Below are 115343 nucleotides of genomic sequence, written 5' to 3'. Positions count from 1 at the left end.
GCGGCAGCGCCTGGGCGCGACAGGACAGGTGTCAGCGCCGCCGCGACCCGGAGTTCACTGGCCTCTTCGAGGAGGCGTCCCCCGCGCGGGGCCGGGGGGTCAGACCTGGGAGCCGGACAGCCGCTCGACCGAGCGCAGCAGCGCCGAGTGGTCCAGCCCGCCGTCGCCCTGGGCGCGCAGCGAGGCGACCAGCTGGGCGACCACGCCGCCGACGGGCAGGGCCGCGCCGACGTTGCGGGCGGCGTCCGTGACGATGCCCATGTCCTTGTGGTGCAGGTCGATCCGGAAGCCGGGGGCGAAGTCCCGCTTCAGGAAGTTGTCCTTCTTGCGGGTCAGCACGGTCGAGCCGGCCAGACCGCCGTTGAGCACGTCGAGCGCGGCGGCGAGGTCCACGCCGGACTTCTCCAGGAAGACCACGGCCTCGGCGCACGCCTGGATGTTGACCGCGACGATGAGCTGGTTGGCGGCCTTCACCGTCTGGCCGGAGCCGTGCGGACCGCAGAGCACGATCGTCTTGCCGAGCGCCTCCAGCAGCGGCTTGGCGGCGTCGAAGTCGGCCTGCTCGCCGCCGACCATGATGGACAGGACCGCCTCGACGGCGCCCGCCTCGCCGCCGGAGACCGGTGCGTCCAGGACCCGGATGCCCTTCTCCGCCGCGTTCTCGGCCAGGTCGATCGAGGTCTGCGGGGTGATGGAGGACATGTCCACCAGCAGCGCGCCGCGCCTCGCGTTCTCCAGGATGCCGTCCGGCCCGTAGGCGATGGCCTCGACCTGCGGGGACGCGGGCACCATCGTGATGACGACGTCCGCGTCCTTCACCGCGTCCGCGATCGAGGAGGCGCCGGCGCCGCCGGCCGCGACCAGCCGGTCGATCTTGTCCTGCTCCAGGGTGTATCCGGTGACGGAGTAACCGGCCTTGACCAGGTTCTCGGACATGGGGGAGCCCATGATGCCGAGACCGATCCACGCGACCTTCGGGAGGTTGTTGCTCATGAGGGTGCCTTCCTGGAAAACGTGTGTACGTGAGGGGGTCGGGCGGGCCCCCGAGGCCGCCCCTGCCCGTGCGCGGCCGTCAGCCGGTCAGCGGTCCGCCCGGGCCGATGCCGGGAGCCAGTCGAACGCCTCCGCGCTCGGCCGGTCGCCCGGCTTGTACTCCAGGCCGACCCGGCCCGTGTACCCGGCGGCCTTCAGCTCGTCGAGCAGCCGCTCCAGCGGGAGCGAACCGGTACCCGGCGCGCCGCGCCCCGGGTTGTCGGCGATCTGGACGTGGCCGGTCCTGGCGGTGTACGCCTTGATCACCTGGCTCAGGTCCTCGCCGTTCATCGACAGGTGGTAGAGGTCCAGCAGGAACTTGGCGTTCCCGAGGCCCGTCGCCGCGTTGACCTTGTCGACGACCTCGATCGCGGCCGGTGCGCCGACCAGCGGGTAGAGCGGCGACTCGGGCTTGTTCAGGGCCTCGACGAGCAGGATCGCCCCGATCCGGTCCGCGGCGCGGGCGGCCAGGACCAGGTTCTCCAGCGCGAGCGCGTCCTGGACCTGCGGGTCGGCGCCCTCGACGCGGTTGCCGTACAGCGCGTTGAGCGCCGTGCAGCCCACCGAGGCGGCGAAGTCGGCCGCCACCTCGATGTTGGCGCGGAAGCGGTCCGACTCCTCACCGGGCACGGAGAGCGCGCCGCGGTCGGGGCCGGGGAGCCGTCCGGCGTAGAAGTTCAGCCCCACCAGCCGGGTGCCGGCCTCGTCGAGCGCCTTCTTGAGGGCGTCGAGCTCGGCCTGCGGCGGGGTGGGGGTCTCGATCCAGGGCCACCACAGCTCGACCGCCGTGAAGCCGGCCGCGGCGGCTGCCGCGGGGCGCTCCAGGAGCGGGAGTTCCGTGAAGAGGATCGAAAGGTTCACATCGAAGCGCTGGTCCGGGTATCCCATGAGGATGTCGGCGCTCCTTCCGTATTGCGGAAGTTTCTTTCTGCTTAACGGAAGATTGCCCGGCGGGCGGCGGGGCTGTCAAGAGGTGCCGGTGAAATCGCTCCGCCTGTCGCCCGCCTCCGGGGCCCGCCCCCCGCTGCCGCCGCGGGCGGGCCCCGCGCGGACCGGGGCGGGAATCCGTCCAGCGGCTACAGTCGTGGCCGAGCCGCGGGGGCCCGCACCCGGGGCGCGGACACCATGGAGGCACAGTGCGCTTGAGGGTGGAATTCACCACCGAGCCGTTCGATCTCGACGAGGCGCCCACCCACGCGGTGGTGGCCCGCGAGGTGATCCAGGCCGCCGAGCTGGACGCCGTCGACGTCGGCCCCTTCGGCAACACCGCGGAAGGGGGGGCGGACGAGGTGCTCACCGCCGTGGACTCCCTGCTGCGCCGGGCCCTGGCCGCGGGCGCCACCCGGGTCTCGCTCCAGGTGAACGTGATCGAGGGGGACGCGCCGTGACCGGGCCCGTCGATCACCCCCCTGCCGCCGACGTCCCCTCTCCGGCGGCGGGCCGCCTGCCGGCCGGGCTCGACCATCCCCTCGTGGCGGCCGTGAAGCCGCTCGTCGACGCGATGGGCGCGGAGCTGCTGGGGCCGGACCGGGCCGAGCAGGACGACGTCGTCCTCGCCTGGGAGGGGAGGGACGTCGTGGCCGTACGGCTTCCCCAGCTCTCCGACTCGCTGGACCACATCCTCGCCGCGATGGAACGGCGGCACGGGATGCCGCTCGCCGACCTGGACCGGAAGGCCAAGCAGTCCGTCGTCCGGATGCTGGAGGCGCGCGGCGCCTTCTCGGTGCGGCACGGCGTGGAGACGGTCGCGGGCGCTCTGGGCGTCTCCAGATTCACCGTGTACAACTACCTGAACCGGGAACATGCGGCCAAGGGCGAGTAGTTGGCCGACCGCAGGGGAAAGCCGCCGTCCGCATGCCGGGACGGCGGCTTTCTTCGTTCGCGAGATTTCAACAAACTGTTGACGTCGTGTTGTCGAGGGCGTTAGCTATCCGCAGCCCGAACAACGCACAGCGAAAAACAGCCACGGAGGCTCCCGTGACGTCGAGCTCCACACCGGGCCTCACCCGGTTCAACGCCCTGGCGGACGGCGAGGCCACCCCCGTACTGCACGAGGTGTGTGCCAGTGCGACCTGGGGAAGCACCATCCTCGCCGGGCGCCCGTACGCCACCGAAGAAGCCCTGCTCGCCGCGAGCGACGCCGCCACCGCGCGGCTCACCGCGGCGGACCTGGCCGACGCGATGGCGGGCCACCCGCCGATCGGCCGCCCGAAGCCCGGCGACCCGACCTCCTCCCGCGAGCAGCGGGGCATGGCCGGCGCCTCCGAGGAGCTCAAGACCGAGATGCTCGAACTGAACCTGGCCTACCAGGAACGGTTCGGACACGTCTTCCTGATCTGCGCCACCGGAGCCACCGGCGAGCAGATGCGCGACGCGGTGAAGACCCGGATCGGGAACACGCCCGAGCGGGAGCGGGAGATCGTGCGCACCGAACTGGGCAAGATCAACCGCATCCGGCTGACCCGTCTCGTGACGGAGGCCCTCGCAGAGGACGCTCCCGCACAGGACTCTTGAGATCGAGGAGAGTGACGGTCTTGAGTACCGACACGACCGCATCGGTGTCCACCCACATCCTGGACACCAGCATCGGCCGCCCCGCCGCGTCCGTCGCCGTCTCGCTCGCCGCCCGCGGCGGAAGCGACGCACCGTACGTCACGCTCGGAGCCTCCGCCACCGATGCGGACGGACGTTGCAAGGACCTCCCGGCCCTGCCGGAGGGAACCACCCACGTACGCCTCGACTTCGACACCGAGACGTACTTTTCCAAGAAGCAAGCCGAGGCGCAGCAGGACGCCCCCCGCGTAAGGGACAGCGGCGCGTTCTTCCCCGAGGTGACCATCGCGTTCGCGGTCGTCCCGGGCGAGCACTACCACGTACCGCTGCTGCTCAACCCGTTCGGCTACTCCGTTTACCGAGGGAGCTAGCACCGACATGCCCACGATTCTCGGCCAGAACCAGTACGGCAAAGCAGAGAACCGCGTCGTCAAGATCGTGCGGGACGGCGACACCCACCACATCAAGGACCTGAACGTCTCGGTCGCCCTCTCCGGCGACATGGACGACGTCCACTACTCCGGCTCCAACGCCAACGTCCTGCCGACCGACACCACCAAGAACACGGTGTTCGCGTTCGCCAAGGAGCACGGGATCGAGTCCGCCGAGCAGTTCGGCATCCACCTCGCCCGGCACTTCGTCACCTCGCAGGAGCCCATCCACCGCGCCCGCATCCGGATCGAGGAGTACGCCTGGGAGCGCATCGCGACCTCCGACGGCAACTCGAAGTTCATCGGCGCCGACGAGGTCAAGCACTCCTTCGCCCGCAAGGGCCAGGAGACCCGCGTCACCCAGATCACCTATGACGGCGAGAGCTGGGAGGTCGTCTCCGGCCTCAAGGACCTCACCGTGATGAACTCGACCAACTCCGAGTTCTGGGGCTACGTCAAGGACAAGTACACGACGCTGAAGGAGGCGTACGACCGCATCCTGGCGACCGACGTCTCCGCCCGCTGGCGCTACAACTGGACCAGCGACGAGCAGTCCATGCCGAACTGGGAGAAGTCCTACGAGCAGGCGCGCAAGCACATGCTCCAGGCCTTCGCCGAGACGTACTCCCTCTCGCTCCAGCAGACCCTGTACCAGATGGGTTCGCGGATCATCAACAGCCGCAGCGAGATCGACGAGATCCGCTTCTCGCTGCCGAACAACCACCATTTCCTGGTGGACCTCGAACCGTTCGGCCTCAAGAACGACAACGAGGTCTACTTCGCGGCGGACCGTCCCTACGGTCTGATCGAGGCCACCGTGCTCCGGGACGGCGTCGAGCCGAAGATCCCGGTCGACATGACCAACCTCTGACGCGGTGCTGAACCGGCCGCCGCCCGCCCGCAGACGGGCGGCGGCCGGTCACCCGGAGGGAACACCCATGGCACAGCCTGCAACGGGGCCGGCCGAAGGCCCAGGCAAAGACCCCTCGAAAACCCTCGCCGGCACGGCAGTCCACCCGGTCGACGAGAAGCTTCCGCCGGCGCGGCTCGTCCCCGCCGCACTCCAGCACATCGCCGCCATGTACGCGGGCGTCGTCACCCCTCCGCTGATCATCGGCCAGGCCGTGGGCCTGGACACCGCCGGCATGACCCGGCTCATCGCGGCGAGCCTCCTGATCGCCGGACTCGCCACCGTCCTGCAGACCGTCGGGCTCGGCCGCTTCGCGGGCAACCGGCTCCCCTTCGTCAACGCGGCCTCCTCCGCCGGGATCGCACCGATGCTCGCCATCGCCGAGACCAGTGCGCCGGGACGCCAACTCCCCGCGATCTACGGGGCGGTGATCGTCGCAGGCGTCTTCTGCCTGGCGGTCGGACCGTTCTTCGGCCGACTGCTGCGCTTCTTCCCGCCCCTGGTCACCGGGGTGGTCATCACCCTCATCGGCGTCACCCTCATGCCCGTACCGGTCGCCTGGGCGCAGGGCGGCGACGCCACCGCCGACGACTTCGGCGCCATGAAGTACCTGGCGCTGGCAGCCTTCACCCTCGCCGTGATCCTGTTCATCCAGCGCTTCGGCCGCGGCTTCCTCAAGCAAGTGGCCCTGCTCATGGGGATGTTCGTCGGAACGCTGGCCGCCATCCCGTTCGGCATGGCCGACTTCTCCGCGCTGAGGTCCGCGCCGCTGGCCGCCCTGCCGACCCCCTTCGCCTTCGGCGCACCGGAGTTCCAGCCCGCCGCGATCCTCTCGCTCTGCATCGTCATGCTGGTCCTGATGACGGAGTCGTCGGCCGGGATGCTGGCCCTCGGCGAGATCTGCGACCGCCGCACCGACGGGCGCACCATCACCCGCGGACTGCGCACGGACGGCATCGCCACCCTCCTCGGCCCCGTCTTCGGCTCCTTCCCCACCAGCGCCTTCGCCCAGAACGTCGGCGTCGTCTCGCTGACCCGGGTCCGCAGCCGGTACGTCGTGGCGGCGGCGGGCGGAGCGCTCCTGGTCCTCGGCGCCTTCCCGGTGCTCGGCGCGGTCGTCTCGCTCGTCCCGATGCCCGTCCTCGGCGGCGCCGGCATCGTCCTCTTCGGCTCCATCGCGGTCAGCGGCATCCGTACGCTCGCCGAAGCCGGCCTCGACGACAGCTCCAACATCATCCTGGTCGCCGTCGCGCTCGGCGCGGGCATCATCCCGCTCGCCGCGCCCGCCTTCTACGCCGGGTTCCCGGCCTGGGCGCAGACCGTCCTCGGTTCCGGGATCAGCGCGGGAGCCCTGGTCGCGGTCGTGCTCAACCTGTTCTTCCATCATCTCGGCACCCACAGCCGCACCGCTGTGGCACTCAAATCCTCCTAGGGTCCTGCCGTGCCCGCATCGCCACAGAGAGAAGAAGGAAGCGCCATGGCAGCTTCGGCAGACCCTCAGCGCATCGTCATCGAGAACTGTTCGATCGCCACCGTCGACGCCCACGACACCGAGTACGCCTTCGGGCACATCGTGGTGGCCGGCAACCGCATCGAGTCCATCGGCGCCGGCAGGGCGCCCGAGGGGCTCACCGGGGTCGTCCGGCGCGTCGACGCCACCGGGCACCTCGCCACCCCCGGCCTGGTCAACACCCACCACCACTTCTACCAGTGGATCACCCGGGGCCTGGCCACCGACCACAACCTCTTCGACTGGCTGGTCGCCCTCTACCCGACCTGGGCGCGCATCGACGAGCCGATGGCCCGCGCCGCCGCACAGGGCTCGCTCGCCATGATGGCCCGCGGCGGCGTCACCACCGCCATGGACCACCACTACGTCTTCCCGCGGGGCTCCGGCGACCTGTCCGGCGCGATCATCGGCGCCGCCCGCGAGATGGGCGTACGGTTCACCCTCGCCCGGGGCTCCATGGACCGCGGCGAGAAGGACGGCGGCCTGCCCCCGGACTTCGCCGTGGAGAGCCTGGAGGGCGCGCTCGCCGCCACCGAGGCCACCGTCGACGCCCACCACGACGCCTCCTTCGACGCCATGACCCAGGTCGCCGTCGCCCCCTGCTCGCCCTTCTCCGTCTCCACCGAACTGATGCGCCAGGGCGCGGAGCTGGCCCGGCGCAAGGGCGTACGGCTGCACACCCACGGTTCGGAGACCGTCGAGGAGGAGCAGTTCTGCAAGGAGCTGTTCGGGATGGGGCCGACCGACTACTTCGAGTCGACCGGCTGGCTCGGCGACGACGTGTGGATGGCGCACTGCGTCCACATGAACGACTCCGACATCGCCGCCTTCGCCCGTACGGGCACCGGCGTCGCCCACTGCCCCTCCTCCAACGCCCGCCTCGCCGCCGGGATCGCCCGCGTCCCCGACATGCTCGCCGCCGGGGTGCCGGTCGGCCTCGGCGTGGACGGCACCGCCTCCAACGAGTCCGGCGAACTCCACACCGAGCTGCGCAACGCCCTGCTCATCAACCGTCTCGGCGCCCACCGCGAGAAGGCCCTCGACGCCCGCCAGGCCCTGCGCCTCGGGACCTTCGGCGGAGCCCGGGTGCTGGGCCGCGCCGACCAGATCGGCTCCCTGGAGGCCGGCAAGCTCGCCGACCTCGTCCTGTGGAAGCTGGACACCCTGGCCCACTCCTCGATCGCCGACCCGGTGACCGCGCTCGTCTTCGGCGCGGCCGCCCCGGTGACCCTCTCCCTCGTCGACGGCGAACCGGTCGTCGAGGACGGCCGCCTCACCACGGTGGACGAGGACGCCATCGCCCGTGACACCCGCGACGAGGCCCGCCGCCTCGCGCGGATCGCCGCCGGAGCCTGACCCCGCGCGGCCCCCCCCGCCGGAGCCCGGCTCCGCGCGGACATCCCCGACCGGCCGGTCGAGGGGGACGGCCCGAGACCGGCCGCCGTGGACCCGAGCGGGGTCCGCGGCAGCCGGTCCGGCGGGCGCACGCCCAGCGCGCGCCCGCCGGACCGGTGATGAACGCTGCCCGCGCCCACCTCCGCGTGCGCACCCCGTACCCCCTTCTGCACGACCTGCACCACCTGAGAGAGCCGCAAGCCCCACCGCACCACTTACGCACCACCTCCCTGAACCCCACGTCGCCGACGACGTGTAACCGACCGGAGGAACCGCCGTGGCCGCTAAGCCCAGGTTTCGCAAAGACGCAGATCCAGCCGCCCCCGACGTGACGGACGACGCCGCCGCAGAAGCAGAAGCAGCAGTGGACGGCCGGAAGCATCCGGTCGACGAGACCCTCCCCCCGCTGAAGATGTTCACCAGCGGCCTCCAGCACGTGGCCGCCATGTACGCGGGTGTGGTGGCCCCGCCGCTCATCGTGGGGCCGGCCGTCGGCCTCACCGCCAAGGAGACCGCCTTCCTGATGGGGGCGAGCCTGTTCACCGCGGGGATCGCCACCCTGCTCCAGACCATCGGCTTCTGGAAGGTCGGCGCCCGGCTGCCCTTCGTCAACGGCGTCTCGTTCGCCGGCGTCGCCCCGATGATCGCGATAGGCAAGGACCGGGGACACGACGGGATAGCCGTCATCTTCGGCGCGATCATCGTCGCGAGCCTCCTCGGCTTCGTCCTCGCCCCGTACTTCTGCAAACTGGTGCGCTTCTTCCCGCCCGTCGTGACCGGCACCGTGATCACCCTGATCGGCGTCTCACTCCTCCCGGTCGCCTTCAACTGGTCGCAGGGCGGCAACGCGAAGGCCGACGACTACGGCTCGATGACCAACATCACCATGGCCGCCGTGACCCTGGTGATCGTGCTGGCCCTGCGCAAACTCCTGCGCGGCTTCCTCCAGCAGATCGCGATCCTGCTCGGCCTGATCATCGGCACGCTCCTCGCCATCCCCGCGGGCATCACCGACTTCGGCGCCATCAAGGAGGCCGACGTGGTCGGCTTCCCGACGCCCTTCGCCTTCGGCGCCCCGCAGTTCGAGGTCGCCGCCATCATCTCCATGTGCATCGTGATGCTGGTCTGCATGACCGAGTCCACCGCGGACATGCTGGCCCTCGGAAAGATCGTGGACCGCCCGGCCGACGAGAAGATCATCGAGGGCGGCCTGCGCGCCGACACCCTCGGCAGCGCCATCAGCCCGATCTTCAACGGCTTCATGTGCAGCGCCTTCGCCCAGAACGTCGGCCTCGTCGCCATGACCAAGATCCGCAGCCGCTTCGTCGTCGCGGCGGGCGGCGTGATCCTGATCCTGCTCGGCCTCGTCCCGGTCGCCGCCTCGGTCATCGCCCTCGTACCGCTGCCGGTCCTCGGCGGTGCGGGCATCGTCCTGTTCGGCACGGTCGCGGCCAGCGGTATCCAGACCCTGGCCACCGCCGCCCTGGAGAAGGGCGAGAACGCCCTGATCGTGGCGGCGGCCGTGGGCATCGGCCTGATCCCGATCGCCGCGCCGCAGTTCTACCACGCCTTCCCCGAGGACCTGCTGGTCGTCCTCGACTCGGGCATCTCCACCGGCTGCGTGGTGGCGATCGTGCTGAACCTCGCCTTCAACCACTTCGGCCGCAAGCCCGACCCGGCGGACGAACCCCCGGTGCACGGCGAGCACGTGGTCCCGGCCGCCGCCGGCGTGGGCGTGCACTGACCCGCGTCCGGCCGCTCGGCCGCGGGCCCGTCCGGCCCGGTGGGGCCCCGCCCGGGGCTCCACCGGGCCGGACGGCGCGCTCCGGCTCCTCGCCCGCCCCCGCGAGCCGACCCGCTCCCGTCGCCTGTAGCGTCGGGGGCATGGAAGATCAGTCTGTCGTGGATGTCGGCGATGTGCGCCTCGCGTACCGGTCCTGGGGCGATGCGTTCGGCTCGCCCGTCGTGCTGCTGCACGGCCTCGGCGGTTCGTCCGCCGACTGGGAGGCGGCCGGCGCCCTGCTGGGCCGGGAATGGCGGGTCCACGCCCTGGACCTGCGCGGCCACGGCGAGAGCGACTGGCCCGACGACTACGACCTGGAGCTGATGGCCGAGGACGTCGTCGGCTTCCTCGACGAACTGGAGCTGGACCGGGTCGGCCTCGTCGGCCACGGCATGGGCGGCGTCGTCGCCCGGCTGGTCGCCCAGGAGCACTCCGACCGGGTGGAGCGGCTGGTGCTGCTGGAGACCCCGGCCCCGTTCCCGGGCGACCCGGGCCCGGCGGGGCGGGCGGAGGGCCCCGTGGACTACGACGAGAACGCGGTGCCCGCCGTACGCGACCAGCTCGCCGACCCCGGCCCGGACGCGGACGAGGGCCTCGGCGACATCGTGTCCCCGACGATGATCATCACCGGGGGGCCGGAGAGCACGATGGAGCAGCACCGCCAGGCCGACGTGGCCTCCCTGATCCCGGACTGCCGGCTGGTCACCGTCCCGGGCGGCCACCGGATGCACGAGACCCGGGCGGACCAGGTGGCCGCGCACGTCACGGAGTTCTTCACCAGCTGACGGCGTCCGCCCTCCCGGCCCCGTACAGGTCTTCGCCCGGCCGCCCCGGCTCGTCGCTCAGCGGTCCGGCCGCCAGTCCGGGCGCCGGCCGCTGAGGGCGATCACCCGGTCCAGCAACGGGGCGTCGTCCTCCACCGCGACCGGCGGCCCGAAGACGCCGTCGCCCTCGGAGCCGTCCGGGCCCGCGGTATCCCCGGGCCCCGTCTCCGGCGGGGTGAGCAGCGCCTCGCAAGCCCGCAGTTCGGCCTCGCCCGCCGCGTAGGGCTGCCGCGTCGAGCGGGCCAGGTCCCAGCCGTGGACGAGGAGTTCGTTCAGCGCGACCACCCCGGCCACCTCACCGGGCAGCTCCACCCCGCCCGCCCGGGTCGTGCCCGTCCAGGCGTCGGGGGAGCGCCAGGCCGCCGCCACCTCCTCCAGGCGCCGGGGCAGCGCCTCGCGCCAGTCGTCGTCGAGGACGGGAAGGGCGGCGTCCGGGGAGACGGCGGTACTCGCCCCGAGGTCCTTCCGGGCGGCGTCACGGAAAGCGGTGGCCAACCCGGCGAGGTGGCCCAGCAGCTCCCGTACGGTGTAGTCCGGGCAGGGGGTCGGACCGTCCAGCAGGCGGTCGTCGACCGCGTCGAGCAGTCCGACGACGCGCCGGGCGGCCGGCTCCAGACCGGGAAGGGCGGCGGCGTCCGGTACGGCGTTGTCACGAGTGTCCATACAGGGGAGACCCGGTCGCCACCGAGAACTCATCGGCCCGCGCCCCACGGCTTCCCGCACCGCCTCCGGGCGGTGCGCGCGCCCCCGCACCGCGGATGGTTCCCGCCGGCCTCTTGTCGCTGACCCCCACGCCATGACATACAGGTCTGGACCATTGCTGTCCGGATGGAAGGCACCACCGTGCAACGCCCCCACATATCTGCCGCGTTGGCCTGCTCCGCCCTCTTGCTCGCCCCCCTCCTCTCCGCCTGCGGCGGCTCCGCCGAAGCCGACACGCAGCCGCCCGGCGCCCCCCGGGGCGTGACCGCCCAGGCCAGCAGCTCCACGTCGGTGCACGTGATGTGGAAGGCCGCCTCCGACGACGAGAAGGTCGGCGGCTACGAGGTCTACCGGGGAAAGACCAAGGTCAAGAGCGTCCCGGCGACGAAGACCATGATCGACGTGGGCGGCCTGGCCGCCTCGACGGACTACACCTTCAGCGTACGGGCCAAGGACACGGCCGGGAACCTCTCCGAGCCCAGCGAGGTCGTCCCCGTCACCACCCAGGCCACCCCGCCCCAGGACGACGAGCCGCCCACCGCCCCGGCGAAGCTGACGGGCCGGGCGGACGGGAGCCGGACCGCCACCCTCACCTGGGGCGCGGCCAAGGACGACGTCGGCGTCACCTCGTACGACATCTACCAGGAGGACTCCCGGATCCACAGCGTGCCCGCCTCCGAGACCGGGGCGAAGCTCACGGGGTTGCGCCCGGGGACCGTCTACACCTTCACCGTCCGGGCCCGTGACGCCTCCGACAAGTCCTCGGCCGACAGCAACGCGCTCGACCTCACCACCGAGTCCGCCCCCGGCGCCCCCGCCAGTACCGCGCCCACCGGCCTGCGGACCGAGGTGGCCGAGGGGGGCTCCCGGTTCACCCTGGACCTGTCCTGGGACCAGCCCGAGACGGGCGGACCCGTTCCCGCCTACCAGCTGTACCTGAACGGCAGGCTGACCACCACCATCGTCTGGGGCGGGACGCCGCCCGAGGGACGTGCCACCTACCGGCTCGACCTCGCCGACCCGCCCGGCACCCGCTACTCGGTGAAGCTCAGGGCCAAGCTCCCGGACGGCACCTGGGGCGACTTCTCGGCCCAGCGGACGGTCGTCCTGCCGGGCTGACACGCCACGGGCACGATCACGGCCACGGGCACAGGCCCGATCACGGCCTCAGCCACGGGCACAGGCCCGATCACGGCCCCGGGCCCGATCACGGCCACGGGCGTGTCCGGCCGTGGCGCCCCCCGGGCCGCCGTTCCCCAGGCGTGCGGCGGCCCCCGCCCTGTGATCCCTTGGTATCCGAGGACCGGCGGACCGAAGGGGCAGGACCATGGACCTGGGAGACGACCCGAGCGGACGGGCCGCCGCGCCGTGGGCCCGGCCGCCCGCCCGGCCGGCGCCGCCGCCCGGCGCCCGGGGGCGGACGGCCCCGCCCCGGGCGGCACAGCCGCCGCCCGCCGCGCTCGCCCCGGAAGGGGCCGGTCCGCGCCGCCGTCCCGGGCGGCCCCCGGGGGTGTCCCGGCGCTGCCGGGTCACCCGTCCGGAGCCCCCGCCCCCGCCCGGAATCCCGGCCGCCGCCCCCACCGGCAGCCGGCACGTCCCGGGCCCGGCATGAGCGGCGCGGCCGGGACGAGGCCCGCCCCGGAGGAGGAGCCCCCGGCCGGCCGGACGTTCACCTTTCCCAGCGCCCTCACGGTCCTGGCGATCGTCACCCTCGCCGTCTGGGCGCTGGCCTTCCTGATCCCGCCCGGCGCCTACGACCGCGACGGGGAAGGGGCCCCCGTCCAGGGCACGTACCACCGGGTCGACTCCGGGCAGAGCTTCGTCGACCGCCTGAACGACCTCTTCCTCTCCCCGGTCAACGGGCTGTACGGCGTCCAGGACGCGGAGACGGGGAAGGTCGGCCCGGACCTGGCCGGCGAACTGTACGGCAGCGCGGGCGTGTTCCTCTTCGTCCTCGCCATCGGCGCGTTCATCACCGTCGTGTTCGCCACCGGCGCCCTGGACCGGGGGATCGGCCGCCTCGCGCACCGGCTGCGCGAGCGGGGCGCCCTGCTCATCGCCGGCGTCATGCTGGTCTTCTCCCTCCTCGGCACCGTGGAGGGGTTCGCGGAGGAGACGCTCGGCTTCTACGGCCTGATCATCCCCCTGATGCTGGCGCTCGGCTACGACCGCATGGTGGCGACCGGCACGATCATCCTCGGTGCGGGCGTCGGGGTCCTCTGCTCCACGGTGAACCCCTTCGCCACCGGGGTCGCGTCCTCCGCCGCCGACGTCTCGCTGGGCGACGGCATCGTGCTGCGCGCGATCATGTGGGTGGTGCTGACGGCGGTGACGATCGCCTACGTCGTCCGGTACGCGAACCGGGTCCGCGCGAGCCCCGGACGCTCGCTCTCCGGCTTCCTGCCCGGCGACCGGGAGCACGACGCGGCCCGGGCGGCGGAGCCCCCGGAGCTGACCGGGCTCCACCGCGCCGTCCTCGTCCTGGTCGCCCTGGTCTTCGGTTTCATGATCTTCTCCGTGGTCCCCTGGGCCGGCGCGCTCACGGGCGACGCCGACGCCACCCCCTACGGCTTCGAACTCGGCTGGTCCTTCTCCCATCTGGCCGCCCTGTTCCTGGTCGCGGCGGTCCTGGTCGGCGCCGTCGCCCGGTTCGGGGAGCAACGGCTCAGCGCGACGGTCGTCCGGGGCGCGGCGGACTTCATCTCCCCGGCCCTGGTCATCGTGCTCGCCCGCGGCGTCACCGTCATCATGAACAACTCGCAGATCACCGACACCGTGCTGCACTCCATCGAGGGCGTGGTCTCGGGCGCCCCGTCGGCGCTCTTCGCGGTCTTCGTCTTCCTCGTCAACCTCCCGCTCGCCTTCCTCATCCCCTCCACCTCCGGCCACGCCACGCTCGCGATGCCGATCCTGGCCCCCCTCGCCGACTTCGCGGGCGTCTCCCGCGCGACGGCCGTCACGGCGTGGCAGGCGGCCAGCGGGTGGATGAACCTCTGGGCGCCGACGACGGCGGTCACCATCGGCGGGGTGGCGCTCGCGAAGATCGGCTACGACAGGTACCTGCGGTTCGTCTGGCCGCTGCTGGCGATCCTGGCGGTCCTGATCTGCGGGTTCATGGCCCTGGGCGCGATGTGGGGCTGAGGGGCGGCGCGGTGCGGCCCTGAGAGGGGTTGGGCGGGCGGGGGACCATACGTCATCCTGGGTCGGCGGCGACGCCGCCGAGGCGACGAGCACGGGGGTGCGGCACCACGATGGTTCCGGGAACAGCGGGGCAGTTGACCATTCTGCTGATCCTCGTGCTGCCCGGATTCTTCTACCAGGCGGTGCGGGAGCGGCTGCGCGGCTCCCTCGCCAGTGAACAGGAGCCGCAGAACCGGCTGGTGCGCGCCATCGCCGCGGGCGCCCTGCTCGACATCGTCTACGCGGTGATCGCGGGGCCCCGGCTGGTGCGGCTGCTCGCCGGGGGAGGGGAGGGCCCGGTCGCCGGTGTGCTGCGGCAGCCGCGCGAGGCGGGACTCGCCGCGCTGCTGCTGATCGTCGCCGCACCCTCGGCGCTGGCCTGGGCGGAGGCGTCCTGGCGGCGTCGGCGCGCCCGGGCCCGGTACGAGCCGACGCCGACCGCCTGGGACGCCCTCTTCCAGGACCGGGGGTCCTGCTTCGTCCGCGTGCGGCTCAAGAGCGGTCTGTGGGTGGGTGGTTGGCTGGGCTCGCGATCTGCCGTCTCGGCCTACCCGCAACCGGGCGACCTCTATCTGCAGGCCCAGTACCGGATGGGGTCCGACGGCACGTTCCTCGGTAAGGTGCCCGGCACGGGGGGCGTGTACGTACGCGCGGTCGATGTGGATGTTCTGGAAGTGCTGCTGCCGCCGACGGCGCCGGCGGCCGGAGGGAGTGACTGACCGATGGCGCAGACGGCGGGGACGGCCGGGGACGGCGAGCACGAGGCGGACGACGCCGAACTGGCGAAACTCGTGGTGGAGTTCACCGTATCCAAGACCTATCGGCCCACCGACGGGATGGTCGAACCGGACGAGGTGCCGCCCGGGCCGTCGGGCACGGCCATGGGCGACGAGTCGCCGACCGCCCGGGGAACCGCCGGACCGGACGGTACCTGAGCACGGATCGGGGCCGGGCCGGGTACGGGCCGGGCCGGTGCTCCCGGCTTCGTGGCCCCCGCCCTCACGGCCCCGTGTGGATGTGCGCCGCCCACAGGTGCGGCGCCCGTGCGTAGCGGTCGCGCAGGGCTCGGACCGCGTGGTGCAGGGCCGTTGCCGGGCCGATGGGGCCGCCCCGGTCCAGGTCCGCCGCGAGCGCCCGGTAGAGATCCTCGGTGAGCCGTGTCGCCAGCTTGTCGGCGACGGGCCACAGTGTGCCGATCACATGCGGGTATCCGGCCAGCTGGAAGGAGGAGGTCAGCTGGACCGCCTCGTCGGACAACCTGGTCCCGCCCCGGGCGGCCGAGCAGGCGGACAGCACGGCGAGCTGCGGGGACCGCGGGCGCTGGGCCGCCGCGTCGGAGACGGTGAGCCGACCGTCGTGCAGGACCAGTCCGCTCCGTGACGGGTCGAGCGGTTCGCTGACGCCGTGGCAGCTGAAGTGGACCCACGGGTGCGCCTCCAGCGCGCGGCCGACCGCCTCCACCGTGGCCTCGGGCCCGGCCAGCAGCCTCCCCTCGGGGAACAACTCCTCCAGCAGTGCCACCTCCCGCGCGACGCCCGGCAGCGGTGCGGCCCCCGGAGTCTCGTCGAGGGCCACCACCAGCGGGGCGGGGCGCCCGCGGCGGCCGGGTACGGAGCCCTCGCGGCTGGCGGAGGCACGGCTGTCGCGCTCGCCGGACGCCAGGCGCTCGCGGGCGCGTGCCAGCGCGCGCACGGTCGGGGTGTACGAGGAGACGGCACGGTCGAGGACCCAGTCGCCGGAGTCCGCGCCGCCCCGGCCCGCGGCGTGCAGCGGAAGGAAGGACAGCTGCCCGGTGGGGCACCACCACAGGCGCGGCCAGGGCTCGCCGTCGCCCGGTACGGACTCCAGGCCGAGGTGGTCGAGGACGGGCGCGGCCACGGTGTCCCAGAGCCGGCCCAGCGTCCGCGAGAACCGGTGCATCATGGCGACGGCCTCCTCGACGCCGCTCCTCCCGTACGCCGTGTCGGTCCCCTCGACGAACTCCGCCGCCCACGCCTCGGCCTCCCGCAGGGTGAGGCCGGGCAGGGGCACCACATCGATCCCGGCGCCGGCGGTCACGACGAGGGCGTCGCAGCGGAAGCCGCTGACGTTGACGACCACGACCGGCCCGTCGGCCGCGGAAGCGACCAGCTCCGCCACGGAGGGCGGGCGCAGAAAGCCTTCGAGGCCCGGCAACGCCCTTATCTCGTGCAGGAGTCGTTCCCAGCTCCGGGCCAGGGCGAGCCGGTCCTCGGCGATCACCGCCGCCTCGCGGGCTCCGTCGAACGGGGCCGGGCCGCCGGGGCCCGCGCCCAGGAGCGGGGAGCGCCCCGGCGGTTCGCTCCATCGGTCGCGCAACCGCTCGAACTCCGCCGCGAGGCCGGGGGCCAGGGCGTGCAGCCGTGACCCGTCGGCCCGGTCCTCCAGCCCCTGGGCCAGCAGCACCCCGCGCCCCTGTTCGAGAAGGGCGAGCGCCCGCCCGGCCGCGCCCGCCTCGATCGCCAGCGCGGCGGCGTCGCTCGCCAGGCCGTCACTGACCAGCAGCCGTGCCTCCTGGTCCACGCGGGCGAGGCTGCGCGGTGCGAGGCGGGGCAACAGGCCGACGGCGTACGCGTACCCCTCCAGCCCCTCGGCGCGGTCGCCCCCTTTCACCGCGGCCAGCCCCCAGGCGCGGGCGGCCCGGATCCGTACGCCGGCCTGGACGTCCGGCCTCCGCGCGCAGTCGCGGGCGAGGCGCGCCGCCTCGGCCAGATCGACCCGTTCCCCCAGCGCCGCCCGGTCCAGCCGCACCGCGGCCAGCAGCATCTGCGAGACACCGTGCAGGGCGTGCCCGGCGGAGGTTTCCGCGAGGGCTTCCCCGGCGGCGGCCTCCGCGCCGCGCAGGGCCCGGCGTGCCGCCGCCCCGTCGTGTTCCCGCGCCAGATGGGCGACGGTCGTCCAGGCGGTGGTGAGCTTCTGCAGGGCGAGGGGGCGCGAGGGGTGGTGCGCCCCGAACCCGGCCACGACCTCTTCGAGGACGCGCCGGGCCTCGTCGGCCAGGCGCGGATCCCTGGCCGACCGAGCCCTGTTGATCAGCAGGGAGCCCAGATTGACGGCGGCCATCTCGGCTCCCCACCGGTCGCCCCCTGCCACGGCCATCGCCTCCCGCAGCAGCACGACCGCCTCGTCGGCGGCGGCGGGGTCGCCCACGGTCTCGTACCAGCAGCGCAGTGCTTCGGCCAGGTTGTTCAGGTGCAGGGTCCGCTCCACCGCCGCAGGCGGGCTGTCGTCCAGCGCGCGGCGCAGCACCGTCACGGCCTCGGCCAGCCAGACCCGGTTGCCCGAGACCAGGCCGCGGTCCATCAGGGCGCCGCCCAGGTTGGTGAGGGCCATCCCGACCCGCACCCGGGGGGCCTGGGCCACGGCCTCGCGCAGCGTGGCGACGGCCCGGTCCCTGAGCGTCTCGTCCCCGCTCCCGACGGCCCGGTTCCACCCGATGAAGCCGAGGCCGGTGAGGAGGACGCCGCGCAGGCCGTACGGCATCGGCCGCGGCGAGGCCAGGGCGGCCCGGTAGTGGCGCTCGGCCTCGTCGGCCTGCCACGCCTCGCGGCTGTGGCGGTAGAGCGCCCCCAGGCTGTTGGCCAGACCGAGCAGGGCCACGGGCGGAGGCGTGCCCGACGCCATGGCGACCGCCTCCCGGTGGTGGCGCACGGACTCCTCCAGCGGCGCGGGGTCGGAGGTGAGACGGGCGAGGTTGCGCAGCGCGTCGCCGAGCGCCGTACGGCAGTCCGCGCCGCTGTAGGTGGAGGCGTCCGACGAGGCCACGGCCCGGCGCAGCACCGCGACGCCCTCCTCCAGCGCTTTTGCGTCCGAACAGAACTCGGCGCGCGCCACCAGGGCCTCGCCGAGCCCCAGGAGGAGGTGGACGGCGAAGTGGTCCCCCGGCTCGGACAGGGCGACGGCCTCCCGGTGGGCGGCCACCGCCTCGGCCAGCAGCCCGACCCGGCCGGAGTGCGTCACGATGTTCATCAGGCCGGAACCGATGGCGGAGCGGCGTACGGCGCCTTGGGCGCGGGAGAGCGGCGCCCGCCGCACCTCCTCGCGGAAGAGGCCCACCGCTTCCTCGTACAGGCCGAGGTCGCCCGTCGCCTCCGCCCGTTTCATGAGGGTCTCGGCGTACTCGGCGTGGCGGTCCCAGTACTCCGGGCCGTCGGCCCGGAGCCGGTCCAGGCCCCGGCGCATCTCCTCCGCGCCCGTACGCCACCCCTCGGCGTCCGCCCCGGCGCGCCGGACCAGCGCCGCCCCGAGATCGAAGCGCGTGCCGGCCGCGAAGTCCCGGCTGGGCGGGGGCAGGGTCAGGCACGTCCGGAAGCGGTCGACGGCCTCCTCGGCGTCCTCCGGATCACCGGTGAGCAGCAGGCAGCGGCCGAGCGCCCGCAGGACCCGGGCGCGTTCGGCGGAGCGGGCGGGAACCTGTGCGGCGAGCTCCCGGAGCAGGGCGGTCGGGGCGTCGGAGGCGCCGGGGTCCACCGGAGCCCGGAGGTTTCCGGCGTTCCAGTTGGCGCGCTTGTCCAGCAACTCCGCGAGGAGGGTGGCGAGCACGATCCGGCGTGCCACGTCGTCGGCGGGTCCGGACCGCGTCCCCCGACGGGCGTGGGCGATGGCCTCGTCCAGGTCGTCCGGGGAGTTCGCGGCCGAGTGCCGGGCGTCCAGCGCCTGGGAGAGCGCGAAATGGGCCTGGGCGCCTACCGGGTGCCCGGGCGGAGCGGCGTCCAGGGCCTCGCGGCCCGCCGCGCACGCCTGGTCGAGGAGATCGGGGCGGTCGGCGTGGCCGGCGAACCCGGTCAGCAGCAGCGCGAGGTTGGCGAGGTACGCGGAGCGCTCGAAGGCGTTCGGGGCGGAGTCCGCGGCCCTCCGGCAGACGGCGATGCCCTCCTCGGCGAGCGCGGTGCGCCCCTCGCCCGCCGCGGCTTCCGTGAAGAGGGCGATCCCCAGGTCGGAGAGGAGCGCGGCGGGACCGGTCGCGGCGGCGCCCGGCTCCGTGAGGGCCGTACGCAGCAGGGCGATGCCCTCGGAGCGCAGCCCCGGGTCGTCCAGGCGGTCGGCGGCGAGGCAGAGCGCGGAACCCAGGGTGGCGCGGTGGTGGGAGCGGCGCGGGCTGTTCTCCGGGGAGAGTTCCGCCGCCTTCCGCAGGGCGAGGACCGCTTCCCCGAGCGTTTCCATGTCCCCGGTCGCATCGGCCAGGTTGCGCAGGGTGTGACCGAAGTTGCCGTGTCTGCGGGCCTGTTCGTCCCGGTCGCCGGGGGCGCAGGCCACGGCGGCGCGCCCGGCGGCGACGGCGTCGGCGAGCGCCTGCCGTCCGGCGCCGTCCTGGTATCCGTGGAAGAGAGCGAGCCCGAGGTCCGAGAGGCAGACGCCCTGCTCCAGGCTGCCGGGGCCGGAGGCGTCGGCGGCGTGCCGCAACAGCACCTGCGCCCTGTGCAGCACGTCGGGGTCGCGGCTCTGCTGGAAGACCGCCATCATCCCGACGCCGGCGTCGTACGCCAGAGCGGCCCCGGTCGCGGCGCCGTCGGGTTCGCCCGCCATCGTGGCGAAGACCGGGCGCAGCCCGAACGGCACCCGGTCGGGGTCCTGTTCGCGGATCGCGGAGAACCCGAGCAGGGCCGTGGCGAGGGCGGGGCGGTCGGCCGCACCGCGCGCGGCGTAGCGGAGGAGGTCGGCGTAACCGAGCGCCAGGACGCCCAGGCCCCAGGTGCTCCCGTCCGGAAGGACCACGCCACCGCGTACCGCGTCGGCCGCCCGCGCGGCCTCCGGGCCGGCGAACCATTCCAGGACGGCGGGATCGGCGTCCGCCCGCTCGGCCTGCCGCAGGATGCGGTCCGCCGCGTCCTCGGCCGTCCTCGCCCGTGTCATCGCGCCCCCGTCCGCCCCGGCCGCCGCTCTCCCGGAGCGCCCCCGCACAGGGTTTCCCGCGGTGCGCACCGGTAGCAGGGCCACCTTACTGACGGATGCCGCGCCCAGGTGATCCGGCGGCGGTGAGCATCTCGCGGCGGCGGCCGGGCGCTCGCCGGTGGCCGTCAACGCCTCCGCCCCCGGCGTGCGGGGGCGGAGGCGTTCCGACGTGGCGGGCCGGACCGGTCAGCGCAGCTGCTCGTACGCGGGCAGGGTGAGGAAGTCCGCGTAGTCCTGGTCCAGGGAGACCTGGAGCAGGAGGTCGTGGGCCTGCTGCCACCTGCCGGCGGTGAAGGCGTCCTCGCCGATCTCCGCGCGGATCGCGGCCAGTTCCTCGGCGGCGACCCGACGGGCCAGCTCCGCCGTGGCGTGCTCGCCGTTCTCGAAGACCACGTCCGCGTTGATCCACTGCCAGATCTGCGAGCGGGAGATCTCGGCGGTCGCCGCGTCCTCCATCAGGTTGAAGATGGCGACCGCGCCCAGGCCCCGCAGCCACGCCTCGATGTAGCGGATGCCGACGGCGACGGCGTTGCGCAGACCGTCGTAGGTGGGCTTGGCGTCGAGGGTGTCGATGGCGATCAGGTCGCCCGCCGCCACCGAGACGTCTTCGCGCAGGCGGTCCTTCTGGTGGGGCTTGTCGCCGAGGACCGCGTCGAAGGAGGCCAGGGCGATCGGGACCAGGTCGGGGTGGGCGACCCAGGAGCCGTCGAAACCGTCGCCGGCCTCGCGGTCCTTGTCGGCCCTGACCTTCTCGAAGGCCACCTTGTTGACCTCGGCGTCGCGCCGCGAGGGGATGAAGGCCGCCATGCCGCCGATCGCGTGGGCGCCGCGCTTGTGGCAGGTGCGGACCAGGAGTTCGGTGTACGCCCGCATGAACGGGGCGGTCATCGTCACCGCGTTGCGGTCCGGCAGCACGAACTTGGCTCCGCCGTCACGGAAGTTCTTGACGATGGAGAAGAGGTAGTCCCAGCGGCCGGCGTTCAATCCGGAGGCGTGGTCGCGCAGTTCGTAGAGGATCTCCTCCATCTCGTACGCGGCCGTGATCGTCTCGATCAGGACGGTGGCGCGGACCGTGCCCTGCGGGATGCCGACGTAGTCCTGGGCGAAGACGAAGACGTCGTTCCAGAGGCGGGCCTCCAGGTGCGACTCGGTCTTCGGCAGGTAGAAGTAGGGGCCCTTGCCGAGGTCGATCAGGCGCTGCGCGTTGTGGAAGAAGTAGAGGCCGAAGTCGACCAGGGCGCCGGGCACGGGGACGCCGTCGAGCTGGAGGTGGCGCTCCTCCAGGTGCCAGCCGCGCGGGCGCATGACGACCGTGGCCAGCTCGTCGGCGGGCTTCAGTGCGTACGACTTGCCGGTCCTCGGGTCGGTGAAGTCGATGCGGCGCTCATAGGCGTCGGTGAGGTTGAGCTGGCCGAGGACGACGTTCTCCCACGTGGGGGCGGACGCGTCCTCGAAGTCGGCGAGCCAGATCTTCGCGCCCGAGTTCAGGGCGTTGACGGTCATCTTGCGGTCGGTCGGACCGGTGATCTCCACCCGGCGGTCGTTCAGCGCCGCCGGGGCGGGCGCGACCTTCCAGGAGTCGTCCGCGCGGACGGCCGCCGTCCCGGGCAGGAAGTCCAGGGTGGAGGTGCGGGCGATCTCGGCCCGGCGCTCGGCGCGCCGGGCGAGCAGCTCATTGCGGCGCGGGGTGAACTGCCGGTGCAGCTCGGCCACGAACGCGAGGGCCGCGTCGGTCAGGACCTCTTCCTGCCGGGGCAGGGGCTCGGCATCGACGATGGCCAGCGTGGACGGCGCTGGTGCGGACATGAGCTGTCACTCCTTCAGCGGGCGGCGGCCTCTCACCGGCCGCCGGGTCGCCTGAGACGGCACGGCGTGCCATGGCTCCGAGATACGGCCGTGGGTGCCGTCTGAGGTTCAGATGGCTTCTGAACAGTGGATAGTAGTTTCCTCATGGTGGAAGTTCAATGATTTGTTGATGTCGAGATTCTCCGGTTCGACAGAAACGGCCCCGCGGCGGCGCAGCGTGCCAGAACGGCCACGGGCCGTCGCCGGCGAAGGGCGGGCTCCTCCCTCGACGGCGAGCGGGCGGAACCCGCGGCGGGGGCGGCCCCCTCCGGTCACTCCAGGCGCCCGAGGTCCTCCGCGGTGTCGATGTCGTACGCCTCCGCCACATCCGCGCACTCCACCAGCGTGATCGCGTCGCGGTGCTCCCGCAGATACGTCCGCGCGCCCCGGTCGCCCACCGCCGCCGCCGCGACGTCCGGCCACCGGTCCACCCCGAACAGCACCGGATGGCTCCGCACCCCGCCGTACGAGGCGGCCGCCAGGCTCGTCCGCGAGCGGTACGCGAGGCGCACCCGAGCCACCGCCTCCGGGCCGATGCCCGGCTGGTCGACCAGGAGGACGAGCGCCGCGTCCGCGTCCGCCGCGCTCAGGGCGGCCAGGCCCAGCCGGAGCGAGGAGCCCATGCCCTCCTCCCAGTCGGGGTTCACGCTCACGGCGCAGCCCGCCAGATCCGCGCGGGCCCGCACCTCGTCCGCCGACGCGCCCAGCACCACGTGGAGCGGACCGCAGCCGCCGTTGCGCAGGGAGCGCACCGCGTGTTCGATCAGCGGGCGCCCCCGGTGCCGCAGCAGCGCCTTCGGGCGGCCGCCGAGCCGCCGCCCCCCGCCGGCGGCCAGCAGCACCCCCGCGACCTTGGGGTCCTTCGTGGCGGGCGCCCGGTCGGGGCCCGTGCTCGTCGTCGTGTCCGTGACCATGGGGCCTGGATACCACCGAGCCCTTCGCACACGCGACACGCGTGTCACCCTCAGGGGTCACCCCGATTTCTTTCCGTGGGCTGGCGCACACTGCCTGTCATGGCGTTAACTTGCGGGCGAACCCGGTGACTTGGCCACAGCCCGGGGACGGGGGTCACAGCGGCGCAGGGACGTGCGAGGGGGAATGCCGTGTTGCGGAGCATGGGGCAGAAGAGGCTGACCGGAAGCGTCGAGGACCCGAGAGTGGCCGAGCTGCGCGTGGCCGTCTCCCGGCTCCGCAGGGAACTGGCCGGTCTCCGCGCCGATTTCCCGGACCGCCCGGTCGCCGAGGACGAGCTGGCCGCCCTGGACGCCATGGCCGTCGGCGGAGTGCCGGAGATCCCCCGGATGCGCCGCTCCCTGCTGCTGATCGCGGGGGCGATCGGCTCGGTGAGCGCTTTGGCCGGCACCCTGCGCGAGGTGCGCAACGCGGTGGACCTCTTCGGGGAGCCCCCGCGAGGGTGACGCGGCCCCGCCCACCGCGAGCGGACGGCGGCAGCGCTTCGGGAAGCCGCGCGCGGGTGACGCGGCCCTGCCTCCGCCGGTTCAGCGGCGGATGAGCCGCCGGGCCGTGGCCGCCGCGACCGCCGACGTGCGGGAGTCGACGCCCAGTTTGGCGTAGATGTGCACCAGGTGGGACTTGACCGTGGCCTGGCTCAGGAACAGCCGTTTGCTGATCTGCAGGTTCGACAGACCCTCCCCGACCAGGTGCAGCACCTCCAGCTCCCGCCGGGTCAGCGCCTCGGCCGGGGTGCGCATCCGGTCCATCAGCCGGTGTGCCACCGAGGGCGCCAGCGCCGAGTGGCCCGCCGCCGCCGTGCGCACGGCGGCGGCCAGCTCCTGCGGCGGCGCGTCCTTCAGCAGATAGCCCCCGGCCCCCGCCTCGACCGCCGCCAGGATGTCCGCGTCGGAGTCGTAGGTGGTGAGGATCAGGACCCGGGGAGCGCCCGGAGCGGCGGTGATTGTCGCCGTGGCCTGCGAGCCGTGCATCCCCGCCCCGAACTGGAGGTCCATCAGGACCACGTCGAAGCCGCCCGCCGCGGCCAGGGCGACGGCCTCCTCGGCGGTGGCGGCCTCACCGGCGACCTCGAAGTCCGGCTCGGCGTCCAGGACCGCGCGCAGCCCCGCCCGTACCACCGGATGGTCGTCGGCCAGCAGCAGCCGGATCGCCTTCCCGCTCACGCCGCCCGCTCCGCTTCCGTACCCGTGCCCACCGTCGTTCCGGCCTCCGCCACGGGCAGCGGCAGCGTGACGGCGACCGCCGTGCCCTGGCCCGGCGCCGACTCCACGCTCAGCGCACCGCCGAGCGATCCGGCCCGCGCCCGCATCGCGGGCAGTCCGAAGCCGCCGTCGCCGCGCTCCTGGACCGGGACCGCCGACGGGTCGAAGCCCCGCCCGTCGTCCACGACGTCCAGCGCCACGGAGGTCCCCATGAAGCTCAGCGTGATCTCCGCACGCCCGGCCCCCGCGTGGCGCACCGTGTTGGCCAGCGCCGACTGCGCGGTCCGCAACAGCGCCACCTCGTACGGGGTCGGCAGCTCCACCGGGGCCCCGCTGACCGCGAACCGTACCGTCAGCTCCGGCGCGGTCGTCCGCGCGCAGAGCCGTTCCAGGGCGGCCGCCAGCGAACCGTGCTCCAGGTCCGGCGGCGTCAGCGCGCGGACGAAGGAACGGGCCTCGGCGAGGTTCGCCTGCGCGGCCTCGCGGGCGGCCCGCACGTGGGCGGCGGCCGGAGCGGCCGGCGGCAGCGACCGCTCGGCGGCCCGCAGCAGCAGCTGGATGCTGGACAGCCCCTGGGCGAGGGTGTCGTGGATCTCCCGGGCCAGCCGCTCGCGCTCGGCGAGGGTTCCGGCGGTCCGTTCCGCCTCGGCCAGCTCCGCGCGGGTGGCGACCAGCTCCACGATCAGCTCCCGCCGCCGCTCGCTCTCCCGGAACAGGGCGTCGTACCCGAGGACGGTGGCGACCGCGACCGCCGCGCCGAGCAGCGGTCCGATGAACGCGCCGGGCGCGATCTCCTGCCGGTGCACGACGAAACCGGTGATCGCGGCGGCGGCCGTGACCACGACGGCGGGCAGCGCCCAGCGCATCGGCAGGAAGTGGAGCTGGAGGAAGTAGATCGGGAAGGCGATCCACAGGGCGTCCGGCGACAGCACCAGCAGCACCGCCCACAGCGTCCACAGCGCGCCCAGCCACCACGCCCCCGCCCGGCCGCCGGGCCGTACGCGCGGGACCAGGGCCCTAGGGAGTGTCCGGGGGGCCGACGCGTCCGCCCGCTCCGGAGTCCCGGCGGGGACCGCCGCCCCCGCCGCGTACAGGGCCGCCGTCAGCAGCGTCACCACCACGACCGCCGCCGTGTCCGGCGCGTCCTCGCCCACCGCGCGCACCACGACCAGGGCCAGCAGCCCCGCCAGCAGGGCGTGCACACAGAGCCGGAGGGCCGCCGTGACGTGGGTGTGCGAACGCGAATCCATGGTCCGTCCAGCGTAGCCGCGGCCACCCCGCCCCCGGTCAACCGAAAGGTTGATCCCGGGCCCGTCCCGCGCGCGATGTCCTCCCGCACCGGCCCGACGAGGCTGGAGCCATGTTCGTCGCATGGAGAGACCTCCGCTTCGCCAAGGGCCGCTTCGCCCTCATGGGCTCGGTCGTGGTGCTGATCACGCTGCTCGTGGGCCTGTTGTCCGGCCTCACCGCCGGTCTGGCCCGGGAGAACACCTCGGCCGTCACCGGGCTGGACGCCGACCACCTGGCGTTCGCCGCGCCCCCGGACGGGCAGGCGGAGTCGTTCACCGACTCGACCGTCCGCGAGGACGCCTGGCGGGCCTGGGCCGCCAGGCCCGGGGTCGAGGCCGCACAGCCGGTCGGCATCCGTACGCTCAACGCCACCGCCGCCGGGGGGCGCTCCGCCGCCGTGTCGGCCTTCGGCGTCGAGCCGGACGGCTCCCTCGGGCCGGAGGGGACCGCCCCGGGGCGGGTCGTGCTCTCCGCGAAGGCGGCCGAGGAACTGGACGCGGCAGCCGGCGACCGGATCGCGCTCGGCCGGACCGAGCGCGAGGTCGCCGCGGTCGCGGGGGACGCCGCCCACAGCCACACCCCCGTCGTCTGGACCACCCTCGACGACTGGCAGCAGATCGGCCACGACGGGGCCGGCCCGGCCGCACAGGCCACCGTGATCGTCCTGACCACCACCGGCGGCGCCGACCTCGCGGCGGGCGACCAGGCGGCGGGCACCAGCACGCTCAGCCTCGACGACTCCCTCGCCGCCATCGGCTCCTACCGGGCGGAGAACGGTTCGCTGCAATTGATGCGCGGTTTCCTCTTCGCCATCTCCGCGCTCGTCATCGGGGCGTTCTTCACCGTCTGGACGATCCAGCGCAGCGGCGACGTCGCGGTACTGAAGGCGCTCGGCGCGTCGACCCCGTACCTCCTGCGCGACGCGCTCGGACAGGCCGTGGTGATGCTCGTCCTCGGTACGGGGCTGGGCGCCGCGCTCGCGGCCGCGGCCGGGGGCCTGATCGCAGGAGCGGCGCCGTTCGTCCTGGACCCGGCGACCGTCCTCGTCCCGGCCGCCGTGATGATCGCCCTCGGCGCGCTCGGGGCCGCCCTGTCCATCCGGCGGATCACCGCCGTCGACCCCCTCACCGCACTCGGGAGTGCCCGATGACGCTCACCCTGACCGATGTCACCCTCACCTACCCGGACGGGGAGGGCCGGCTGACCGCCCTGGACCGGGTCTCGCTGGACGTGCCCCCCGGCACGCTCACCGCCGTCGTCGGCCCCTCCGGTTCGGGCAAGTCCAGCCTCCTCGCCGCCGCCGCCACCCTGGTCGCCCCGGACTCGGGCGAGGTCGTCGTGGCCGGGACGCCGACCGCCGGGCTGAGCCGCGCGGGGCGGGCCGCCCTGCGCCGGGAGCACATCGGCATCGTCTTCCAGCAGCCCAACCTGCTGCCCTCGCTGACCGCCGCCGAGCAGCTCCAGGTGATGCGCCACCTCTCCGGCGGGTCCGCCCGGGCCGCCCGCCGCCGGGCCCTGGACCTGCTGGAGGCGGTCGGCCTGGCCGGCCTCGCGGACCGGCGACCGCACCAGCTCTCGGGCGGTCAGCGCCAGCGCGTCAACATCGCCCGCGCCCTGATGAACGAACCGGCCGTCCTGCTCGTCGACGAGCCGACCAGCGCGCTCGACCACGAACGCGGCGCGGCCGTGCTGGACCTGCTGGTCGGCCTGGCACGGGAACGCGCCACCGCCACGGTGCTGGTCACGCACGACCTGGCGCATCTGGACCGGACGGACCGCACGGTGAGGATGGACGACGGCCGCCTGGCCCAGGCCCCCGCCCCGGCCGGGGCCTGAGACCCGGGGCCGGGGGCCGGGGCCCCCGCGGGCCTCAGCCCCCGTTCGCGCCGTTGCTCGCCAGGGCGTCGGACAACTCTCCGGCGATCTGCTGGAGGATCGGCACGATCCGCTCCGTGGCCGCCTCCGTGACGCGTCCCGCCGGGCCCGAGATGGAGATCGCGGCCGAGGTGGGGGAGTCCGGCACGGAGACCGCGAGGCACCGCACCCCGATCTCCTGCTCGTTGTCGTCCACCGCGTACCCGGCCCGGCGCACCTGCTCCAAGGCGTCCAGGAAACCCTCCGGCGTGGTGATCGTCTTCTCCGTCGCCGCCGGCATGCCCGTACGGGCCAGCAGCGCCCGGACCTCCTCGGCGGGGGTGTGCGCGAGGAGCGCCTTGCCCACGCCCGTGGAGTGCGGCAGGACCCGGCGGCCGACCTCGGTGAACATCCGCATGGAGTGCTTGGACGGCACCTGGGCGACGTACACGATCTCGTCCCCGTCCAGCAGCGCCATGTTCGCCGTCTCGCCGGTCTCCTCGACCAGCCGGCTGAGGTAGGGGCGGGCCCAGGTGCCCAGCAGCCGGGAAGCGGACTCGCCGAGCCGGATCAGGCGAGGGCCCAGCGCGTAACGGCGGTTGGGCTGCTGGCGCACGTAACCGCAGACGACCAGGGTGCGCATCAGCCGGTGGATGGTCGGCAGGGGCAGGCCGCTGCTCGCGGACAGCTCGCTCAGCCCGACCTCGCCCCCGGCGTCCGCCATCCGCTCCAGCAGATCGAAGGCGCGCTCGAGGGACTGCACCCCGCCGCTGGGACCGGCGGGCTTGGAGTCGGCGGTGCTGGCGTGGGACGGCGGCACGTGGGCGATCCTTTCGAAGCGGAAGGCAAGGCAGCAGCCTACCGGGCGGCTCCCGATCGGCCCACTGCTCCCGGTCGGCGTCCGTGCCGGTCAGGGCCTGTTTTGTCCGGGTGCCGACGGGCGGAACGGGCGGCTCCGCGCCGCCTCTCCTGGCCCATGCTACGTTCCGCAGTTCGAAAATTTACTTTTACTTCGTGGAAACCTCCAGAGGTTCCCGGTGAGCGCCCGAGAAGGCCGGAGCGTCCGCGGCCGGGCGGCCCGGCACGCTTCCGGCGGCGGGTTCCGGCGGCCCGCGCGGCGGGGGGCGGGGTCTTGACGAGGGCGATCCCCGCGTGAAGACTCCACCGCAGCTTCAACAGTTCGTTGAATTCCTGGAGTGAGGAGCACGGGTGTCCGGTCAGGACGTGAACCTGGTACTGCGCTCGACGCGCGTCGTCACCCCCGGGGGAACCCGCCCGGCGGCGGTCGCCGTCGCGGGCGGGACGATCCACGCGGTCCTGCCGTACGACGCCGACGTGCCCCCCGGCGCCCGCCTGGAGGACTTCGGCGACGACGTCCTGCTGCCCGGCCTGGTCGACACCCACGTCCATGTGAACGACCCCGGCCGCACCGAGTGGGAGGGGTTCTGGACCGCGACCCGTGCCGCCGCGGCCGGCGGCATCACCACGCTCCTGGACATGCCGCTCAACTCCCTCCCGCCGACCACCACCGTCGAGCACCTGCGGACCAAGCAGCGGGTCGCGGCCCCCAAGGCCCACGTGGACACCGGCTTCTGGGGCGGGGCGATCCCGTCCAACACCAAGGACCTGCGCCCGCTGTACGAGGCCGGGGTCTTCGGCTTCAAGTGCTTCCTGTCGCCCTCCGGCGTCGAGGAGTTCCCCGAGCTGGACCAGGAGCAACTGGCCCGCTCCATGGCGGAGATCGCCGGATTCGGCGGACTGCTCATCGTGCACGCCGAGGATCCGCACCACCTGGCCGACGCGCCGCAGCGCCCCGGCCCCGCCTACGCCGACTTCCTCGCCTCCCGCCCGCGCGACGCCGAGAACACCGCGATCGAAGGGCTCATCGCTCACGCCAGGCGGCTGAACGCCCGCGTCCACGTCCTGCACCTCTCCTCCGGCGACGCGCTGCCGCTGATCGCCGCCGCCAAACGCGAGGGCGTCCGCGTCACCGTCGAGTCGTGCCCGCACTTCCTCACCCTCACCGCCGAGGAAGTCCCGGACGGGGCCACCGAGTTCAAGTGCTGCCCGCCGATCCGCGAGGCCGCCAACCAGGACGCGCTGTGGGCCGGGCTCGCCGACGGCACGATCGACTGCGTCGTCAGCGACCACTCGCCGTGCACCACCGACCTCAAGACCCCGGACTTCGCCTCCGCCTGGGGCGGCATCTCCTCCCTCCAGCTCGGCCTGCCCGCCATCTGGACCGAGGCCCGCCGCCGCGGCCACTCGCTCGACGACGTGGCCCGCTGGATGTCCGCCGCCCCCGCCGAACTCGCCGGGCTGACCCGCAAGGGCGCCATCGAGGCCGGCCGCGACGCCGACTTCGCGGTCCTCGCCCCCGAGGCGACCTTCACCGTCGATCCCGCCGAACTGTTCCACCGCAACCAGGTCACCGCCTACGCCGGGAAGACCCTGCACGGCGTGGTCCGCTCCACCTGGCTGCGCGGGGCCCGTATCGCCTCCGACGGCGTCCTCGCCGAGCCCGTCGGCCGCCTCCTGGAACGGGAGCGCTGAACCGGCCCTTCCCACCTCCCGAACGCGAACGCGACCACCGAGCGCGAACGCCCCTCCGAGCGCGACACCGCCCCGAGCGCGACCGCGACCACCGACCGTGCCCGAAAGGAACGCCCCGACCATGACGGACGCCGCGATACCCCGCTTCACCGGTGATGCCCGCCCGTACGCGGGCGGCGACCCGTACGCCGACCACCGCACCGCCGACTTCCCCTTCACCCACCTCGTCGATCTGGCCGACCGCCGCCTCGGAGCCGGGGTCATCGCGGCCAACGACGAGTTCTTCGCCGAGCGCGAGAACCTGCTCAAGCCCGGACCCGCCGTCTTCGACCCGGAGCACTTCGGCCACAAGGGCAAGGTCATGGACGGCTGGGAGACCCGCCGCCGACGCGGGGCGAGCGCCGCCGAACCCCACCCCGCCGCCGACGACCACGACTGGGCCCTCGTCCGCCTCGGCGCGCCCGGCGTCGTCCGGGGCATCGTCCTGGACACCGCCCACTTCCGCGGCAACTACCCGCAGGCCGTCTCCGTCGAGGCGACGTCCCTGCCCGGCTCCCCGTCCCCCGAGGACCTCCTCGCCCCCGACGTGAAGTGGACGACGCTCGTCCCCCGTACGGCGGTCGGCGGCCACGCGGCCAACGGCTTCGCCGTCGACGCCGAGCAGCGCTTCACCCACCTGCGGGTCAACCAGCACCCGGACGGCGGGATCGCCCGGCTGCGCGTGTACGGCGAGGTCGTCCCCGACCCCGCCTGGCTCGGCGCCCTCGGCACCTTCGACCTGGCCGCCCTGGAGAACGGCGGCCGGGTGGAGGACGCATCCGACCGCTTCTACTCCCCGGCCACCAACACCATCCAGCCCGGCCGCTCGCGCAAGATGGACGACGGCTGGGAGACCCGCCGCCGCCGCGACCGGGGCAACGACTGGATCGGCTACCGCCTCGCCGCGCAGTCCGAGATCCGGGCCGTCGAGATCGACACCGCCTACCTCAAGGGGAACTCCGCCGGCTGGGCGAGCCTGTCGGTACGGGACGGGGAGGGCGGCGACTGGACCGAGATCCTGCCCCGGACCCGCCTCCAGCCCGACACCGACCACCGCTTCGTGCTCGACGCGCCGGTCCGGGCGACCCGCGTACGGATCGACATCTTCCCGGACGGCGGCATCTCCCGCCTGCGGCTGCACGGCTCGCTCACCCGGGAGGGCGCCGCCGCTCTGGCCGCCCGCCACCGGGAGCTCGGCGGCTGACCGCGTACGCGCCCGGCGCGCGGCGCACCGAGGTCGCAGGGGGACCGCGGTGCGCCCGCCCGGCCCCGTCACGCGGGGATGTGCCACCCTGGTCGGGGTGCGGGAGCAGGCCCGGGGGGGCAGGTGAACCGCACCGTCCGACGTATCGACCAGGAGCCCCTCATGATCTTCATCGCCGTCAAGTTCACCGCCCTCGCCGCCGAGCGCGACAACTGGCTCCCCCGGCTGGAGGAGTTCACCGCGGCCACCCGCGGCGAGCCCGGCAACGTCTTCTTCGACTGGTCCCGCAGCGTGGAGAACCCCGACGAGTTCGTCCTGCTGGAGGCGTTCGCCGACGCGGCGGCCGGCGAGGCGCACGTGAACTCGGACCACTTCAAGGCGGCGATCGAGACGATGTCGGAGATGGTCGCCGAGGTCCCCGAGATCATCAACGTCGAGGTGGAGGGCACCGGCTGGTCCCGCATGGCGGAGGTCACCCCGCGCAACCGGTGACGGACCGCCCCCTCCTGTGACGGCGGCCGCCGCTCCCGCCCGGCGACGGCGGCCCCGCGCCCCGGGCCATCAGAACTCCTCGTGGGCGTCCGGGTCGCCGCCGAACCGCCGCTGCCGCCCGGACGAAATGGTCGTCAGCTCCTGGGCCGTCAGTTCGAAGCCGAACAGATCGAGGTTCTCGCGGCGGCGTTCGGGATCCGCCGACTTCGGGATGGGCACCGCGCCGAGCTGGGTGTGCCAGCGCAGCACCACCTGGCCGGGGGTCACCCCGTGGTCCTCCGCGATCGCGCGGACCGAGGGGTCCTCCAGCACCTCGCGGCCCCGGGCCAGCGGGCTCCAGCTCTCCGTGACGACGCCCTTCGCCGCGTGCACCGCCCGCAGCTCCTCCTGCGGCAGCAGCGGATGCATCTCGATCTGGTTGACGGAGGGCAGCACGCCCGTCTCCCGCTGCAGCCGTTCCAGGTGCGCGGCGGTGAAGTTGGAGACGCCGATCGAGCGGACCAGACCCTCCTCGCGGAGCCTGATCATCGCCTTCCAGGTGTCCACGTACCGGTCGGTCCGGGGGAGCGGCCAGTGGATCAGGTACAGATCGACGTACTCGACGCCCAGCCGGGCCCGCGACTCCTCGAACGAGGCCAGCGTCTCCTCGTACCCGTGGTGCCGGCCGGGAACTTTCGTGGTGAGGCGGATCTCCTCGCGGGGGACGCCGCTGCGGGCGACGCCCCGGCCGACGCCGGTCTCGTTGCCGTAGGCGAAAGCCGTGTCGATCAGCCGGTAGCCGAGCCGGAGGGCCCCGGCGACGGCCTCCTCGGCCGCCGCGTCGTCCAGCGGATAGGTGCCGAACCCCACCGCCGGGAGGTGCGTGCCGTCGTTGAGCGCCTGAACCGGTGTGCCGGACATGTGCTGGTCCCGTCCTTCCCGTCGCTGCCCCGTCCCGGCCAGCGTAGGGGCGCGGCAGGCGGGGGCAGCCCGGCGGGGGCCGCCGGGCCGGGACGGCGGGCCGGTCGGCGGCGGCAGCGCGCGGGGCCCCGCCGCCCGCGCCGGGCGGAGCGCCGGGCGCGGGCGGCCGGCGGGGAGGGGACCCCGTCCGCCGGGCCCGTTCCGGGAGGCGGAGCGGTGCTCAGGCCGCGTGGCCGCCGTCCACGACCAGTTCGGTGCCCGTGATGAAGGCCGCCTCCGGGCTCGCGAGGTACGCGACGAGCGAGGCGACCTCCTCCGCCGTGCCGAACCGGCCCAGGGCGGTCGCCGCCCGCTGCCCCTCGGCGAACGGCCCGTCCGCCGGGTTGAGGTCGGTGTCCACCGGGCCGGGCTGGACCAGGTTCACCGTGATGCCGCGCGGCCCCAGCTCCCGGGCGAGCGGCTTGGTCAGACCGGCCAGGGCGGACTTGCTGAGCCCGTACAGGGTGGAGCCGGGCCCGCCCGTGTACCGGCTCAGCGCGGTGCCGACGGAGACGATCCTGCCCCCGTCGGACAGCCGCTCCGCCGCGGCCCGGCAGGCGAGGAAGACCGCCCGGACGTTCACCGCCAGTGTCCGGTCCACCTGCTCCCCGGTCAGCTCCCCGATCGGCCCGAGGAGGCCGATGCCCGCGTTGTTGACCAGGACGTCGAGCCGGCCGAGCGCGTCCGCCGCCCGGTGCACGGCCTCGCCGGCCGCCACGGCGTCCGCCGCGTCGCAGCGCAGGGCCACGCCCCGGCGGCCGAGGGCCTCGATCCTCTCGACGGTCGCACGGGCCGCCTTCTCGTCCCGCACATAGGTGAGGGCGACGTCCACGCCGTCCCGGGCGAGCCGGAGCGCGGTCGCGGCGCCGATGCCCCGGCCGCCCCCGGTGACCAGGGCGGCCCGGGCGGCGGGAACGGTGGGAACGGCGGGGGAAAGGGTGCTGGACATGGCTGCTTCCTCGCTGATCGGGGGCGCCGTCACCGCGACGGCATCCCCCAGCAAACGCGCGCGGCGCCCCGCGCACCGGCGGGTATCGGACGCCTACGCCCGACCGCGCCGCTCATCGCGAGGGGAAGCTGCGGGGGAGGGGGGAGGGAAGCAGCGCCGGGTCGGTCGCCGCCGCCCGCAGCCGGGCCAGGATGGCCCGCGCCGCCTTCTCGTAGCCGAGGTTGTTCTTCTGCAGCACCGACTCCGCGTTGGCCAGCTCCAGCAGGGCGATCACCTCGAAGGCCAGCTGGCACACGTCGGTGTCCGCGGCCAGCTCCCCCAGCGTCCGGGCCTCCTCGATCGTCTGCTCCACGAAGGTGACCCAGCCCGTCTGCGCGGACGCCAGCGCGTCGTGCACCTTGCCGCCCCGCGCGTCGAACTCGGCGGTCGCCGCGTAGAAGAAGCAGCCGCCGCGGAACACGCGCTCGCGGGAGTACGCGATCCACGCCTCGCACATCCGCCAGACCCGGCCGAGCCCCGGCGGCGCCGACCGGGCGGGGCGCAGCACATGGTCGACGTAGATGGCCACCGCCCCCCGTACGGTCGCCAGCTGGAGCCCTTCCTTCGAGCCGAACAGGGCGAAGACCCCGCTCTTGCTCAGCCCCAGTTCGGCGGCCAGCCGCCCCAGCGACAGGCCCTCCAGCCCTTCGACCGAGGCGATCTGCACCGCCCGCCCCAGGATCAACTGCCGGGTCCGGTCCCCCCGCTCGACCCGCCCGTCCGCCCTTACCGACGCCATGTGACCACTCCGTGCCTCAGGGTTATCGAGGCGTCAGTCTAGGGAGCGGCGGCGTCCTCGGCGGACCCGCTTCCCCCGGCCGAGCGGCCCGCCCGTCTCTGACCACGGACGATGACCGGGAACATGCCGACCGTTGCGACAGGTGTTCCTTTCCCCCGGGGGCGGTCAGCCCTTGACCGCGTCGGCGGCGACCATCACGGCCGCCCCCGCCACGATCAGCACGATGTTGACGAACAGCATGCGGTCGCCGAGGAAGTCGACGTGCCGCACCACCGTCCAGAACCGGAACCAGCCCGTCCACTCGTACAGCAGCCCGCCCGCGCCCTGGAGGAGGACGAGGAACCCGGTCGTCTCGATGATTTTCTTCATGGGCCGAGCCTTCCGCCCGGGCCGCGCCCGCCGCGTCGGCCACCGGTCCCCTCCGCCGCGCCGAAAGTATCCGGTCCCGCGACTTCGGTCGCTTCCTCCCCCCCCGCAGGGCCCTTCCGGGCCGCCCGGCTGCGTAGCTTTGCGGATATGACGCGCACCGAGTACCGCTGGCTCCTCCCCTCGGCGATGGCCGACCCCGAGCTGCCCGGCGACCGGGCCCGGGCGCGGCGCACCGTGCGGGACTGGGCCGTGGACCTCACGGCCTTCCTCTGCGCCGCGGGCATCGGCATGCTCGCCCTCGGGACGATCGAGGCCGACGAGACCACGGCCGACGTCGTCGTGTTCGTGGACTCGGTGGCCGGCGCGCTCTCCTGCTGCGCCCTCTGGGTCCGGCGGCGCTGGCCCGTCGGGCTCGCCGTCGCCCTGGCCGTCCTGTCCGCCGTGGAACCCGTGGCCGCCGGGGCGCTGCTGGTGGCCCTGTTCAGCCTGGCCGTGCACCGTCCGTTCAAGCCCGTCGCGATCGTGGGCGCGCTCACCCTGGCCCTGGCGCCGCTGCAACCGTTCCTGCGCCCCGACCCGACGACCGGCTACCTCGCCTCGACCGTCTTCGGCGTCCTGCTGACCCTGCTGGTGATCAGCTGGGGCATGGCCGTACGCTCCCGGCGCCAGCTCGTCGTCACCCTGCGCGAACGGGCCCACCGCGCCGAGGCCGAGGCGGAGCTGCGCGCCGAACAGGCCCAGCGCCTGGCCCGGGAGGCCATCGCCCGCGAGATGCACGACGTCCTGGCCCACCGGCTCACCCTGCTCAGCGTGCACGCCGGGGCCCTCGAATTCCGGCCCGACGCCCCCGCCGCCGAGGTGGGCCGGGCCGCCGGCGTCATCCGGGACAGCGCCCACGAAGCCCTCCAGGACCTCCGCGAGATCATCGGCGTCCTGCGCGGGCCCGGCGACGCCGACGAGGGCCACCGGCCGCAGCCCACCCTCGCCACCCTGGACGCCCTCGTCGCCGAGTCCCGGCGCGCGGGCATGGAGGTGGCGCTCGACAACCGGGTCGCCGACCCCGGCCGGGCCCCCGCCGCCACCGGCCGCACGGTCTACCGGATCGCCCAGGAATGCCTGACCAACGCCCGTAAACACGCGCCCGGCGCCACGGTCTCCCTCACCGTGAGCGGCGGCCCCGGCGAGGGCCTCACCGTCGAGGTGGAGAACCCCGCCCCCGCCGAACCCTTCGAACGGGTACCCGGCTCCGGCCAGGGGCTCATCGGCCTCACCGAACGCGCCACCCTCGCCGGGGGAGGGCTGGAGCACGGGCCGACGCCGGAAGGCGGCTTCGCGGTCCGGGCCCGGCTGCCGTGGCCCGCCGCATGACACCCGCCCCGGGGACGACGAACACCCGCTGGCTACGGTGGCCGTCATGAGCACCCCGCCGCCCCCGACGCCTCCCGCCGCCGCCCCGCCACCCGAGTCCGCCGCGCCCCCGCCCGGACCGCCCGTCCGGCTGCTGATCGTCGACGACGACCCGCTGGTCCGGGCGGGACTCGCCCTGATGCTCGGCGGCGACCAGGGCATCGACATCGTCGGGGAGGGCGCGGACGGCGCCGAGGTCGAGGAACTGGTCGAACGCCTGCGCCCCGACGTCGTCCTGATGGACATCCGGATGCCGGTCATGGACGGACTCGCCGCGACCGAACTGCTGCGCCGTCGCCGCGACGCCCCCGAGGTCGTCGTCCTCACCACCTTCCACGCCGACGAACAGGTGCTCCGGGCCATCCGGGCGGGGGCGGCCGGGTTCGTCCTGAAGGACACCCCGCCGGCCCGGATCGTCGACTCCGTCCGCCGGGTCGCCGCCGGGGATCCGGTGCTCTCGCCCGCCGTCACGCGCCAGTTGATGGCCCGCGCCGCAGGCCGCGGCACCGACGACCGGACGGACCGCGCCGACCGCGCACGCAGGCGCTTCGGCCAACTCGCCGAGCGGGAGAAGGAGGTCGCCGTCGCCGTCGGGCGCGGCGGGTCCAACGCGGAGATCGCGGGCTCCCTCCACCTCAGCGTCGCCACCGTCAAGGCCCACGTCTCACGGATTCTCGCCAAACTCGGCCTCAACAACCGCGTCCAGATCGCCCTGTTGGTCCACGACGCGGGGCTCCTGGACGCGGACGGGGGAGACGGTGCGGCCCGGGGCGCGGCCGGCGGATCCTGACCGGACCCGGGACCCGGTCCGGAAGAAGACTCTAGGCTGACCGGAGCGGCCCGGACCGGAACGGGCCCGCGACGGGAGAGGGACCGCCTGCCCATGGCCGTACGTGATCTGCGGAACCTGCCGGACTTCACCGCCGACCCCTATCCGTACTACGCGGAGCTGCGCACCGAGGGCCCCGTGCACATCGTGCGCACCGAGGAGATGGAGCGCGTCTGGCTGGTCGTCGGGTACGAGGAGGGCCGTGCCGTCCTCGCCGACCACCGGTTCGGCAAGGACTGGCGCACCACCGGGCGTTGGGAGGCGTCCGAGGCCCTGCTCAGCGCCAACATGCTGGAACTGGACGCCCCGCACCACACCCGGCTGCGACGGCTCGTCGTCCGCGAGTTCACCGCCCGGCGCATCGAGGCGCTGCGCCCCCGCGTCACCGGGATCACCGAGCGGCTCCTCGACGCGATGGCGCCCCGGGGCTCCGCTGACCTGGTCGACGCACTCGCCTTCCCCCTGCCGATGACCGTGATCTGCGAACTCCTCGGCGTCCCCGACATCGACCGGGACGCCTTCCGGACCCTCTCGAACGGCATCGTCACGCCCACCCGGGAGCAGCGCGACGCCGACCCGGCCGGCGCGATGAGCGACTACCTCGTCGACCTCATCGCGGACAAACGCCGTTCGCCCGGCGACGACCTGCTCAGCGCGCTGATCCGCACCCGGGACGAGGGCGGCGACGGCCTCTCCTCCGCCGAACTGGTCGGCATGGCCTTCCTGTTGCTGGTGGCGGGGCACGAGACCACCGTCAACCTGATCGCCAACGGGGTCCGGGCCCTGCTCGACCACCCCGACCAACTCGCCCTGCTGCGGGCCGAACCGGGGCTCATCGGCGGCGCGGTGGAGGAGATGCTGCGCTACGACGGCCCGGTGGAGACCACCACCTTCCGCTTCGCCCGCGAGGAGGTGAAGATCGGCTCCACCGTGATCCCTCGCGACGAGGCGGTGCTCGTCGCCCTGGCCTCCGCCGACCGCGACCCGGCCCGCTTCCCCGAACCGGACGCCTTCGACATCCGCCGCGAGCCCCAGGGGCACCTGGGCTTCGGCCACGGGGCGCACTACTGCCTGGGCGCGCCGCTCGCCCGGATGGAGGCGCGCATCGCGATCGGCGCCCTGCTGGAACGCTTCCCGGGCCTCGCCCGCGACCCGTCCGGCGGCGAACCGGACTGGCTGCCCGGCCTGCTGATGCGCGGCGTGCGGGCGCTGCCGGTTCGCTGGTGAAGCCCGCCGACGCGCCCCGCACGGACCTCACCGGACCCGAACTCCTGACGAAGGGCACCGCGTTGACCACCGAACCCCTGACCGATCTCGCCGCGCTCGGCGAGCGGTTCACCCGCGACCCGTACCCCGTCTACGCCGCGTTACGGGAGGAGGGCCCGGTCCACCGGGTGCGGATCCCCGAGGGCACGGACGCCTGGCTCGTCGTCGGATACGAGCTCGGCCGCGACCTCCTCGCCGATCAGCGGCTCTCCAAGCGGTGGAGCCGGGCCTCACCGGCGCTCGGGATCGGCAAGGTGTCGGCCGGCACCTCGATGCTCAGCTCCGACGCCCCCGACCACACCCGGCTGCGCAAGCTGGTCGCCCGCGAGTTCACCGCCCGCCGGATGGAGCGGCTGGCCCCGCGCGTCCAGGAGATGACCGACGGTCTGCTGGACGCGATGCTCGCCGCCCCCGACCGTACGGCGGACCTCGTGGAGGCGCTCTCCTTCCCGCTGCCCATGGCGGTGATCTGCGAGCTGCTCGGCGTCCCGTTCCTGGACCGCGAGAAGTTCCGCACCTGGTCCGGCCAGGCGGTCTCCTCCGTCGACCCCGCCGTGCGCGCCTCCTCCGCCGAGGCGATGACCGGGTACATCACCGGGCTGCTGGCCGACAAGCGGGCGGAGCCGGGCGAGGACCTGCTGAGCGCGCTCATCCACACCGCCGACGAGGACGGCGACCGGCTCTCCGGCGACGAACTGATCGGCATGGTGTGGTTGCTGCTGGTCGCCGGGCACGAGACCACCGTCAACCTCATCACCAACGGCGTGCACAGCCTCCTCGCCCACCCCGACCAACTGGCGGCCCTGCGCGCCGACTTCTCCCTGATCGACAACGCGGTCGAGGAGATCCTGCGGTTCGAGGGGCCGGTGGAAACGCCCACGTACCGCTTCACGACCGAACCGGTCGAGGTCGGCGGGGTGGTGATCCCCGGAGGCGGCGAGCTGGTGCTCGTCGCCATGTCGGACGCCAACCGCGACCCGGCCCGCTTCCCCGACGCGTCCCGGTTCGACATCACCCGCGACGCTCGGGGCCACATCGCCTTCGGACACGGCATCCACTACTGCCTGGGCGCGCCGCTGGCCCGGATCGAGGCACGGACGGCCATCCGGTCGCTGCTGGAGCGCTGCCCGGATCTGCGGCCTGCCGCGGACCCGGCGACGCTCACGTGGCGGACGGGGATGCTCATGCGGGGGCCGCTGAGCCTGCCGGTCGCCTGGTAGCGGGACGGCCGGACCGCCGCGACGCGTCCGGGCCCCGGGGCCCCGCCGGGGGCGGTTCCGGCCCGATCGGGTACGGCCCCGGCCCGGGGACGCGGTTCCGGTTCAGCCGCCGGGGACCTCGGCCAGCGCGACCGGCCGGCGTTCCCGGCGGGAGACCTCGCACGCCTCCGCGATCCGCAGGGCGTGCAGGGCCTCGCGCCCGTCGCACGGATTGGCCAGCTCACCGCGGACCACCCGCAAGAACGCGTCCAGCTCCGCCTCGTACGCCGGGGCGAACCGTTCCAGGAACCCCGGCCAGGGCTTCGCCGGGGCGCCGGGGCCGCCCGGCTCGGCCGAGGACAGCGGCGTGCGGTCGTCCAGGCCGACGGCGATCTGGTCCAGCTCCCCGGCCAGTTCCATCCGCACGTCGTACCCGGCGCCGTTGCACCGGGTCGCGGTGGCGGTGGCGAGCGTCCCGTCGTCGAGGGTGAGCACGACGGCCGCCGTGTCCACGTCCCCGGCCGCCCGGAACATCGCGGGCCCGGCGTCCGAGCCGGTGGCGTACACCTCGCTCACCTCCCGGCCCGTCACCCAGCGCAGGATGTCGAAGTCGTGGACGAGGCAGTCGCGGTACAGCCCGCCGGAGAGCGGGAGGTAGGCGGCGGGCGGCGGGGCGGGGTCGGAGGTGGCCGCCCGCACGGTGTGCAGCCGGCCGAGCCTCCCGCCCCGTACGGCCGCCCTGGCCTCGCCGTACCCCGCGTCGAAGCGGCGCATGAAGCCGAGCTGGAGCACGCTGCCCGCCGCCTCGACCTCCGCCAGCGCGGCCAGGGTGCCGGGCAGGTCCAGCGCGATCGGCTTCTCGCAGAAGACCGGCAGCCCGGCGCGGGCGCCCCGGGCGATGAACCCGGCGTGGGCCGAGGTCGCCGAGCAGACCACCACGGCGTCGGGCAGCCCCCGCGCCCCGCCCGCCCCGGTGAACAGGTCCTCCACCCGGACCGCCGAGGCCCCGGTCCGTACGGCGGCGCGCGCCGCCCGCTCGGGGTCCGCGTCCGCCAGCAGCAGGGCGTCCACGGCGGGATGGCGGCTCAGCACCTCCGCGTGGAATGTGCCGATCCGCCCCGTTCCAATCAGTCCGATGCGCATGGGCCCAAGGTCTCGTTCGCCCGGTCATCATGTCAAGCGTTTGTCCTGACAAATGGAGCGGTGTGCGCCGGCGGTCCGTGCCCCGACGCGCCATGGCTTTGTCCGGACAAGCGAACTACGCTCGCTCCGTGACCGCACATGGAACCGACCGGCCGCTGCCGCTGAGCGTGGACCGCACCAGCCCGGTGCCGCTCTATTTCCAGCTGGCACAGCAGTTGGAGGCCGCCGTGGAGGAGGGCCGCCTGGCCCCCGGCACCCTGCTCGGGAACGAGATCGACCTCGCCGCGCGCCTCGGCCTGTCCCGGCCCACCGTCCGCCAGGCCATCCAGTCGCTCGTCGACAAGGGCCTCATGGTCCGCCGCCGGGGGGTGGGCACCCAGGTCGTCCACCGCCAGGTCCGCCGCCCGCTGGAGCTCAGCTCGCTCTACGACGACCTGGAGGCCGCCGGGCAGCACCCCACCACCAGGGTCCTGCGCGCCACCACGGAACCGGCGGACGCGGAGGTCGCCGCCGCGCTCGGCGTCGCGGAGGGCAGCGAGGTGCGCCTCGTCGAGCGGCTGCGGAGCGCTCACGGCGAACCGGTGGCCCTGCTGCGCAACCACCTGCCGCCGGTGCTGCTGCCGCTGCGCACCGAGGACCTGGAAGCGACGGGCCTCTACCGGCTGATGCGCACGGCCGGCATCACCCTGCACAGCGCCCGCCAGTCCGTGGGCGCGCGCGCCGCGACGGCGGAGGAGGCCCGCGCGCTGGACGAGCAGCCCGGAGCGCCGCTGCTGACGATGGAGCGGATCACGTACGACGCCACGGGGCGGGCGGTCGAATTCGGCTCGCACGTGTACCGGGCGACGCGGTACGCCTTCGAGTTCCAGCTGCTCGTACGCCCCTGAGCGGCCGCCCCCGCTCGGCGCCCGCCCGCCGGGCCCCGCGCCCGCGGGCGCACCCGCCCGCGACCGCCGCGTGCACACGGGTTGCGTTCCCCCGGTCCCGTGCCCCAGGCTCCTGTGTCCGTCGGGCTCACCGGGCACGGGCCGCGCCCGTGAACGCCGGACCGGACGGGGGCGCGGGCGGGAGCGGGCAGGGCTCGGGGATACTTGGGCAGCCGGCCCGGGGCCGTACACGCCCCGTCCGGTCGAGCGAAGCGCACAGCGAGCAGCAGTAGAAGGGCACGGCGTCGTGGCAAGGGTTCGGACAGGGGTACGCGCGGTGGGCGCCGTGCTGGCAGTGGCGCTGGTCGCCTCCCTCGCGGGATGCAGCAGCACCGGCGGCAAGCGCGCCGAGGAGCGCGCGGCCGCCGCGGCCGAGGGACGGGCCGCGGTGAACACACCGCGCTGGACCTTCGCCATGGTCACCCACTCGGGCGACGGCGACACCTTCTGGGACATCGTCCAGAAGGGCGCCGAGCAGGCCGCCCTCAAGGACAACATCAACTTCCTCTACTCGCACAACGACGAGGGCAACCAGCAGGCCCAGCTCGTCCAGACCGCGATCGACAAGAAGGTCGACGGGCTGATCGTCTCGCTGGCCAAGCCCGACGCCATGAAGGCCGTGGTCGCCAAGGCCGTCAAGGCGGGCATCCCGGTCGTCACCGTGAACTCCGGCTCCGCCGAGTCCAAGGAGTTCGGGGCGCTCACCCACATCGGCCAGGACGAGGCCATCGCCGGCGAGGCCGTCGGCGACGAGCTGAACGAACGGGGCCGCAAGAAGGCCCTGTGCGTCCTGCACGAGCAGGGCAACGTCGGCCACGAGCAGCGCTGCGCCGGGGCGAAGAAGACCTTCGACGGCACCCTGCAGAACCTGTACGTCGACGGCACCAACATGCCCGACGTCACCGCGTCCATCGAGGCCAAGCTCCAGTCCGACAAGGACATCGACGCGGTCGTCACCCTCGGCGCCCCCTTCGCCGACGCGGCCGTCCAGGCCAAGCGGACGGCGGGCAGCAAGGCCGAGATCGACACCTTCGACCTCAACGCCAAGGTCGCTACCGGCCTGCAGAGCGACAAGCTCGGCTTCGCCGTCGACCAGCAGCCCTACCTCCAGGGCTACCAGGCCGTCGACCTGCTCTGGCTCTACCGCTACAACCGCAACGTCCTCGGCGGCGGCCTCCCCGTCCTCACCGGCCCCCAGGTCATCACCAAGGACGACGCCGACGCCCTGGCCGACTACACCGAGCGGGGCACCCGATGAGCGGCTCCACCGCCGCACCCGACCGGCCGGACGAACGCCTGGTGCGCACCTCGCCGCTGCGCAAGCTCCTCGGCCGCCCCGAACTGGGCTCGGTCGTCGGGGCGGCGGCCGTCTTCCTGTTCTTCGCGATCGTCGCCGACAGCTTCCTGCGGGCCTCCAGCCTCGGCACCGTGCTGTACGCGGCCTCCGTCCTCGGCATCATGGCCGCCCCGGTCGCGCTGCTGATGATCGGCGGCGAGTTCGACCTCTCCGCCGGCGTCCTGGTGACCAGCTCCGCGCTGGTCTCCTCGATGTTCAGCTACCAGATGACGGCCAACGTCTGGGTCGGGGTCCTGGTCTCGCTGCTGGTCACCCTCGCCATCGGCGCGTTCAACGGCTTCATGCTGACCCGCACCAAACTGCCGAGCTTCATCATCACGCTCGGCACCTTCCTGATGCTGACCGGCCTGAACCTCGGCTTCACCAAGCTCATCAGCGGAACCGTCTCCACCAAGGCCATCGGCGACATGGAGGGCTTCGACTCGGCCCACGCCCTGTTCGCCTCCACGCTGACCCTCGGAAGCATCCAGCTCAAGGTGACCATCCTGTGGTGGATCGCCCTGGTCGCCGTCGCCACCTGGATCCTGCTCCGTACCCGCTTCGGCAACTGGATCTTCGCCGTCGGCGGCGAGGCGGACGCGGCCCGCGCGGTCGGCGTCCCGGTCATCCGCACCAAGATCGGGCTGTACCTCGGCGTCGCCTTCGCCGCCTGGGTCTCCGGCCAGCACCTGCTGTTCAGCTACGACGTCGTCCAGTCCGGCGAGGGCGTCGGCAACGAGCTGACGTACATCATCGCCGCCGTCATCGGCGGCTGCCTGATCACCGGCGGCTACGGCTCCGCGATCGGCTCGGCGGTCGGCGCCCTCATCTTCGGCATGACCAGCAAGGGCATCGTGTACGCCGAATGGAACCCGGACTGGTTCAAATTCTTCCTGGGAGCCATGCTGCTCCTGGCCACCCTGCTCAACGCGTGGGTGCGCAAGCGCGCGGAGGCGACGACATGACGGCCACCCCCGACAGCACGGCGGGAGCGACCGCCGGACCCCTGGTGGAGCTGGACGACGTCTCCAAGTTCTACGGCAACATCAAGGCACTGGAACACGTCTCGCTGGAGGTCCACGCGGGCGGGATCACCTGTGTCCTCGGTGACAACGGCGCCGGCAAGTCCACCCTGATCAAGATCATCGCAGGACTGCACCGGCACGACTCCGGGCGCTTCCTGATCGAGGGCGAGGAGACCGTGCTCGCCAACCCGCGCGACGCCCTGGACCGGGGCATCGCCACCGTCTACCAGGACCTGGCCGTCGTCCCGCTGATGCCGGTCTGGCGGAACTTCTTCCTCGGCTCCGAGCCCACCACCGGCTTCGGCCCCCTCAAGCGCCTCGACGTCCGCACGATGCGCGAGACGACCCGCAGGGAACTGCTCCGCATGGGCATCGACCTGCGCGACGTCGACCAGCCCATCGGCACCCTGTCCGGCGGCGAACGCCAGTGCGTGGCCATCGCCCGCGCCGTCTACTTCGGCGCGAAGGTCCTCGTCCTGGACGAGCCGACCGCCGCGCTCGGCGTCAAGCAGTCCGGCGTGGTCCTCAAGTACGTGGCGGCCGCCCGCGACGCCGGGCTCGGCGTGGTCCTCATCACGCACAACCCCCACCACGCCCACCTCGTCGGCGACCGGTTCGTCCTCCTCAAGCGGGGCACGATGTCCGGCAGCCACACCAGGGACGAGATCACGCTGGACGAACTGACCCGGCAGATGGCGGGCGGCAGCGAGCTGGAGGAGCTGAGCCACGAGCTGGAGCGCACCCCGGCCCCCACCCTCCCGGGCGCCTCCACCGCGACCGACGACACCCCCTGACCCGCCGCCCGCCCCGGCCGCACCGGGCTTCCGCCCCGGCGCGGCCGACCCCGGCCATCGGCCGCCGGGTGCGGGCAGTGGCAGAATCGAGCGCGGCGGGCGCCGTCCGCCGCCGGCCGCGACAGCGGCCCGCCCCCGAGACCCCGCAGGGACGATGAGCACGTACCGCGACTTCGCACACCGCGGCTCAGCCCGCGCCACCGTCCTCAAGACCGTCGGCACCAAGGAACGCCGCTCGCACCTGTCCGCGCCCCGCGTCCCCACGGTCGGGATCGACATCGGCGGCACCAAGGTGATGGCCGGCGTCGTCGACGCCGACGGCAACATCCTGGAACAGCTGCGCACCGAGACGCCCGACAAGTCCAAGAGCCCCAAGGTCGTCGAGGACACCATCGTCGAACTGGTCCTGGACCTCTCCGACCGGCACGACGTCCACGCGGTGGGCATCGGCGCGGCGGGCTGGGTGGACGCCGACCGCTCCAAGGTGCTGTTCGCCCCGCACCTGGCCTGGCGCGACGAGCCCCTGCGCGACGCCCTCGCCTCCCGCCTCGTCGTCCCCGTCATGGTCGACAACGACGCCAACACCGCCGCCTGGGCGGAATGGCGCTTCGGAGCGGGCCGCGGCGAGGACCACCTCGTCATGATCACCCTCGGTACGGGCATCGGCGGCGCGATCCTGGAGGACGGCCGGGTCAAGCGCGGCAAGTACGGGGTGGCCGGTGAGTTCGGCCACATGCAGGTGGTGCCCTCGGGCCACCGCTGCCCGTGCGGCAACCGGGGCTGCTGGGAGCAGTACAGCTCCGGCAACGCCCTGGTCCGCGAGGCGAGGGAGCTGGCCGCCGCCGACTCCCCGGTCGCGCACTACCTGCTGGACCGGGTGAAGGGCAACGTCTCCGACATCACGGGGCCGCTCATCACCGAACTGGCCCGCGAGGGCGATGCGATGTGCATCGAACTCCTCCAGGACATCGGCCAGTGGCTCGGCGTCGGCATCGCCAACCTGGCCGCCGCGCTCGACCCCTCCTGCTTCGTCATCGGAGGCGGTGTCAGCGCCGCCGACGACCTCCTGATCAACCCGGCCCGGGACGCCTTCAAGCGACACCTCACCGGGCGCGGCTACCGCCCCGAGGCCCGCATCGCGAAGGCGCAGCTCGGCCCCGAGGCGGGTATGGTCGGCGCCGCGGACCTGGCCAGGCTGGTCGCCCGCCGCTTCCGCCGGGCCAACCGGCGCCGGGTCGAGCGGTACGAGCGGTACGCCCAGTTCTACGACCAGGCGGCGAGCACCCTCCGCAACACCCGGCCCACCCGCACCGCCGACTGAACCGCGGCCGCCCTCCCCGGCGTCCCCTTTCCCGTACGCACGCCGCAGCACCCTAGGGACCACTGATCATGATCGCAGCCGAGCACCCCGTGGTGCCGCACCAGTCGGAGTCTCCGGGCGACGGCGGGGGGAAGCCGCCCGAGGACCCGCGGCATGTGGTCAAGCGGCGCTTCATCACCGCCACGATCATCGTCCTGCTGATCGGCATCCCGGCCGGCTACCTGCTCATCTCGGCCGGCCAGAGCCGCCGCTCGGGCCAGGACAAGGAGGCGGAGGCGGCCGCCCAGGGGCTCCGGGAGGGCTGGCCCTCCAAGATGCAGCGCCGGATCTTCGAGATCCCCATTCCCGGCAACGGACAGGGCGTCCAGTACTACGAGACGAACAACTGGAAGGCCAGCCGGATGTACGCGAAGTTCCGGACGACCTCCGCCGGCCTCGACCGCTTCCTGTCCGGAGTGGGCACCGGACGCGCCGCGCTGGAGCCGGACACCATCACCATCAGCCAACGGGACATCAAGATCACCGGCTGGTCCTTCGGCGCCGGAGAGCGCTGGGCCGGCACCACGCACAGCAACAAGAAGCCGCGCCCCACCCAGAACATCACGGTCAACATGACCGATCCGGCCAGTCCTGTCGTATACGTCGTATCGGCGGCGACCCCCTGACCCGGGGGCCGGAGGGGCGCTCAGTAACCTGGAGCGAGTGAGCGAAGTGAGCGAGACGACCCCGCAGCCCGTGCAGGCCCCCCACCCGGGCGGTCCCGCCCCGCACCACGGAGCGCCTCACCAGGCGGTCCCGGCCCCGCACCGGGGACCGGACGCCATGCCTCCGCCGGCCGCCCCGGAGCCGTACCCGGACCCGGCGCCCTCCTACCCGGCCCCGGGCGGCGGCGCCGCGCCCGGGTTCCCCCAGGCCCCGGCGTCCGCGCAGCCGGAGCACCTCGCGTCCGCCCCGCGGCCCCCGGCGCCGGGGCAGCCGGCCGCGCAGGGCCCGTACGCCCCGCCGCCCCCCGGCCCGACGCCGCAGACCGCCCCGGGGCCGGGGACGGCATCCGGCCCGCCCGCCGCCCCCGTGCCGCAGGCCCCGCAGGAAACCCCCGGCCCGCACGCCGGAGCCGCCCCGCACGCCCCTCCCGTACCGCAGGCCGCGCACGCCACGCCCCTGCCGCACGGCGCTCCGGGCCCGCAGGCGTCGCACGGCGGCGCCCAGGGGCCGCCCGCCGCGAGCGGGCTTCCCCGGACGCTCCAGTACCGCTTCGACGGGCCGGAGGACGCCCCGGTCCTGGTCATCGGGCCCTCCCTCGGCACGACGTGGCACATGTGGGACCGCCAGGTGCCCGAGCTGTCCCAGCACTGGCGGGTCTTCCGCTACGACCTGCCCGGCCACGGCGGCGCGCCCGCCCACGCCGCCGCCTCCGTGGCCGACCTGGCCGACCGGCTGCTCGCGACCCTGGACGGGCTCGGCGTCCAGCGGTTCGGCTACGCGGGCTGCTCGATCGGCGGGGCGGTCGGCGCGGACCTGGCGCTGCGCCACCCCCACCGGGTCGCCTCCCTGGCGCTGGTCGCCTCCTCCCCCCGGTTCGGCACGGCCGACGAGTTCCGCCGGCGCGGCGTGATCGTCCGTACCAACGGCCTGGAGCCGATGGCCCGCACCGCCCCCGAGCACTGGTTCACCCCCGGCTTCGCCGCCGCGCAGCCCGCCATCGTCGAGTGGGCGGTGCAGATGGTGCGCACCACCGACCCCGGGTGCTACATCGCCGCGTGCGAGGCGCTCGCGGCGTTCGACATCCGGGGCGCGCTGGGCCGGATCGGCGTCCCCACCCTGGTGCTGGTCGGGGCGGAGGACCAGGTCACCGGCCCCGCCGAGGCCCGCACGCTGGTCGCCGGGATACCCGACGCCCGCCTGGCGCTGGTCCCCGGCGCCTCCCACCTCGCGCCCGTGGAGCAGCCCGCCGCCGTCAGCGACCTGCTGCTGACGCACTTCTCCACCGCCTGGCAGCAGGACACCTCGGCCGCCATCCCCGTCCTGCCCCACGCGCCCGGGCCCGCCGCCTCCGCCGCCCCCTTCGCCCCGGTCGCCGAGATCGCCCCGCCCGCCGCGCCCGACGCCGCGGCGCCGACGTCCGACGACCGGTACGAGCAGGGCACGCGGGTACGCCGCGAGGTGCTGGGGGACTCCCACGTCGACGCGGTGAACGCCGCGTCCGACGCCTTCACCGAGGACTTCCAGGAGCTGGTCACCCGGTACGCCTGGGGCGAGGTCTGGAGCCGGGACGGCCTCGACCGCCGCACCCGCAGCTGCATCACGCTCACCGCGCTCGTCGCCTCCGGCCACCTGGAGGGCCTGGCCGCGCACACCCGCGCCGCTCTGCGCAACGGCCTGACGCCCGCAGAGATCAAGGAAGTCCTGCTCCAGACCGCGGTCTACTGCGGCCTCCCGGCCGCCGGAGCCGCCTTCGCCGTGGTGGGCAAGGTGATCCAGGAGGAAACCACCCCGCCCGCGTAGCAGGATGGAGTCATGAACGCATCGCCCGGGGCACTCACCCTCACCAAGAAGACCCACTCCTGCGTCCGGATCGAGAAGGAGGGGCGTGTCCTGGTCATCGACCCGGGCGGCTTCTCCGAGGACGACGCGGCGCTCGGCGCGGACGTCGTGCTGGTCACCCACGAGCACCCGGACCACTTCGACGAGGCGCGGCTGCGGGCGGGCCTGGAGGCGAACCCGGCGGCCGAGGTCTGGACGCTGCGCAGCGTGGCGGAGCGGCTGACGGCCGCGTTCCCGGGACGGGTGCACACCGTGGGCGACGGGGACGCGTTCTCCGCCGCCGGTTTCGACGTCACCGTGCACGGTGAGCTGCACGCGGTGATCCACCCGGACATCCCGAGGATCACCAACGTCGGCTTCCTGGTGGACGGTTCGGTCTTCCACCCCGGCGACGCGCTGACCGTGCCCGAGCGGCCCGTGGACACGCTGCTGCTGCCGGTGATGGCCCCCTGGAGCAAGATCTCCGAGGTCATCGACTACGTACGCGAGGTGAAGCCGCGCCGCGCGATCGACGTCCACGACGCCCTGCTGACCGACCTGGCCCGGCCGATCTACGACAACCAGATCGGGGCGCTGGGCGGGGCGGACCACGGGAGGCTGGCCCCGGGCGGCGTCACCGAGCTGTAGGGCGGCCCGCGCCCCCCTGCCCGGCCCGCCGTCCCCCACGGGGCGGCGGGTTTTCGCCGACTGTCGGAGGGAGCGGCTAGGTTGGTGGCCATGCGCATCGCCACCTGGAACGTCAATTCGATCACCGCCCGGCTGCCGAGGCTGCTGGCCTGGCTGGAGAGCAGCGGCACCGACGTGCTGTGCATTCAGGAGACCAAGTGCACGGCGGAGCAGTTCCCCGCCGAAGCCCTGCGCGAAGCCGGGTACGAGTCCGCCGTCAACGCCACGGGCCGGTGGAACGGGGTCGCGCTGCTCTCGCGCGTCGGCCTCGCCGACGTCGTCGTCGGCCTGCCCGGCGGCCCGGAGTACGAGGGCGTCCAGGAGCCCCGCGCGGTCTCAGCGACCTGCGGCCCGGTGCGCCTGTGGTCGGTGTACGTGCCCAACGGCCGCGAGGTCGGGCACGAGCACTACGCGTACAAGCTGCGCTGGCTGGAGGCGCTGCGGAAGGCCGTCGCGGCCGACGCCGCGGGGAGCCTGCCGTTCGCGGTCCTGGGCGACTTCAACGTGGCCCCGACCGACGAGGACGTCTGGAACCGGGCGCTGTTCGAGGGCGCCACGCACGTGACGGCCGCCGAGCGCGCCGCCCTCGCCGCCCTGGAGGCGGAGGGGCTGGGCGAGGTGCTGCCCCGCCCCCTCAAGTACGACCGCGCGTACACCTTCTGGGACTACCGGGAGCTGGGGTTCCCCAAGAACAAGGGCATGCGGATCGACCTGACCTACGGCAACGCCCCCTTCACGGCCGCCGTTCAGGACAGCTACGTGGACCGGGAGGAGCGCAAGGGCAAGGGCGCGTCCGACCACGCCCCGGTGGTCGTCGACCTGGATCTCTGAGCCGGGGCCGGGGGAGGAGGCCGCTCCCGACTGACAACCCAAGGTTGACACTCGTCGGGTGTCAACTTAGGGTTGACGTATGACGCAGCCTCTTCCCGCCACACCTCCCGTCCGTCTCGACGACCTGATCGAGGCCATCAAGAAGACCGGCGACGACGCCCTGGAGCAGCTTTCCGGCGCGGTCATCGCCGCCGACCACCTCGGCGACGTGGCCGACCACCTGATCGGCCACTTCGTGGACCAGGCGCGCCGCTCCGGCGCCTCCTGGACCGACATCGGCCGCAGCATGGGGGTCACCCGCCAGGCGGCCCAGAAGCGCTTCGTGCCCAAGAAGGGCGAGGGAGCACCCGACCTGGACCCGAGCCAGGGCTTCGGCCGGTTCACCCCCCGCGCCCGCAACGTCGTCGTGGCGGCCAACAACGAGGCCCAGGCCGCCCGCAACGCCGAGATCGCCCCGGCCCACCTGGCGCTCGGCCTCCTCGCCGAGCCGGACGGCATCGCGGCCCGGGTCGTCACGGGCCAGGGCGTCACGCCCGACGCCCTGCGCGCGGCGGCCTCCGCCGCGCTCCCCGCCGCCGTCGGCGACGTGCCCGAGCTGATCCCGTACGACGCGGACGCGCGCAAGGTCCTGGAGCTGACCTTCCGCGAGGCGCTGCGGCTCGGCCACAACCACGTGGGCACGGAGCACATCCTGCTGGCGCTGCTGGAGTTCGAAGCGGGCTCCGGAGTGCTGTCCGGCCTCGGCGTGGAGAAGGACGCCACCTCGCGGGCCGTCGAAACGGCCGTCGCCGAGGTCGCCGCCTCGCTGGGCCGGCAGGACTCCTGACCGCCTGTCCGGCGAGGGCGGCGGGCTCGGGGCCCGCCGCCCGGGCGCCGGGCGAGGGCCGGTGCGCCGGGGTCGGCGGTACGGGCGGCCGGGGCCGGGTCGCCGCCGCCCAGGCCGCCGGGGTGCGGGTCGCGCCGGCCGTCAGTGAACCGAGAACCCGCCGTCCACGAAGACGGACTGCCCGGTGACGTACGCCGAGGAGCGGCCCGCCAGGAACACGGCGGCCCCCGCGAAGTCCTCGGCAAGGCCGTTGCGCCCGACGAGGGTCCGGGCGGCGAGCGACTCCACCTTCTCCGGGTCCGCCTGGAGACGCGCGTTCAGCGGCGTCAGCACGAACCCGGGCACGAGGGTGTTCACGGTGACGCCGTGCGGCGACCAGGCCTCCGCCTGCGACCTGGCCAGCGACTCCAGCCCGCCCTTGGACACCCCGTACGCCCCGCTGTTCACGAAGGCGCGGTGGGCCTGCTGCGAGCTGACGTGGATGATCCGCCCGTACCCGCGCTCGGCCATGCCGGGCCCGAACCGCTGCCCCAGCAGGTACGGGGCCTTCAGGTTCACGGCCATGGTGGTGTCCCAGACGTCCTCACCGAGATCGCCCATGGGCGGCCGCAGATTGACGCCGGCGCAGTTGACGAGGATGTCCGGCTCCCCGAAGGCGGCGACCGCCCCGTCGGCGGCGGCCCGCACCCCCTCGCCCGTCCCCACGTCGGCGCCCACCCAGGCGGCCCGGCACCCGTCGGCGGTCAACTCCTCCACGGTGGACTTCAATTCGGCCTCCCGCCGGGCCACCACCACCACACTCGCCCCGGCCCGGGCGAGAGCACCGGTGATGGCCCGACCGATCCCGGAGCTGCCCCCGGTCACGACGGCGACCCTCCCGTCCAGCGAGAACAGGTCCGACACATACGTTTGCGCACTCATGTCCGAACCCTATGGCCTGTCGTCGCACTGCCGCCCTTCGGGCGACGACGGCAGTGGGACGACAGGCCCTGAGGCGCCGCCCTGCGAGGTCCCGCACCAGCCGTCCGCCGCCTTCGTCGGGGGCCCCGTCCGCGCGGACGGGGCCCGCGCGCCCTGTGGTGCGGAGCACGGCCAGGATGCGACCCTAGTGGTATGAACATCCCTTTCTTGGACAACTGGCGTAAGCGTCAGGGCGGTACGCGGGGGGCCGCGCTCGCCGCCGCCGTCGAGACGGATCCCGACGGCGTGGCCGAGCTGCTCGCCGAGTGCGAGCTGCTGCGTGTCCGGGCGGGGCAGCAGGGACTGGAACTCGACGACGCCCCTGCTTCGTTGGCCGCGCTCGACCAGCTGTCGCCCCGCTGGCGCGACGATCCCGAGGAGCTTCCCTGGCTCGGCAACGACGCCGGCCTCTACCTCGGCACGGTGATCGTGCGGACCGTCCCCGGGGCGGCCTGGGACGTGTGGCCGAGCGGGCAGCCCGTGGTGCGGCTGGAGTCCGGTCGGGAAATCGACGTGGTCGCCGCCGGGCTGGACTGGGCCGTGTCCGGCAGCCCCGAGCTCTCCCAGGTCTACGCGGAGTCGGCCGAGAACTGACCTCTCGGCCGCGACCGGTCGCGGATCTCATCACCTCGATAGATAAACAGCCTTTTGCACCATTCACGCGTGTCGGGTGCGAAGTCCCTTTTCGCGATGGATAGTTTGCGCTGACCTCGACACAGCGACAAGTGGGTAGGGCAGCGCATGGCCGTCGATCCGTTGATCGAACTGAGGGACGTCAACAAACATTTCGGAGAGTTGCACGTACTTCAGGACATCCATCTCACCGTCGGCCGCGGGGAGGTGGTGGTGGTCATCGGCCCCTCCGGTTCCGGGAAATCCACCCTGTGCCGGGCGATCAACCGGCTGGAGACGGTCGAGTCCGGCAGCATCACCATCGACGGGCGGCCCCTCCCCGCCGAGGGCAAGGGCCTGGCCCAGCTCCGCGCCGAAGTCGGCATGGTCTTCCAGTCCTTCAACCTCTTCGCCCACAAGACCGTGGTGGACAACGTCTCGCTGGCCCAGGTCAAGGTCCGCAAGCGCAAGAAGGACGAGGCGGACCGGCGCTCCCGGGAGCTGCTGGAGCGGGTCGGCCTGGCCGCCCACGCCGACAAGTTCCCCGCCCAGCTCTCCGGCGGGCAGCAGCAGCGCGTGGCCATCGCCCGCGCGCTGGCCATGGATCCCAAGGCGCTCCTCTTCGACGAGCCCACCTCCGCGCTCGACCCGGAGATGATCAACGAGGTCCTGGAGGTCATGCAGCAGCTGGCCCGGGACGGGATGACGATGATCGTCGTCACCCACGAGATGGGCTTCGCCCGATCGGCCGCCAACCGCGTCGTGTTCATGGCCGACGGCTGCATCGTCGAGGACCGCGTCCCCGAGGACTTCTTCACGTCCCCGTCGAGCGACCGAGCCAAGGACTTCCTGTCCAAGATCCTCAAGCACTGAGGAGGATTCCATGTTGCGTACGAGGAACACGCGTACGGGCAGGACCGCAGCCCTCGTGGCCGGCCTCCTGCTCGCCGCGCTCGCCGCCGGCTGCGGCAAGGACGGCAGCCCGCCGGTCAAGGGCCCCAAGGCCGACGAACTGCCCGTCTACCGGGTCGACACCGGCTTCGAGCTGCCGGACTCCCGCACCTGGACCAGGGCGAAGAAGCGCGGCTATCTCACGGTCGGCGCCAAGGAGGACCAGCCGTACCTGGGGGAGAAGGACCCGGCGAGCGGGGCCTACACGGGGTTCGACATCGAGATCGCCCGCATGATGGCGGCCTCGCTCGGCTTCGAACCGCGGACGGTCCGCTTCCGCACGATCGCCTCCGCCAACCGCGAGACCGCCCTGCAGAACGGGCAGATCGACTACTACGTCGGCACCTACACCATCAACGACATGCGCAAGAAGCTCGTCGGCTTCGCCGGCCCGTACTACATGGCGGGCCAGGGGCTGCTGGTGCGCACCGACGAGGACGACATCCACGGCCCGCAGGACCTGGCGGGCAGGACCGTCTGCTCGGCGGCCGGCTCCACGCCCTACCAGCGGATCGCCGCCGACTACCCCCGGGCGACCCTCGTCGCGTACGACACGTACTCCATCTGCGTCGACAACCTGCTCACCTTCCAGGTCGACGCCGTCACCACCGACGACGCCATCCTGCTGGGCTTCGCGGCCAAGGCGCCGGACGAGATGAAGGTCGTCGGCAAGCCCTTCTCGAAGGAGCCGTACGGCATCGGCGTCCCGCGCGCCGACAACGCCCTGCGCGAGGCGCTCAACGACGCGCTGGAGGCCAACGAGAAGAACGGCAACTGGAAGAAGGCGTACGAAGCGACGCTGGGACTCTCCGGAGCGCCCGCGCCGGCCCCGCCGCCCATCGACCGCTACCCGGCGACCTGAGGGGACGGCCACCCATGGATGTACTGACAGAGAACTTCTCCCTCTACGGCAAGGGATTCCTCGGCACGGTCCAACTCACCGTCTACGCCTCGGTACTGGCACTCGTCCTCGGTTTCCTGATGGCGTCCTTCCGGGTCGCGCCCGTCGGCGCCCTCCGGGTGCTCGGCACGGTCTGGGTCACCGTGCTCCGCAACACCCCGCTGACCCTGCTGTTCTTCGCGGTCCTGCTCGGCCTGCCCCGCTTCGGACTGGTCCTGCCGTTCCAGGTCTTCGCCGTCATCGCGCTCGGCTGCTACACCTCGGCCTTCATCTGCGAAGTGCTGCGCTCCGGCATCAACACCGTGCCCACGGGCCAGGGCGAGGCCGCCCGCAGCCTCGGGATGAACTTCGGCCAGACCCTGGCCGCCGTGGTGCTGCCGCAGGCGTTCCGGTCGGTGATCCCGCCGGTCGGCTCCACCCTGATCGCGCTGGCGAAGAACTCCGCGATCGCCGGAGCGTTCAGCGTCACCGAACTCCTCGGCACCTACAAGACGCTCAACGAGCTGGGCTACAGCATCATCTGGTCCTTCGTCTGGATCGCCGTCGGCTACCTCATCATCACCCTGACCATCAGCGCGCTGTTCACCGTCATGGAGAAGCGCTGGGGAGTGGCCCGATGACCACCAAGACCCGCAACCGCGCACCGGCCGCTCCCGAGGCCACCGCGCTCTACGACATCCCAGGCCCGGTGGCCCGCAGACGCCACCGCCTGTACGGGATCGCCGCGACGGTCCTGATCGCCGCGCTGTTCGGCTGGATCGTTTATCTCCTCTTCGACACCGGTCAGTTCACCGCGCAGAAGTGGACGCCCTTCGAGTACAAGGGCATTCAGGAACTGCTGCTGCGCGGCCTCGGCAACACCCTCAAGGCGTTCGCGTACGCGGCGGTCCTCTCGCTCGTCCTCGGCGCGGTCCTCGCGGTCGGCCGGCTCTCCGAGCACCGGGTGCTGCGCTGGACCTCCACGGTCCTGGTCGAGTTCTTCCGGGCCATGCCGGTGCTGGTGATGATCTTCTTCATCTTCGTGGCGCTGAAGGTCCAGCCGCTGCCCGCCCTGGTCGCCGGGCTCACGCTCTACAACGGATCCGTCCTCGCGGAGGTGTTCCGCACCGGGATCAACTCCGTGGACCGGGGCCAGCGCGAGGCCGCGTACGCCCTCGGCATGCGCAAGACGCAGGTCACCACCTACGTCCTGGCCCCCCAGGCGGTCCGCGCGATGCTGCCGACCATCATCAGCCAGCTGGTGGTCGCGCTCAAGGACACCTCGCTCGGCTATCTGATCACCTACGAGGAATTCCTCCACGCCGGAAAGCTCATCGCGTCCAATCTCGACTACGATCTTCCCTTCATCCCGGTCGTGATGGTGATCTCTCCGATCTACATCGGGTTGTGCATGCTGCTTTCCTGGTTCGCCACCTGGGTGGCCAGGAGGGAGCGGCGCAACCTCAAGACCGAAGCGGTCGGGGTGGGCCCGGCCGAACCAGGAACGCTGCTGCCGGGAGGGCAGTAGCCGGGCAGTGCCCGCCCGGCAGCAGCCGGTGATCACTTCTCGCGCAGCGGGACCGAGAGATGACTCGGGTCCGTGCCGGGCGAGGAGAAGGTCAGCTGCGCGCCGGTCGGGTTGTGCTCGATGTACAGCGGATCGACGGTGTCGATCACCAGGGCGAGCCGGTGACCGGCCGGGACGTCGTAGGCCGTGGAGTACAGCTCCAGGTCGACGGGGAACGGCCGGCCCGGCGTCTGCCCGTGGAAGGTGTACGGAGCGTTGCTCACCAGCTTGCCGACGCCGAGGGGCCCCACGTCGTAGAGGTACGCGACGAAGGTGCCGCTCGGCTTCGTGCTGGTGACCGTGGTGTGCAGCCGGGACGTCCCCCGCACGCGCTGCTCGGTGGCGTACCGCTCCGACTGCCACACGCCCGCGAACGTACGCGGCAGCAGCGGCACGGAGACCGCCGGCGGGAGCTTGAGGAACTGGTCCAGCGCGTTGGACAGCAGCGTGATGCCGCCGTTCGCGCCCGAATCGACGTTCGCCCACACCGTCTTGGCGCCGTCCAGCGGAATGCGGTTGCGCACCGCGCCGACCGACTTCCAGTCCGGGTACCCCTCGTACCCCTGGTCCGTACGGGACTTGAGCTGCACGGGCGGCTCGGTGTCGATGCCGTTCCGCTCGTCCTTGAGGTAGCGGTCGAACCAGCGGCGGGTGTTCGTCCAGGTGTCGTTGGGCAGCCCGAACAGGCCGGTCAGCTCGGCGGTGGCGTGGTCGCCGGGGCGGAACTCCAGCCGCTTGGGGCCGGTGAGCTTGTCGTAGAACGAGGCGTACTGGTTGGGCGGGAAGATCGTGTCGCCCCAGGCGTTGCCCATCATGACGGCCGCGCCGTTGGCGTTGATCGCGTCCAGGTGGGCGGCGGGGGAGCGCTTCTTCCCCCAGGCGATCATCTCCGCTTCCTTGTCCAGGTTGGAGCCGAGGAAGTCCTTGAGCGTCCGCGTGAGTTCGTCGCTCGGCCGACCGGTGACCAGGCCCGCGCCGCCGAGCAGGGCGGCGGCCTGGAGGTGCTGGGTGCGCCCGCTGTAGATCGAGTCGATCAGGTCGGCCCACCCGCTGAGGGCGGCGACCGCCTTGATGCGCGGGTCGTGCCCGGCGGCCAGCAGGCTGATGCCCGCCCCGTAGGAGACGCCGCCCATGCCGATGCGGTCGGGGTCGGCGGAGGTGTGCTCCAGCGCCCAGTCGATGACGGCGGAGGCGTCCGCGATGTCCGGCGGACCGGCGACCTCGATCTCCCCGCCGGAGAGCCAGAAGCCGCGCGAGGTGTAACTCACCACCACATAACCGGAGTCGGCGAGCTTCTGGGCCTGCGCCAGGTACTCGATCTGCGGCATCGCCCAGCTCGTCGGAAAGACGATGAGGGGGTGCTTCGCCCCGGCGGGCGCACCCGCCGGGGTCACGACGTTGCCCTTGAGCGTGATGCCGCCGGAGCCGGGGATGTCGTGGAACGTCAGGCCTTTCGCCGTCGTGCTCGCGGGGGCGGAAGCGCCGGTGGGGGCGGCCGTCGCGGTCGGGGCGGCGCCGAGCGCGGCCCCGGCGAGCAGGACGGCGGCGGTGGTGATCGAAGCGGTGGTGCGCAGTGCCGGTTTCGGACGTACCACGGGTCACTCCTCACGCGGGTCAGTGCAAAGTGACCCGACGGTAACCCCGGTCGTTTACCGCTGGTAACTACCGGGCGCGTTGCGTGAAGGTAACGATTGTTGGACGCGGCGTCAGTAGCGGTCGGGGGCGGAACCGGGGCTACCGGGCCGCTTCGGGGCGCACTCGGCGCTCCGGCCCGCCCGTCCGCGCTGCCGGCGAGATCACCGCCACGGCCGTGCGGGCGCGGCGGCACGGGCGGTGGCGGGGACGGGCCGGCGGCCTGCCCTAGGCCGGGGCGCTGGGCGCGGGGGCCTGGGCCTCGCGTGTCACATCGCCGACCAGCTCGACCACATCGGGGCCGTACGCATCGGAGTTGACGACCCGCAGCAGCAGGCAGAACGACGCGGCGCCGTGCTTGCGGCGCAGCCGCTCGTGGTGACGGACGGCATAACGGGTGGCCGCCTGGTTGGTGATGGCCCGCTGGCCGCAGAAAAGGAAGACGGGACGCGCGTCCTGACCACCCGTCAGTCGAGCGAGCAGGACGTACTCGGAGGTCCCCGGCTCCATCCGGTAGCGCTCCGAACCGATCTGGAACGCCACCCGGTCCGGACCCGGCTCCCGCTCGACGTTGATCCTCACCCCGGGCAGCAGGGTCCGCAGATGCGCGGCCATCCGCTGGTTGGACGTCGGCCCGCCGACGCAGAACTCCGTACGCTCCCCGAACCCCTGCCGCGCCGCGTCGTGGGTGACGATCTGCGCCTGGGCCCCGCAGTCCTTGATGAGCGCGGAGAGTTCCAGCAGGGCGAAGGCGTCGTGGCGGTGGACGGACCCTTCGGCGCCGGCGTAGCGGTTGACGACGAGCAGGCACTCGGAGTGCGACGGCAATCCGAAGAACGCCTGTTTGCGGCGGAGCCCCCGGCGCCAGAGCCAGGTACGGGCGATCCAGCCCAGTGAGGCGCTGATCCCGGTGGCTATCACGCCCAGCACGATGTTGCGCACGTCGTCCGTCATGGGCGCGCATGGTATCGGGCATTCGGGTAACCGTTCGAGGCGGTCCTGACGATCCGTTCCCCCCGGGACTACCCTGCGGCGGGAGATCCGTTGACTGGAGGTACGTATGCGCCGTTCCGTCGGCCGGAACACGTCACTATTGGCCGTCCTCGCCGTGGTGGCGTCGATGGGGGCCGCCGCTCCGGCGGCCTCGGCGCCGCCCGCCGCCGCGAGGCCCGCGCCGCCCAAGTCCCCGGTGGCGGTGGGCCACGGGGGAGCCGTCGCGAGCGTCGACCCGGACGCCTCGGCCGCCGGGATCGAGGTGCTGCGCAAGGGCGGCAACGCGGTGGACGCCGCCGTGGCCACGGCGGCTGCCCTCGGCGTGACGGAGCCGTACTCGGCGGGCATCGGAGGGGGCGGCTACTTCGTCCACTACGACGCGAAGACCCGCACCGTACGCACGATCGACGGCCGCGAGACCGCGCCCCGCAGCGCCGACTCCTCCCTCTTCCTGGAGAACGGCAAGCCGATCCCGTTCGAGGAGGGCGTGACCAGCGGCCTCGGCGTCGGCGTCCCCGGCACCCCGGCCACCTGGGAGCGGGCGCTGGACGCCTGGGGCAGCAAGTCCCTGCGTACGCTGCTGGAACCGGCCGAACGCCTGGCGCGGGACGGCTTCGTCGTGGACGGCACCTTCCGCTCGCAGACGGCCGCCAACCAGGCCCGGTTCGCCGACTTCCCCGCCTCCGCGGAACTTTTCCTGCCGGGCGGCGAACTCCCCGCCGTGGGGTCCGTGTTCAAGAACCCCGACCTGGCCCGTACGTACGAGAAGCTCGGCCGCGAGGGCGTCCGGGAGGTGTACCGGGGCGAGTTGGCCGACGACATCGTCCGTACGGTGCGCAAGCCGCCCGTCGATCCGGACGCCACACGGGTGGTGCGCCCCGGTGACCTGACCCGCCAGGACCTCGCCGCCTACCGGACTCTGCGCAAGGACCCGACGAAGGTGGGCTACCGGGGTCTGGACGTCTACGGCATGGCCCCCTCGTCGTCCGGCGGTACCAGCGTCGGCGAGGCCCTCAACATCTTGGAGTCCACCGACCTCTCCCGCGCCGACCGGGTCCAGTACCTGCACCGGCTCATCGAGGCGAGCCGCATCGCGTTCGCCGACCGGGGCCGCTGGGTCGGCGACCCGGCCTTCGAGGACGTCCCCACCAGGGAACTGCTGAGCCAGCGGTTCGCGGACGCCCGGGAGTGCCTGATCCGCGACGACAAGGCGCTGACCAGCCCGCTGGCGCCGGGCGACCCGCGAAACCCCGAGCGGTGCGGCAGTGGCGGCACGGCCGCGCCGACGACGTTCGAGGGGGAGAACACCACGCACCTGACGACCGCCGACAAGTGGGGCAACGTCGTCGCCTACACGCTGACGATCGAGTCCACCGGCGGCAGCGCCATCACCGTGCCCGGACGCGGGTTCCTGCTCAACAACGAGCTGACCGACTTCTCGTTCGCACCGGCCAACCCGGCGGTCCACGACCCGAACCTCCCGGGCCCGGGCAAGCGCCCGCGTTCGTCGATCTCCCCGACCATCGTGCTGAAGCACGGCAAGCCGGTGCTGGCCCTGGGCTCGCCGGGCGGGGCCACCATCATCACGACCGTCCTCCAGTCGCTCACCGGACACCTGGACCGGGGGCTCCCGCTGGTCGACGCGATCGCCGCGCCGCGCGCCAGCCAGCGCAACGCGCCGACGACCGAGATCGAGCCGGAGCTGTGGAACAGCCCGGTCCGCGCGGAGCTGGAGAAGCTCGGCCACGCCTTCCGCCAGAACCCGGAGATCGGAGCGGCCACCGGGGTGCAGCGGCTGCCGGACGGCCGCTGGCTGGCGGCGGCGGAAAAGGTGCGCCGCGGCGGCGGCTCGGCCATGGTGGTGCGTCCGGGCGGCCGTTACTGACCCCACCGGACGCGGCAGGCGCGGCGGGGCCGGCGCCACGCGACGCGGCGCGGCGCCGGCCCCGGTCCCGCCCGGGCCGTCTACAGCGCGGTGAGGACGCGTGGGCCCTCGTCCGTGATCGCCACCGTGTGCTCGGCGTGCGAGGCCCGGCTCCCGTCGGTGGTCCGCAGCGTCCAGCCGTCCTCGTCGTGGCGGAACTCGTCGAGGCCCCCGGCGAGCAGCATGGGCTCGATGGCCAGGACCATTCCGTGCCGCAGCACCATGCCCCGGCCCGGCCGCCCCTCGTTCGGCACGGACGGGTCCTCGTGCATGGACCGGCCGATGCCGTGCCCGCCGTAGCCCTCCAGGATGCCGTAGCCCGCGTCGCGGCAGACCGTGCCGATCGCGTGGGCGATGTCGCCGATCCGGTTGCCCACCACGGCCGCGCCGATCCCGGCCGCCAGCGCCTCCTCGGCGGCGGTGATGAGCCGGGTGTCCTCGGGGCGGGGCTCGCCCACGGTGAAGCTGACCGCCGAGTCGCCGGCCCAGCCGCCGAGGAGCGCACCCGCGTCCACGCTCACCAGGTCCCCGTCGCGCAGCGGCTCGGCGGAGGGGATGCCGTGCACGACCGCGTCGTTGACCGAGACGCAGATCACCGCCGGGAAGGGGGTGGGCGCGAAGTGGGGCTTGTAGTCCAGGAAGGGGGAGGAGGCGCCGGCCCCGCTCAGCACCTCGCGGGCGGCCTCGTCCAGTCGGCGCGGGGTCACGCCGACCGCCGCCACCTCGCGCGCCCGGGTCAGGACCTGCGCGACGACCCGGCCGGCCTCGCGCATCGCTGCGATGTCTGTGTCCGTCTTGATGTGCACCATGCCCATTACTATACCGGTCGAAGCGGTATAGTAATGACGGTATAGAAAGAGTGTTCCGTAGTAGGGTGGGCACATGGTCCGTACCCCTCTGACACCCGAAGAGCGCCTGCGCGGCGAACGGCTCGGCGCACTGCTCCGCGCGGCGCGCGGGGAGCGCAGCATGGCGGCCGTCGCCGCGAGCGCCGGCATCTCCGCGGAGACCCTCCGGAAGATCGAGACCGGCCGCGCCCCCACCCCCGCCTTCTTCACCGTGGCCGCCCTCGCGGGCGCGCTGGGCCTCTCCATGGACGAGATCCTCGGCCGCTGCGCCCCGGAACGGGCCGCGGAGCCGCTGACCGCCTAAGGCGTGTTTCGGGAGGAGCGCCGTCCGTCCGGAGGGCGGGCTCGGAGGCGCTTTCGAAACACGCCCTGGACGGGCGCGCGGGAGGCCCATGCGCACCGTGCCGTCGGAGGCGCGTAGGGTCGCGTCGTGACCCTCCAGGACTTCGCGCGCAGCGAGTACGTCAGCCTGACCACCTACCGGAAGAGCGGCGCCCCGGTCGCGACGCCCGTGTGGGCCGCGGTCGAGGACGGTGTGCTCTACGTCTGGACCCGCTCCGACTCGTGGAAGGTCAAGCGGCTGCGCGGCAATGACAAGGTCGTCGTCACCGTCTGCGACGTACGGGGCAGGATCGCCGACGGGGCCCCCGGCGCGGAGGGTACGGCGAAACTGCTCGACGAGGACGGCACCCGCGCGGTGCGCAAGCTGCTGGCCCGCAAGTACACCTGGAAGTTCTGGCTCGTGGACTGGCCGTCCACGGTCGTCCGCCTCGGCAAGCGTCCGCACACCGGGATCGCCGTCACCTTTTGAACCGGATGCGGGGCGAGGGGCCGGAGCTCCGCGGCGCGGGTCCGGGCGGCGGCCGGTGTGCGGGGGCGTGAGGCGCCGGGCGACGGTCGGCACGTGTCCGTTGTGGACCGGTCGGGTGCGAAACATGATCGACTCCATCGGTTCACGGCGATGGTCTTGCCCCGCCGGACGGACGGGCTTACGTTCTCCCTCCATGCACCGGTCTACGTGCGTAGAGACGCCGAGGGCTCTCTGACGCCGCGTCGAAGGAGCAGCCCATGTCCCACGTCGTCCGCGCCGCACTCGTCCAGGCCGCCTGGACCGGCGACACCGAGTCCATGATCGCCAAGCACGAGGAGCACGCGCGCGAGGCCGCCCGGCAGGGTGCGCGGATCATCGGGTTCCAGGAGGTGTTCAACGCCCCCTACTTCTGCCAGGTGCAGGAACCCGAGCACTACCGCTGGGCCGAGCCGGTCCCGGACGGGCCGACGGTCCGGCGCATGCGGGAGCTGGCCCGCGAGACCGGCATGGTGATCGTCGTCCCGGTCTTCGAGATCGAGCAGTCCGGTTTCTACTACAACACCGCCGCCGTGATCGACGCCGACGGCTCCTACCTCGGCAAATACCGCAAGCACCACATCCCGCAGGTCAAGGGGTTCTGGGAGAAGTACTACTTCAAACCCGGCAACGCCGGTTGGCCGGTCTTCGACACCGCCGTCGGCAAGGTCGGCGTCTACATCTGCTACGACCGGCACTTCCCCGAAGGGTGGCGGCAACTGGGACTCGGAGGAGCCCAGTTGGTGTACAACCCCTCCGCCACCTCGCGTGGACTCTCCAGTCACCTCTGGCAGTTGGAACAGCCCGCCTCCGCCGTCGCCAACGAGTACTTCGTCGCCGCGATCAACCGCGTCGGCCGGGAGGAGTACGGCGACAACGACTTCTACGGCACCAGCTACTTCGTCGACCCGCGCGGCCGGTTCGTCGGGGAGGTCGCCAGCGACAAGGAGGAGGAACTCCTCGTCCGCGACCTGGACTTCGACCTGATCGAGGAGGTCCGCGCACAGTGGGCCTTCTACCGGGACCGACGGCCCGACGCCTACGGGGGGCTGGTGGAGCCGTGAGCGGACTGTACGCGCGCCACCGCGCCGTCAGCCCCGAGTGGCTGGCCCTCTACTACCGCCACCCCATCGAACTCACCCACGGCGAAGGACGCTACGTCCGGGACGCGGACGGCAACCGCTACCTCGACTTCTTCGGCGGCATCCTCACCACCATGACCGCCCACGCCCTGCCCGAGGTCACCGAGGCGGTCGCCGAGCAGGCCGGACGGATCATCCACTCCTCCACCCTCTACCTCAACCGCCCCATGGTGGAGATGGCCGAACGGGTCGCCGCCCTCTCCGGCATCCCCGACGCCCGGGTCTTCTTCACCACCTCCGGCACCGAGGCCAACGACACCGCCCTGCTGCTCGCCACCGCCTACCGCGGGTCCAACCAGATCCTCGCGATGCGCAACAGCTACCACGGGCGCTCGTTCTCCACGGTCTCCGTCACCGGCAACCAGGCGTGGTCGCCCACGAGTCTGTCGCCCCTCCAGACGCTGTACGTCCACGGCGGCGTCCGCACCCGGGGGCCGTACGCCGGGCTGAGCGACGACCGGTTCATCGAGGCGTGCGTCGCCGACCTGGAGGACCTGCTCGGCCACACCCGGAAACCCGCCGCCCTGATCGCCGAACCCATTCAGGGGGTCGGTGGGTTCACCTCCCCGCCCGACGGGCTGTACGCCGCCTTCCGGCAGGTCCTGGACCGCCACGGGGTGCTGTGGATCTCGGACGAGGTGCAGACCGGCTGGGGCCGTACGGGCGACCACTTCTGGGGCTGGCAGGCACACGCCGAGCACGGCCCGCCGGACGTCCTCACCTTCGCCAAGGGCATCGGCAACGGCATGTCGGTCGGGGGAGTGGTGGCCCGTGCCGAGGTGATGAACTGCCTCGACGCCAACTCCATCTCCACCTTCGGCGGTTCGCCCGTCACCATGGCCGCGTCGCTCGCCAACCTCTCGTACCTCCTGGAACACGACCTCCAGGGCAACGCACGGCGCGTCGGCGGACTCCTCATCGAACGGCTGCGCGGCATCGCCGCCGCGTTTCCCGCCGTACGCGAGGTGCGCGGCCGGGGCCTGATGCTCGGCGTCGAGCTGGTGAAGCCCGGCACCGACGAGGCCGACCCCGAGGCCGCGGCGGCCGTCCTCGAAGCGGCCCGCGCGGGCGGACTGCTCATCGGCAAGGGCGGTGGACACGGCACCAGCGTCCTCAGGATCGCCCCGCCGCTGACCCTGACCGTCGCCGAGGCGGAGGAAGGCGCGGCGATCCTCGCGGACGCCCTGCACGCGGCGGACTGACCCCGCCCCCGCCGGCCCGTACGCACACCAACCGCGCGGGGCCGCCCCGTGCCGCGCCCACCGGGCCGGCGGGACGGCCCCGCAGTCGAGGAAGCCGCCATGAGCCCCACCGTCATCCCCGGTGGCCCGGTCCGTGGTCGGCGCGAAGGGAATGCTGGGAAATGACTCGGACTCTGTTGACCGGCGGCCTGGTGATCACGGCCGCGGACGAGGTGCACGCGGATGTGCTGATCGAGCACGGCCGGGTGGTGGCGTTGGCGGCCCCGGGGACGCAGGAGTGGACGGCGGACCGGGTGATCGACGCGTCGCAGAAGTACGTGATCCCGGGCGGTGTCGACGCCCACACGCACATGGAGCTGCCCTTCGGCGGCACGTTCGCGTCGGACACGTTCGAGACGGGGACGCGGGCGGCCGCGTGGGGCGGGACGACGACGATCGTCGACTTCGCGGTACAGGCGAAGGGGCAGGCGCTCCGGTCCGGCCTGGACGCCTGGATGGAGAAGGCGGAGGGGAACTGCGCCATCGATTACGCGTTCCACATGATCATGTCGGACGTGAACGAGTCGACGCTGCGGGAGATGCCGAAACTGGTCGAGACGGGGGTCTCCTCGTTCAAGCTGTTCATGGCGTACCCGGGCGTCTTCTATTCGGACGACGGCCAGATCCTGCGGGCGATGCAGGTGGCCGGGGAGACCGGCGGGCTGATCATGATGCACGCGGAGAACGGCATCGCGATCGACGTCCTCGTCGAACAGGCGCTCGCCCGGGGCGAGACCGATCCCCGGTACCACGGCGAGGTCCGCAAGGCCCTCCTGGAGGCGGAGGCGACGCACCGGGCGATCCAGCTGGCCCGGGTCGCCGGCTCCCCGCTGTACGTCGTGCACGTGTCGGCCGAGGAGGCGGTGGCGGAGCTGGCGGCGGCCCGCGACCGGGGACTGCCGGTCTTCGGCGAGACCTGCCCCCAGTACCTCTTCCTGTCCACCGACAACCTCGCCGAGCCGGACTTCGAGGGCGCCAAGTACGTCTGCTCGACCCCGCTGCGGCCGAAGGAGCACCAGGCGGCGCTGTGGCGGGGCCTGCGGACCGACGATCTCCAGGTGGTCTCCACCGACCACTGCCCCTTCTGCTTCACCGGCCAGAAGGAGCTGGGCCGGGGCGACTTCTCGAAGATCCCCAACGGGCTGCCGGGGGTGGAGAACCGCATGGACCTCCTCCATCAGGCGGTGGTGGACGGGCACATCTCCCGGCGCCGCTGGATCGAGATCGCCTGTGCGTCCCCGGCCCGGATGTTCGGCCTCTACCCGCGGAAGGGCACCATCGCGCCCGGCTCGGACGCGGACGTCGTCGTCTACGACCCGCATGCCACGCAGGTGCTGTCGGCCGAGACCCACCACATGGACGTCGACTACTCGGCGTACGAGGGGAAGACGGTGACCGGGCGGGTCGAGACCGTCCTCTCCCGGGGCGAAGTGGTCATCGACCGGCGGAAGTACGTGGGCAGGGCGGGGCGGGGGGTGTTCCTGCCCCGCGGTCTCTGCCAGTACCTGGCCTGAGCGGCCGGGCGCCCCGTCGTACGGCCGCGGCGTTCGGAGCCTCCGCGCGGACCTCGGACGCGTCCCGCTCTCCCCTCCGCCCGGACGCGGGGCGCGCGGGCCCGCCCCGGGCTCTCGCCACTCGGGTGGACCCCGCCCGATGGCCGTCCCCGGGCGGACGCCTTAGGAAGGTTCCGGGTGCATATGCCCGCCTCTCGCCGCCGCCGGTGGGAGGAGACGCGAACCGGAAGGTCATCATGACGACTCCTCGCGAAGCCACTCCCTCTCCGATCCCCCCGCCCGGAGAAGACGACGACCTGGAGGCGATACAGCCGGTCCATCCCGCTGCCGACTCCGTCGAAACTCTCGACGCCCGCCTCCAGGCCCGCGCTGACGCGGAAGCGCAGTCCGGACCCGCCGACCTGGCCCCGGCCGAGGACGAGGCGGAAGCCGAGGACGTCGTCCCCGCGGAGCCGGAGCACGACCCCTGCGACCGGCCGGACTGCTCCGTCTGCGCCGACCCCGTCGAGGGACTCGTGCACACCGCCGCCACCATCAGGTCCCTGGACGAGGTCCTCGCCCTGATACGGCTGCTGGAGCAGGCCCCCGAAGGCGACGAGGCCGCCGGCGAGACCGTACGCACCGCCGCCGTCGAGCGCCCCGTGGACGACGTCGCCGAACTGGTGGCACGCCTCTCCGAAGCCCCCCGGGAGGTCGACCGCGCCGACCAGGCCATCCACGCCGCGGCCGCACTCCGTCCGATCAGCGACATCAGCCACCTCATGGCCCTGCTCCACCGTCCGCCGCACGACCAGCACGCCGGGGAGGAGGCGGTGCACGCCGCCGCCACCGAACTCACGGTCGAGGAACTGGCGGAACTCATCGGCAAGCTGCAGTCCGACCGCACCACAGCCCCGCCGCGGGAGCAGCAGCCCCCGCCCCCGGCCGACGTCGCCGACGCGCTTTCCGAGCTCCAGAGCACCGCGCCCGGCTCCGCCGCCCCTGCCGCGCCGGAGCGCACCGCGAACCGGCCGGCAGCGCCGTCCGGCTCCGGCTCCGGCCCCGCGCGCCCCTCCCGCCCGGCCCGCGAGCGCAGGTCCTCCGCGCCCCAGGACGTCCCGGACACACGCTCCGACCTGTCGACCCTCCCCTGGCTCCGTCTGGCGTCCGCCGCCGTCCTGGTGCTCTGCGGCGCCGCGCACTTCCCGCTCCACCCCGCCGAACTCTCCACGGCCGGCCTCGCGCTCTCCGCGGGCGCGGCGGGTCTGTGCCTCCTCCTGGCTCTGGGCATGCTGCTGCGCAACGCCGTGCCCGCCATGGTGCTCGGGGTCCTCTTCACGGGCCTGCTGGCAGCAGCGCACGTGATCATTCCCAAGACCTCCGCCACCACCCTGGCCACCGCGCTGCACGGCGGAGGGGTCCTCGCGACCCTCGCGGCAGCACTGGCCACACTGGTCTGCCTGCTGGCCCTGGCCGCCACGCTCGCCCTGGCCCGGGGCCGGAGGCCGGACGACGCCACCGCGCGAGCGACCACCCTGCCGCGGAGCGACAGGGGATCGTGACCGGCGCCCCGCCCTCTGTGCCGCGACACGGCACAGAGGGCGGCCCCGACAGTCGGCGCCGGCTCCTGCCGCCCTGTGCCCGGAGAGGGGCACAGGGCGGCAGGAGCATGCCTGGAGGCGGCCCGGCCCGCCCGTTCGGGCTGCAGGCGGGACTTTCGCAACACGCCCTAGGGGGCGGGCATCCAGTGCACCTCCAGCAGTCGGGGGGCGCGCAGTGTGGGCACCCACAGGTCGACCGGGCCGCCGCCGTCAGCGGGACGGGGGCCCACCCCGACCACGCGCAGGCCGGCCCGGCGGGCGGACTCGATCCCCGTCAGCGAGTCCTCCACCGCCAGCGTCCGTTCACACCGGGCGCCACAGAGCAGCGCCGCGGTGATGTAGACGTCCGGCCACGGCTTGGGCCTCACGACGTCCGCCGGAGCCCCGCTCCGCGGCGTCGCATCGTGGGCCTCGGGAACGTCGGGGACGACGATGTGGCGGAAGTACGCCAGCAGTCCGGCCTGTTCCAGGCACTGCTCCACCACGGTCAGAGGACAGTTGCTCGCCACCGCCAGGGGAAACCGGCCGGACAGGCGCCGGACGAACTCGGCCGCCCCGGGCATGGTCACCGGGTCGTCGGCGACGCGGTCCAGGAAATGGGAGAGCAGGGACCGGGTGAGCTCCGGCGCGAGGTCCGGCTTGTCGGCCTCGTCGGCCATCATCCGGCCGCAGGCGAGGTAGTGGACGCCTTTGGCGCGTTCGGCGAATCCCGGGGTCGGCCGGAGGCCGAAATCCCGCAATGCCCGGACCCTGGCGTCCTGCCAGTGCTGTTCGGTGTCCATGAGCGTGCCGTCGCAGTCGAAGACGACGGCTTCGGGGGACCAGCCGAGGAAAGGTTGTTCGGTGATGGTCATCAGCGGACCACTCCTGAAGGAAATGCGGCCCGGCATAACGCGGGACCGCGGGCCGTGGGGGCGCCACTCGGAAACTGCCCGTCGCACTGCCCATGGCAGCCTGCATTCGGATGCGGACCCCGGTATGGGAATGCGGATACCGGTGCACAAAAGTGGCGTTGCATGACGGTATTCATCCGCCCGGGAAGAGTGCAATCACCGTTTTGGCCCCTCGACACGCGTCCGGGAAACCCTCTACGGGAGGAGCGGGAGCGGGGCCCTCCGCTGCTCTGACGTCGCGTCAACCATCCGTTTGACGCCTCCTGTTGCTCCGAAAGTTCCACGGTTCGGCGTTCCCGGCGCGTCCACCGCCGATCAAGCCAGGTGGCCGGAACCGCTTGGCATCCCCAGGGAAATCCACTCGCAGGCATGCATGCTCGAAAGTAAGTAAGGGAAGAGAGAAGGCTTCCTTTTTCACCACCAGCGCACGCGGGCGCATTTTATCCAGAAAACGATGCTTCCGGAGTCCGGGGGCGCTGAAAAATATCCCATCGGAAATTCGGCCAGGCGCCGTTCCGAGGATTTTGGTCAGATATTCGGAACAGTGGGGTTTTCAAGGGGCTGCTGATCGGGTGGCGCCGGTGAGGTCGAGGTGGGGGCCGCGGCGGCCGGGTCCGCTCCCGGGAGGCCGAAGCAGAGGCCGGGCGTGTGTACCGGTGGGAGCAAGGGCCGCCCCCTGGTTTCAACACGCCCCCCCCGGCGCGTACGCCGTCGTCGCCGCGGCGAGGCCGCCGACGCGGCGCGGGAGCACGTAGCCGAGTACCTGTCGGCGGGGCGGCTGGACTGGCCTTCTGTTCCCCGAACGACTGGGCGGGCGGGGTCCGGAATCCCCTACGCTGACCGTCATGTCGACCCGAGCGCCGATCAACGACGAACTGCGTTCCGCGTTGGGTTCCCCCACGGAGGCCACGCTCCTGGACAGCAGCCCGCGCTCACGGGTGTGGCGGGTCGAACTGCGCGGCGGCAGCCGGGTGATCGTCAAACAGATCGCTGACGGAGGTGGAACCGGGCCCGACGGGGACGCGCGCTATGCGCGGGAGGTCGCCGCGTTGCGGCTCGCCGCCCGGGCGACCCGGCCGCCCGTCGCGCCCGCACTGCTGGGAACGGACCCGGCGTCACGCGTGATGGTTCTGGAACACCTGGACGACCTCGGCGCGACCGACGACTGGATGCCCGGCTACGCCGAGTCCCTCGCCCGGCTGCACGCGCTCACCGGGCCGGCCGACGCGGGAACGCTCCCCGGCTGGTCCGGACCGACGGCCGCCGACGCCGAGTCCTTCCTCGCACTCGCCCACGCCCTCGACGTCCCCGTCCCGCCCGGAACACCGGACGAACTTGCCGCCCTGCTCGACCGGCTCGACCCGGCGCCCCACCACGCACTGCTGCACGGAGACCCCTGTCCCGGCAACGACCTGCGCACCGCCTCCGGCGTCCGCTTCGTCGACTTCGAGCAGGCATCGCTGGGCAACGGCCTGGTCGAACTGGCCTACTTCCGTATGGGTTTCCCGACCTGCTGGTGCGCGATGTCGGTCACGGCCACGCCGCTCGCGGAAGCCGAAGCCGTCTACCGTGCCACCTGGCGCGGCCTCACCGGAAGGGACGTTCCGGGCGATCTTGCGGACGCGTGCGCCGGCTGGCTGATCCGTGGCGACGCACTCGTCGAACGCGCCCGCCGCGAGTCCGTCGACCACCTCGCCCGAGTGCCTGCGGAGGACTTCGACTGGGGCCGCGTTTCGGCCCGGGAACGCCTCCTCCACCGCGTGGGCGTTGTTGCCGACCTGACCCGCGACCACGACCGTTTGCACGCGCTCGGCCACCTCAGCGCGGCTCTGGCCGTACGGCTGTTGGAACGATGGCCCGCACTGCGCGCACTGCCCCCGCACAGCACACGCCCCTGACACTCCCACCGGTTCGCGAGCCCTTCGCCCGGCGTGACGTTCCCGTGCGGGTGGGGGGCTGTTCCGGCGTCACCTGTCTCCGCCGACTGCGGGCATCGCCCCGGAAGGGTCAGTAGGGTCGTCCGTGTGCGTGATGTACGAGTGGTTCTGATCGGCGGGGCGTCGAACGCCGGGAAGTCGACCATCGCCCAAGAGGTTGCGGACGAACTCGGGTTCGAGTGCCTGAGTACCGACATGCTGGCCCGGCATCCTGGGCGGCCCTGGAGAACCCCGGAGCGGGAGGTGCCGGCACATGTGGCCGAGCACTACGGATCACTCGACGTGAACGAACTGATCACGTCTGTCTTCGACCACTACGATCGGCTCTGGCCCCGGATCGAAAAGCTGATCACGGCCCGTGCGGCCGAAGACCGCGGCAGCACGGGCCTGGTCCTGGAGGGGTCGGCGCTCTGGCCTGTGCGTGTGGCGAGACTGCAAGTCCCGCACACGGCCGCCGTATGGCTCACCGCCGACGACTCCGTAGTACGCGCCCGCGTTCGTGCCGCGGGCTGCTACGAAGCGGCCACAGGCGAGGAGCGGGCCCTGATGGACAGGTTCCTGGCCCGGACGGAGCGCTATCAGGCCCTGATGATCGAGGCCGTCGACAGGCTGGGCCTGACTCGCATCGACGCGGGGGACGGACGGTCGGCCGAAGAACTGGCTGACACCGTGCTCGCGGCAGTCGACGCGCAGACCGCGCCGGGACGGCCGCACACCGCCGGTGACCCTTCATAGCGGCTCGCTTGCGGTGCGTCCCGAGGCCGAGCGCCCCACCGGCCCGTGCGGAAACGATCGGTAAGGGGCGGTCCCGCGGGTGTCCGACTCCTGGGTGCCCGGAAATATCAGGGGACTTCCCCATGTTGGGGATGGAATTTCCGTTTGAGGGCAAGACGGGACTGGGATGGCGAGGGGTGCGCGATGGTTTGGCCGGCAGGGCAGAGATTCAAAAAGGGTGATGTCTGCAAAGGGGTGGTCTCTGACGTCTTCGACTTCGGCGTTTTCGTAGATCTGGGGGGCTGTGTGGGATTCGTCAACCCCTCCGAGATCGCGTGGAGGGGGTATCCGGAGATCGCCGAAGTGATGTACGAAGGGCGGGAGGTGAACTCCCTGGTCATCGGCCATGCCCCTGCGCGGGAGCACGTTCTCCTCTCCATAAAGGGGCTGGAGGAAGATCCGATCAAGAAATTTTCGCGTGAGAAATTCGGGGTCCCCGTCATGGGGAGTGTCGCGATGGTGGTGGCCGGCGGCCTTCACGTTTCATTGCCGGGTGGCGTGAGCGGGCTGCTCCCTGAGTCCGCAATGATCGGCGTTGCCGATAAATATAGAGTTGGTGATGAGATCTGTGTCGAGGTTGCCAGGATCAATCTTTATGACCGCCAGATCGAGCTGTCGCTGGGGACTCGTACATGAATCCTCGTTCTGGCGGTCTGTCGGCACCCCGCAACCCGCCCGTGCGGCCCACCGGACCCGCACGGCTGTCGGTGTAGGGGCGAACGCGGCCCGGCAAGGTTTCCGTGAGGCCAAGGGCTGTCCCGCGATCCCCGGTGGATCGGCGCGCGGCGTCCGACGCGGGGGCGGCACCGCTGAAGACGCTCAGTGCCGCTCCCGCGTCGTGGAACCCGCCCGGGCACTTCGTGTACATCGCCTCCGACCCACCGAAGGATCCAGAGGGCACTCGTGAACATCCGTACGACTCACCGCGCCTTGCTGAGCCGTCTGCTGCCCGACGACGAACCGGACGACCTTGCAGTACGTCAGGGGCAATTCCACCTCGTGGTCATGGGCTCAGACCGCGTCGTCTGCCTGCCCCGCACCCGGGCGGCGGCCGCCCGGCTGCCCCGGCGGGTGGCCGCACTGCACGCACTCGCCGGCCTCGACCTCGGCTTCCGCACACCTGATCCGCTGCTCCAGGGCGGCGCCCACGGCACCGACGAGGCGCCGTTCCTGGTACTCAGCCGCATTCCCGGGGAACCGCTGGAGACCGACGCCCTCAACGATGCCGAAGTGGTCGACACCGTGGCGGCGCAGTACGCCACGCTGCTGTCCGCTCTGGCCCGTGCCGGCGTAGAAGAGACGGTACAAGCAGCGCTGCCCCGGGCAGCGGAAGGCCAGTGGCGGCGGTTCACGGAGGACGTGCGCGCGGAGCTGTTCCCGCTCATGCCCGACAGCGGACGCTTACGGGCCGAGCGGGAACTCGCAGCACTCGACAGCCTTCCCCACCTCACCCGAGCAGTGGTCCATGGCGACCTCGGCGCCGAGAACGTCCTCTGGGAGTGGACGCACGGCCTGCCGCACCTCTCCGGAGTACTCGACTGGGACGACGTCACACTCAGCGACCCGGCCGAGGATCTCGCAGCCATCAGCGCCGGCTATGGCCCTGAGCTCCTGGAGCGGGTACTCGCCCTGGGCAACTGGTCAGACCAGGGGCTCCTCGCCCGCATCGCCGCGATCCGCGGCACGTTCGCCCTGCAGCAAGCCCTCTACGGACTCCGCGACGGCGACGAAGAAGAACTCGCGGACGGCCTGGCCGACTACCGCTGAGGCACACCGGCACATCCACGGCATCGAGCACCTCACAGCAACAACGACCCGGTGAACCCGTGCGGCCACAGCAGTACGACCGGCCCCCGTGCCAGGCGACGCCATCGGCATGCGACAGGTACGTGAGGTTCTTGAAGTTTCCGTTCACCGGCTCGGCGACGGCCGCTCCGAGCATGAGCCGTAGAGGCCCTGTCCTCCCGAAGCTGCCGCGAAGTGACAAGTAGCTCTCTGTGATCAGAGTGACGCTCGGTCAGAGGGTGCGAGGCGGGGCCCGGGGACGTCGTCGGCCCGAAGGGCAGCGAAGTCGGCGTGCGCCTGGGCGACGGCTTCGGGGTATGCCTCGCGTTTGGCGTGCTCGGCGAGGGCCCGGTAGACGCTGGCCACTGAGGGGTTGTGGCCCTTGCGCTTGCCGGTGGGGATGATCAGGTCAGGCTGGATCTGCTCGACGGACTCGCCGCCCGCGCGGCGCCGCAGGACAGTGTGGAGCATGTCGTCGGTGATGACCGGGGGTCGACCGCCGTGTTTGCCCTTGCGGGCCGCCGTGTCGAGCCCCTCCAGCGTGGACTCCCGGATGTTCTCCCGCTCGGTCTCCGCCATCGCGGCGAAGAACGCGAACAGCAGCTTCCCCGGCCCGGTCGGGTCGTAGATGCCGGGCAAGGGCCCGGCGAGCATCTCCAGGACCAGGCCGTGGGCGGTGAGGTGGTCGGCGAGCGCGGTGAGCTCGGCGGCGTCGCGGCCGAGGCGCTTCATCTCGTACACGGTGAAGATGACCCGGCAGTGCGGGGCGTGCGCCTTGACCTCCCGCGCGGTCCTCAGCGCCTCCTCGAACTTCGGGCGGACCCGCACCCGGGTACTGATCTTCTCGCTGAAGATCTTGTCCCTCGGGACGCCGTGTCCCGCGAGCGCGTCGAGCTGGGAGTCGAGTTCCTGCCCGAGCGTCGAGCACCGTGCGTACCCGATGCGGATGTCCGCGCTCGGCAGGTCCGGATCGATCGGCGTCGGCGGCGGGGTGCCCGGCCGCCACGGCCGGCCCGGGCCGCGGTCGGCCGGGGTCGGCACGCGCAGCGCCTTCTTCAGCCGGGGCACCATCGTGAAGCGGCGGGTGTGGTAGGCGGAGGCAACCGCGCCGCCGCGCGAGCGGCACGGCGAGCCGGGCTGCGTGTCACACTTCGGACAGGCGTGCTGTTCGACGTCGTCGGCATCCGACCGGTCGGTCTGCGAGGGCTGCTGAGGGTCCGTCATGGGCCCGGATTCTCGCACAATGCAAGTCTCAGAAGGGGCTCCGCCCCACTTTTGAGTGAGAACGGGTTCTGCGAACGAATCCAGGGCCGACGGGGGTCCGGCGGCCCGCGATTGACCTTGCTCGCGCAAAGGGTCGTTTATGAGAACCGGATAACGTGGTTGCAGACTTGGACACCGGCACTGCGGTACGGATGCGACGACCTGAGTGCCGCGGGTGGACCGCGTGCGTGGGTCTGAAGCCGGACTGCGGATAGGTATTCCAGCCCTGTCGGGATGCCCAGGAGAGTGCTGTTAGCGATCGTGACCTGTCAGAGGCCGTACGGGGGCAGTGTGAAGGTGTCGGCTGGCGGTACGAGGAAGCGGTTGAGCGCTTTGGCGATGCGGGGCCGGGAGGCGGCGTATAGGACGGTGCTGAGGCCCCGGATGCCGGCCCGGGTGCGGGGTGAGGCGATGCGAGGAACGCCGGGCGGCAGGTGCTGGGCGCGGGTGATGTAGGGGCGGAGGATGTGCTCGTAGCGGGCGAACGCGTTGCCGTGATGCGCGTGGTGGGCGAGTTCGCCGGCCAGGACGTAGGCGCCTGTGAGGGCGAGGCTGGTGCCCATGCCGCTGAGGGGCGAGGCGCAGTACGCGGCGTCGCCGACGACAGCGATCCGCCCCCGGGACCAGGAAGGCATGCGGACCTGGATGACGGAGTCGAGGAAGAAGTCGTCGGCGGTGTCCATGGCGGTGAGGATGCGTGGGATCTCCCAGCTCGCGCCGGTGAACAGGCGGCGCAGGAGTTGCTTCTGTGCGTCGGGTGCCAGGCGTTCGTCTCCGCGGGGCGGGGAGAGGTAGGACAGGGAGGCGCGGGTGGTGCCCCGGTTGTCGGGGCGCAGGGTCGCCGTGCGTCCATGGGTGGCGTTGTGCCAGCGGGCCCAGGTGCCGTCCGAGGGCTCGCGGGGAATGGTGAAGTACGCGGTCGTCAGGCCCACGGGGCGGATGTCGGTGGTGTCGCCGAAGATCAGGTCGCGGGTGCGGGAGCGGGCTCCGTCGGCGGCGATGACGAGGTCGAATGCACGGTCCGGCCCGTTGCGGAAGGTGACGTCGACCTTCTTTCCTGTGTCGGACAGCTGTGTGATCTCGTCCCCGAACAGGTACTCGGTGTGTGGGTGGGTGGCCTCGTAGAGGATGCGCGAGAGGTCGGCGCGCAGGATCTCCAGGTCGGCGATCGGTCCCTGGCCGCCGAAGGCGCCGCTGGTGAAGGCGGCTCTGGTGCGGTTCGCCGCGTCGACGAAGCGGATGCCTTCTTCGCGGGTGGCGTGGGCCCGGAGGGTGTGTTCCAGGCCCATCCTGCGGGCGACGTCCCGTCCGGCACCGCGCAGGTCCACGGTCTGTCCGCCCTCCCGCGGGGCGGGGGCCCGCTCGACGAGGGTGGCCTGCATTCCGTGCCGGTCGAGCCAGTGGGCCAGGGCCGGACCGGCGATACCGGCTCCCGCGATCAGCACATTCCGGTGCGTCATGGCGCTCCCTTCCGTTTTCCTCGGCTTCTCCCGCCTCGGGCGGCGGCCCCGGTGCGCTCCCGGCCGGGGCCGCTTGTCGTGCACGGCCCCGGCCGGGGCTCAGATGGCGAGGTGCTGCTTGGTGCCGGAGTCGTCGGCAGTGGTCTCGGGGGTGATGCCGTGCTGCTCGTCTTCGGGGCGGCCCTTCTTGGGCAGCAGGAAGGTGATCGCGAAGAAGACCACCAGCAGGCATGCCTGGACGATCAGCGCGCGGTGGAAGCCGCCGGTGAAGTCACCGGTCTTGGCCTGGGCGAAGAACACCGAGCCGAAGACCGCGACGCCGATGGAGCCGCCGACCGCCTGGACCGCCGACAGGACCCCGGAGGCGGATCCGATCTCGTCGTCGTCAACCGCGGCCAGGATGAAGCTGAACAGGGCGGCGATCACCATGCCGGCGCCGATGCCCGCCACTGTCGTGCCCGGGACGATGTCCCAGATCGAGAACGAGGCGGAGTCGAGGCCGTCGAGCTCGAACCACAGCACGGCGGCGCCGGCCAGCTGGACCAGCGGTCCGATCTGGAGCACCTTGCGGCCGATCCTGTCGGCGAGGAACGCGCCGCTGATGGCGCCGCCGATCGCGGTTCCCACCGCGAGGGGCAGGTTGCCAAGGCCCGCGTCACCGGCGGTGAAGTGCTGGCCGATCTGGAGGAACAGGGTCAGGACGAGCTGGGTGCCGATGAGTCCGCCGAAGAACAGGGCGATGCCGCCGAGCCCGACGGTGAAGGCGGGCTTGCGCAGCAGGCCGGGGGTCACCAGCGGCTCGCGGCCCGCGGCGGCCGTGCGGCGCTGCTGGAGGGCGAAGAGGGCGAACCCGATCGCGGAGGCGGCCATGGACAGCCACGTCCACAGCGGCCAGCCGCTCTCCTGGCCCTGGTTGAGCGGCAGCACCAGCAGAGCGCAGGACGCCACGACCAGGGCGGCGCCGGTCATATCGACCCGGACCGTGCGGTCGCCAGCCTTCTTGGGCACGAATTTCGCGGCGACGATCAGTGCCGCGATGCCGATGGGCAGGTTGATCAGGAAGACCGAGCGCCAGCCCAGGCCGAAGAAGTCGCCCTCGATGAGGAAACCGCCCAGGACCGGGCCGATGATGCCGCCCAGACCGAGGACGGGGCCGAAGATCGCGAAGACCTTGGTGAGCTCGGGGCCGGAGAAGTTCTCCCGCAGCAGACCCAGGCCCTGGGGCAGCAGCATCGCTCCGGCGGTGCCCTGCAGCAGGCGGAAGGCGATCAGCGACTCGATGTTCGGCGCGATCGCGCACAACAGCGAGGCCGCGGTGAAGGCCGCGAGTCCGATCAGGAACATCCGGCGCCGGCCGTAACGGTCACCGAGCCGCCCGCCGAGCACCAGACCGGCGCCCAGGGTGAGGGCGTAGCCGCCGATCACCCACTGCAGTCCGACCGAGCCGGCGCCGAGAGATCTCTCCAGGTCCGGTCCGGCGACGTTGACGATCGAGGCGTCCAGGAGGTCCATGATCTCCGCGACGATCATCACCGCCAGGATCAGCCACCGCCACCGGTAGGGCTCGGTCGTCTCCTCGCGGGTGGGGGACGGGTCACGCATTCCAGATACCTCCATGGTGAAGTAATTCCACCATGAAGGTAAAGTGGTGGCGGTAGGTTGTCAAAGCGGATGACCGTGCGGACCGTGTGACAGGAGAGAAGGGCGGAGGCGTGGAGGAAGCAGTGCGTGACGGGGTCGCTCAGCAGCGTGAGCGGCTGATGGAGTCGCTGAGGATCTACGGCGGCCACTACTCCGAGCTCAGCCGGCGCTTCGCCGCCTGGCTGGGCCTGCACTCCACGGACGCGACCGCGGTCCTGGAGATCGCCGCCGCCGAGGAACGCGGCACCCCCCTGTCACCGGCGCGGCTGAGCGAACGGATCTCCCTGTCCACCGGCGCCACCACCGCGCTGCTGAACCGCCTCGAAGCGGCCGGGCACATCACCCGCGCCCGCGAGCACTCCGACCGGCGCATCGTCACGTTGCACAGCGGCGAGCACATCCAGGAAAGGGCGGACGAGTTCTTCGGCCCGCTCGCCCACCGCCTCGACGCCGCGATGTCGCCCTACCCGCCCCAGTTCCTGGAACAGGTCGAAGCGTTCATGGCCGACCTGAACGCCACCATGGACAGCCACCTCACGGAACAGAACGCAGTGGCACCGCGCTCCCTCCACACTCCCTGATGGACGAACTCCCTGACCGGCTCGCTCCCAGCCGGCTTCGCCGCACCAGCTCACCCTCTTCGCCCGCGCCCCGCCCTACGCACCCGAGGAGCAGCCACCTTCGCGACGGGGCTGACCGGGGCTACTCCTCCTCGTCACCGTCCTCGGGCGCGTCCGGATCACGGAAGGGACGCAGGCCCTGGCCGGGACCGCTGGCAGTGATGTTGAACAGATAGCGGCCCAGGAACCCGCTTCGGCGCCGTCCGGCTGCTCGTCAGGCCGGGGACGTGGCCGGCTCGCCGCTGCGCGGGCCGGGCACCGAAGCCGCCACGGCGGCGACGAGGTCCAGGTGGGAATTCATGTCCAGCTCGAACCGGCCGTACGGGTTCACGTGCGTCCAAAACAGCGGGGACAGGGCCCGCCGGTCGGCGTCGGTGAGCTTCTTCTGCCATTTCTCCTCGGCGAGGATGTCCTGGAGGAGCAGGGTGTTGACGTGCACCAGCGCGGACTAGAGCAGGTGCAGCGCGAGCATCGAGACCTCCTGGGACTCCTTGTCGGAGCCGGTCAGATCACCGTCCTTGCCGTAGAACAGGTCGTGGTTGGCGGAGTTCCAGTTCTCCACGACCTGGAGTCCGTCGTTGATCTCGCGGCGCAGGTCGGCGTCGGCGAGGTAGTCACAGATGAACGCCGTACGTGCCGCCCGGCCGAGTTCCTCGATCGCCCGGTAGGTGGGGTGCTTGGGGCCTCCGCGGGTGAAGCGCCGCAGGACCTGCTCGGCCTCGGCGGTGCCCAGCCGCAGGGCGGTGGTGTACTTCACGATCTGGTCGTACTGCTGGGCGATCAGGTCCCAGTCGATCGTCTTGGTCGACAGCACCGGCGCCAGATGCGGCCAGGTGTCGTCCTCCCCAGCCGCCGGCCGGTACAACCGCGCCGAGCCGACGTTCTTCAACCTGGGGAGCAGGTTGAAGCCGAGCATGTGGGCGAAGGCGAACCCGACGATCGAGGCCCCGTGGGTGTCGGTGTACTGGCGGTCGATCTCCACGTCCGTGCAGTGCCGCAGCACGCCCTCGATCATCGCCGCGACCTCGGAGGCCGAGCAGGACTTGAGCTGGGAGTAGACGCACAGCGACTTCCGCTCGACGTGCCAGTAGATCATCACGCCGGGCCCGCGGTAGCGCTGGTGCCACTCGGTCATGAAGTTCGAGGACCAGGACCCGAACTTCTTCGAATCGCTCGCGCAGGCGGTGCCCTCGCCCCACCACGCCTGATCGCGGGCGGCGAAGGTGGCGTTGACCAGGCGGACCAGGGCGGCGCGCAGGTTGGTGCGGTTGACGAACAGGTGCCGCACCCGGCGCAGGACGGCCTCGCTCTCGCCGTGCTTGCCGGTGACCGCGACCCGCTTGATGCCCATGTTCGTGCCCAGCGCGAACAGCACGAGCAGCAGCCGGCGCCGCAGCACCGCCTTCGGGACCGCCTCCCTCGTAGCCACAGAGGCGAACTCGGACGTGAACCCGGTGGCAAACTCGGCCTCCGGCCTTGGGGCACAGCGGTACAGCGGTTAACGCTAAGCCGGTGATCATGGGGTCGATGCGGGTCGTGGGCGGGGCTACCGCAGCTCGGCGTTCGGGTGGGCTTGGGCCTGGAGTCGTTCGCAGAGGTCGATCTCCTCGGGGGTCAGCGGGTCCTCGGGCCGGCGGATGTGTACGGGCTTGGGCCGCAGCGGCAGGCCGTCGTCGGCCGCGGCTTCCTCGGCTTCCGCGAGCGCCCGATACAGCGAGGCGACCGACGGGGATTTGCCCGCGTTCTTCCCGGTCTTGATGGTCAGCTTCTTCGCGATCTCGGGGACGAGGAAGCCCTTGTCCTTGAGCGCGACGGCGAAGGTGAGCATGTCATCGTCGATGACCTTGGGGCGTCCGCCGTGGTTGCCCTTGGACGCGGCGATAACCTGGCCTTCGAGGGTCTTCTCCCGGATGTAGTTGCGCTCGATCTGCCCGGCCACGGCGAGGACGGCGAAGAACATGGCGCCCATGCCGTTGGGGTCGTAGATGCCGGTGAGCGGGCCGGTGAGGAGTTCGAGCTGGATGCCGCCGGCCTGGAGCTCGGCGGACAGCGTCATCAGTTCGGCCGCGTTCCTGGCGAGGCGCTTGAGCTCGTGGACGGTGAGGATGACGGGCGTCTCGGGGGCGGCCTCCTTGAACTGGTGGGCCAGGGCGAGCGCCTTCTCCAGTTCGGGCCGGATCTTGACCCGGGTGCTGATCTGCTCCTGGAAGACCTTGTGGCACTCGGCCCGGTGGAGGGCTTCGAGCTGGCTCGCCAGTTCCTGCCGGGCGGTCGAGGTTCTGGCGTACCCGATGCGGACCGGGCGTTCGGTGCGGGGGCCGGGCACGGCGGCGAGCGCCGGGCCCTGCTTCCAAGCGCGGCCGGGGTGGCGGTCGGCGGGGACGAGGACTTCGAGTTCCTCGCGGAGTGCGGGGACGAGGACGAAGCGGGGGGTGTGGTACTTCGCGGCGGTCTTCCCGCCGCGGGTGCGGCAGGCGGAGCCGGCGGGCGCGTCACAGTTCGGGCAGTTGTGACGTTCTACCGCCAATGCGGCCCGATCGGGCGTGAGATCCATCCGGGAAGCCTCTCAGAACTACCTCGCACAACATGCGGGTTTCGAGAGGACTTTTGCGAACGGCGACCTGCGGAAACGTGATCACTCCGGAGGCTCTCGCAGAACTCTCACAGATGAACGTTTGTGAGAGACGTATCCGTTCGGGGCCTGCCACTGCCGTCGCCGGATCGCTTACTCGGCCCGCACACCCCCGGCTGGCGGGACGTCCCGGGCGGGAGGCGTGAACTTGCAGACGTGTCGATCCCCCGGGGGTGGGACAGCACTTCAAGCCGGAACGCTGTCGGCCGAGCCGTTCCCGCTTCCCAACCTGCAAGCCGATGGCCGTTGAAACATCGATTTACAGGCTCATTCTGTATTAAGACAAGCGTTCACTCGCTTCGTCGGCTCATCTTTTCACCCAGGATGGCCGGGTCAGCAACGGCTTGAGGAAGGGTGTTTCGGCATGGCGGATTGGGTGAAGGTCGCAGGGGCTCTCACGGCCATCTCGGCGGGCTCCAGGACGACGGTGTGGGGGGTGAACGCAGCCAGCTCGATCTACCGGTACACCAACTACGACGCCAACCCCTGGCTCCACATCCCGGGAGGCCTCAGCGACATCGGGGCGGCCTCCGACGGCACGACCTGGGGAGTCAACGGCGGCAACCAGATCTACCGGTACGTCGGCGACAGCGACGGCGCGAACCCCTGGAAGGGCATCACCGGCAGCCTGGTCCGCATCGACGCGGGCTCGCGGACGAACGTGTGGGGAGTGGACTCCGCAGGCGCCATCTTCCGGTACACGAACCACGACGCCAACCCGTGGCTCAAGATCACCGGGTCCCTGAGCGACATCGGCGCGGCCGCCGACGGCACCGTGTGGGGCGTCAACGGCGGCAACCAGGTCTTCCGCTACACCGGGGACCAGGACAGCGCGAATCCGTGGACGCACGTCAACGGCAGCCTCAAGCGCATCGCGGTCGGCTCCCGGACGAACGTGTGGGGCGTCGACCCCGCCGGCAGCATCTACAAGTACACCAACAACGACGCCAGCGGCACCAACCCGTGGATCAAGATCCCCGGCACGGCCATCGACATCGCCGCCGGCGCTGATGGCACCGTGTGGCACATCAACAGCGGCGCCGAAATCTACCGGTACACCGGCGACCAGCCGAGCTGATTGCCGCCCCGGCCCGGCACCCCACCCTGACAGCGGTCCGGGCCCGGCGGGAGACGCCAAGAGGGCTTTTACTCCTCGTCGTCCTCGTCGAGCCCGAGCCCGGCCGCGTCCGGGTCGCGCAGCGGGCGCAGGGCGCCGGCGGCCGGGACGCTGGCGGTGAAGCTGTAGCGGCCGAGCACGTTGAGGTTGCGGTGCTTGAGCGGGGAGAGCCGGGCGATGTCCTCGTCCCGCAGCTCGTGGCCCTTCGCGCGGAGCTGGGCGACGGCGGCGTCGATGTACTTCGTCGTCCAGAGCACGATCGCGTTGAGGACCAGGCCGAGCGCGCCGAGCTGGTCCTCCATACCGTCCCGGTACGCCTGATGGATGGTGCCGCGCTTGCCGTGGCACACGTCGCGGGCCAGCTTGTGCCGGGACTCCTGCACGGTGAGCTGCCGGTTCATCTGCCGGCGGTAGGTGTCGTCGACCGGGTCGACCATCCGCATCAGGTGCTCGGTCTTGGCGATCCGCCCGTACTCGGCGAACGCCTGCCCCAGCGGCGTGGGGTGGCCCTCACGGCCGAACATCCGCAGCAGGTCGTACGCCCTGACCTGGTTGGTGACCAGGGAGCCCGCGACCCGGAGCATGTCCGGCCACCACGTCTCGATCTTCTTCAGATTCACGCGGTTGCGGGCGAGCGGCTCCAGCACCCCGTACGTGCCCGTCTCCACCCCGGGCATCGTCGCCCGCCAGAACCGCTGGTCGTCCAGGTCCTTGAAGCGGGGACTGAAGTTGTAGCCCAGGATCCTGAAGATCCCGAACACGATGTCGCTGTAGCTCGCGTTGTCGGTGGCCACCATCTCCGGCTTCACCCCGCCGTCCAGGTTCAGCAGCGCGTCCAGGATGTGCAGGGAGTCGCGCGGCGTGCCGGGGACGACCATCTGCCCGATCCCGGCGACCTGGTCGTTGACAGCGTTGAGCCAGGTGATGCCGCGCTTGAACCCGAAGTACTTCGGGGAGGGCGCCGCGCTGATCGTGCGGACCGGGACGACGAACCGCAGCCCGTCGACCGAGGCCAGCAGCCCGTCGCCCCAGAACTGCACAATCGGCACCTCGGACTGGGCCGCGATCAGAGCCGCGTTCGCCGCGGCGATCGTGTCGGCGCGCAGGTAGAACTGGTCGACGTGGACCAGGCGGGAGCGGGTCAGGGCCTCGTGGCCGGAGTTGGTGACCGGGGTCATGCCGATGTTGCACGCCTCGCTCACCAGCAGCGCGACCACCGACGTGGTCAGGTCCTTCATGCGGGTGGTGCCGTCCCCGAGATGGACGAAGGCGTCGAGGAACCCGGTCCAGGAGTGGACCTCGAACAGCAGGTCCGGCAGGTCGATCTTCGGAAGCATTTTCTCGACCCGCTTGCGCAGCCAGGCCAGCGACTTCGGCTCGCCGAGCGCCCCGAGCTTCTCCACGTTCAGCTTCACCCGGCCGTTCGGCAGGACGTCGAGCGACACCTTCGCGTCCTTGCCCGCCGACTCCAGGCGCTCGGCCATCTGCTTCCACCCGGCGTCCAGCGCCCGCACCAGCTCCGCCAGGTGCTCGGTGACGGGCATGTCCAGGCTCAGCCCGGCCAGCACGTCCTCGCACACCGCGTCCCACGCCGCGCCGTCCAGGAGCCGGGCGCGCGGATCGGACCACCGGTGCGAAGGGGAGGCGAACACGTTGCGGTTGTTCAGGGCCCGGTGCAGCTGCTCCAGCACGCACACCACGTACGCGTCCCGGTCCACCGACCCCTGCGGCAACTCGGCGTTCGCGTAGACCGCCTTGCGCCACGCGGCCGGCACCAACTTCTCGTCCACCTCGCGCGGCAACAGCGGCTTGTCCTTCACCCGCCGCCGCGCCAGCGCGGGCAGCCGCTTCACCCCGGCCAGCACCCGCGCGCCGCCGGTCGACGCTGCCAGCGCCTTCGACTCGCCCAGCAGCGCCAGGAACGGCCGCACCGTGTTGTACCGGGTGGTCAGCGCCGCCCGCATCGCGACGTCGGCGGAGTCCTCGTCCTCGGGCACCAGGGACACCACCAGCGCGGCCGCGGTCATCACCGTCTCCCGCGGGGCGACCTCCTCGACCGCCGCCCACAGCGCCGCCGCGTCCAGGTCGGCACCGTGCGTCTCCACCAGCTCCAGCTCCTCGAACAGCACCTTCGCCGCCCGCGCGAGCGTCCTCGACGCCTTCTCCAGCTGCGGCAGCGTCGACAGGCGCTCCTTCTCCGTCGCCCGCCTCGCGGTGCTGATCAGCCTCGTGGCCATCAGCACCTGGAACAGGTCCAGGGCCTCGTCGATGGCCTTCGCCTCCAGGTGCCGCATCACCGCGGTGAGCATCGCGGTGCGCTTGGGCTCCTCGGCCCGCTCCAGGCTCGCCGCCTTCGAGCCCAGCCCGTACCGGGCCAGCGCGGCCAGCCGGTTCGGCGGGACCTGCGAGAGCCACACCCGGCCCAGACCGAACGCGCCGATCTCATCGACCCGCTCCAGCGACGGCCTCGGGGAACATCGGTACAGCGGTTATCGGTGAGAACGATCTTGTTCAGGGCGTGAGGGCGCTGACCCAGTTCTCGTACTCGCGGCGGGCCTTGCGCTGGGCCGGAACCGCCGGGGCGCCGTGGCCGCCGTCGAGGGGCTGGCAGCGATCGAGGAGCTGGCGGTGGACCACGGGGGCGGCGCTGACGCGCAGGGTGTAGCCCGGCCCTCGGGGAGTATCCGAACGGAAATTAGCGGTAGCCGCTGACCCGGATCATGGTCCGGTCGAGATGAGGGCGCTGACGCGGTTCTCGTACTCGCGGCGGGCCTTGCGCTGCGCCGGGACAGTCGGGGTGCCCTGACCGCCGTCGAGAGGCTGGCAGCGGGCGAGGAGCTGGCGGTGGACGGCCCGGGTGGTGCTGACGCGCAGGGTGTAGCCCTGGCCGCGCCGTACGGTAACGCCCTGGTCGAGCGCGGCCCGCTCGGCGGGCTCCAACTCTGCGGCGCGGAGGAAGTCGGCGACCTTGCCCGGCATGTCGAGGGTGACCGGCAGCTCTGGGGCCGGGACGTCCTCCTGGCCCTCGACGGTGTGCTCGGGAAGAAGGTCGGCGAGGGCGGTACGGATGGCGCCGCGACTGACGTCGCAGTCGCGCGCGAGGGCGGCGATGGAGCGGCCTTCCAGGTACGCGGTGCGGACGGCGTCGGTCCTGTCGGCCGCCACGGCGGGGCGGCGCCCACCCTTGCTGCCCCTGGCCTCGGCGGCCCGCAGCCCGTCGTAGGTCAGCTCGCGTTGGAGGTCGCGTTGGAGTTCGCCGGCGGCGGCGAGGGTCTGCACCATGAACTTCACGGTGGACAGCAGCTCGCCGGTGCGCGGGTGGCGGGCGGTGAGATCCATCGCGGAGAACGCGCCGTCGTGGATGCGCAGCGCGAGGCGGTCGCGGTGGAGGACGTCGAGCACGTCGAGGATGTGGCCGGTGCCGCGCACGAGGCGGAACATCTCGGAGATGTGCACGGTGTCGCCCGGCCGTGCGTACGTGAGCAGTTCGCGAAACTTCGGGCGCTGGAGCGGGTGGAGGCGGCTGGAGGTGCCGGGGTCCTCCTCGAAAACGACCGGGTCCTCGATCCCGGCCTCGTCGAGGACGAGGTCCTGGCGGGCGGTCGACTGCTGGTCGGTCGAGACTCGCTTGTAGACCAGGTTCGCCACTCGTGGGCCCCTTACGTATGGAGGATTGGACCCTATCTGTCGTCAAACCCTGTCAGCAATCACCATCGGATCCGATTGGATTCGGGCCGCCACGAACCCCTGGATTGCACGGGTTCATTGGACGCGTCGGCCGCCTGTCGTCAAACGATCGTTTGACGACAGACAGGCAGGGCGTGATCCGACCGCCTGGGGCTGTAGGGACGCTACGCGGGGCCCGGAGGCAGGTGGACGGTCATGATCAGGTGGCAGGTCTGGGTGCCCGCGCCGCGGTAGGTGTGGGTGGTGTCGGCGTCGAAGGTAGCGGTCTGTCCGGCGGTGACGGGGTATTCGGTGCCGTCGACGATGAGGACCATCGCACCTGTGGTGACGCTGACGGTCTCGGTCACGCCGGTCTGGTGGGGGTGGCTGGGGTATTCCTCGCCGGGCTCCAGGGTCCAGCGCCAGACTTCGGTGGCTGCTGGCCCGCTGGTGGTCAGCATGAGCCGGGCCTCGCTGCCGTGCTCGCCCTTCCACAGGGGCATGACGGTATCGGCGTCCACCACCCGCACGCGTTGTTCGGGACGACCTTCGGTCAGGGCGGAGACGGAGGCGCCGAGGGTGTCGGCGAGGCGGACCAGGGTGGCGAAGTTCGGGTTGCCCTGCGCCTTCTCCAGAGCGACGAGGGCGCCCTTGCTGACCTTGGCGCGGCGGCCGAGTTCGTCCAGGGACAGTCCGGCGCGGATGCGGGCCGCGCGGACATTGTGCGCCAGTGTCCGCAGCGCCGCCTCGGTCTCGGCCATCGCTATCACCCCTCCAAGTGGGTAGTTCACTGCACTGTTCCATGCGGTCATTCGGTTGACGATTTTCGGTCGGTGCGTTGTACGGTGGAGTCGTTCCATTGATAGTAAGGGATGTACCACCTGTGATCGCTCTGCTGCTGGCCCTGGGCAGTTCCCTGGCGTATGGATGTGCCGACTTCCTCGGCGGCCTTGGTGCCCGTAAGGCCCACGTCCTGCGTACCGTGATGGTCGCCGCCCCGGCCTCGCTCACCGTCGAGCTGCTGCTGTGGCCCTTCCTCGGCGCTTCCTTCGCTCCGGCCACTCTCGCGTGGGGCGCTGCCTCCGGCGTCGCGTCGGCCGCCGCGTTCGCCCTGCTCTACAAGACCCTGGCGATCGGGCCGATGAACGTGCTCTCCCCGATCACCGCGCTCATCTCGGCGATGCTGCCGGTGGGCGTCGGTCTGGTGCAGGGTGAGCACCTGGGCCTGGCCGGGCTGATCGGCCTGCCTCTGGCGCTGGCGGCGGTGGTGCTGGTCAGCGCCGGGCACGGCGCGAAGTCGGCCCGCCCCTCGCGTACCGCGCTGCTGCTGGCTTTCGGCGCCGGCGCCGCGATCGCCTTGCAGCTGGTCTTCCTGCACCAGGCACCCTCCGACAGCGGCGTCGGCCCGCTGATCGTCGGCCGCGCCGTCTCCTCCGCCGTCACCCTGGCCGCCGCCGGAGTGATGTTCCGCCGCCTGGGCGCGGAGAAGCCCGCCTACGGGATCTCGGCTGCGGCCGGTGTGCTGGACTCGGTGGCCAACCTGCTGTTCCTGCTCGCCGCCCGCAGCGGCGACCTGGCCGTCGTCGCTGTGATCACCGCCCTGTATCCAGCAGGCACCGTCCTGCTCGCCCGCAGCGTCCTTTCCGAGCGCATCCACCGCGGCCAGCTGATCGGGCTGGGCGCCGCCGCCGTCGCCGTCAGCCTCCTCGCTCTCACCTGACCCCGCACCCCCGTACCTCTGAAAGGAGCCCGGCGATGTTCATCCAGCCCTGGGACGCCGCCCTGGACGACGCCGAATGGCAGACCTGGATCGCGGACGGCCACGACTTCGGCATCCTCAGCGTCAACGGCCTGCTCGGACACGCACCGATCACCGTGCCCACCCACTTCACCGTCGACGGCACCGCCCTGCTGATCCACCTCGCCCGCCCCAACCCCGTCTGGAAGACGATCGAGGTCGACCCGAACGTCGCCTTCACCGTCACCGGTGACTACGCCTTCATTCCCGGACCCTGGCGCGCCAAGCCCGACGTCCCGCCCAACGATGGCGTCCCTACCAGCTACTACGCCGCCGTCCAGTTCACCTGCCAGGCCACCATCGTCGACGAACCCGAGGCCAAGGTCGAACTGCTGCGCCGCCAGATGGCCCACTTCCAGCCCGACGGCGACCACGCCCCCATCGAAATAGACCAGCCCCCCTACGGGCGGATGCTGCCCGGCATCCGCGGCCTGCGCCTCGACGTCACCGAGGTCCGCGCCAAGTTCAAGTACGACGACCACAAACCCGCCGAACAGCGCACCGACACCGCCCGTCGGCTCACCGAACGCGGCACCGCCCTGGACGCACCCACCGCGGCCCAGCAGCTCCGCCGCCTGGACCGCATCGGCACCTGGAAGCCCTGACCATCCCCCGGCCCGATCACCGAACGGAACTGCTCCCACGATGACCGCCTTCCGCATCAGCCCCGCCGTCGCCGACGCCTTCCCCGACACCCTCATCGCCGTCGTCACCGCCACCGGCCTGAACGCCCGCGAGTCCTGGCCCCACACCGCCGCCGCCGTGGAGGACTTGGAGCAGGATCTCGCCTCCGGCACCTGGTCCCCCGCCGACGAGAGCGACCCCCGCATCGAGGCGTGGCACACCGCCTACCGCTCCTTCGGCACCAACCCTCGCCGCATCCGGCCCAGCGTCGACGCCCTGGGCCGCCGCCTGGCGAAGAAGGGCACCCTGCCCCGGATCAACCCGGCCGTCGACTCCTACAACACCGTCTCCGTACGCCGCGGCCTGCCCGCCGGCGCCTTCGACCTCGACCACGTCACCGGCGACGTCGAGATCCGCTACGCCGAAGGCACCGAGACCTTCACCCCGCTCGGCGAACCCGACACCACCGAAAGCCCCAAGCCCGGCGAGATCATCTACACCGACACAACCGACGTCCTCACCCGGCACTGGAACCACCGCGACGCCCACCGCACCCGCGTCACCGAAGACTCCACCCACGTCGCCTTCGTCCTCGAAACCCTCCACGCCAGCCGCGACGGCCACCTCCTGACCACCGCCGCCGACGAACTGCAGGTCCTGCTCACCGAACACTCCGCCCAGAGCACCGTCCACTACCTCAGCCCCGCACACCCGCAGGTCACACTCTGACACCACGCCCCCGGCATCCCAGTGGCAGCGCGGGCTGAACAGCACCTCGCTCGGGCCTCGGTGCTCACTCCTGGCCACCGCCGTCATCGTCCTCGTCCAGCTCCAGCGCGTCCGGGTCGCGCAGCGGGCGCAGGGCGCCGGAGGCAGGGACCTGGGCGGTGAAGCTGTAGCGGCCGAGCAGGTTCAGGTTGCGGTGCTTGAGCGGGGACAGGCGGGCGATGTCCTCGTCCCGCAGTTCATGGCCCTCGGCGCGGAGCTGGGCGACGGCCGCGTCGATGTACTTCGTCGTCCAGAGCACGATGGCGTTGAGGACCAGGCCGAGCGCGCCGAGCTGGTCCTCCATCCCGTCCCGGTACGCCTGGTGGATGGTGCCGCGCTTGCCGTGGCACACGTCCCGGGCGAGTTTGTGGCGGGACTCCTGCACGGTGAGCTGCCGGTTCATCTGCCGGCGGTAGGTGTCGTCCACCGGGTCGACCACGCGCAGCAGGTGCTCGGTCTTGGCGATCCGCCCGTACTCGGCGAACGCCGCCCCGAGCGGAGTCGGCCGCCCGTCGCGCCCGAACATGCGCAGCAGGTCGTAGGCGCGGACCTGGTTGGTGACCAGGGAACCGGCGACCTTCAGCATGTCCGGCCAGTGCGTGATCACCTTGTTCAGGTTCACCCGGTTGCGGGCCAGGTCCTCCACCGCGCCGTACGTGCCGGTCTCGACGCCGGGCATCGTGGCCCGCCAGAACCGCTGGTCGTCCAGGTCGCGGAACCGCGGGCTGAAGTTGTAGCCGAGGATCTTGAACAGGCCGAACACCATGTCGGAATACGAGGCGTTGTCGGTCGCCACCATCTCCGGCTTCACCCCGCCGTCCAGGTTCAGCAGCGCGTCCAGGATGTGCAGGGAGTCGCGCGGGGTGCCGGGCACGACCATCTGCCCGATGCCCGCGACCTGATCGTTGACCGCGTTGAGCCAGGTGATGCCCCGCTTGAACCCGAAGTACTTCGGCGACGGGGCGGCGTTGATGGTGCGCACCGGCACCTGGAAGCGCAGCCCGTCCACCGAGGCCAGCAGTCCCTCGCCCCAGTAGCGCACGATCGGGATGCCGGCCTGAGCGGTGATCAGCCGCGCGTTCGCGGCGGCGATGGTGTCGGTGCGCAGGTAGTACTGGTCGACGTGCACGAGCCGGGCCCGGGTCAGGGCCTCGTAGCCGGGGTTGACCACCGGGGCCAGGCCGATGTTGCACGCCTCGGACACCAGCAGCGCGACCACCGAGGTGGGCAGGTCCTTCATCCGGGTGGTGCCGTCGCCGAGGTGGACGAAGGCGTCGAGGAACCCGGTCCAGGCGTTCACCTCGAACAGCAGGTCCGGCAGGTCGATCTTCGGGAGCATCTTCTCGACCCGCTGCCGCAGCCAGGTCAGGGACTTCGGCTCACCGAGCGCGCCGAGCTTGTCGACGTTCAGCTTCACCCGCCCGTCGTCCTGCACCTCGATGGAGACCTTCGCCGCCGGCCCCGCCTCCTGAAGACGTTCGGCGAGCTGCTTCCATCCGGCGTCCAGGCCCCGCACCAGCTCCGCCAGATGCTCGGTGACGGGCATGTCCAGGCTCAGGGCCGCCAGGACGTCCTCCTCGACCGCGTCCCAGTCGGGCCCGTCCAGCAGGCGGGCCCGGGGGTTGGACCAGCGGTGCGAGGGCGAGGCGAACACGTCGCGGTTGTTCAGAGCCCGGTGCAGCTGCTCCAGCACGCACACCACGTACGCGTCCCGGTCCACCGCGCCCTGCGGCAGGTCGGGGTTGGCGTACACCGCCTTGCGCCACGCCGGCGGCACCAGCTTGTCGTCCACCTCGCGCGGCAGCAGCGGCTTGATACCCACCTTCCGCCGGGCCAGCGCCGGAAGACCGCGCACCCCGGCCAGGACCCGCTTCCCGGCACTCGCCGCGTCCAGGGCCTTCGACTCGCCCAGCAGCGCGAGGAACGGGCGCACTGTGGCGTACCGGTTCGCGAGCGCGGCCCGCATGGCGACCTCGGCCGAGTTCTCGTCCTCGGGCACCAGGGTCACCACGGTGGCCGCCGCGCTCATCACGGCGGCGCGCGGGGCGACCTCCTCCACCGCCGCCCACAGCGCGGCCACGTCCAGGTCCGCCTGGTGCTCCTCGACCAGCTCCAGCTCCTCGAACAGCACCTTCGCCGCCCGCGCGAGCACCCGTGACGCCTTCTCCAGCTGCGGCAGCGTCGACAGCCGCTCCTTCTCCGTCTTGCGCTTCGCCGAGTTCAGCAGCCGCGTGGCCATCAGCACCTGGAACAGGTCCAGGGCCTCGTCGATCGCCTTCGCCTCCAGGTGCCGCATCACCGCGGTAAGCATCGCCGTGCGCTTCGGCTCCGCCGCCCGCTCCAGCAGCGGCGCCTTCGACCCCAGCGCGTACCGGGCCAAAGCGGCCATCCGGTTCGGCGGGATCTGCGACAGCCTCAACCTGCCGAGCCGGTACGCGCCGATCTCGTCCACCCGCTCCAGCGCGCGGGCGAACGCCGTGCCCGTCGTCCGCGTCGGTGGCCGGCGCAGCCGCTCCAGCTCCGAGAACCGCGAGCCCTCCGGCGTCTTCAGCGTCGCCACCAGATCGCCGGGAAGCGCAGGGTCGGCGCGGCGGGCAGCGCCCGCGACCGTGGCGTGCAGACGCTTCTCCGCGACCTGCCGCGCCTCCGACACCTGCCGGGCCAGCACGGACACCCCGGGCAGCAGGACCCGGTGACGGCGCAGCCAGCCCACCGCATGGTCGAACAGCGCCTTCGGGCCCTCTGCGTGCGTCCACACCCGCCCGTGCAGGAACGTACGGAACCGACGGCCCCACTCGGCGTCCTCGTAGGGGTGGTAGCCGTAGGCGTCCCGGATCTCCCACGCGTGGTCGTACAGCGTCTGACGCCGCTCCGTGTACCGCTTCACGCACGAGGGGTCCTCGATGCCGAGCTGCACGGCCAGGTGCTCGACCACCGGCCACGGCACCGCGAGCGGATCCTCCAGGAACAGGCCGACGTACCGCACCGTGCACATCTGGAGCGCGAACCCAAGCCGGTGATGCTCCGTCCGCCGCAGGGCGATCAGGTCGCGGTCGACGTCGTCCAGGAAGAAGAACCGCTCCAGCTCGGGCCTCGTCGGCTCCTCGGCGAACGTCCCGTACGCCTCGGCCTGCTCATCGCTCAGAAATTCCACTGGCACGAGCCGGACCGTAGCCAGCCCCGGACCAGGCCCGGAGGTGTATCGCCGAACCCCAGCGGCGAAGTGGATCACTGTGCTAGACGGTCATGATCATTCTCATCGATAACCGCTGTACCGATGTTCCCCGAGGCCGAGCGACCGCGCGAACGCCGTCCCCGTCGTCCCCGTCGTCCGCGTCGGCGGCCGGCGCAGCCGCTCCAGCTCCGAGAACCGGGCACCCTCCGGTGTCACCAGGGTGGCCACCAGGTCCCCAGGCAGCGCCGCGTCCGCCCGGTGCGCGGCCCTGGCGACCGTGGCGTGCAGCCGCTTCTCCGCGACCGCCCGCACCTCCGACACCTTCCGGGCCAGCACGCTCACCCCCGGCAGCAGCACCCGGTGCCGGCGCAGCCAGCCCACCGCCTGGTTGAACAGGGCCACCGGCCCCTCGGCGTGCGTCCAGGCACGCCCGTGCAGGAACGTACGGAACTTCCGCCCCCACTCCGCATCGTCGTACTCGTGATACTCGTACGCGTCCCGGATCTCCCACGCGTGCTCGTACGCCGTCGGCTTGCGCTCGGTGTACTGCTTCACGCAGCTGACGTCCTCGATGCCGAGTTGCTCCCCGAGGTACTCCACCACCGCCCACGGAACGTCCCACGGGTCGTCCGGGAGGAACCGGCCGATGTAGCGCACAGTGCACATCTGAAGGGCGAACCCGAGCCGGTTGTGATCACCGCGCCGCTTCGAGACCAGCTTGCGGTCCTCGTCATCGAGGAAGAAGAACCGCTCCAGCTCCGGCCGGGTCGGCTCCTCGTTGAACTTCCCATACGAAGCCGCCTGCTCATCGGTCAAGAACTCCACTGGCATGGACCTGACGCTAACGACGCCCGCAGCCGCTCAATGATCTTCCGCCGAACCCCGGTGCCAGACCGATCACCTGTGCTAGAAGCCCATGATCACCGGCTTAGCGTTAACCGCTGTACCGCTGTGCCCCAAGGCCGGCCTCCTTGAGGATGTCGATCAGGTCGATGGTGCCCCACCTGCGTTCGATCTCCGCCTTCAGCGCGACGAGGTTCTCCGGCTCTGCCTGCTTGCCCAGCGGCGAGACCTTGATCCACGGCTCGCCGTGCTTGCGGACGATGTCCACGCCGCCCGTGGTACCCAGCTCCAGCGCGGTGTCGAGCCGGGTCAGGGCCTCCCGCAGCCGCTTCTGAAGGGCCCCGATGAAGGACCCAGGGTCCTGCGGCTGGCGGATCGCGTCGTAGTGGACATCGCGGTTGTCCTCGAAGTCGGGGGGCAGGTCGTCCTCGGGGTTCTGCCACCGGCCCGCGCCCGGGACCCAGATCTCCCGGCGTCGCAGCGCGTCCCGCAGGCTGACCAGCACGCACAGCTCGTACGGGATGCGCTCGACGCGGCCGCGCTCGTCCACCACCGCCTTGCGCCACTCCTCGCGCACCACCCCGGCCAGCGGGATCTTCTCCGACTCGTCGAAGAACGCGCCCTCCTTGGCAATGGGCTGGTCCAGGTACCGCTTCAGCAGGTCGATGGCGTCCATCACCGGCCGGTAGGCGGTGTTGTTGCACTTCAGCTCCAGCGCCCCCAGCAGTGGGGAGAGCATCCGCCGCCAGTGCCCCGAGTACGACGACCGCAGCACCGTGCGTACCCGGGCCCGGTAGCGGGCCTCGTTCGCCGCGGCCTCCGCCGCCAGGGCCTTCAGCGTGGACTCCCCGGCCACCGGGAAGATCACCTTGCGGACCGTGCCGCCCGGCTCCGCGACCGCGGCCTCCGCCAGTCGCAGCAGGATCCCCTCCTTGCCGCGGACCCGCTTGAGGTCCTTGGTGAACTCGCCCTCGACCTTCTTTTCCGCCCGCGTGTTGATCCGCTGCACCAGCTGGATGAACAGCTCCACCAGCGAGTCGGTGATCTCCGTCTGCCGCACATGGCACAGCGCGGCCAGCAGCGTGTAGCGCACCGGCCCGGCTGCCGCCCGCAGGTCCGAGGGGTACTCCTTCGACGCCCGCGCCCGCCACGCCGCCACCAGCTTCTCCGACACGTCCCCGAACAGCTCCGGCGCCAGCTCCAGCGCACGCACCCGCTGGAGCTTGTTCACCTCCGCCAGCAGACTGTCCAGCCCCAGCGCGCCCGGGTCCGCCTTCAGCTCGGAGAAGAATGACACCCCGCCGCCCGCCGACTCCTCCCCGCCGGCATCCTCGGCCACCAGGTCGTCCAGCCGGGACCGGGTCGCCGCCGACAGCCGGCCCACCGTGGCCGTACAGAACCGCTCCTCGAAGGTGGTCACCGCCGACCCCACCAGGCGGGCAATGCGTCCCGGCGTCGGCGGCTCCATCCGATCCCCCCGGCAGCGCACGACCACGGCCTCCGCCAGCCGGTCCCGGTTCAGCTCCACCCCGCACAGCTCCGCCGCCAGCCACTCGGCGAGCTGGACCTGGTCCTCCGCGGTGCACTCCCGGAACCCGAACGCGCCCCGGATCTCCACCCGGTGCCGCTTGATCGCCCGCCCCGACCAGTCGTACGCGGCCCACTCCTCGGCCGGCACCTTCACCTGCTGGGCCACGTACGACACCGCGGGCACCGGGATCTCCCCGGCATCCTCTGGGAACCGGGCCTCCACCTCGAAGAACTTCAGCAACAACGCAAACCCCAGCCGGTTCGCCCCCGACTTGTTCCGCAGCCGCTCCTGGTCTTCCTCCAGCAGGGTCCAGACCTCGATCAAGTCTTCCGGCTCCCAGTCCTGCCGCACCCGCGCTCCCTCCGGTCATCGTGACCGGACCAACCTCACGGAACCGCCCCCTCGGCTACCCCAGAAGATCGAAAACCCGGACAAGCACACCCCCGCTTTGCTACAGAGCGCTACTTGTCACTTCGCGGCAGCTTCGGAAGGACAGGGCCGTAGAGGGCGCCTGCCGCGCTCGAACGTGAGTTTCACCGGGGCAGGTTACTGACACGAAGGCGCCGTTCACGCGAGAGGAGGGCGGAGCGGGCAGACACCGCCGCGAGCCGGGGTCGGCGCTCCTGGTGGAGGAGCGGGGCCAGATGGTCGTGCTGCCCGGGTGCGGTGCCCGACGGTCGGGGTCCGTGGCGGTGGTCGCGGATGGTGAAGCCCCGGGGCGGGTGTCCTGCCGGAGGGCGGCCCGGCCGGACTTCATCAGGGGGCCGCCCCGGGGCCCTTCCTCCGCTTACCCGCCCCCGGAAGGTCTAGACCTTATTTCTGTCGGGCCCGGCCCGGCCCCGCGGGGCGTCAGGGGCCGGACGGTTTCAGACGCCGTCGTCCTTTCTGTCCGAGCGGGGGTCGGCGGGGCCGGTGTCGCCCATAGACCTTCGGTCCTCGTCGGTCCACTTGCGGGTGTCGCGGGGGGCGACGTACGGCTCCTCCGTGTGCGGGTGTCCGCCGACGACCGCCCGTTCCCGGGCCATTTCCGCGTCGAACTCCAATCCGAGCAGGATCGCCAGGTTCGTGATCCACAGCCAGACCAGGAAGATGATCACGCCTGCCAGAGCGCCGTAGGTCTTGTTGTAGGAACCGAAGTTGGCGACGTAGAAGGCGAAGGCGGCGGAGGCCGCCATCCAGATCAGCAGTGCCAGCAGGCTGCCCAGGGAGACGAAGGTGAAGCCCCGGCCCTTGGCGTTCGGCGCCGCCCAGTACAGAAGCGCCAGCATGATGGTCACCAGTACCACCAGGACGGGCCATTTGGCGATCGACCAGACGGTCATGGCCGTGTCGCCGACGCCCAGGGCGGTGCCGATCTGGCGGGCGATGCCCCCCGACAGTACGACGATCAGCGCGCTGGCACAGGCCAGCACCATCAGTGCCAGCGTCAGGCCGACCCGGACCGGGAGCACCTTCCAGGCCGGACGCCCTTCGGGTACGTCGTACACGGCGTTCGACGTCCGGATGAACGCGGCCACGTAGCCGGACGCGGACCACAACGCGGCCAGCAGGCCCACGACGGCCATGACCCAGCCGGTTCCGCTGCTGGACTGCAGTTGGGTCACGGCATTGGTGAGGACGTCACGGGCGGCGCCCGGGGCGAGCTTCTGCATGTTGTCCAGAACGGTCCGGGTGGTCCCCTCGCCCGCGATGCCGAGGAGGGAGACCAGGACCAGCAGGGCCGGGAACAGAGCCAGGATGCCGTAGTACGTCAGCGCCGCGGCCCGGTCGGTCAGTTCGTCCCGCTTGAACTCGCTCATCGTGCGTTTCAGCACCGCGCCCCACGACGCCTTGCCGAGCTTCGCGGGCGATTCGGGCGGGTCGGAGTCCGCCCGCGCGGACGGGCCGGCGCCCTGCCGGTTCCCCTCCGGGCCCGGGCCTTCCTGACCATGCTGTTCGTTCACCATGCGCATCACACCACCTCAACGGTGTACCACCGGCGACCGCGCGGCCGCTTCGTGCCGCCGGGCGGACGAGACGACCGTCGGCCGGGGCCGGGGCCGGGGAGCGGGGGGCCGCCGGGCCGGGCGCCGGGCGCTCTGCCGCGGCGGACCGGTCCGTGGGGCGGCCGAGTCAGTTTCCGGTCTGCCGGGCGGCGTCCTGGCCGACCTCGCGCAGCCCCGTTCCCGCTTCCCGGCCCGCGTCCTGTGCCTTCTGTTTGGTGTTCCGTGCCGCGTCCTGCGCCGTGTCCTTCACCGCGTCCACGGCTTCCGCGGCAGGCCCGCGCATGTCCTCCTTGACGTCCTGGGCGGTCTGCTTCACGGGTTCGAGGAGTTCGTCGGAGTGTTCGCGCAGCCGTGCGCCGACGCGTTCCTCGGCGTCCGTGGTCGGGAGCAACGCGGCCGCGAGCATGCCGGCGCCGAAGGCGATGACGCCCGCCGCGACGGGGCTGCCCTGCGTCCGGCTCGTGACCCGGTCGGGAGCCCGGCGTACGGATCGGCCCACCTGGTCGGCGGTGTGCCTGACCGCGTCCCCCGCCTGTTCGGCCGTATCCGCGACACTTTGCCTGCCCGAAGCCGTGGTGTCGCCCGCCGTGCCCATCACCCGCTCCTTCACGCGGGTGACCCGCCGCTGCGCGGCATCCGCCTTGCGCCGGGCCGCCTTGCCCGGGGCGACCTTGTCCGCGAGGCGGTCCACGTTGCGGGCGAGGTGGGCCCGGGTGTCTTCCACGTCGGACTTCAGCTCGTCGGGTTGCGTGCCCATTGCGCGTCCTCCTTCAGCGTTTCCACAGTGCGTTCCGGCTTGGCGCTGACCGTCTTGAGGCGTTTACGGCCGACCACGAAGAGAACGGCCGCCAGGAGCGCCCAGAAGCCGGTCACGATGAGCGCGGCCCATGCCGGATCGACCACGTGCGCGAGACCGAACACGGCCGCCAGGCTGCCCATCAGCAGCACCAGGTGACCGGCGTACCCGGAACCGGCGAGCATGCCCGCCGCCTTGCCCGCTCGGGTCGCGCTCTCCTTGACCTCGGCCTTGGCCAGTTCGACCTCCTGGCGCACCAACTGCGTCAGGTCCTCGCTGATTTCCCCGACCAGCTCCCCGACGGAAGGATCCGGCGACGGCGCCCGAGTGGACCCGGCGGCCGGGGCGTGCGGCTGACCGGTGGTGTGTGCCGACAATGATGTGGCCACGGCTGGCTCCTCTCTGCCTACGGCTGCCGGGGATCCGAACGCAGGCCGCTCACCGGGACCGGCCCCGGAGCGCCGTCCCCTCCGTGGGGCGGACCGGGGGGCGGCGAGGCCGGAGCCGGGCGGATGCCCGGGGCTCGTCCCGCACCGTCCTGCGGCGCGTCCCGGCCCGCCCGGCCGTCTCCCGTGCTCGCAGGACGCCCGCCTCCGCCGTCCGCGTCCTTGGCGCCTTTGGCGAGCCGGGCGGTGGCGAAGCCCGCCAGCGCCGCGCCCGCCAGGAACACGCCGGGGCGGCGGCGGGCGAAGTCCTGCAGATCGCTGAGCAGTCCGTCCGGCCCCCTGTCCTCCAGCCGGGACGCGGCCTGGTGCCCGCGGTCCGCCACCTGCTTCACCGCACCGACGGCGGAGGAGTCGCTGTCGGCGTTGCGACTCATGTCGTGCAGGTCGTCGGCCAACCGCCGTACGTGGTCCGCCAGACGCCGCGTCTGCAGGCGTGCCTGTTCCTCCAACTGGCTCCGCAGCTCGCCCACCACGTCCTGGGCCCGTGCCGTGGCCTCGCCCACCACGTCGGCTGCCTGTTCCCTGGCGGTTCCCGCCACGTCCCCGGTCTTGGCGGCCACCAGATCGGCGCCTTCACCGGCCTTGTCCCGTGCGGTCTGTGCCGTCGTTCCGTCATCCGGACGGCTCGAACTTTCGAAGTCGCTCAAAGCTCCTCCTAGGTCGGCCCGGCGGGGGAGGTGTCTCGTGTCGCCCCCTGGACATCTCCTCAATGGTTGCAAAGACGGAGAACATGCGCGATAGGGGACGAAAAGTGAAACCGTCCGGACGGCGCAACGGGTCGGGCGCACCGGAGCGAGGTCAGGGTCCTGCGCGTTCGGTACCTCGCTGACCTGCTGCTATCGACCGTCATGATCGTCGGCTCACCGGTCGACGGAGTCGAGGGCGTACGGCGGATCAGGGCTGCGATGGAACGGCTCGGGGCGCCCCACGCGGACGGCGCGGAACACGTCGAGGCGGTCCCGGCGACCTGGCCCGGCCGCGGTTCGGGCTCACCGCCGAGGCGTTCGACGCGCTCGGCGCGGGACTGGCCGCGATCTACCACAACGGGGCAGTCGTCAACGCCGTGTACCCGTACACGGCGCTGCGGGCGGCCAACGCGCTCGGCACCCGCGAACTCCTCGGCCTCGCCGCACGCCCCCGCACCCCGTTCCACCCCGTATCGACCATGTCGGCGTTCTCGGTGGCGCAGGGCGAACTCGGCACGGTCACCGAGGGCACCCCCACCGACGACCTGGACGGCGTCACGGACCGCTACTCGCAGAGCAAGTGGGCGGCCGACGCGCTGGTGGGGCAGGCCGCCGGGCGGGCCACGGTCCACCGGCCGGGCACGATCTCCTGGCACGTCCGGACCAGCGCCCCCAACCCCGAGGACGTGGTGGGCCGGACCACCGACGCCCGCACGCACAGCGACGTGATCCCCGCCGCCGAGCTGGAGCTCGACCCGACGCCTGGACCACGCCGCCGCCGCGATCGTCGCCCTGGGGCGCGAGGCGGAGCAGCGGGCGTGCGCCGTCCGGACGGCGCACGCCCAACCGATCAGTCCCACCGAGGAGATGGAGAACCCCATGCCCCAGCAGGGACGTCACCCGCTGTCGCTCACAGCGGTGACCGACGAGGAACTGTTCCGCCTGGACCCCGTGTTCAGGTCCATGATGAAGTCGAAGATCCACCGGGCCACGGTGACCCAGGCCGATCTGCACTACGCCGGCTCCGTCACCGTCAGCGCCGACCTCATGGAGGCGGCGAACCTCCTGCCCGGGGAGAAGGTGGACATCGTCGACATCGACCACGGGGCGAGGCTCACCACCTATGTGATCGAAGGGCCGCGCGACTCGGGGGTCATCGGCATCAACGGCGCGGCGGCCCGGCTGATCAGCCCGGGGGACCTCGTCATCCTCATCGCCTACGCGATGGTGGAGGAGCACGAGGCCGCCGGTTTCCGCCCCAGCGTGGTGTTCGTGGACTCCGCCAACGCCCCGGTGGCCTGCGGGCAGGACGCCACAGCGGTGCCGGACGGCTACGGCCTGGTGCCCGGCGACACCGTCGCCGCGGTCGCCGGCTGACCGGGCGGGGCGGGCGCGCCGGGCGTGCGCCGGCGCGCCCGCCCCGCCCGGAGGTCTTCCCCCGGCCCGGGAAGTGCCCCAGGATGGTCCCCCGCCCACGACGCGCGACCGGGCGTGGCGGGAGACGGGCCGGCACGCCCCGCTGTGGAAGGATTCCGGCAGCGGGCATGCCGGGCCGCCGCCCCGGAGACGGCGCCGCCGCGCGCGCGAGCCCCAGGACAGAGGAGACCCGTCATGGACTTCGGACTCGTCCTCCAGACCGACCCGCCCGCCTCGGCCGTCGTCGGCCTGATGCGCCGGGCCGAACGCAACGGGTTCCGCTACGGCTGGACCTTCGACTCGGCGGTGCTCTGGCAGGAGCCGTTCGTCATCTACAGCCGCATCCTGGAGCACACGGAGAAGCTGACCGTGGGTCCCATGGTCACCAACCCGGGCACCCGCGCCTGGGAGGTCACCGCCTCCACCTTCGCCACTCTGAACGACATGTACGGCAACCGCACCGTCTGCGGCATCGGGCGCGGCGACTCCGCGATGCGCGTCGCGGGCCGCCCGCCCAACACGCTGGCCCGCCTCGGCGAGTCCATCGACGTCATCCGGGACCTCGCGGAGGGCCGGGAGGCCACGGTCGGCGGGCAGCCGGTGCGGATCCCCTGGGTGAAGGACGGGCGGCTGCCGGTGTGGATGGCGGCGTACGGCCCCAAGGCCCTGGCGCTCGCCGGTCAGAAGGCCGACGGCTTCATCCTCCAGCTGGCGGACCCCTTCCTGACCGAGTGGATGATCAAGGCGGTACGGGAGGCGGCGGCCGACGCCGGACGGGATCCCGGCTCCGTCACGATCTGCGTCGCCGCCCCCGCCCACGTCGGGGACGACCTCGACCACGCCCGGGAGCAGTGCCGCTGGTTCGGCGGGATGGTCGGCAACCACGTGGCGGACCTGGTCGCCCGCTACGGCGAGCACTCCGGCCTGGTGCCCGAGGCGCTGACCGCCTACATCGCCGGACGCTCCGGCTACGACTACAGCCACCACGGGCGCACCGGCAATCCGGACACGGCGTTCGTCCCGGACGAGATCGTCGACCGGTTCTGCCTGCTCGGACCCGTCGAGGCGCACATCGAGAAGCTGCGCCACCTGAAGGACCTCGGCGTCGACCAGTTCGCCGTCTACGCCATGCACGACGCCCGTGAGGCGACCATCGACGCCTACGGGGCCGAGGTCATCCCGGCCCTCGGCGCCTGAGCCCGCCTCTTCCCCGCAGGGCGTCGCGCGAGCGTTCGGCGGTCCCCCGGGCGCTCGGCGTGCCGGCGTCGTCGTCAGCCCGCGCGAGCGTGCCACTCGTCACGGTGAGAGCGACGGCCGCCGCACCCGCGCGGCCCATCGGCTCCCGCTCACCCCGTCTCGTCACAGAAGCCCCGGTCAGGGGCCGCGAGCCCCGGCGACCGGCATGACCGGGCGTACGCCGCGAGGCGGGGCCCCGCCCGGCGTGTTCACGGAGGGTGAGGCTCGGCGGGGATTTCGGCCACCGTCCGTGGGCAGAGCTGCGGTGATCCCGCCCGGGGTCACGGACGTACGCACCACGAGGGAGAACCACCATGAACCTGTTCACGGGGACGACGAGGAGCAAGGGCGGACCGGGCGCCGGGAACCGCTTCCGGCCCGCCCTGAGAGCGCTCGCCGCCGTGGTGAGCGCCGCCGCGCTGACGGTCCCGGCCACCGCCGCGACCGCCGCCGCCCCCACCGCGATCCCGCCCGGCCTCTCCTGCGACACCGGCAAGCACGCGATCGACGACTACACGGGCTTCGCCCTCTGCCGCAACAACGGCGGCCGGACGCAGGTCTTCTGGGTCCACCTCGTCTGCGGCTGGTCGCCGGACGTCGACGGCGAGCACGTCACGCTCCGGCCCGGCGAGTCCGGCCAGTCCACCGCCCACTGCGGAAGCCTCGGCACCGGAATCGGCGAGATCCACGTCCGTCCGTGACGCCGGAGCCGTAAGCGCCTCCTCAGGACTGTTCCGCGATTCCCGGCGGGCGCGCGACGACGGCTGCGGCACCTCGCCGCGTTGTCGGAACATCCCCGTACGTCCGGTATGCGGATGCCCCTCCGCCTTGCGATGCACCGCATCCGACGCCGCGCGCCGATCCACCGGAAACGGCGGGACGGCCCTTGGAGCCGTGCCGTACCCACCGGCCGTATGCGCAACGGCCGGTGCGTGCCCAACGGTTGAGCGCGCCGCCTCCTCTCGTTACCCTCCAGTAAGTACGGGGGGCGCAGCCGGACGACCGGCCGGCCCCGCGACCCGAGGGAGGCGGCACGCCCATGTCCTCAGCGGAGCCCACCGAAGCGGAGCCCACCGGGCGGTCCGGCCCAGCCGTACGGGGCTCCGGCCGCGTTCCCGGCCGGGCCGTCCCGCCACCGCTCCCCGGACTCGCGGAGAGCGCCCGTCTGCTCGCCGAGGGAGCCACCACCTCCACCGCCCTGGTGGCCGACGCCCTCGCCCGCGCCGAGGCCACCCGGCCCACTCTCAACGCCTTCCGCCACCTGCGCGCCGAAGCGGCCCTGGCCGAGGCCGCCGAGGCCGACCGCAGGCTCGCGGCGGGGGCACGGCTGCCGCTCCTCGGCGTCCCGGTCGCCGTCAAGGACGACACCGACGTGGCGGGTCTGCCCACCCACTTCGGCTGCGACGGGGAGCGGCCCCCGGCCGCCGCCGACAGCGAGGCGGTCCGCCGGCTGCGCGCCGCCGGAGCCGTCGTCGTCGGCAAGACCAACTCCTGCGAACTGGGCCAGTGGCCCTTCACCGAGGGGCCCGGATTCGGCGCCACCCGCAACCCGTGGAACACCGCGCACACCCCGGGCGGCTCCTCCGGCGGGTCGGCCGCCGCCGTCGCCGCCGGGCTCGTCCCCGCCGCCCTCGGCTCGGACGGCGCCGGATCCGTCCGCATCCCCGCCGCCTGGACCCACCTCGTCGGCATCAAACCGCAGCGCGGGCGGATCTCGGTCCACCCGCACAGCGACTCCTTCCAGGGCCTCACGGTGAACGGCCCCCTCGCCCGTACGGTCGCGGACGCCGCGCTCCTGCTGGACGCCGCCGCCGGGCCGCACCCCGACGACTTCCACCGCCCGCCCGCCGTGCGCGCCGCCGACGCCGCCCGCCGCGAGCCCGGCCGGCTGCGCATCGCCCTCGCCTGGCGGCCCCCTCTCACCCTCACCGGCGCGGAACCCGACCCCGAGGTGCGCCGGGCGGTCACCGCGCTCGCCGAGACCCTGGCCCGGCTCGGCCACCACGTCGAGGAGGCCCGCCCCCGGTACGGGCTGATCGGCCTCGCCTTCGTGCCGCGCGCCACCGCGGGCATCGCCGAGTTCGCCGCCCGCCACCCCGAACCGGCGCTCCTCGACCCGCGCACCCGCAGCGCCCTGCGGACCGGCACCCGGCTCGGCGGCCGGGCGGTGCGGGCCGCCCGCGCCCGCGAGGTGCGCCAGCACCGCCGTATCGGGGCCCTCTTCGACGCGTCCGGGTTCGACGTGCTCCTCACCCCGACCACGGCTGCCCCGCCGCCGCGGATCGGCAGGTTCGACGGCCTGAGCGCCTGGCGCACCGACCTCGCGATGACCGCCGCCTGCCCCTACGCCTGGCCCTGGAACGTCCTCGGCTGGCCCGGCGTGAACGTCCCGGCCGGCTTCACCCGCTCCGGCCTCCCCGTCGGCGCCCAGCTGCTGGGCCCCTCCCGCGCCGAGGAGCGGCTGATCGCCCTCGCCGCCCAGCTGGAGGACGACCTGCGCTGGTACGAGCACCGGCCGCCGATCGCGTAACCCCGGGTGGCCGTGCCGTCACCGGCCCCCGTGCGGAGCGTGAAGCCGTGCGGGGGTCTTGTGGAGCCCGGCACGCCGAAGAGATATCTTGATGTCAAGCAATGTTGCAGACGTGGAGCGGAGCACCCGGTGACTGACTCGACCATCATCTATACGCACACCGACGAGGCCCCTGCCCTGGCGACCTACTCGTTCCTGCCCGTCGTCGAGGCGTACGCCTCGACCGCAGGCGTCACGGTCGAGCGCCGTGACATCTCCCTCGCGGGCCGGATCATCGCCAGTTTCCCGGAGCACCTCAAGGCCGAGCAGCGTATCGATGACGCACTCGCCGAGCTGGGCGAGCTGGCCAGGACGCCCGGCGCGAACATCATCAAGCTGCCGAACATCTCGGCGTCGATCCCGCAGCTCAAGGCCGCCATCGCCGAGCTCCAGGGACAGGGCTACGCGCTTCCGGACTACCCGGACGACCCGCGGACCGACGAGGACAAGGACGTCCGCGCCCGGTACGACAAGGTCAAGGGCAGCGCCGTGAACCCGGTGCTGCGCGAGGGCAACTCCGACCGCCGCGCCCCCGCCTCCGTCAAGAACTACGCCAAGGCCCACCCGCACCGCATGGGCGCCTGGTCGGCCGACTCGAAGACGAACGTCGCCACCATGGGCGTCGACGACTTCCGCTCCACCGAGAAGTCCGCGGTCATCGCCGAGGACGGCGCCCTCCGCATCGAGCTGCACGGCGACGACGGCGCCACCACCGTGCTCCGTGACTCCGTACCCGTCCTCAAGGGCGAGGTCGTCGACGCGGCCGTCATGCGCGTCGCCGCGCTGCGCGAGTTCTTCACCGCCCAGGTCGCCCGCGCCAAGGCCGAGAGCGTGCTGTTCTCCCTGCACCTCAAGGCCACCATGATGAAGGTCTCCGACCCCATCATCTTCGGCCACGCGGTCCGCGCCTTCTTCCCGAACACCTTCGCCAAGTACGGCGACCAGCTCGCCGCCGCCGGCCTCACCCCCAACGACGGCCTGGGCGGCATCCTCAAGGGCCTCGGCTCGCTGCCGGACGTCGGCGCCGAGATCCAGGCGTCCTTCGAGGCCGAGCTGGCCGAGGGCCCGGCCCTCGCCATGGTCGACTCCGACAAGGGCATCACCAACCTGCACGTCCCCAGCGACGTCATCGTCGACGCCTCCATGCCCGCCATGATCCGCACCTCGGGCCACATGTGGGGCCCGGACGGCAACGAGGCCGACACCATCGCCGTCCTCCCGGACAGCAGCTACGCCGGTGTCTACCAGGTCGTCATCGACGACTGCCGCGCCAACGGCGCCTTCGACCCGGCCACCATGGGCTCGGTGCCCAACGTCGGTCTGATGGCGCAGAAGGCCGAGGAGTACGGCAGCCACGACAAGACCTTCGAGATCCCCGCCACCGGCACCGTGCGCGTCGTCGACGCGAGCGGCGCGGTCGTGCTGGAGCAGGCCGTCGGCGCCGGCGACATCTTCCGGATGTGCCAGACCAAGGATGCGCCGATCCAGGACTGGGTCAAGCTCGCCGTCACCCGTGCCCGCGCCACCGGCGACCCGGCCGTCTTCTGGCTGGACGAGACCCGCGCGCACGACGCCAACCTGATCGCCAAGGTGAAGACGTACCTCGCCGACCACGACACCGACGGCCTGGACATCACCGTCAAGTCCCCGGTCGAGGCCACCGCCTTCTCCCTGGAGCGCATCCGCCGCGGCGAGGACACCATCTCCGTCACCGGCAACGTGCTGCGCGACTACCTCACGGACCTCTTCCCGATCCTGGAGCTCGGCACCAGCGCGAAGATGCTCTCCGTCGTCCCGCTGATGAACGGCGGCGGCCTCTTCGAGACCGGCGCGGGCGGCTCGGCCCCCAAGCACGTCCAGCAGCTCGTCAAGGAGAACTACCTCCGCTGGGACAGCCTGGGCGAGTTCCTGGCCCTCGCGGTCAGCTTCGAGCACCTGGCCACCACCACGGACAACGCGCGGGCCCAGGTCCTCGCGGACACCCTGGACCGGGCGACGGGCACCTTCCTCAACGAGGACAAGTCCCCGAGCCGCCGCCTCGGCGGCATCGACAACCGCGGCAGCCACTTCTACCTGGCCCTCTACTGGGCGCAGGAGCTGGCGCGGCAGACCGACGACGCCCAGCTCGCCGAGGCGTTCGCGCCGCTCGCCAAGACGCTGGCCGAGCAGGAGGAGACCATCGTCGCCGAGCTGATCGCGGTGCAGGGCTCCCCGGCCGAGATCGGCGGCTACTACCAGCCCGACCCGGCCAAGGCCGCCGAGATCATGCGTCCGTCCGCCACGTTCAACCAGGCGATCGCGTCGCTCGCCTGACGTGATGGTGAGGCGGACGCGTCCGCCTCACCGACCCTCCCCGCCCCGGCCGGCCCCCCGCCCGCCGGGGCGGGGCGCGTTCGGGGCCGTACGGGCGACAGGGGCAATCCGTGGGCCCCGCGGTGCCGAATAGAGGACTGTGAGGATCAACCGGACAACCCTGACCCGCAACGCTCTCGCCGCCCTGAGCGGACTTCTCGCGGGGTTCGCCGCCCTGGCCGTCGCCGAACTCGCCTCGGCGGCCGTCAGACCCGGGACGGGCCCCCTGACGGCGGTCGGCGGGGCGGCCATCGACCGGACGCCCGTCCAGGTGAAGGACTGGGCGATCCGCACCTTCGGGGAGAACGACAAAGCCGTCCTCCAACTCGGCATCGCCGCCACGCTCGCCCTCCTCGCCGTCGCCGTCGGCCTGCTGGCCCTGCGCCACCGGCGTACCGGCTCCGCCGCCGTCCTGGTCCTCGGCGCGGTCGGCACGGCCGCCGCCGTCGGCCGCCCGGACTCCACGGGCCCCGTGGACGGGTTGCCGTCACTGGTGGGCGCCGTCGCCGGGTCCGTGCTGCTGTACGTCCTCGCCGGCAGGCTCACCACCCCGCGCGGTGTGACCACCGGCCCGGCGGGCGAGGAGAGCGGCTGGGACCGGCGCGGGTTCCTCATCGCCGCCACCGCCGCGGCCGCCGCCTCCACGGCGGCGGGGGCCGTCGGCCGGACGCTCGACGGGCGCGGCGCCCAGGACGCCGTCGCCTCCCGCGACGCCGTACGACTACCCGCCCCGGCCTCGCCCGCCGAGCCGATCCCCGCCGGAGCGCGGCTCGGAGTCCGGGGCATCAGCCCGTTCACCACGCCGAACAAGGACTTCTACCGGGTCGACACCGCGCTCGTGGTCCCCAAGGTCGACGCGAACACCTGGCGGCTGCGCATCCACGGCACGGGCGTGCGCCGCGACCTGGAGTTCACCTATCAGGACCTGCTGGACCGCCCCCTGATCGAACGCGAGATCACCCTGTGCTGCGTCTCCAACGAGGTCGGCGGCCCCTACGTCGGCCACGCCCGGTGGATCGGCGTCCGCCTGGCGGACCTGCTCAAGGAGGCGGGCGTCAAGCCGCCGTCCCGAGGCGGGAAGGCGGACCAGGTCATCGCCCGCTCGGTGGACGGCATGACGCTCGGCACCCCCGTGGAGGACGTCATGGACGGCCGCGACGCGATGCTCGCCCTCGGCATGAACGGCGAACCGCTGCCCTTCGTCCACGGGTTCCCCGTCCGCATGCTCGTCCCCGGCCTGTACGGGTACGTCTCGGCCTGCAAGTGGATCGAGGAGATCGAACTGACCACGTTCGACGGCTACGACGCGTACTGGGTGAAGCGGTCGTGGGCGCGCGAGGCCCCGGTCAAGACCCAGTCCCGCATCGACACCCCCAAGCCCTTCGCCCGCCCGCGGGCCGGGACGGTCATGGTCGCCGGAGTGGCCTGGGCCCAGCACCGGGGCGTGGAGAAGGTCGAGGTCCGGGTGGACGACGGCCCCTGGCGACCGGCGCAGCTGGCCGACCGGGCCACCGTCGACACCTGGCGCCAGTGGTCCTACCCGTGGAAGGCGACCCCCGGCAGCCACACCCTCACCGTCCGCGCCACGGACGGGACGGGCGAGACGCAGACCGGGAAGCGCACCGGGACCGTACCGGACGGGGCGAGCGGCCGGCACTCCGTGGTCGTCACGGTGGAGTGAGACGGGGCCCGCGGGACGGCGCGGGGCGTCGTCCCGGGCGGGAACCCGGGAGCGGCGGCCCCGTGCCGGACGTCACGGCCCGAAGACCCGCCTCAGCGCCGCCGCCAACGCGCCCACGACCGGCGGACGGAGGCACGCGGCCAGGTGGCCGTCCGGCCGCACCAGGAACGCCGCGCCCTCCCCGGCCCCGTACGCGCGAGCGAACTCGCCCCGGCCGTCGTGGTGACGAGGAACCCCCGTCACTTCGTCCGGGGCGTCGGCGGGCAGGATCCAGTGGGTCGCGACCCGGCCCCCGCTCGCCTCCCGCGCGGCGGCGGCGAGGTCGCGGGGCGCGTCTCCGGCCGGGTGGCGCCCGTACCCGAGCAGCATGTGGCCCCGCCCGCGCATCAGGTCGAACAGCCGTTGCGGGTACGCGGCGACGTCCCCGGTGAGGCCGCCGCAGTCCGGGGCCCGGTCGCCCGGCCGGGGGCCGCCGCCGTCGTCCCGGGGCAAGGGTGCGACCAGCGGGCTGTCCCGGTAGGAGACGAGCAGTTGGGCCTCGCGCAGCAGCAGCGTCCCCGGGTCCTCCGGGTCGGCCTGGACGCCTTCGGCGGCGTGCCGGACGGTTCGCCGGACGACCTCCTCGCCCACCGGGCGGCGCTCGGCGTCGTAACTCGCGAGCACCCGCGGCCCCGCGGCGCCTCCGACGGCCAGCGCGAGCTTCCACGCCAGGTTCGCGGCGTCCTGGACCCCGGTGTTCATGCCCTGGGCGCCGGTCGGCGGGTGGATGTGCGCCGCGTCCCCGGCGACGAACACCCGGCCCTCCCCGTACCGGTCCACCAGCCGGTGGCTGATCCCGAACACCGAGGACCAGCGCAGCGCGGACGCGGTGGCCGGCTCCGGCGCCAGCCGGTCCAACACCCTCTGGACGTCGGCGAGGCCGGGGGCCGCACCTCCTTCGAGCCCGTGCGCCACCCCGTCGCCGCCCGCCGGCCCGACCGCCTCCGCCCGCCGCGCGGCGGACAGCTCCGGCGGCGCCGGCATCGACATCCGGTAGCGGCCCCTCCCCGGCAGCGGGACGCAGACCAGCAGGTCGTCGACCGCGCCGCCCGCGCCCAGGCGCATCGACCGCACCCCGTATCCGGACGGCAGCGCCCAGTCCACCTCCACATCGGCGAGCATGTACTCCTCGGGGAACGCACCGCCTTCGAACGAGAGTCCGAGGCCCTTGCGGACGGTGCTGTGCGCCCCGTCGCACCCCACCAGGTACCGGGACCGCACCTCCTCCTCGGCCCCGGACGCGGTGGTGAGCCGGCTGGTCACCCCGGCGGCGTCCCGGGCGAACGCCACCAGCGCGGTGGAGCGCTCGATCCCGGTGCCGTAACGCCCGAGGAACTCCTCCAGGAGGCGTTCCGTCTCGTACTGCGGCAGGGCCGCGAAGCCGTAAGGCACCTCCGGCGGCAGCACGAGCTCCACCCGCCCGCGTTCGGCCCCGTCGACGTACGTCACCTGGCCGCGCATCGGGACCGCCGCGTCCAGCACCTCCCGCACCAGGCCCATGCGGTCGAAGAGCTCCAGGGTGCGCGGCTGGATCCCCACCGCCCTGGCGTACGGCAGCCGGGCCGGGAGCCGGTCCACGATCCGGCACGCCACCCCCGCCCGCCGCAGCTCCCCGGCGAGCGTCAGGCCGACCGGGCCCGCGCCCACCACCAGGACGTCGGTCGATTCGCTGCGGGCCATCGGGGCCTCCCGCCGTGGGCCCCCCGGGTACGGTCCCCCCATGGTCCCGCCCGCAGCGGACCGCGGCATCCGGACCCCGGCGTTCAGCCCTCGGCAGACGTCGGCGGCCGGGTCATCGCCCACCGGATCGTCCTGGTCAGGGCCTTCCCCGCGGGCCGTACGCAGATCTCCTCCACTCCCGGCGCCCGGGGCAGCCGCAGCGGCGCCCTGGCCCACGGCGGCAGCGTGGACACGGCGTTGGCGGCGAGCACCGCGTACGGAGGACGGGCCGGCCAGGGCAGCGGCGGGCGCAACAGGATGAAGCGGGCCGCGTCCAGCGCCTCACGGGTCGCGCGCAGCTCCGGCCGGTAGGCGGCGATCCGGGCGGCCAGCTCCGCGCGATCGTGCGGCGGGTCGGGGACGCCGAGCGCGCGGGCGACCGTCGCCATGTCGTGGATGTAGCCGTCGCACCCCGCGCCGTCCAACGGCCGCGCTCCGTACCGCTGATGGGCGCGCAGGAAACTGTCCACCTCCGCGATGTGCACCCAGCACAGCAGGTGCGGGTCGGCCGCGTGGTACGGCTCACCGGAGGACGAGAACCCGCGGACCCCCTCGTGTACGGCCCGTACCCGGTCCACCGCCTCCCGCGCGTGGTCGGCCGTGCCGAAGGTGGTGACGGCCAGGAACGTGCTGGTCCGCTGGAGCCGCCCCCACGGGTCGCCCCGGAACCCCGAGTGCCCCGCGACGGCGGCCATGGCGAGGGGGTGCAGCGACTGCAGGAGCAGGGCCCGCAGCCCTCCGATGAACATGGACGCGTCCCCGTGGACCCGGCGCACCGGCCGGTCCGGGCCGAACCACCGGGGGCCGGGGGTGTCGTGGATGCGGGCCCGGTTCTCCGGCCCGGACGGCCCCGCCACCCGGGCGAACAGGCTTCTTCCGAGCCGTTCCCGCAGTCCGGAGCCCGCTGCCTCGTCCATGCGTCCCAGTATGCCGTGGAGCCGCCGCACGGACCCGGCCCCGCTACGGCACCCGGGCGGTCCACTCCGGTGCGGCGAACTTCGTCCGTACCAACTCCTCGGCGCGCGCCAGCTCCGCGGGCGTCACGCCGCCGTCGGTCAGCCCGTGACGCCGACGGAACGAGTCGATCATGCGCTCGATCACGGCCTGGCGGGGCAGCCCGGTCTGCCGCCGCAGCGGATCGACACGCTTCTTGGCCGACCGGGTGCCCTTGTCCGACATCTTCTCCTTGCCGATGCGGAGCACCTCCAGCATCTTGTCGGCGTCGATGTCGTACGCCATCGTCACGTGGTGCAGGACGGCCCCGGGCCCGCCGTCCGGCCCCACCACCCGCTTCTGCGCCGCCCCGGCGATCTTGCCGACCTCGGTGGCGATGTCGTTGAGCGGCTGGTACCAGGCCTTGATCCCCATGTCCGCGAGGGCTTCCAGCACCCAGTCGTCCAGGTAGGCGTAGCTGTCGGCGAACGACAGCCCGGAGACCAGCGACTGCGGGACGGCCAGCGAGTAGGTGATGGTGGAGCTGGGTTCCGCGAACATGGCGCCGCCGCCGGAGATCCGACGTACCACGTGCACGCCGTGCCGCTCGACCCCCGCCGGGTCCACCTCGTTGCGCAGCGACTGGAAGCTGCCGATGATCACGGCGGGGGAGTCCCACTCCCAGACCCGCAGCGTCGGCGGTCGCAGCCCCGCCGCGACCTCGGCGGTGATGACCTCGTCGAGCGCCATGTGCAGCGCGGGCGACTGCGGGGCGTCGTGGATCAGCTGCCAGTCGTAGTCGCTCCACTCCGTGGCCTGTGCGAGCGCCCGGCGCACGGCGACGGCGACGCCCTCCGCGCTCAGCCCGAGCATCACCGTGGAGTCGGGCAGCGCCGCCTCGATCCGGGCCGCGAGCCCGGCCGTGTCGGTGGTGGCGGGGGCGCCCTCCAACGCCGCGTCGATCGCGAGGATGGCCTCGTCGGGTTCGAGGAAGAAGTCCCCGGCGACGCGGACGTTCCGCAGCGCCCCGCCCTCCACGTCCAGGTCCACCACGACCAGCTTGCCGCCGGGAACCTTGTACTCACCGTGCACCGCGCCGCCTCCAGCTCCTGTGGTCCGCCGCCGGGGCCCGGCTCGACGGACGAGCCGGACGCCACCGGATACAACGGGTACAACGCGCGTCCCGGCGGGGATCATCCCCGGCCCGCCGCTTTCGGAGGGCTCGGCGACGGGGCCCGCGGCAGCCGGCCCGGCAGGCGCGCGGTCCCCGGCCTCGACGCCGCGGTGAAGGCCGTACGCCGGGCGGGGGTCTTCCTCGCCCCGGGCGGGGGTGTGGAGAAGGACGCGCCGCCCCGGCCGCGGCGGGACGTCCTCGACGCACACCCCGCCGGCCCCTCTCGCGCCGTCGAGGCCGGGGGTCGGGGGCGGGGGCCGTGCTCGGCGGGCCGGACCCGCCGGGCCGACCGGGACGGGTCAGCGGCGGGACTCGTGCTCCCGGATGACGCCGAGACCGTGTCCGAGGCTCGGGCACTCGGCGGTCAGGTCCGCTCCGCGCACCAGGTAGTCGTGGACCCGGCCGTCGGCCGGCCGTTCGACCGCACGGTACTGCGTGCCGTTCACGGTGATCGTCCAGTCGTCGCCGTCCTGGGCCCACCCGACTGTCTTCTTCATAGGGCGTCGTCCGTTTCCTCGAATCGGCCTGCCGCGGGTCGGCGGCCGTGTAGTGGCAAGAAGAACGGCTTGTGGCGCTCGGTGGTTCCGCACTCCCTACGCCATTCGGTTACATCTGGGTCACCGTCACCGCACAGTCGAGACGGCCGACCTGACCGGAGGTCAGGAACCGTGTGACGGAAAGCCGAACGGGCGGGGAACGGGCGGAGAGCCACCCTTCGGACGAGCGGGAGACGTGCGCGCCCCGGCCGCCCCGCCGTCCGGGCGCACGGGCGGGAGGCGGGCGTCCGCCCCGTTCGTCCATCGGACCGGACCGCCGGACTCCCCGGCCGCGCTCCGCCGGGCGAGGAGGGCGACCCCGTCAACTCGGTTGCCCGGTAAGCGAAGTAGCCTCTGCGACACGGTGGGCCACCCGTCGCCCGCACCCTCGGAGTTAGGTTAGCCTAACCGGCACATCCCCGGTGGTGGATCCTTTCGCCTCCGGTGTCGCCCTGGGCGCGCGGACCTCACTGCGGTACGACCCGCCCGCACTACGACCGAAGGTCTTCGCCATGCCGCCTGCCCCGCCCCCGCTCCCCGGTGCGCCCGTCGTGGAGCGTGGGGTGTGAGCGCCGGTACGCCGTCGATGCCGGGCGCGGCAGGCGCACGGGGAGGGCAGGTCGCGGGCGGTGCGCACGGGCCGGAGCGTCTGCGGGCCCTCACCGCGATCGTCCTGGACGCGCTGGAGGCCGCCGCCCCGGCCCGGGGCGGGCCGCTGCCCGCCGGGGGGCCCGAGGCCGTGGCCCGTCGCACGCGCGCCCTGTGCGCTCCGGTCCTGCCCGAGGAGGGCGTCGGCGCCGAGGCCGCGCTCACGGACGTGGTCCGCGCCGCGGCGGAAGGGGCGGCCGACCCGGCCGACCCCGCCTGTGTCGCCCATCTGCACTGCCCGCCGCTGGCCGTGGCCGTCGCCGCGGACCTGGCGGGGACGGCCCTGAACCCCTCCCTGGACTCCTGGGACCAGGCGCCCGCGGCCGGGGTGATCGAGGAGCTGACCACGGCCGCCCTGGCCCGGCTCGTCCACCCCGCCGCCCCCGCCCCGGACGCGCTCATCACCAGCGGCGGCACCGAGTCCAACCTGGTCGCGCTGCTCATCGCCCGGGAACGGGCGGCCCCCGGCGCCCTCCGGGTGGTGACCGGCGCCAACGCCCACCACAGCGTCCACCGAGCCGCCTGGATGCTCGGCCTGCCCGCCCCGGCCGTCGTCGCCTGCCGCGGGGGCCGGATCGACCCGGCCGCCCTGGACCACGTCCTGGCCGGCCTGTCCGGAGCTCCCCTCCTGGTCGTCGCCACCGCCGGCACCACCGACGAGGGGCGCATCGACCCGCTCGCGGAGATCGCCCGGATCGCCGGGCGGCACGGCGCCCGGTTCCACGTCGACGCCGCGTACGGGGGGCCGCTGCTGTTCAGCGAGCGCCTGGCCCCGCGGCTCGCGGGGCTGGAGCGCGCCGACTCCGTCACGTTCGACCTGCACAAACTCGGCTGGCAGCCGGTCGCCGCCGGGGTGCTGACCGTCGCGGACGCCGCGACGCTCGCGCCGCTGTCCCTGCGCACCGGCTACCTCAACGCCGACGACGACACCGAGGCCGGACTCCCGGACCTGCTGGGCCGTTCGATCCGCACCACCCGACGCCCCGACGCCCTGAAGATGGCCGTCACGTTCCGGGCGCTCGGACGCCGGGGGCTCGCCGCTCTGGTGGAGCACTGCGTCCGCACGGCCCACGAGTTCGGCCGGGCCGTCGACGAACACCCCGCGCTGCGCCGCCGCCCCGGGGACATCGGGATCAGCACCGTGTTGTTCCGCCCCGCCGCGGCCGACGCGCTGCCCGACGAGGCGGGCGACGCCGTGGTCGCCGCCGTCCGCCGCGCCCTCCTCGCCGAGGGGCGCGCCGTCCTCGGCCGCGCGGTCGCGGAGGACGGGGACGGCCGCAGCCGGCTGTGGCTGAAGGCCACCCTCCTGCACCCGGACGCCGCGACCGCCGATCTGCTGCCGCTCCTGAACCTCGTCACGGCGGCGACCCGTGCCGTGACCGACGCCCCGGCGGACCGGGCGGCGAACGGGACTCCGGCGGACCGTGCCGGGGGAGGGGGCCGGGCGGAACCTGTCGCGGGCGGCGCCGCGACGGCCCGCCGCGCGAGCGAAGCACCGGCAGCCGAAGGCGCCGGAGCCCCCGCGCCGGAAAGGCTGTCGCCATGACGTCGACGATGCGCAGGGCCTGCCGGGGACGAGCCCCCGCCACCCCGGCGCCCCTTGCGGGAGGAGCCCGATGACACCCGGACCGCGCACGCCGCCCCTCGACCTGCTGGGGGTGGGCGCAGGGCCCTTCAACCTCTCGCTCGCCGCGCTGGCCGACGGCGTACCGGGGCTGCGCACCGCCTTCCACGAGCAGAGCCCCGCCTTCCGCTGGCACCCGGGGCTCCTCATCGAGGGAGCGACCCTCCAAGTTCCCTTCCTCGCCGACCTGGTGAGCCTGGTCGAGCCCACCAGCCCCTGGTCCTACCTCAATTACGTCAAGATCCGCCGCAGACTGTTCCCCTTCTACTTCGCCGAGCGCTTCCACATCCACCGCGCGGAGTTCGACGACTATCTGCGGTGGGCGAGCACCGAACTCCCCTCCGTCCGCTTCGGCCACCGGGTCGACACCGTGGCCTGGGACGCGGAACAGGGCGTTTTCTCCGTGGAGTTCACCCGGACGGGCCCGGACGGGGAGACGCCGGAGGCCGGACTCGCCCGGACCCGCAACCTCGCGCTCGGTGTCGGTACGTCTCCCCATGTGCCCGATCGGCTCAAGGCCCTGGCCGAGGACCCGGCCGCCCTCGTGCTGCACTCGGCGGACTACCTCCCCCAGCGGGACCGGCTGCTGGCCGCCCGCCACATCACCGTGGTCGGCTCGGGCCAGTCCGGCGCCGAAGTCCTGCTGGACCTGCTCCGCTCCCGGCCGGAGGGGGCGGAGGGGCTGACCTGGCTGGCCCGCACGCCGGCCTTCGCGCCCATGGAGTACAGCAAGATCGGCCTGGAGCAGTTCACCCCCGACTACACCCGCTACTTCCACGGGCTTCCGCAGGCCACCCGGGACCGGCTGCTGCCCCGGCAGTGGCAGTTGTACAAGGGCGTCAGCGGGGAGACGCTCGGGGACATACACGACGAGCTGTACCGGCGCAGCCTCGGCGGCGGCTGGCCCGACGTGGCGCTCACCCCCGGCATCGAGGTCACCGGCGCCACGACCACGGCGGAGGGGCGCACGGAGCTGTGCGTCGAGCACGGCCAGCAGGGGACGCGCGGTCGGCTCGTCACCGACGCGGTCGTCCTCGCCACCGGTTACCGGGAGCGCCCCGTAGACACGCTGCTCGCCGCGCTCGACCCGTACATCGTCCGCGACGACGCCGGCCGACCGCAGATCGACGCGGCCCAACGGCTCGTCCTGGCACCGGAGGTCACCGGTTCCGTCTTCGTGCAGAACGCCGAACGGCACACGCACGGCGTCGGCACACCCGATCTGGGCCTGGCCGCCTGGCGGTCCGCCGTCATCGTCAACACGCTGACGGGCAAGGAGTTCTACCCCCTGCCCGAGCGCACGGCGTTCACCACCTTCGGCCTCGGGGCTCAGGACGGTGAGGGCCGGGGCGGCCGGAGCACCGCGTCGGGGCAGGCCGAGGAACGGCGGTAGGGCCGAAGGACGACACCGGGGGCGAAGTGCGGCGGTGGCGATACGGCTCCGGGCCGCGCGGTG

General features: G+C 72.7%; 98 protein-coding genes and 4 pseudogenes. 63 read left to right on the top strand and 39 right to left on the bottom strand.

The genetic code is table 11. The annotated features are described in order from the left end of the window. Positions 1–99: 99 nt before the first annotated feature. Both AMK24_RS09115 and AMK24_RS09110 read right to left on the bottom strand, forming a co-directional pair. Positions 100–993, bottom strand: coding sequence for a 2-hydroxy-3-oxopropionate reductase (locus AMK24_RS09115; protein WP_073766948.1), 894 nt, complete (start codon positions 991–993; stop codon positions 100–102). Positions 994–1080: 87 nt separating this feature from the next. After that, positions 1081–1920, bottom strand: a complete 840-nt coding sequence (locus AMK24_RS09110) for a TIM barrel protein (protein WP_073766947.1) — start codon at positions 1918–1920, stop codon at positions 1081–1083. 248 nt (positions 1921–2168) lie between these two features. On the opposite strand from AMK24_RS09110, the gene AMK24_RS09105 reads away from it, so the two are divergent. From AMK24_RS09105 to AMK24_RS09065, 9 genes are all read left to right on the top strand, one after another. Next, positions 2169–2420, top strand: a complete 252-nt coding sequence (locus AMK24_RS09105) for a thiamine-binding protein (RefSeq protein ID WP_073766946.1) — start codon at positions 2169–2171, stop codon at positions 2418–2420. Positions 2421–2533: 113 nt separating this feature from the next. Beyond that, positions 2534–2854: a helix-turn-helix domain-containing protein gene (locus AMK24_RS09100; protein WP_073768701.1), complete on the top strand. Its 321-nt coding sequence runs from the start codon at positions 2534–2536 to the stop codon at positions 2852–2854. Positions 2855–3009: 155 nt separating this feature from the next. Then, complete coding sequence (uraD, locus tag AMK24_RS09095; protein ID WP_073766945.1) at positions 3010–3546, top strand: 2-oxo-4-hydroxy-4-carboxy-5-ureidoimidazoline decarboxylase; 537 nt, start codon at positions 3010–3012, stop codon at positions 3544–3546. A 20-nt stretch (positions 3547–3566) separates the two neighbouring features. Beyond that, on the top strand, positions 3567–3956 hold the full coding sequence (uraH, locus tag AMK24_RS09090) for a hydroxyisourate hydrolase (protein ID WP_073768699.1): 390 nt from the start codon (positions 3567–3569) through the stop codon (positions 3954–3956). Between the two features lie 7 nt (positions 3957–3963). Further along, on the top strand, positions 3964–4887 hold the full coding sequence (gene pucL, locus AMK24_RS09085; RefSeq protein ID WP_073766944.1) for a factor-independent urate hydroxylase: 924 nt from the start codon (positions 3964–3966) through the stop codon (positions 4885–4887). A 67-nt stretch (positions 4888–4954) separates the two neighbouring features. Beyond that, a complete protein-coding gene (locus tag AMK24_RS09080; RefSeq protein ID WP_073766943.1) occupies positions 4955–6358 on the top strand; it encodes a nucleobase:cation symporter-2 family protein in 1404 nt (467 codons plus the stop codon). Positions 6359–6403: 45 nt separating this feature from the next. Next, on the top strand, positions 6404–7792 hold the full coding sequence (locus AMK24_RS09075) for an 8-oxoguanine deaminase (RefSeq protein ID WP_073766942.1): 1389 nt from the start codon (positions 6404–6406) through the stop codon (positions 7790–7792). Positions 7793–8108: 316 nt separating this feature from the next. Beyond that, entirely contained in the window at positions 8109–9575 is a 1467-nt protein-coding gene (locus AMK24_RS09070) for a nucleobase:cation symporter-2 family protein (protein ID WP_073766941.1), read from the top strand. Positions 9576–9715: 140 nt separating this feature from the next. After that, positions 9716–10399 carry an alpha/beta fold hydrolase gene (locus AMK24_RS09065; protein WP_073766940.1) on the top strand — a complete coding sequence of 228 codons (684 nt, stop codon included), beginning with the start codon at positions 9716–9718 and terminating at the stop codon, positions 10397–10399. A gap of 57 nt (positions 10400–10456) precedes the next feature. Here the strand turns inward: AMK24_RS09065 and AMK24_RS09060 are convergent, their stop codons facing one another. Next, positions 10457–11101 (bottom strand): TIGR03086 family metal-binding protein, encoded by a 645-nt coding sequence (locus AMK24_RS09060; protein ID WP_073766939.1) that lies wholly within the window; start codon positions 11099–11101, stop codon positions 10457–10459. Between the two features lie 165 nt (positions 11102–11266). On the opposite strand from AMK24_RS09060, the gene AMK24_RS09055 reads away from it, so the two are divergent. The 4 genes from AMK24_RS09055 (at position 11267) to AMK24_RS09040 (ending at position 15255) form a co-directional block, all read left to right on the top strand. Beyond that, positions 11267–12259 carry a fibronectin type III domain-containing protein gene (locus AMK24_RS09055; RefSeq protein ID WP_073766937.1) on the top strand — a complete coding sequence of 331 codons (993 nt, stop codon included), beginning with the start codon at positions 11267–11269 and terminating at the stop codon, positions 12257–12259. A gap of 489 nt (positions 12260–12748) precedes the next feature. After that, a complete protein-coding gene (locus AMK24_RS09050; RefSeq protein WP_073766936.1) occupies positions 12749–14281 on the top strand; it encodes a YfcC family protein in 1533 nt (510 codons plus the stop codon). A gap of 134 nt (positions 14282–14415) precedes the next feature. Beyond that, entirely contained in the window at positions 14416–15039 is a 624-nt protein-coding gene (locus tag AMK24_RS09045; protein WP_242435112.1) for a DUF6338 family protein, read from the top strand. Positions 15040–15042: 3 nt separating this feature from the next. Then, positions 15043–15255, top strand: a complete 213-nt coding sequence (locus AMK24_RS09040; protein ID WP_073766934.1) for a hypothetical protein — start codon at positions 15043–15045, stop codon at positions 15253–15255. A 64-nt stretch (positions 15256–15319) separates the two neighbouring features. Here the strand turns inward: AMK24_RS09040 and AMK24_RS35145 are convergent, their stop codons facing one another. The 3 genes from AMK24_RS35145 to AMK24_RS09025 form a co-directional block, all read right to left on the bottom strand. Further along, positions 15320–20191, bottom strand: coding sequence for a CHAT domain-containing protein (locus AMK24_RS35145; RefSeq protein WP_073766933.1), 4872 nt, complete (start codon positions 20189–20191; stop codon positions 15320–15322). Positions 20192–20416: 225 nt separating this feature from the next. Continuing rightward, complete coding sequence (aceB, locus tag AMK24_RS09030; RefSeq protein WP_073766932.1) at positions 20417–22036, bottom strand: malate synthase A; 1620 nt, start codon at positions 22034–22036, stop codon at positions 20417–20419. A gap of 311 nt (positions 22037–22347) precedes the next feature. Further along, positions 22348–22989 carry a nucleotidyltransferase family protein gene (locus AMK24_RS09025; RefSeq protein ID WP_079190468.1) on the bottom strand — a complete coding sequence of 214 codons (642 nt, stop codon included), beginning with the start codon at positions 22987–22989 and terminating at the stop codon, positions 22348–22350. Positions 22990–23190: 201 nt separating this feature from the next. Here AMK24_RS09025 and AMK24_RS09020 point away from each other — a divergent pair, with 201 nt between their 5' ends. After that, positions 23191–23493 (top strand): DUF5955 family protein, encoded by a 303-nt coding sequence (locus AMK24_RS09020; RefSeq protein WP_073766931.1) that lies wholly within the window; start codon positions 23191–23193, stop codon positions 23491–23493. A gap of 81 nt (positions 23494–23574) precedes the next feature. Here AMK24_RS09020 and AMK24_RS09015 read toward each other — a convergent pair whose 3' ends face one another. Both AMK24_RS09015 and AMK24_RS09010 read right to left on the bottom strand, forming a co-directional pair. Continuing rightward, the gene (locus AMK24_RS09015) at positions 23575–24210 is read right to left on the bottom strand and encodes a response regulator (protein ID WP_073766930.1); all 636 of its coding nucleotides are present in this window, start codon (positions 24208–24210) and stop codon (positions 23575–23577) included. Next, positions 24207–25499, bottom strand: a complete 1293-nt coding sequence (locus AMK24_RS09010) for a sensor histidine kinase (protein WP_073766929.1) — start codon at positions 25497–25499, stop codon at positions 24207–24209. The genes AMK24_RS09015 and AMK24_RS09010 overlap by 4 nt, the downstream gene beginning before the upstream one ends. 110 nt (positions 25500–25609) lie before the next feature. Between AMK24_RS09010 and AMK24_RS09005 the strand changes: the two genes are divergently transcribed. Next, positions 25610–26689 carry an ABC transporter permease gene (locus AMK24_RS09005; protein ID WP_073766928.1) on the top strand — a complete coding sequence of 360 codons (1080 nt, stop codon included), beginning with the start codon at positions 25610–25612 and terminating at the stop codon, positions 26687–26689. Then, positions 26686–27375: an ABC transporter ATP-binding protein gene (locus AMK24_RS09000; RefSeq protein ID WP_073766908.1), complete on the top strand. Its 690-nt coding sequence runs from the start codon at positions 26686–26688 to the stop codon at positions 27373–27375. Before AMK24_RS09005 ends, AMK24_RS09000 begins: the two co-directional genes overlap by 4 nt. Positions 27376–27409: 34 nt before the next feature. Here AMK24_RS09000 and AMK24_RS08995 read toward each other — a convergent pair whose 3' ends face one another. Further along, positions 27410–28213 (bottom strand): IclR family transcriptional regulator, encoded by an 804-nt coding sequence (locus AMK24_RS08995; protein ID WP_073766905.1) that lies wholly within the window; start codon positions 28211–28213, stop codon positions 27410–27412. 389 nt (positions 28214–28602) lie between these two features. Here AMK24_RS08995 and allB point away from each other — a divergent pair, with 389 nt between their 5' ends. From allB to AMK24_RS08980, 3 genes are all read left to right on the top strand, one after another. After that, positions 28603–29946, top strand: coding sequence for an allantoinase AllB (allB, locus tag AMK24_RS08990; protein WP_073766903.1), 1344 nt, complete (start codon positions 28603–28605; stop codon positions 29944–29946). Positions 29947–30067: 121 nt separating this feature from the next. Continuing rightward, positions 30068–31189 carry an allantoicase gene (gene alc, locus AMK24_RS08985; RefSeq protein ID WP_073766901.1) on the top strand — a complete coding sequence of 374 codons (1122 nt, stop codon included), beginning with the start codon at positions 30068–30070 and terminating at the stop codon, positions 31187–31189. A 162-nt stretch (positions 31190–31351) separates the two neighbouring features. Continuing rightward, entirely contained in the window at positions 31352–31681 is a 330-nt protein-coding gene (locus tag AMK24_RS08980; protein ID WP_073766899.1) for a putative quinol monooxygenase, read from the top strand. 69 nt (positions 31682–31750) lie between these two features. Here AMK24_RS08980 and AMK24_RS08975 read toward each other — a convergent pair whose 3' ends face one another. From AMK24_RS08975 to AMK24_RS08960, 4 genes are all read right to left on the bottom strand, one after another. Continuing rightward, positions 31751–32581 (bottom strand): aldo/keto reductase, encoded by an 831-nt coding sequence (locus tag AMK24_RS08975; protein ID WP_073766897.1) that lies wholly within the window; start codon positions 32579–32581, stop codon positions 31751–31753. Between the two features lie 220 nt (positions 32582–32801). Further along, positions 32802–33569: an SDR family NAD(P)-dependent oxidoreductase gene (locus AMK24_RS08970; protein ID WP_073766895.1), complete on the bottom strand. Its 768-nt coding sequence runs from the start codon at positions 33567–33569 to the stop codon at positions 32802–32804. A gap of 112 nt (positions 33570–33681) precedes the next feature. Beyond that, entirely contained in the window at positions 33682–34347 is a 666-nt protein-coding gene (locus AMK24_RS08965; RefSeq protein ID WP_073766893.1) for a TetR/AcrR family transcriptional regulator, read from the bottom strand. Positions 34348–34512: 165 nt separating this feature from the next. Beyond that, positions 34513–34716 carry a hypothetical protein gene (locus tag AMK24_RS08960; protein WP_073766891.1) on the bottom strand — a complete coding sequence of 68 codons (204 nt, stop codon included), beginning with the start codon at positions 34714–34716 and terminating at the stop codon, positions 34513–34515. 147 nt (positions 34717–34863) lie between these two features. Between AMK24_RS08960 and AMK24_RS08955 the strand changes: the two genes are divergently transcribed. The 4 genes from AMK24_RS08955 (at position 34864) to AMK24_RS08940 (ending at position 39438) form a co-directional block, all read left to right on the top strand. After that, on the top strand, positions 34864–36084 hold the full coding sequence (locus tag AMK24_RS08955) for a sensor histidine kinase (RefSeq protein WP_073766889.1): 1221 nt from the start codon (positions 34864–34866) through the stop codon (positions 36082–36084). A gap of 46 nt (positions 36085–36130) precedes the next feature. Continuing rightward, positions 36131–36913 carry a response regulator transcription factor gene (locus tag AMK24_RS08950; protein ID WP_073768695.1) on the top strand — a complete coding sequence of 261 codons (783 nt, stop codon included), beginning with the start codon at positions 36131–36133 and terminating at the stop codon, positions 36911–36913. Between the two features lie 93 nt (positions 36914–37006). Next, a complete protein-coding gene (locus AMK24_RS08945) occupies positions 37007–38179 on the top strand; it encodes a cytochrome P450 family protein (RefSeq protein ID WP_073766887.1) in 1173 nt (390 codons plus the stop codon). 62 nt (positions 38180–38241) lie between these two features. Beyond that, entirely contained in the window at positions 38242–39438 is a 1197-nt protein-coding gene (locus tag AMK24_RS08940) for a cytochrome P450 family protein (RefSeq protein WP_073768693.1), read from the top strand. A 102-nt stretch (positions 39439–39540) separates the two neighbouring features. Here the strand turns inward: AMK24_RS08940 and AMK24_RS08935 are convergent, their stop codons facing one another. Continuing rightward, positions 39541–40560: a Gfo/Idh/MocA family protein gene (locus AMK24_RS08935; protein ID WP_073766885.1), complete on the bottom strand. Its 1020-nt coding sequence runs from the start codon at positions 40558–40560 to the stop codon at positions 39541–39543. A gap of 128 nt (positions 40561–40688) precedes the next feature. On the opposite strand from AMK24_RS08935, the gene AMK24_RS08930 reads away from it, so the two are divergent. From AMK24_RS08930 to AMK24_RS08885, 10 genes are all read left to right on the top strand, one after another. Further along, entirely contained in the window at positions 40689–41447 is a 759-nt protein-coding gene (locus tag AMK24_RS08930; protein WP_384579593.1) for a GntR family transcriptional regulator, read from the top strand. Between the two features lie 286 nt (positions 41448–41733). Beyond that, positions 41734–42744 (top strand): sugar ABC transporter substrate-binding protein, encoded by a 1011-nt coding sequence (locus AMK24_RS08925; protein WP_443333905.1) that lies wholly within the window; start codon positions 41734–41736, stop codon positions 42742–42744. After that, positions 42741–43787 (top strand): ABC transporter permease, encoded by a 1047-nt coding sequence (locus AMK24_RS08920; RefSeq protein WP_073766879.1) that lies wholly within the window; start codon positions 42741–42743, stop codon positions 43785–43787. The genes AMK24_RS08925 and AMK24_RS08920 overlap by 4 nt, the downstream gene beginning before the upstream one ends. Continuing rightward, a complete protein-coding gene (locus AMK24_RS08915; protein WP_073766877.1) occupies positions 43784–44641 on the top strand; it encodes an ATP-binding cassette domain-containing protein in 858 nt (285 codons plus the stop codon). Before AMK24_RS08920 ends, AMK24_RS08915 begins: the two co-directional genes overlap by 4 nt. Positions 44642–44795: 154 nt before the next feature. Further along, on the top strand, positions 44796–45962 hold the full coding sequence (locus AMK24_RS08910) for an ROK family glucokinase (protein WP_073766875.1): 1167 nt from the start codon (positions 44796–44798) through the stop codon (positions 45960–45962). 68 nt (positions 45963–46030) lie between these two features. Then, complete coding sequence (locus AMK24_RS08905) at positions 46031–46627, top strand: hypothetical protein (RefSeq protein ID WP_073766873.1); 597 nt, start codon at positions 46031–46033, stop codon at positions 46625–46627. Positions 46628–47123: 496 nt separating this feature from the next. Continuing rightward, positions 47124–48467 carry a bifunctional 3-oxoadipate enol-lactonase/4-carboxymuconolactone decarboxylase PcaDC gene (gene pcaDC, locus AMK24_RS08900; RefSeq protein WP_073768691.1) on the top strand — a complete coding sequence of 448 codons (1344 nt, stop codon included), beginning with the start codon at positions 47124–47126 and terminating at the stop codon, positions 48465–48467. Positions 48468–48479: 12 nt separating this feature from the next. Then, entirely contained in the window at positions 48480–49133 is a 654-nt protein-coding gene (locus AMK24_RS08895) for an MBL fold metallo-hydrolase (protein WP_073766871.1), read from the top strand. 90 nt (positions 49134–49223) lie between these two features. After that, complete coding sequence (locus tag AMK24_RS08890; protein ID WP_073768689.1) at positions 49224–50003, top strand: exodeoxyribonuclease III; 780 nt, start codon at positions 49224–49226, stop codon at positions 50001–50003. 79 nt (positions 50004–50082) lie between these two features. Then, the gene (locus AMK24_RS08885) at positions 50083–50829 is read left to right on the top strand and encodes a Clp protease N-terminal domain-containing protein (RefSeq protein ID WP_073766869.1); all 747 of its coding nucleotides are present in this window, start codon (positions 50083–50085) and stop codon (positions 50827–50829) included. A 141-nt stretch (positions 50830–50970) separates the two neighbouring features. Here the strand turns inward: AMK24_RS08885 and AMK24_RS08880 are convergent, their stop codons facing one another. Then, positions 50971–51750 carry an SDR family NAD(P)-dependent oxidoreductase gene (locus AMK24_RS08880; protein WP_073766867.1) on the bottom strand — a complete coding sequence of 260 codons (780 nt, stop codon included), beginning with the start codon at positions 51748–51750 and terminating at the stop codon, positions 50971–50973. 192 nt (positions 51751–51942) lie between these two features. On the opposite strand from AMK24_RS08880, the gene AMK24_RS08875 reads away from it, so the two are divergent. The 5 genes from AMK24_RS08875 to AMK24_RS08855 all read left to right on the top strand — a co-directional run bounded on the left by AMK24_RS08875 (position 51943) and on the right by AMK24_RS08855 (position 55760). Beyond that, positions 51943–52383 (top strand): DUF6278 family protein, encoded by a 441-nt coding sequence (locus AMK24_RS08875; RefSeq protein WP_073766865.1) that lies wholly within the window; start codon positions 51943–51945, stop codon positions 52381–52383. A gap of 147 nt (positions 52384–52530) precedes the next feature. Then, entirely contained in the window at positions 52531–53274 is a 744-nt protein-coding gene (locus AMK24_RS08870; RefSeq protein WP_073766863.1) for an amino acid ABC transporter ATP-binding protein, read from the top strand. Positions 53275–53284: 10 nt separating this feature from the next. Then, positions 53285–54214 carry a glutamate ABC transporter substrate-binding protein gene (locus tag AMK24_RS08865; protein ID WP_073766861.1) on the top strand — a complete coding sequence of 310 codons (930 nt, stop codon included), beginning with the start codon at positions 53285–53287 and terminating at the stop codon, positions 54212–54214. Positions 54215–54228: 14 nt separating this feature from the next. Then, the gene (locus tag AMK24_RS08860; protein WP_073766859.1) at positions 54229–54873 is read left to right on the top strand and encodes an amino acid ABC transporter permease; all 645 of its coding nucleotides are present in this window, start codon (positions 54229–54231) and stop codon (positions 54871–54873) included. Continuing rightward, the gene (locus AMK24_RS08855) at positions 54870–55760 is read left to right on the top strand and encodes an amino acid ABC transporter permease (RefSeq protein ID WP_073766857.1); all 891 of its coding nucleotides are present in this window, start codon (positions 54870–54872) and stop codon (positions 55758–55760) included. Before AMK24_RS08860 ends, AMK24_RS08855 begins: the two co-directional genes overlap by 4 nt. A gap of 32 nt (positions 55761–55792) precedes the next feature. On the opposite strand, the gene AMK24_RS08850 is transcribed toward AMK24_RS08855, so the two are convergent. Together AMK24_RS08850 and AMK24_RS08845 are read right to left on the bottom strand one after the other, a co-directional pair. Next, positions 55793–57394, bottom strand: coding sequence for a CocE/NonD family hydrolase (locus tag AMK24_RS08850; protein ID WP_073766855.1), 1602 nt, complete (start codon positions 57392–57394; stop codon positions 55793–55795). 265 nt (positions 57395–57659) lie between these two features. Next, complete coding sequence (locus AMK24_RS08845) at positions 57660–58385, bottom strand: hypothetical protein (protein ID WP_073766853.1); 726 nt, start codon at positions 58383–58385, stop codon at positions 57660–57662. Positions 58386–58491: 106 nt separating this feature from the next. On the opposite strand from AMK24_RS08845, the gene ggt reads away from it, so the two are divergent. Further along, the gene (gene ggt, locus AMK24_RS08840; protein ID WP_073766851.1) at positions 58492–60309 is read left to right on the top strand and encodes a gamma-glutamyltransferase; all 1818 of its coding nucleotides are present in this window, start codon (positions 58492–58494) and stop codon (positions 60307–60309) included. A gap of 80 nt (positions 60310–60389) precedes the next feature. On the opposite strand, the gene map is transcribed toward ggt, so the two are convergent. Then, positions 60390–61157 carry a type I methionyl aminopeptidase gene (gene map, locus AMK24_RS08835; RefSeq protein ID WP_073768687.1) on the bottom strand — a complete coding sequence of 256 codons (768 nt, stop codon included), beginning with the start codon at positions 61155–61157 and terminating at the stop codon, positions 60390–60392. Between the two features lie 73 nt (positions 61158–61230). Between map and AMK24_RS08830 the strand changes: the two genes are divergently transcribed. The 6 genes from AMK24_RS08830 (at position 61231) to AMK24_RS08805 (ending at position 67481) form a co-directional block, all read left to right on the top strand. After that, on the top strand, positions 61231–61500 hold the full coding sequence (locus AMK24_RS08830) for a helix-turn-helix domain-containing protein (RefSeq protein WP_073766849.1): 270 nt from the start codon (positions 61231–61233) through the stop codon (positions 61498–61500). A gap of 126 nt (positions 61501–61626) precedes the next feature. After that, positions 61627–62007 carry a PPOX class F420-dependent oxidoreductase gene (locus AMK24_RS08825; protein WP_073766847.1) on the top strand — a complete coding sequence of 127 codons (381 nt, stop codon included), beginning with the start codon at positions 61627–61629 and terminating at the stop codon, positions 62005–62007. Between the two features lie 257 nt (positions 62008–62264). Further along, positions 62265–63107: a nitrilase-related carbon-nitrogen hydrolase gene (locus tag AMK24_RS08820; RefSeq protein ID WP_073766845.1), complete on the top strand. Its 843-nt coding sequence runs from the start codon at positions 62265–62267 to the stop codon at positions 63105–63107. Beyond that, positions 63104–64387 (top strand): aspartate aminotransferase family protein, encoded by a 1284-nt coding sequence (locus AMK24_RS08815; RefSeq protein ID WP_073766842.1) that lies wholly within the window; start codon positions 63104–63106, stop codon positions 64385–64387. Before AMK24_RS08820 ends, AMK24_RS08815 begins: the two co-directional genes overlap by 4 nt. Positions 64388–64548: 161 nt before the next feature. Next, on the top strand, positions 64549–65940 hold the full coding sequence (gene hydA, locus AMK24_RS08810) for a dihydropyrimidinase (protein ID WP_073766840.1): 1392 nt from the start codon (positions 64549–64551) through the stop codon (positions 65938–65940). 236 nt (positions 65941–66176) lie between these two features. Then, positions 66177–67481: a hypothetical protein gene (locus AMK24_RS08805; protein WP_073766838.1), complete on the top strand. Its 1305-nt coding sequence runs from the start codon at positions 66177–66179 to the stop codon at positions 67479–67481. A 167-nt stretch (positions 67482–67648) separates the two neighbouring features. On the opposite strand, the gene AMK24_RS08800 is transcribed toward AMK24_RS08805, so the two are convergent. After that, on the bottom strand, positions 67649–68374 hold the full coding sequence (locus AMK24_RS08800) for an HAD family hydrolase (protein WP_073766835.1): 726 nt from the start codon (positions 68372–68374) through the stop codon (positions 67649–67651). A gap of 884 nt (positions 68375–69258) precedes the next feature. Between AMK24_RS08800 and AMK24_RS08795 the strand changes: the two genes are divergently transcribed. The 4 genes from AMK24_RS08795 to vph all read left to right on the top strand — a co-directional run bounded on the left by AMK24_RS08795 (position 69259) and on the right by vph (position 72891). After that, positions 69259–70311, top strand: a complete 1053-nt coding sequence (locus tag AMK24_RS08795; RefSeq protein WP_073766832.1) for a phosphotransferase — start codon at positions 69259–69261, stop codon at positions 70309–70311. A gap of 126 nt (positions 70312–70437) precedes the next feature. Further along, entirely contained in the window at positions 70438–71085 is a 648-nt protein-coding gene (locus tag AMK24_RS08790) for a (d)CMP kinase (protein WP_242435083.1), read from the top strand. Between the two features lie 183 nt (positions 71086–71268). Then, positions 71269–71760 (top strand): S1 RNA-binding domain-containing protein, encoded by a 492-nt coding sequence (locus tag AMK24_RS08785; RefSeq protein ID WP_242435082.1) that lies wholly within the window; start codon positions 71269–71271, stop codon positions 71758–71760. Positions 71761–72027: 267 nt separating this feature from the next. Then, positions 72028–72891, top strand: a complete 864-nt coding sequence (gene vph / locus AMK24_RS08780) for a viomycin phosphotransferase (protein ID WP_073766824.1) — start codon at positions 72028–72030, stop codon at positions 72889–72891. Positions 72892–73125: 234 nt separating this feature from the next. On the opposite strand, the gene AMK24_RS08775 is transcribed toward vph, so the two are convergent. From AMK24_RS08775 to AMK24_RS08765, 3 genes are all read right to left on the bottom strand, one after another. Continuing rightward, on the bottom strand, positions 73126–74133 hold the full coding sequence (locus tag AMK24_RS08775) for a recombinase family protein (protein WP_043257923.1): 1008 nt from the start codon (positions 74131–74133) through the stop codon (positions 73126–73128). A gap of 308 nt (positions 74134–74441) precedes the next feature. Beyond that, positions 74442–75632: an FAD-dependent monooxygenase gene (locus AMK24_RS08770; protein WP_073766822.1), complete on the bottom strand. Its 1191-nt coding sequence runs from the start codon at positions 75630–75632 to the stop codon at positions 74442–74444. A 99-nt stretch (positions 75633–75731) separates the two neighbouring features. Next, the gene (locus tag AMK24_RS08765; RefSeq protein WP_073766820.1) at positions 75732–77234 is read right to left on the bottom strand and encodes an MFS transporter; all 1503 of its coding nucleotides are present in this window, start codon (positions 77232–77234) and stop codon (positions 75732–75734) included. Between the two features lie 110 nt (positions 77235–77344). Here AMK24_RS08765 and AMK24_RS08760 point away from each other — a divergent pair, with 110 nt between their 5' ends. After that, positions 77345–77854: a MarR family winged helix-turn-helix transcriptional regulator gene (locus AMK24_RS08760; RefSeq protein WP_073766818.1), complete on the top strand. Its 510-nt coding sequence runs from the start codon at positions 77345–77347 to the stop codon at positions 77852–77854. A gap of 253 nt (positions 77855–78107) precedes the next feature. Here the strand turns inward: AMK24_RS08760 and AMK24_RS32590 are convergent. Both AMK24_RS32590 and AMK24_RS08750 read right to left on the bottom strand, forming a co-directional pair. Further along, positions 78108–79388, bottom strand: a pseudogene (locus AMK24_RS32590) (transposase). Positions 79389–79439: 51 nt separating this feature from the next. After that, positions 79440–80447 (bottom strand): recombinase family protein, encoded by a 1008-nt coding sequence (locus AMK24_RS08750; RefSeq protein ID WP_073766816.1) that lies wholly within the window; start codon positions 80445–80447, stop codon positions 79440–79442. Positions 80448–80889: 442 nt separating this feature from the next. Between AMK24_RS08750 and AMK24_RS08745 the strand changes: the two genes are divergently transcribed. Next, on the top strand, positions 80890–81603 hold the full coding sequence (locus AMK24_RS08745) for a tectonin domain-containing protein (RefSeq protein WP_073766814.1): 714 nt from the start codon (positions 80890–80892) through the stop codon (positions 81601–81603). 68 nt (positions 81604–81671) lie between these two features. Here AMK24_RS08745 and AMK24_RS08740 read toward each other — a convergent pair. The 4 genes and pseudogenes from AMK24_RS08740 to AMK24_RS08730 form a co-directional block, all read right to left on the bottom strand. Continuing rightward, positions 81672–84104: pseudogene (locus AMK24_RS08740) on the bottom strand (Tn3 family transposase); the annotation flags it as partial. Positions 84105–84153: 49 nt separating this feature from the next. Next, complete coding sequence (locus AMK24_RS35140) at positions 84154–84279, bottom strand: hypothetical protein (protein WP_274535066.1); 126 nt, start codon at positions 84277–84279, stop codon at positions 84154–84156. A gap of 81 nt (positions 84280–84360) precedes the next feature. Further along, positions 84361–85290 (bottom strand): recombinase family protein, encoded by a 930-nt coding sequence (locus tag AMK24_RS08735; protein ID WP_073766812.1) that lies wholly within the window; start codon positions 85288–85290, stop codon positions 84361–84363. Positions 85291–85493: 203 nt separating this feature from the next. Continuing rightward, positions 85494–86069 carry a helix-turn-helix domain-containing protein gene (locus AMK24_RS08730; RefSeq protein WP_199876402.1) on the bottom strand — a complete coding sequence of 192 codons (576 nt, stop codon included), beginning with the start codon at positions 86067–86069 and terminating at the stop codon, positions 85494–85496. A 122-nt stretch (positions 86070–86191) separates the two neighbouring features. On the opposite strand from AMK24_RS08730, the gene AMK24_RS08725 reads away from it, so the two are divergent. Genes AMK24_RS08725 through AMK24_RS08715 form a run of 3 tightly spaced genes read left to right on the top strand, consistent with a single transcriptional unit; the run spans position 86192 to position 88459 of the window. Continuing rightward, positions 86192–87028, top strand: a complete 837-nt coding sequence (locus AMK24_RS08725) for a DMT family transporter (RefSeq protein ID WP_073766810.1) — start codon at positions 86192–86194, stop codon at positions 87026–87028. Between the two features lie 35 nt (positions 87029–87063). Further along, on the top strand, positions 87064–87711 hold the full coding sequence (locus tag AMK24_RS08720; protein ID WP_073766808.1) for an FMN-binding negative transcriptional regulator: 648 nt from the start codon (positions 87064–87066) through the stop codon (positions 87709–87711). A 40-nt stretch (positions 87712–87751) separates the two neighbouring features. Then, a complete protein-coding gene (locus AMK24_RS08715) occupies positions 87752–88459 on the top strand; it encodes a B3/B4 domain-containing protein (RefSeq protein ID WP_073766806.1) in 708 nt (235 codons plus the stop codon). Positions 88460–88523: 64 nt separating this feature from the next. On the opposite strand, the gene AMK24_RS08710 is transcribed toward AMK24_RS08715, so the two are convergent. From AMK24_RS08710 to AMK24_RS08680, 7 genes and pseudogenes are all read right to left on the bottom strand, one after another. After that, the gene (locus AMK24_RS08710) at positions 88524–91658 is read right to left on the bottom strand and encodes a Tn3 family transposase (RefSeq protein WP_073766804.1); all 3135 of its coding nucleotides are present in this window, start codon (positions 91656–91658) and stop codon (positions 88524–88526) included. Positions 91659–91790: 132 nt separating this feature from the next. Then, a pseudogene (locus AMK24_RS08705) lies at positions 91791–92504 on the bottom strand (DUF4158 domain-containing protein); the annotation flags it as partial. A 103-nt stretch (positions 92505–92607) separates the two neighbouring features. Further along, positions 92608–94398, bottom strand: coding sequence for a DUF4158 domain-containing protein (locus AMK24_RS08700; protein WP_107427371.1), 1791 nt, complete (start codon positions 94396–94398; stop codon positions 92608–92610). A gap of 515 nt (positions 94399–94913) precedes the next feature. Then, positions 94914–95993 (bottom strand): YihY/virulence factor BrkB family protein, encoded by a 1080-nt coding sequence (locus AMK24_RS08695; protein ID WP_199876401.1) that lies wholly within the window; start codon positions 95991–95993, stop codon positions 94914–94916. 166 nt (positions 95994–96159) lie between these two features. Next, positions 96160–96789 carry a DUF3618 domain-containing protein gene (locus AMK24_RS08690; protein WP_073766800.1) on the bottom strand — a complete coding sequence of 210 codons (630 nt, stop codon included), beginning with the start codon at positions 96787–96789 and terminating at the stop codon, positions 96160–96162. Further along, positions 96765–97217 (bottom strand): phage holin family protein, encoded by a 453-nt coding sequence (locus AMK24_RS08685; RefSeq protein WP_073766798.1) that lies wholly within the window; start codon positions 97215–97217, stop codon positions 96765–96767. Before AMK24_RS08685 ends, AMK24_RS08690 begins: the two co-directional genes overlap by 25 nt. 17 nt (positions 97218–97234) lie before the next feature. Next, a complete protein-coding gene (locus AMK24_RS08680) occupies positions 97235–97921 on the bottom strand; it encodes a hypothetical protein (RefSeq protein WP_073766796.1) in 687 nt (228 codons plus the stop codon). Between the two features lie 191 nt (positions 97922–98112). Between AMK24_RS08680 and AMK24_RS35395 the strand changes: the two are divergent. From AMK24_RS35395 to AMK24_RS08645, 7 genes and pseudogenes are all read left to right on the top strand, one after another. Further along, a pseudogene (locus tag AMK24_RS35395) lies at positions 98113–98637 on the top strand (SDR family oxidoreductase); the annotation flags it as partial. 274 nt (positions 98638–98911) lie between these two features. Beyond that, positions 98912–99337 (top strand): aspartate 1-decarboxylase, encoded by a 426-nt coding sequence (panD, locus tag AMK24_RS08670; RefSeq protein ID WP_073768683.1) that lies wholly within the window; start codon positions 98912–98914, stop codon positions 99335–99337. Between the two features lie 234 nt (positions 99338–99571). Then, on the top strand, positions 99572–100573 hold the full coding sequence (locus tag AMK24_RS08665; protein ID WP_073766794.1) for a TIGR03842 family LLM class F420-dependent oxidoreductase: 1002 nt from the start codon (positions 99572–99574) through the stop codon (positions 100571–100573). A gap of 353 nt (positions 100574–100926) precedes the next feature. Then, positions 100927–101313 (top strand): hypothetical protein, encoded by a 387-nt coding sequence (locus tag AMK24_RS08660; RefSeq protein WP_107427369.1) that lies wholly within the window; start codon positions 100927–100929, stop codon positions 101311–101313. A gap of 338 nt (positions 101314–101651) precedes the next feature. After that, complete coding sequence (locus AMK24_RS08655) at positions 101652–103142, top strand: amidase (protein ID WP_073766792.1); 1491 nt, start codon at positions 101652–101654, stop codon at positions 103140–103142. A gap of 129 nt (positions 103143–103271) precedes the next feature. Beyond that, a complete protein-coding gene (locus AMK24_RS08650) occupies positions 103272–105494 on the top strand; it encodes an NADP-dependent isocitrate dehydrogenase (protein ID WP_073766790.1) in 2223 nt (740 codons plus the stop codon). Positions 105495–105633: 139 nt separating this feature from the next. Continuing rightward, positions 105634–107214: a molybdopterin-dependent oxidoreductase gene (locus AMK24_RS08645; RefSeq protein ID WP_073766788.1), complete on the top strand. Its 1581-nt coding sequence runs from the start codon at positions 105634–105636 to the stop codon at positions 107212–107214. A 72-nt stretch (positions 107215–107286) separates the two neighbouring features. Here the strand turns inward: AMK24_RS08645 and AMK24_RS08640 are convergent, their stop codons facing one another. The 4 genes from AMK24_RS08640 to AMK24_RS08625 all read right to left on the bottom strand — a co-directional run bounded on the left by AMK24_RS08640 (position 107287) and on the right by AMK24_RS08625 (position 111576). After that, entirely contained in the window at positions 107287–108933 is a 1647-nt protein-coding gene (locus tag AMK24_RS08640) for an FAD-dependent monooxygenase (protein ID WP_073768679.1), read from the bottom strand. 83 nt (positions 108934–109016) lie between these two features. Then, entirely contained in the window at positions 109017–109889 is an 873-nt protein-coding gene (locus tag AMK24_RS08635) for an oxygenase MpaB family protein (protein ID WP_073768677.1), read from the bottom strand. Between the two features lie 43 nt (positions 109890–109932). Further along, a complete protein-coding gene (locus AMK24_RS08630) occupies positions 109933–110997 on the bottom strand; it encodes a lipoate--protein ligase family protein (RefSeq protein WP_073766786.1) in 1065 nt (354 codons plus the stop codon). A 381-nt stretch (positions 110998–111378) separates the two neighbouring features. Beyond that, positions 111379–111576 carry a hypothetical protein gene (locus tag AMK24_RS08625; protein ID WP_073766784.1) on the bottom strand — a complete coding sequence of 66 codons (198 nt, stop codon included), beginning with the start codon at positions 111574–111576 and terminating at the stop codon, positions 111379–111381. 625 nt (positions 111577–112201) lie between these two features. Here AMK24_RS08625 and AMK24_RS08620 point away from each other — a divergent pair. Both AMK24_RS08620 and AMK24_RS08615 read left to right on the top strand, forming a co-directional pair. Then, positions 112202–113809, top strand: a complete 1608-nt coding sequence (locus tag AMK24_RS08620; RefSeq protein WP_073766782.1) for a pyridoxal phosphate-dependent decarboxylase family protein — start codon at positions 112202–112204, stop codon at positions 113807–113809. Positions 113810–113879: 70 nt separating this feature from the next. Further along, positions 113880–115280, top strand: coding sequence for a lysine N(6)-hydroxylase/L-ornithine N(5)-oxygenase family protein (locus tag AMK24_RS08615; protein WP_073766780.1), 1401 nt, complete (start codon positions 113880–113882; stop codon positions 115278–115280). Positions 115281–115343 lie beyond the last annotated feature (63 nt).

Origin of the sequence: Streptomyces sp. CB02366 (assembly GCF_001905905.1) — a bacterium.
In the GTDB taxonomy this organism is placed as follows: domain Bacteria; phylum Actinomycetota; class Actinomycetes; order Streptomycetales; family Streptomycetaceae; genus Streptomyces.
Note: the sequence above shows the minus strand (reverse complement) of the source record. Positions and strands in the feature narration are given on the sequence as shown.

Bases quoted from the DNA above. Each gene is read 5' to 3' on its own strand.
- AMK24_RS09115 (WP_073766948.1), bottom strand. From the start codon at position 993: ATGAGCAACAACCTCCCGAAGGTCGCGTGGATCGGTCTCGGCATCATG.
- AMK24_RS09110 (WP_073766947.1), bottom strand. From the start codon at position 1,920: ATGGGATACCCGGACCAGCGCTTCGATGTGAACCTTTCGATCCTCTTC.
- AMK24_RS09100 (WP_073768701.1), top strand. From the start codon at position 2,534: ATGGGCGCGGAGCTGCTGGGGCCGGACCGGGCCGAGCAGGACGACGTC.
- pucL (WP_073766944.1), top strand. From the start codon at position 3,964: ATGCCCACGATTCTCGGCCAGAACCAGTACGGCAAAGCAGAGAACCGC.
- AMK24_RS09080 (WP_073766943.1), top strand. From the start codon at position 4,955: ATGGCACAGCCTGCAACGGGGCCGGCCGAAGGCCCAGGCAAAGACCCC.
- AMK24_RS09075 (WP_073766942.1), top strand. From the start codon at position 6,404: ATGGCAGCTTCGGCAGACCCTCAGCGCATCGTCATCGAGAACTGTTCG.
- AMK24_RS09065 (WP_073766940.1), top strand. From the start codon at position 9,716: ATGGAAGATCAGTCTGTCGTGGATGTCGGCGATGTGCGCCTCGCGTAC.
- AMK24_RS09060 (WP_073766939.1), bottom strand. From the start codon at position 11,101: ATGGACACTCGTGACAACGCCGTACCGGACGCCGCCGCCCTTCCCGGT.
- AMK24_RS09055 (WP_073766937.1), top strand. From the start codon at position 11,267: ATGGAAGGCACCACCGTGCAACGCCCCCACATATCTGCCGCGTTGGCC.
- AMK24_RS09050 (WP_073766936.1), top strand. From the start codon at position 12,749: ATGAGCGGCGCGGCCGGGACGAGGCCCGCCCCGGAGGAGGAGCCCCCG.
- AMK24_RS09040 (WP_073766934.1), top strand. From the start codon at position 15,043: ATGGCGCAGACGGCGGGGACGGCCGGGGACGGCGAGCACGAGGCGGAC.
- AMK24_RS35145 (WP_073766933.1), bottom strand. From the start codon at position 20,191: ATGACACGGGCGAGGACGGCCGAGGACGCGGCGGACCGCATCCTGCGG.
- aceB (WP_073766932.1), bottom strand. From the start codon at position 22,036: ATGTCCGCACCAGCGCCGTCCACGCTGGCCATCGTCGATGCCGAGCCC.
- AMK24_RS09025 (WP_079190468.1), bottom strand. From the start codon at position 22,989: ATGGTCACGGACACGACGACGAGCACGGGCCCCGACCGGGCGCCCGCC.
- AMK24_RS09020 (WP_073766931.1), top strand. From the start codon at position 23,191: ATGGGGCAGAAGAGGCTGACCGGAAGCGTCGAGGACCCGAGAGTGGCC.
- AMK24_RS09010 (WP_073766929.1), bottom strand. From the start codon at position 25,499: ATGGATTCGCGTTCGCACACCCACGTCACGGCGGCCCTCCGGCTCTGT.
- AMK24_RS09005 (WP_073766928.1), top strand. From the start codon at position 25,610: ATGTTCGTCGCATGGAGAGACCTCCGCTTCGCCAAGGGCCGCTTCGCC.
- AMK24_RS09000 (WP_073766908.1), top strand. From the start codon at position 26,686: ATGACGCTCACCCTGACCGATGTCACCCTCACCTACCCGGACGGGGAG.
- alc (WP_073766901.1), top strand. From the start codon at position 30,068: ATGACGGACGCCGCGATACCCCGCTTCACCGGTGATGCCCGCCCGTAC.
- AMK24_RS08980 (WP_073766899.1), top strand. From the start codon at position 31,352: ATGATCTTCATCGCCGTCAAGTTCACCGCCCTCGCCGCCGAGCGCGAC.
- AMK24_RS08975 (WP_073766897.1), bottom strand. From the start codon at position 32,581: ATGTCCGGCACACCGGTTCAGGCGCTCAACGACGGCACGCACCTCCCG.
- AMK24_RS08970 (WP_073766895.1), bottom strand. From the start codon at position 33,569: ATGTCCAGCACCCTTTCCCCCGCCGTTCCCACCGTTCCCGCCGCCCGG.
- AMK24_RS08965 (WP_073766893.1), bottom strand. From the start codon at position 34,347: ATGGCGTCGGTAAGGGCGGACGGGCGGGTCGAGCGGGGGGACCGGACC.
- AMK24_RS08960 (WP_073766891.1), bottom strand. From the start codon at position 34,716: ATGAAGAAAATCATCGAGACGACCGGGTTCCTCGTCCTCCTCCAGGGC.
- AMK24_RS08955 (WP_073766889.1), top strand. From the start codon at position 34,864: ATGACGCGCACCGAGTACCGCTGGCTCCTCCCCTCGGCGATGGCCGAC.
- AMK24_RS08950 (WP_073768695.1), top strand. From the start codon at position 36,131: ATGAGCACCCCGCCGCCCCCGACGCCTCCCGCCGCCGCCCCGCCACCC.
- AMK24_RS08945 (WP_073766887.1), top strand. From the start codon at position 37,007: ATGGCCGTACGTGATCTGCGGAACCTGCCGGACTTCACCGCCGACCCC.
- AMK24_RS08935 (WP_073766885.1), bottom strand. From the start codon at position 40,560: ATGCGCATCGGACTGATTGGAACGGGGCGGATCGGCACATTCCACGCG.
- AMK24_RS08920 (WP_073766879.1), top strand. From the start codon at position 42,741: ATGAGCGGCTCCACCGCCGCACCCGACCGGCCGGACGAACGCCTGGTG.
- AMK24_RS08915 (WP_073766877.1), top strand. From the start codon at position 43,784: ATGACGGCCACCCCCGACAGCACGGCGGGAGCGACCGCCGGACCCCTG.
- AMK24_RS08910 (WP_073766875.1), top strand. From the start codon at position 44,796: ATGAGCACGTACCGCGACTTCGCACACCGCGGCTCAGCCCGCGCCACC.
- AMK24_RS08905 (WP_073766873.1), top strand. From the start codon at position 46,031: ATGATCGCAGCCGAGCACCCCGTGGTGCCGCACCAGTCGGAGTCTCCG.
- AMK24_RS08895 (WP_073766871.1), top strand. From the start codon at position 48,480: ATGAACGCATCGCCCGGGGCACTCACCCTCACCAAGAAGACCCACTCC.
- AMK24_RS08890 (WP_073768689.1), top strand. From the start codon at position 49,224: ATGCGCATCGCCACCTGGAACGTCAATTCGATCACCGCCCGGCTGCCG.
- AMK24_RS08885 (WP_073766869.1), top strand. From the start codon at position 50,083: ATGACGCAGCCTCTTCCCGCCACACCTCCCGTCCGTCTCGACGACCTG.
- AMK24_RS08880 (WP_073766867.1), bottom strand. From the start codon at position 51,750: ATGAGTGCGCAAACGTATGTGTCGGACCTGTTCTCGCTGGACGGGAGG.
- AMK24_RS08875 (WP_073766865.1), top strand. From the start codon at position 51,943: ATGAACATCCCTTTCTTGGACAACTGGCGTAAGCGTCAGGGCGGTACG.
- AMK24_RS08870 (WP_073766863.1), top strand. From the start codon at position 52,531: ATGGCCGTCGATCCGTTGATCGAACTGAGGGACGTCAACAAACATTTC.
- AMK24_RS08865 (WP_073766861.1), top strand. From the start codon at position 53,285: ATGTTGCGTACGAGGAACACGCGTACGGGCAGGACCGCAGCCCTCGTG.
- AMK24_RS08860 (WP_073766859.1), top strand. From the start codon at position 54,229: ATGGATGTACTGACAGAGAACTTCTCCCTCTACGGCAAGGGATTCCTC.
- AMK24_RS08855 (WP_073766857.1), top strand. From the start codon at position 54,870: ATGACCACCAAGACCCGCAACCGCGCACCGGCCGCTCCCGAGGCCACC.
- AMK24_RS08845 (WP_073766853.1), bottom strand. From the start codon at position 58,385: ATGACGGACGACGTGCGCAACATCGTGCTGGGCGTGATAGCCACCGGG.
- ggt (WP_073766851.1), top strand. From the start codon at position 58,492: ATGCGCCGTTCCGTCGGCCGGAACACGTCACTATTGGCCGTCCTCGCC.
- map (WP_073768687.1), bottom strand. From the start codon at position 61,157: ATGGTGCACATCAAGACGGACACAGACATCGCAGCGATGCGCGAGGCC.
- AMK24_RS08830 (WP_073766849.1), top strand. From the start codon at position 61,231: ATGGTCCGTACCCCTCTGACACCCGAAGAGCGCCTGCGCGGCGAACGG.
- AMK24_RS08820 (WP_073766845.1), top strand. From the start codon at position 62,265: ATGTCCCACGTCGTCCGCGCCGCACTCGTCCAGGCCGCCTGGACCGGC.
- hydA (WP_073766840.1), top strand. From the start codon at position 64,549: ATGACTCGGACTCTGTTGACCGGCGGCCTGGTGATCACGGCCGCGGAC.
- AMK24_RS08805 (WP_073766838.1), top strand. From the start codon at position 66,177: ATGACGACTCCTCGCGAAGCCACTCCCTCTCCGATCCCCCCGCCCGGA.
- AMK24_RS08800 (WP_073766835.1), bottom strand. From the start codon at position 68,374: ATGACCATCACCGAACAACCTTTCCTCGGCTGGTCCCCCGAAGCCGTC.
- AMK24_RS08795 (WP_073766832.1), top strand. From the start codon at position 69,259: ATGTCGACCCGAGCGCCGATCAACGACGAACTGCGTTCCGCGTTGGGT.
- AMK24_RS08785 (WP_242435082.1), top strand. From the start codon at position 71,269: ATGGTTTGGCCGGCAGGGCAGAGATTCAAAAAGGGTGATGTCTGCAAA.
- AMK24_RS08775 (WP_043257923.1), bottom strand. From the start codon at position 74,133: ATGACGGACCCTCAGCAGCCCTCGCAGACCGACCGGTCGGATGCCGAC.
- AMK24_RS08770 (WP_073766822.1), bottom strand. From the start codon at position 75,632: ATGACGCACCGGAATGTGCTGATCGCGGGAGCCGGTATCGCCGGTCCG.
- AMK24_RS08765 (WP_073766820.1), bottom strand. From the start codon at position 77,234: ATGCGTGACCCGTCCCCCACCCGCGAGGAGACGACCGAGCCCTACCGG.
- AMK24_RS08750 (WP_073766816.1), bottom strand. From the start codon at position 80,447: ATGGATCTCACGCCCGATCGGGCCGCATTGGCGGTAGAACGTCACAAC.
- AMK24_RS08745 (WP_073766814.1), top strand. From the start codon at position 80,890: ATGGCGGATTGGGTGAAGGTCGCAGGGGCTCTCACGGCCATCTCGGCG.
- AMK24_RS08730 (WP_199876402.1), bottom strand. From the start codon at position 86,069: ATGGCCGAGACCGAGGCGGCGCTGCGGACACTGGCGCACAATGTCCGC.
- AMK24_RS08720 (WP_073766808.1), top strand. From the start codon at position 87,064: ATGTTCATCCAGCCCTGGGACGCCGCCCTGGACGACGCCGAATGGCAG.
- AMK24_RS08715 (WP_073766806.1), top strand. From the start codon at position 87,752: ATGACCGCCTTCCGCATCAGCCCCGCCGTCGCCGACGCCTTCCCCGAC.
- AMK24_RS08695 (WP_199876401.1), bottom strand. From the start codon at position 95,993: ATGGTGAACGAACAGCATGGTCAGGAAGGCCCGGGCCCGGAGGGGAAC.
- AMK24_RS08690 (WP_073766800.1), bottom strand. From the start codon at position 96,789: ATGGGCACGCAACCCGACGAGCTGAAGTCCGACGTGGAAGACACCCGG.
- AMK24_RS08665 (WP_073766794.1), top strand. From the start codon at position 99,572: ATGGACTTCGGACTCGTCCTCCAGACCGACCCGCCCGCCTCGGCCGTC.
- AMK24_RS08660 (WP_107427369.1), top strand. From the start codon at position 100,927: ATGAACCTGTTCACGGGGACGACGAGGAGCAAGGGCGGACCGGGCGCC.
- AMK24_RS08655 (WP_073766792.1), top strand. From the start codon at position 101,652: ATGTCCTCAGCGGAGCCCACCGAAGCGGAGCCCACCGGGCGGTCCGGC.
- AMK24_RS08640 (WP_073768679.1), bottom strand. From the start codon at position 108,933: ATGGCCCGCAGCGAATCGACCGACGTCCTGGTGGTGGGCGCGGGCCCG.
- AMK24_RS08635 (WP_073768677.1), bottom strand. From the start codon at position 109,889: ATGGACGAGGCAGCGGGCTCCGGACTGCGGGAACGGCTCGGAAGAAGC.
- AMK24_RS08625 (WP_073766784.1), bottom strand. From the start codon at position 111,576: ATGAAGAAGACAGTCGGGTGGGCCCAGGACGGCGACGACTGGACGATC.
- AMK24_RS08620 (WP_073766782.1), top strand. From the start codon at position 112,202: ATGCCGGGCGCGGCAGGCGCACGGGGAGGGCAGGTCGCGGGCGGTGCG.
- AMK24_RS08615 (WP_073766780.1), top strand. From the start codon at position 113,880: ATGACACCCGGACCGCGCACGCCGCCCCTCGACCTGCTGGGGGTGGGC.